General features: G+C 59.5%; 104 protein-coding genes, 1 tRNA gene, 3 pseudogenes and 2 riboswitches (2 of these 110 only partly in view). Of the genes and pseudogenes, 37 read left to right on the forward strand and 71 right to left on the reverse strand.

Annotated features, from left to right (window positions below):
* The 6 genes from CS390_RS12385 to CS390_RS12410 all read left to right on the forward strand — a co-directional run.
* Positions 1-168 carry the end of an FAD-dependent oxidoreductase gene (locus CS390_RS12385; protein WP_099774716.1) on the forward strand. The gene continues 1,224 nt to the left of window position 1, outside the view, so the window shows 168 of its 1,392 coding nt (coding positions 1,225-1,392); the start codon falls outside the window, past its left edge; its stop codon occupies positions 166-168.
* A gap of 100 nt (positions 169-268) precedes the next feature.
* Entirely contained in the window at positions 269-973 is a 705-nt protein-coding gene (locus CS390_RS12390; protein WP_099774718.1) for a YebC/PmpR family DNA-binding transcriptional regulator, read from the forward strand.
* 112 nt (positions 974-1,085) lie between these two features.
* Positions 1,086-1,586, forward strand: a complete 501-nt coding sequence (locus CS390_RS12395) for a PaaI family thioesterase (protein ID WP_065758377.1) — start codon at positions 1,086-1,088, stop codon at positions 1,584-1,586.
* A 167-nt stretch (positions 1,587-1,753) separates the two neighbouring features.
* Positions 1,754-2,977: a multidrug effflux MFS transporter gene (locus CS390_RS12400; RefSeq protein ID WP_099774720.1), complete on the forward strand. Its 1,224-nt coding sequence runs from the start codon at positions 1,754-1,756 to the stop codon at positions 2,975-2,977.
* 32 nt (positions 2,978-3,009) lie between these two features.
* Positions 3,010-3,600: a TetR/AcrR family transcriptional regulator gene (locus CS390_RS12405; protein WP_065758379.1), complete on the forward strand. Its 591-nt coding sequence runs from the start codon at positions 3,010-3,012 to the stop codon at positions 3,598-3,600.
* An 85-nt stretch (positions 3,601-3,685) separates the two neighbouring features.
* Positions 3,686-5,575, forward strand: coding sequence for a propionyl-CoA synthetase (locus CS390_RS12410; protein ID WP_099774722.1), 1,890 nt, complete (start codon positions 3,686-3,688; stop codon positions 5,573-5,575).
* A 48-nt stretch (positions 5,576-5,623) separates the two neighbouring features.
* Here CS390_RS12410 and zapE read toward each other — a convergent pair whose 3' ends face one another.
* Positions 5,624-6,724: a cell division protein ZapE gene (zapE, locus tag CS390_RS12415; protein ID WP_256587610.1), complete on the reverse strand. Its 1,101-nt coding sequence runs from the start codon at positions 6,722-6,724 to the stop codon at positions 5,624-5,626.
* 124 nt (positions 6,725-6,848) lie between these two features.
* Complete coding sequence (locus CS390_RS12420; RefSeq protein WP_099774726.1) at positions 6,849-7,697, reverse strand: LysR substrate-binding domain-containing protein; 849 nt, start codon at positions 7,695-7,697, stop codon at positions 6,849-6,851.
* A 101-nt stretch (positions 7,698-7,798) separates the two neighbouring features.
* Between CS390_RS12420 and CS390_RS12425 the strand changes: the two genes are divergently transcribed.
* From CS390_RS12425 to CS390_RS12440, 4 genes are all read left to right on the forward strand, one after another.
* A complete protein-coding gene (locus tag CS390_RS12425) occupies positions 7,799-9,028 on the forward strand; it encodes a cyanate transporter (protein ID WP_256587611.1) in 1,230 nt (409 codons plus the stop codon).
* A 121-nt stretch (positions 9,029-9,149) separates the two neighbouring features.
* Positions 9,150-9,392, forward strand: a complete 243-nt coding sequence (locus tag CS390_RS12430) for a DUF2790 domain-containing protein (RefSeq protein ID WP_099774728.1) — start codon at positions 9,150-9,152, stop codon at positions 9,390-9,392.
* A gap of 151 nt (positions 9,393-9,543) precedes the next feature.
* Positions 9,544-10,164 carry a TetR/AcrR family transcriptional regulator gene (locus tag CS390_RS12435; RefSeq protein WP_099774730.1) on the forward strand — a complete coding sequence of 207 codons (621 nt, stop codon included), beginning with the start codon at positions 9,544-9,546 and terminating at the stop codon, positions 10,162-10,164.
* A gap of 64 nt (positions 10,165-10,228) precedes the next feature.
* Positions 10,229-11,647: a hypothetical protein gene (locus tag CS390_RS12440; protein WP_099774732.1), complete on the forward strand. Its 1,419-nt coding sequence runs from the start codon at positions 10,229-10,231 to the stop codon at positions 11,645-11,647.
* A gap of 13 nt (positions 11,648-11,660) precedes the next feature.
* On the opposite strand, the pseudogene CS390_RS12445 reads toward CS390_RS12440, so the two are convergent.
* The 16 genes and pseudogenes from CS390_RS12445 to paaF form a co-directional block, all read right to left on the reverse strand.
* Positions 11,661-12,145, reverse strand: a pseudogene (locus CS390_RS12445) (N-acetyltransferase family protein).
* Positions 12,146-12,289: 144 nt separating this feature from the next.
* Entirely contained in the window at positions 12,290-14,344 is a 2,055-nt protein-coding gene (gene paaZ, locus CS390_RS12450; RefSeq protein ID WP_099774734.1) for a phenylacetic acid degradation bifunctional protein PaaZ, read from the reverse strand.
* A gap of 59 nt (positions 14,345-14,403) precedes the next feature.
* Positions 14,404-15,657: an OprD family porin gene (locus CS390_RS12455; RefSeq protein ID WP_099774736.1), complete on the reverse strand. Its 1,254-nt coding sequence runs from the start codon at positions 15,655-15,657 to the stop codon at positions 14,404-14,406.
* Between the two features lie 42 nt (positions 15,658-15,699).
* Positions 15,700-17,340, reverse strand: coding sequence for a cation acetate symporter (locus CS390_RS12460; RefSeq protein ID WP_218195302.1), 1,641 nt, complete (start codon positions 17,338-17,340; stop codon positions 15,700-15,702).
* On the reverse strand, positions 17,337-17,645 hold the full coding sequence (locus tag CS390_RS12465; RefSeq protein WP_099776666.1) for a DUF485 domain-containing protein: 309 nt from the start codon (positions 17,643-17,645) through the stop codon (positions 17,337-17,339). The genes CS390_RS12460 and CS390_RS12465 overlap by 4 nt, the downstream gene beginning before the upstream one ends.
* 86 nt (positions 17,646-17,731) lie before the next feature.
* Positions 17,732-18,808, reverse strand: coding sequence for a 1,2-phenylacetyl-CoA epoxidase subunit PaaE (paaE, locus tag CS390_RS12470; RefSeq protein ID WP_099774738.1), 1,077 nt, complete (start codon positions 18,806-18,808; stop codon positions 17,732-17,734).
* Positions 18,809-18,828: 20 nt separating this feature from the next.
* On the reverse strand, positions 18,829-19,362 hold the full coding sequence (gene paaD / locus CS390_RS12475; protein WP_099774740.1) for a 1,2-phenylacetyl-CoA epoxidase subunit PaaD: 534 nt from the start codon (positions 19,360-19,362) through the stop codon (positions 18,829-18,831).
* Positions 19,349-20,104, reverse strand: coding sequence for a 1,2-phenylacetyl-CoA epoxidase subunit PaaC (gene paaC, locus CS390_RS12480; protein WP_099774741.1), 756 nt, complete (start codon positions 20,102-20,104; stop codon positions 19,349-19,351). The genes paaD and paaC overlap by 14 nt, the downstream gene beginning before the upstream one ends.
* Before the next feature lies 1 nt (position 20,105).
* A complete protein-coding gene (gene paaB, locus CS390_RS12485; RefSeq protein WP_065758393.1) occupies positions 20,106-20,387 on the reverse strand; it encodes a 1,2-phenylacetyl-CoA epoxidase subunit PaaB in 282 nt (93 codons plus the stop codon).
* 15 nt (positions 20,388-20,402) lie between these two features.
* The gene (paaA, locus tag CS390_RS12490) at positions 20,403-21,392 is read right to left on the reverse strand and encodes a 1,2-phenylacetyl-CoA epoxidase subunit PaaA (RefSeq protein WP_065758394.1); all 990 of its coding nucleotides are present in this window, start codon (positions 21,390-21,392) and stop codon (positions 20,403-20,405) included.
* A gap of 191 nt (positions 21,393-21,583) precedes the next feature.
* Positions 21,584-22,894 carry a phenylacetate--CoA ligase PaaK gene (paaK, locus tag CS390_RS12495; RefSeq protein ID WP_099774743.1) on the reverse strand — a complete coding sequence of 437 codons (1,311 nt, stop codon included), beginning with the start codon at positions 22,892-22,894 and terminating at the stop codon, positions 21,584-21,586.
* Between the two features lie 94 nt (positions 22,895-22,988).
* On the reverse strand, positions 22,989-24,200 hold the full coding sequence (gene pcaF, locus CS390_RS12500; protein WP_099774745.1) for a 3-oxoadipyl-CoA thiolase: 1,212 nt from the start codon (positions 24,198-24,200) through the stop codon (positions 22,989-22,991).
* Positions 24,197-24,637, reverse strand: coding sequence for a hydroxyphenylacetyl-CoA thioesterase PaaI (paaI, locus tag CS390_RS12505; RefSeq protein ID WP_099774747.1), 441 nt, complete (start codon positions 24,635-24,637; stop codon positions 24,197-24,199). The genes pcaF and paaI overlap by 4 nt, the downstream gene beginning before the upstream one ends.
* A complete protein-coding gene (gene paaH, locus CS390_RS12510; RefSeq protein WP_099774749.1) occupies positions 24,630-26,147 on the reverse strand; it encodes a 3-hydroxyacyl-CoA dehydrogenase PaaH in 1,518 nt (505 codons plus the stop codon). The genes paaI and paaH overlap by 8 nt, the downstream gene beginning before the upstream one ends.
* 2 nt (positions 26,148-26,149) lie before the next feature.
* A complete protein-coding gene (paaG, locus tag CS390_RS12515) occupies positions 26,150-26,941 on the reverse strand; it encodes a 2-(1,2-epoxy-1,2-dihydrophenyl)acetyl-CoA isomerase PaaG (RefSeq protein WP_065758399.1) in 792 nt (263 codons plus the stop codon).
* Between the two features lie 53 nt (positions 26,942-26,994).
* The gene (gene paaF / locus CS390_RS12520; protein ID WP_099774751.1) at positions 26,995-27,765 is read right to left on the reverse strand and encodes a 2,3-dehydroadipyl-CoA hydratase PaaF; all 771 of its coding nucleotides are present in this window, start codon (positions 27,763-27,765) and stop codon (positions 26,995-26,997) included.
* 288 nt (positions 27,766-28,053) lie between these two features.
* Between paaF and paaY the strand changes: the two genes are divergently transcribed.
* Together paaY and paaX are read left to right on the forward strand one after the other, a co-directional pair.
* Positions 28,054-28,653, forward strand: a complete 600-nt coding sequence (gene paaY, locus CS390_RS12525) for a phenylacetic acid degradation protein PaaY (protein ID WP_065758401.1) — start codon at positions 28,054-28,056, stop codon at positions 28,651-28,653.
* A gap of 77 nt (positions 28,654-28,730) precedes the next feature.
* Positions 28,731-29,693, forward strand: a complete 963-nt coding sequence (gene paaX, locus CS390_RS12530; RefSeq protein WP_065758402.1) for a phenylacetic acid degradation operon negative regulatory protein PaaX — start codon at positions 28,731-28,733, stop codon at positions 29,691-29,693.
* Positions 29,694-29,704: 11 nt separating this feature from the next.
* Here paaX and CS390_RS12535 read toward each other — a convergent pair whose 3' ends face one another.
* From CS390_RS12535 to wecB, 4 genes are read right to left on the reverse strand one after another with little or no spacing between them, the layout of a single operon-like run.
* The gene (locus tag CS390_RS12535) at positions 29,705-30,556 is read right to left on the reverse strand and encodes a DUF4434 family protein (protein ID WP_099774753.1); all 852 of its coding nucleotides are present in this window, start codon (positions 30,554-30,556) and stop codon (positions 29,705-29,707) included.
* Positions 30,556-33,417, reverse strand: coding sequence for a phage receptor (locus tag CS390_RS12540; RefSeq protein ID WP_099774755.1), 2,862 nt, complete (start codon positions 33,415-33,417; stop codon positions 30,556-30,558). The genes CS390_RS12535 and CS390_RS12540 overlap by 1 nt, the downstream gene beginning before the upstream one ends.
* Positions 33,414-35,588: a cyclic di-3',5'-guanylate-activated glycosyltransferase NrfB gene (gene nrfB, locus CS390_RS12545; RefSeq protein WP_099774757.1), complete on the reverse strand. Its 2,175-nt coding sequence runs from the start codon at positions 35,586-35,588 to the stop codon at positions 33,414-33,416. The genes CS390_RS12540 and nrfB overlap by 4 nt, the downstream gene beginning before the upstream one ends.
* On the reverse strand, positions 35,585-36,739 hold the full coding sequence (wecB, locus tag CS390_RS12550) for a non-hydrolyzing UDP-N-acetylglucosamine 2-epimerase (protein WP_099774759.1): 1,155 nt from the start codon (positions 36,737-36,739) through the stop codon (positions 35,585-35,587). The genes nrfB and wecB overlap by 4 nt, the downstream gene beginning before the upstream one ends.
* 336 nt (positions 36,740-37,075) lie before the next feature.
* Between wecB and ilvA the strand changes: the two genes are divergently transcribed.
* Positions 37,076-38,638 (forward strand): threonine ammonia-lyase, biosynthetic, encoded by a 1,563-nt coding sequence (gene ilvA, locus CS390_RS12555; protein WP_099774761.1) that lies wholly within the window; start codon positions 37,076-37,078, stop codon positions 38,636-38,638.
* Between the two features lie 84 nt (positions 38,639-38,722).
* A complete protein-coding gene (yiaY, locus tag CS390_RS12560) occupies positions 38,723-39,871 on the forward strand; it encodes an L-threonine dehydrogenase (RefSeq protein WP_099774763.1) in 1,149 nt (382 codons plus the stop codon).
* 36 nt (positions 39,872-39,907) lie between these two features.
* Here yiaY and CS390_RS12565 read toward each other — a convergent pair whose 3' ends face one another.
* Together CS390_RS12565 and CS390_RS12570 are read right to left on the reverse strand one after the other, a co-directional pair.
* Complete coding sequence (locus CS390_RS12565; RefSeq protein ID WP_099774765.1) at positions 39,908-41,260, reverse strand: GntP family permease; 1,353 nt, start codon at positions 41,258-41,260, stop codon at positions 39,908-39,910.
* A 99-nt stretch (positions 41,261-41,359) separates the two neighbouring features.
* Positions 41,360-41,899: a gluconokinase gene (locus CS390_RS12570; protein ID WP_099774767.1), complete on the reverse strand. Its 540-nt coding sequence runs from the start codon at positions 41,897-41,899 to the stop codon at positions 41,360-41,362.
* A gap of 205 nt (positions 41,900-42,104) precedes the next feature.
* On the opposite strand from CS390_RS12570, the gene CS390_RS12575 reads away from it, so the two are divergent.
* Entirely contained in the window at positions 42,105-43,124 is a 1,020-nt protein-coding gene (locus CS390_RS12575; RefSeq protein ID WP_099774769.1) for a LacI family DNA-binding transcriptional regulator, read from the forward strand.
* A gap of 2 nt (positions 43,125-43,126) precedes the next feature.
* On the opposite strand, the gene CS390_RS12580 is transcribed toward CS390_RS12575, so the two are convergent.
* The 7 genes from CS390_RS12580 to CS390_RS12610 form a co-directional block, all read right to left on the reverse strand.
* Positions 43,127-46,456, reverse strand: a complete 3,330-nt coding sequence (locus CS390_RS12580) for a transporter substrate-binding domain-containing protein (RefSeq protein WP_099774771.1) — start codon at positions 46,454-46,456, stop codon at positions 43,127-43,129.
* Positions 46,453-47,061 (reverse strand): response regulator transcription factor, encoded by a 609-nt coding sequence (locus CS390_RS12585; protein ID WP_065758412.1) that lies wholly within the window; start codon positions 47,059-47,061, stop codon positions 46,453-46,455. Before CS390_RS12585 ends, CS390_RS12580 begins: the two co-directional genes overlap by 4 nt.
* Positions 47,062-47,315: 254 nt before the next feature.
* Positions 47,316-47,570, reverse strand: coding sequence for a DUF1272 domain-containing protein (locus tag CS390_RS12590; RefSeq protein WP_099774773.1), 255 nt, complete (start codon positions 47,568-47,570; stop codon positions 47,316-47,318).
* Positions 47,571-47,617: 47 nt separating this feature from the next.
* Complete coding sequence (gene cobM, locus CS390_RS12595) at positions 47,618-48,364, reverse strand: precorrin-4 C(11)-methyltransferase (protein WP_099774775.1); 747 nt, start codon at positions 48,362-48,364, stop codon at positions 47,618-47,620.
* A gap of 39 nt (positions 48,365-48,403) precedes the next feature.
* Positions 48,404-48,829, reverse strand: a complete 426-nt coding sequence (locus CS390_RS12600; RefSeq protein ID WP_065758415.1) for a cobalamin biosynthesis protein — start codon at positions 48,827-48,829, stop codon at positions 48,404-48,406.
* Positions 48,829-49,518, reverse strand: a complete 690-nt coding sequence (locus CS390_RS12605) for a CbtA family protein (protein WP_065758416.1) — start codon at positions 49,516-49,518, stop codon at positions 48,829-48,831. Before CS390_RS12605 ends, CS390_RS12600 begins: the two co-directional genes overlap by 1 nt.
* 12 nt (positions 49,519-49,530) lie before the next feature.
* On the reverse strand, positions 49,531-49,719 hold the full coding sequence (locus CS390_RS12610; protein ID WP_099774777.1) for a CbtB-domain containing protein: 189 nt from the start codon (positions 49,717-49,719) through the stop codon (positions 49,531-49,533).
* A 96-nt stretch (positions 49,720-49,815) separates the two neighbouring features.
* Positions 49,816-50,038: riboswitch (cobalamin riboswitch) on the reverse strand.
* A gap of 59 nt (positions 50,039-50,097) precedes the next feature.
* Positions 50,098-50,298: riboswitch (cobalamin riboswitch) on the forward strand.
* 97 nt (positions 50,299-50,395) lie between these two features.
* On the opposite strand from CS390_RS12610, the gene cobW reads away from it, so the two are divergent.
* From cobW to CS390_RS12630, 4 genes are read left to right on the forward strand one after another with little or no spacing between them, the layout of a single operon-like run.
* A complete protein-coding gene (cobW, locus tag CS390_RS12615; RefSeq protein ID WP_099774779.1) occupies positions 50,396-51,463 on the forward strand; it encodes a cobalamin biosynthesis protein CobW in 1,068 nt (355 codons plus the stop codon).
* 3 nt (positions 51,464-51,466) lie between these two features.
* Entirely contained in the window at positions 51,467-55,228 is a 3,762-nt protein-coding gene (cobN, locus tag CS390_RS12620; RefSeq protein ID WP_099774780.1) for a cobaltochelatase subunit CobN, read from the forward strand.
* A gap of 1 nt (position 55,229) precedes the next feature.
* A complete protein-coding gene (locus CS390_RS12625; RefSeq protein ID WP_065758420.1) occupies positions 55,230-56,231 on the forward strand; it encodes an ATP-binding protein in 1,002 nt (333 codons plus the stop codon).
* Between the two features lie 53 nt (positions 56,232-56,284).
* Positions 56,285-56,896 carry a VWA domain-containing protein gene (locus CS390_RS12630; RefSeq protein WP_371918198.1) on the forward strand — a complete coding sequence of 204 codons (612 nt, stop codon included), beginning with the start codon at positions 56,285-56,287 and terminating at the stop codon, positions 56,894-56,896.
* Positions 56,897-57,015: 119 nt separating this feature from the next.
* Here CS390_RS12630 and CS390_RS12635 read toward each other — a convergent pair whose 3' ends face one another.
* Together CS390_RS12635 and CS390_RS24965 are read right to left on the reverse strand one after the other, a co-directional pair.
* Entirely contained in the window at positions 57,016-57,282 is a 267-nt protein-coding gene (locus tag CS390_RS12635; protein ID WP_065758421.1) for a DUF3509 domain-containing protein, read from the reverse strand.
* A gap of 112 nt (positions 57,283-57,394) precedes the next feature.
* Entirely contained in the window at positions 57,395-57,586 is a 192-nt protein-coding gene (locus CS390_RS24965; RefSeq protein ID WP_145991786.1) for a hypothetical protein, read from the reverse strand.
* A 9-nt stretch (positions 57,587-57,595) separates the two neighbouring features.
* On the opposite strand from CS390_RS24965, the gene CS390_RS12640 reads away from it, so the two are divergent.
* Positions 57,596-58,921 (forward strand): sigma-54 dependent transcriptional regulator, encoded by a 1,326-nt coding sequence (locus CS390_RS12640; RefSeq protein WP_099774782.1) that lies wholly within the window; start codon positions 57,596-57,598, stop codon positions 58,919-58,921.
* Here the strand turns inward: CS390_RS12640 and CS390_RS12645 are convergent.
* A complete protein-coding gene (locus tag CS390_RS12645; RefSeq protein WP_099774784.1) occupies positions 58,874-59,851 on the reverse strand; it encodes a site-specific integrase in 978 nt (325 codons plus the stop codon). The two genes, CS390_RS12640 and CS390_RS12645, sit on opposite strands and share 48 nt — an antisense overlap.
* Positions 59,852-60,029: 178 nt before the next feature.
* Here CS390_RS12645 and CS390_RS12650 point away from each other — a divergent pair, with 178 nt between their 5' ends.
* Positions 60,030-61,085: a DNA-binding protein gene (locus CS390_RS12650; protein WP_099774786.1), complete on the forward strand. Its 1,056-nt coding sequence runs from the start codon at positions 60,030-60,032 to the stop codon at positions 61,083-61,085.
* Between the two features lie 68 nt (positions 61,086-61,153).
* Here CS390_RS12650 and CS390_RS25340 read toward each other — a convergent pair whose 3' ends face one another.
* Positions 61,154-61,276 (reverse strand): hypothetical protein, encoded by a 123-nt coding sequence (locus CS390_RS25340; RefSeq protein WP_256587477.1) that lies wholly within the window; start codon positions 61,274-61,276, stop codon positions 61,154-61,156.
* A 239-nt stretch (positions 61,277-61,515) separates the two neighbouring features.
* Between CS390_RS25340 and CS390_RS12655 the strand changes: the two genes are divergently transcribed.
* Positions 61,516-62,121 carry an SCO family protein gene (locus CS390_RS12655; RefSeq protein WP_099774788.1) on the forward strand — a complete coding sequence of 202 codons (606 nt, stop codon included), beginning with the start codon at positions 61,516-61,518 and terminating at the stop codon, positions 62,119-62,121.
* A gap of 23 nt (positions 62,122-62,144) precedes the next feature.
* Positions 62,145-62,627 carry a copper chaperone PCu(A)C gene (locus CS390_RS12660; protein ID WP_065757796.1) on the forward strand — a complete coding sequence of 161 codons (483 nt, stop codon included), beginning with the start codon at positions 62,145-62,147 and terminating at the stop codon, positions 62,625-62,627.
* Between the two features lie 40 nt (positions 62,628-62,667).
* On the opposite strand, the gene ppk2 is transcribed toward CS390_RS12660, so the two are convergent.
* The 17 genes from ppk2 to CS390_RS12745 all read right to left on the reverse strand — a co-directional run bounded on the left by ppk2 (position 62,668) and on the right by CS390_RS12745 (position 80,237).
* Positions 62,668-63,486 (reverse strand): polyphosphate kinase 2, encoded by an 819-nt coding sequence (gene ppk2 / locus CS390_RS12665; protein WP_099774790.1) that lies wholly within the window; start codon positions 63,484-63,486, stop codon positions 62,668-62,670.
* A gap of 107 nt (positions 63,487-63,593) precedes the next feature.
* Positions 63,594-64,784 carry a sodium:proton antiporter gene (locus CS390_RS12670; RefSeq protein ID WP_065757780.1) on the reverse strand — a complete coding sequence of 397 codons (1,191 nt, stop codon included), beginning with the start codon at positions 64,782-64,784 and terminating at the stop codon, positions 63,594-63,596.
* A 6-nt stretch (positions 64,785-64,790) separates the two neighbouring features.
* Positions 64,791-65,354, reverse strand: a complete 564-nt coding sequence (locus CS390_RS12675) for a membrane integrity-associated transporter subunit PqiC (protein WP_099774792.1) — start codon at positions 65,352-65,354, stop codon at positions 64,791-64,793.
* A 17-nt stretch (positions 65,355-65,371) separates the two neighbouring features.
* Positions 65,372-67,024 carry an intermembrane transport protein PqiB gene (locus CS390_RS12680; protein ID WP_099774794.1) on the reverse strand — a complete coding sequence of 551 codons (1,653 nt, stop codon included), beginning with the start codon at positions 67,022-67,024 and terminating at the stop codon, positions 65,372-65,374.
* Entirely contained in the window at positions 67,005-67,649 is a 645-nt protein-coding gene (locus tag CS390_RS12685) for a paraquat-inducible protein A (protein ID WP_065757777.1), read from the reverse strand. The genes CS390_RS12680 and CS390_RS12685 overlap by 20 nt, the downstream gene beginning before the upstream one ends.
* On the reverse strand, positions 67,646-68,245 hold the full coding sequence (locus tag CS390_RS12690; protein WP_099774796.1) for a paraquat-inducible protein A: 600 nt from the start codon (positions 68,243-68,245) through the stop codon (positions 67,646-67,648). Before CS390_RS12690 ends, CS390_RS12685 begins: the two co-directional genes overlap by 4 nt.
* A 187-nt stretch (positions 68,246-68,432) precedes the next feature.
* Positions 68,433-70,514 (reverse strand): TonB-dependent receptor, encoded by a 2,082-nt coding sequence (locus tag CS390_RS12695; RefSeq protein ID WP_099774798.1) that lies wholly within the window; start codon positions 70,512-70,514, stop codon positions 68,433-68,435.
* A 118-nt stretch (positions 70,515-70,632) separates the two neighbouring features.
* Positions 70,633-71,022 (reverse strand): DUF2946 domain-containing protein, encoded by a 390-nt coding sequence (locus CS390_RS12700; protein WP_099774800.1) that lies wholly within the window; start codon positions 71,020-71,022, stop codon positions 70,633-70,635.
* Between the two features lie 64 nt (positions 71,023-71,086).
* The gene (locus CS390_RS12705; protein ID WP_099774802.1) at positions 71,087-71,929 is read right to left on the reverse strand and encodes a phosphatase PAP2 family protein; all 843 of its coding nucleotides are present in this window, start codon (positions 71,927-71,929) and stop codon (positions 71,087-71,089) included.
* A gap of 2 nt (positions 71,930-71,931) precedes the next feature.
* Positions 71,932-72,624, reverse strand: a complete 693-nt coding sequence (locus CS390_RS12710) for a histidine phosphatase family protein (protein WP_256587478.1) — start codon at positions 72,622-72,624, stop codon at positions 71,932-71,934.
* Positions 72,625-72,834: 210 nt separating this feature from the next.
* A complete protein-coding gene (locus CS390_RS12715) occupies positions 72,835-74,274 on the reverse strand; it encodes a glycosyltransferase family 39 protein (protein ID WP_099774806.1) in 1,440 nt (479 codons plus the stop codon).
* A gap of 34 nt (positions 74,275-74,308) precedes the next feature.
* Entirely contained in the window at positions 74,309-75,190 is an 882-nt protein-coding gene (locus CS390_RS12720) for an SdiA-regulated domain-containing protein (protein WP_371918262.1), read from the reverse strand.
* A gap of 137 nt (positions 75,191-75,327) precedes the next feature.
* Positions 75,328-76,845: a glycosyltransferase family 39 protein gene (locus tag CS390_RS12725; protein ID WP_256587632.1), complete on the reverse strand. Its 1,518-nt coding sequence runs from the start codon at positions 76,843-76,845 to the stop codon at positions 75,328-75,330.
* Between the two features lie 11 nt (positions 76,846-76,856).
* Positions 76,857-77,135: a lipid-A-disaccharide synthase N-terminal domain-containing protein gene (locus tag CS390_RS12730; protein WP_099774808.1), complete on the reverse strand. Its 279-nt coding sequence runs from the start codon at positions 77,133-77,135 to the stop codon at positions 76,857-76,859.
* Positions 77,132-77,875, reverse strand: coding sequence for a glycosyltransferase family 2 protein (locus CS390_RS12735; RefSeq protein ID WP_099774809.1), 744 nt, complete (start codon positions 77,873-77,875; stop codon positions 77,132-77,134). Before CS390_RS12735 ends, CS390_RS12730 begins: the two co-directional genes overlap by 4 nt.
* 38 nt (positions 77,876-77,913) lie before the next feature.
* Entirely contained in the window at positions 77,914-78,909 is a 996-nt protein-coding gene (locus CS390_RS12740) for an NAD-dependent epimerase (protein WP_099774811.1), read from the reverse strand.
* Complete coding sequence (locus CS390_RS12745) at positions 78,906-80,237, reverse strand: UDP-glucose/GDP-mannose dehydrogenase family protein (RefSeq protein WP_099774813.1); 1,332 nt, start codon at positions 80,235-80,237, stop codon at positions 78,906-78,908. Before CS390_RS12745 ends, CS390_RS12740 begins: the two co-directional genes overlap by 4 nt.
* Before the next feature lie 839 nt (positions 80,238-81,076).
* On the opposite strand from CS390_RS12745, the gene CS390_RS12750 reads away from it, so the two are divergent.
* Positions 81,077-82,108 (forward strand): GGDEF domain-containing protein, encoded by a 1,032-nt coding sequence (locus CS390_RS12750; RefSeq protein ID WP_099774815.1) that lies wholly within the window; start codon positions 81,077-81,079, stop codon positions 82,106-82,108.
* Positions 82,109-82,196: 88 nt separating this feature from the next.
* Here CS390_RS12750 and CS390_RS12755 read toward each other — a convergent pair whose 3' ends face one another.
* The 4 genes from CS390_RS12755 to CS390_RS12770 all read right to left on the reverse strand — a co-directional run bounded on the left by CS390_RS12755 (position 82,197) and on the right by CS390_RS12770 (position 85,014).
* On the reverse strand, positions 82,197-82,739 hold the full coding sequence (locus CS390_RS12755; RefSeq protein WP_099774817.1) for a flavin reductase family protein: 543 nt from the start codon (positions 82,737-82,739) through the stop codon (positions 82,197-82,199).
* Positions 82,740-82,749: 10 nt separating this feature from the next.
* A complete protein-coding gene (locus CS390_RS12760; protein WP_099774819.1) occupies positions 82,750-83,343 on the reverse strand; it encodes a phosphoribosyltransferase family protein in 594 nt (197 codons plus the stop codon).
* A gap of 325 nt (positions 83,344-83,668) precedes the next feature.
* Positions 83,669-84,310: a 3-oxoacid CoA-transferase subunit B gene (locus CS390_RS12765; RefSeq protein WP_099774821.1), complete on the reverse strand. Its 642-nt coding sequence runs from the start codon at positions 84,308-84,310 to the stop codon at positions 83,669-83,671.
* 8 nt (positions 84,311-84,318) lie between these two features.
* The gene (locus CS390_RS12770; RefSeq protein ID WP_065757762.1) at positions 84,319-85,014 is read right to left on the reverse strand and encodes a 3-oxoacid CoA-transferase subunit A; all 696 of its coding nucleotides are present in this window, start codon (positions 85,012-85,014) and stop codon (positions 84,319-84,321) included.
* A gap of 1,718 nt (positions 85,015-86,732) precedes the next feature.
* Here CS390_RS12770 and istA point away from each other — a divergent pair.
* From istA to CS390_RS12805, 7 genes and pseudogenes are all read left to right on the forward strand, one after another.
* Positions 86,733-88,232, forward strand: a complete 1,500-nt coding sequence (gene istA / locus CS390_RS12775; RefSeq protein ID WP_157767171.1) for an IS21-like element ISPst3 family transposase — start codon at positions 86,733-86,735, stop codon at positions 88,230-88,232.
* Positions 88,225-89,028: an IS21-like element ISPst3 family helper ATPase IstB gene (gene istB, locus CS390_RS12780; RefSeq protein WP_099773209.1), complete on the forward strand. Its 804-nt coding sequence runs from the start codon at positions 88,225-88,227 to the stop codon at positions 89,026-89,028. The genes istA and istB overlap by 8 nt, the downstream gene beginning before the upstream one ends.
* 339 nt (positions 89,029-89,367) lie before the next feature.
* A pseudogene (locus CS390_RS12785) lies at positions 89,368-90,122 on the forward strand (IS5 family transposase); the annotation flags it as partial.
* A 98-nt stretch (positions 90,123-90,220) separates the two neighbouring features.
* Positions 90,221-90,538, forward strand: coding sequence for a transposase (locus tag CS390_RS12790; protein WP_079761861.1), 318 nt, complete (start codon positions 90,221-90,223; stop codon positions 90,536-90,538).
* Between the two features lie 5 nt (positions 90,539-90,543).
* Positions 90,544-90,870: an IS66 family insertion sequence element accessory protein TnpB gene (gene tnpB / locus CS390_RS25345; protein WP_145991801.1), complete on the forward strand. Its 327-nt coding sequence runs from the start codon at positions 90,544-90,546 to the stop codon at positions 90,868-90,870.
* A gap of 61 nt (positions 90,871-90,931) precedes the next feature.
* Entirely contained in the window at positions 90,932-92,467 is a 1,536-nt protein-coding gene (locus tag CS390_RS12800; RefSeq protein ID WP_099773211.1) for an IS66 family transposase, read from the forward strand.
* 16 nt (positions 92,468-92,483) lie between these two features.
* A pseudogene (locus tag CS390_RS12805) lies at positions 92,484-92,594 on the forward strand (IS5/IS1182 family transposase); the annotation flags it as partial.
* A gap of 302 nt (positions 92,595-92,896) precedes the next feature.
* Here the strand turns inward: CS390_RS12805 and CS390_RS12810 are convergent.
* Positions 92,897-92,972, reverse strand: a tRNA-Phe gene (locus tag CS390_RS12810).
* Between the two features lie 106 nt (positions 92,973-93,078).
* Between CS390_RS12810 and CS390_RS12815 the strand changes: the two genes are divergently transcribed.
* Positions 93,079-94,625 (forward strand): IS3 family transposase gene (locus CS390_RS12815; RefSeq protein ID WP_256587615.1). Its coding sequence is split into 2 segments (ribosomal slippage): positions 93,079-93,565 and positions 93,565-94,625, totalling 1,548 coding nucleotides; the frame shifts between segments, so codons are not numbered across the junction.
* A gap of 186 nt (positions 94,626-94,811) precedes the next feature.
* On the opposite strand, the gene CS390_RS12820 is transcribed toward CS390_RS12815, so the two are convergent.
* From CS390_RS12820 to CS390_RS12845, 6 genes are all read right to left on the reverse strand, one after another.
* Positions 94,812-95,366 carry a helix-turn-helix domain-containing protein gene (locus tag CS390_RS12820; RefSeq protein WP_099776672.1) on the reverse strand — a complete coding sequence of 185 codons (555 nt, stop codon included), beginning with the start codon at positions 95,364-95,366 and terminating at the stop codon, positions 94,812-94,814.
* Between the two features lie 523 nt (positions 95,367-95,889).
* The gene (locus CS390_RS12825; RefSeq protein ID WP_099774823.1) at positions 95,890-97,248 is read right to left on the reverse strand and encodes an aspartate aminotransferase family protein; all 1,359 of its coding nucleotides are present in this window, start codon (positions 97,246-97,248) and stop codon (positions 95,890-95,892) included.
* A gap of 68 nt (positions 97,249-97,316) precedes the next feature.
* A complete protein-coding gene (locus CS390_RS12830) occupies positions 97,317-98,090 on the reverse strand; it encodes a gamma-glutamyl-gamma-aminobutyrate hydrolase family protein (RefSeq protein ID WP_099774825.1) in 774 nt (257 codons plus the stop codon).
* Positions 98,091-98,170: 80 nt separating this feature from the next.
* Complete coding sequence (locus tag CS390_RS12835; protein WP_099774827.1) at positions 98,171-99,517, reverse strand: glutamine synthetase family protein; 1,347 nt, start codon at positions 99,515-99,517, stop codon at positions 98,171-98,173.
* Positions 99,518-99,544: 27 nt separating this feature from the next.
* The gene (locus tag CS390_RS12840; RefSeq protein WP_099774829.1) at positions 99,545-100,099 is read right to left on the reverse strand and encodes a helix-turn-helix domain-containing protein; all 555 of its coding nucleotides are present in this window, start codon (positions 100,097-100,099) and stop codon (positions 99,545-99,547) included.
* Positions 100,100-100,374: 275 nt separating this feature from the next.
* Positions 100,375-100,983: a dTMP kinase gene (locus CS390_RS12845; RefSeq protein ID WP_065761715.1), complete on the reverse strand. Its 609-nt coding sequence runs from the start codon at positions 100,981-100,983 to the stop codon at positions 100,375-100,377.
* Between the two features lie 434 nt (positions 100,984-101,417).
* Between CS390_RS12845 and CS390_RS12850 the strand changes: the two genes are divergently transcribed.
* From CS390_RS12850 to CS390_RS12860, 3 genes are all read left to right on the forward strand, one after another.
* A complete protein-coding gene (locus CS390_RS12850; protein ID WP_065761721.1) occupies positions 101,418-101,645 on the forward strand; it encodes a helix-turn-helix domain-containing protein in 228 nt (75 codons plus the stop codon).
* Positions 101,642-102,895, forward strand: a complete 1,254-nt coding sequence (locus CS390_RS12855; protein WP_065761714.1) for a HipA domain-containing protein — start codon at positions 101,642-101,644, stop codon at positions 102,893-102,895. Before CS390_RS12850 ends, CS390_RS12855 begins: the two co-directional genes overlap by 4 nt.
* A gap of 141 nt (positions 102,896-103,036) precedes the next feature.
* Entirely contained in the window at positions 103,037-103,645 is a 609-nt protein-coding gene (locus CS390_RS12860; RefSeq protein WP_065761713.1) for a trimeric intracellular cation channel family protein, read from the forward strand.
* A 24-nt stretch (positions 103,646-103,669) separates the two neighbouring features.
* Here the strand turns inward: CS390_RS12860 and CS390_RS12865 are convergent, their stop codons facing one another.
* The 8 genes from CS390_RS12865 to CS390_RS12895 form a co-directional block, all read right to left on the reverse strand.
* On the reverse strand, positions 103,670-106,105 hold the full coding sequence (locus CS390_RS12865) for a cation-transporting P-type ATPase (RefSeq protein WP_218195286.1): 2,436 nt from the start codon (positions 106,103-106,105) through the stop codon (positions 103,670-103,672).
* A gap of 66 nt (positions 106,106-106,171) precedes the next feature.
* Positions 106,172-106,363, reverse strand: coding sequence for a cation-transporting P-type ATPase (locus CS390_RS25165; RefSeq protein ID WP_218195287.1), 192 nt, complete (start codon positions 106,361-106,363; stop codon positions 106,172-106,174).
* A 65-nt stretch (positions 106,364-106,428) separates the two neighbouring features.
* Positions 106,429-108,153, reverse strand: coding sequence for a DNA polymerase/3'-5' exonuclease PolX (gene polX, locus CS390_RS12870; RefSeq protein ID WP_256587480.1), 1,725 nt, complete (start codon positions 108,151-108,153; stop codon positions 106,429-106,431).
* A 167-nt stretch (positions 108,154-108,320) separates the two neighbouring features.
* Positions 108,321-109,463 (reverse strand): ABC transporter permease, encoded by a 1,143-nt coding sequence (locus CS390_RS12875; protein WP_099774833.1) that lies wholly within the window; start codon positions 109,461-109,463, stop codon positions 108,321-108,323.
* Positions 109,460-110,953: an efflux transporter outer membrane subunit gene (locus CS390_RS12880; protein WP_099774834.1), complete on the reverse strand. Its 1,494-nt coding sequence runs from the start codon at positions 110,951-110,953 to the stop codon at positions 109,460-109,462. Before CS390_RS12880 ends, CS390_RS12875 begins: the two co-directional genes overlap by 4 nt.
* Positions 110,953-111,840, reverse strand: a complete 888-nt coding sequence (locus CS390_RS12885) for an efflux RND transporter periplasmic adaptor subunit (RefSeq protein ID WP_099774836.1) — start codon at positions 111,838-111,840, stop codon at positions 110,953-110,955. Before CS390_RS12885 ends, CS390_RS12880 begins: the two co-directional genes overlap by 1 nt.
* The gene (locus tag CS390_RS12890; RefSeq protein ID WP_099774837.1) at positions 111,837-112,556 is read right to left on the reverse strand and encodes an ABC transporter ATP-binding protein; all 720 of its coding nucleotides are present in this window, start codon (positions 112,554-112,556) and stop codon (positions 111,837-111,839) included. Before CS390_RS12890 ends, CS390_RS12885 begins: the two co-directional genes overlap by 4 nt.
* The gene (locus CS390_RS12895) at positions 112,553-113,470 is read right to left on the reverse strand and encodes a universal stress protein (RefSeq protein WP_099774839.1); all 918 of its coding nucleotides are present in this window, start codon (positions 113,468-113,470) and stop codon (positions 112,553-112,555) included. Before CS390_RS12895 ends, CS390_RS12890 begins: the two co-directional genes overlap by 4 nt.
* A 308-nt stretch (positions 113,471-113,778) precedes the next feature.
* On the opposite strand from CS390_RS12895, the gene CS390_RS12905 reads away from it, so the two are divergent.
* Both CS390_RS12905 and CS390_RS12910 read left to right on the forward strand, forming a co-directional pair.
* Entirely contained in the window at positions 113,779-114,105 is a 327-nt protein-coding gene (locus tag CS390_RS12905; protein WP_065761036.1) for a hypothetical protein, read from the forward strand.
* An 81-nt stretch (positions 114,106-114,186) separates the two neighbouring features.
* On the forward strand, positions 114,187-115,105 hold the 5' portion of the coding sequence (locus tag CS390_RS12910; RefSeq protein ID WP_099774841.1) for a hypothetical protein. It continues 2,597 nt past the right edge of the window; only the first 919 of its 3,516 coding nucleotides appear in the window; it begins with the start codon at positions 114,187-114,189; the stop codon falls past the right edge of the window.

Genomic DNA, 115,105 nt, shown 5'->3' on the forward strand with positions numbered 1-115,105 from the left:
CCGTTGGGCTATTTTCCACCTGAACCGATCCGTTACCTGGGGTCGTTGATGGTGCGCAATGCGATCCGGCGCAAGGAGCAGGCCGAAGACCATGGGCGCCGACCCCGCCGCCTGGATGTGCACCTGGCCAGGTTTGCTGCAGCGGCTGGCAAGGCCGACAAGGGTTGAGGCGATTTTTTGTCGATTGCGGCAAAGAGGGCGTATAAACTGCACCCACTTTGCCGGTCGCTACCTGAACCGGCGCTTGAAGCACAGAAAGAGAGTCGACATGGGCGCACAGTGGAAAGCCAAACATAAAGAAGCAGCAGCCAATGCCAAGGGCAAGATCTTCGGCAAGCTGGCCAAGGAAATCCAGATCGCCGCACGCGGTGGTGCCGACCCTGACATGAACTCCCGCCTGCGTCTGGTGGTCGAGCAGGCCAAGAAGGCCTCGATGCCTCGCGAAACCCTGGAGCGCGCGATCAAGAAAGGTGCTGGCCTGTCGGGTGACGTCGTGCAGTACACCCTGGTCAAGTACGAAGGTTTCGCTCCGCATCAGGTGCCACTGATCGTCGAGTGCCTGACCGACAACGTCAACCGCACCGTTGCTGAAATCCGCGTACTGTTCCGCAAGGGTCAGTTGGGTGCCGAGGGTTCGGTGTCCTGGGACTTCAACCACGTTGGCCTGATCGAAGCCAGCCCGGACAGCGCCGACGCCGACCCGGAAATGGCCGCCATCGAAGCCGGCGCCCAGGATTTCGAGCCTGCCGAAGAGGGCGCGACCCTGTTCATTACCGAAACCACCGATCTGGATGCGGTGCAGAAGGCGCTGCCTGAGCACGGTTTCAGCGTCATTTCGGCGAAAATCGGTTATGTACCGAAGAACCCCGTCACCCTCGACAGCGAAGAAAAGCTCGCTGAAGTCGAAGCCTTCCTTGAGGCCATCGACAACCACGACGACGTGCAAAACGTCTACGTCGGTCTGGCAAGCTAATACCTTCCCGTCACACTGCCGGGCAGCCTCGTTGCCTGCCCGGTGGTCGAGACGCCAGCATGGCGTTAACATCGGTCCTACAATTGTTCCCATAACAACAATCAGGACGTTTATGAACAACACCCATGTACTTTCCATCCAGCAGTTGGCCTCGCCCGAGGGTTCCTGCTACGGCTGCGGCTGTTCCCACCCTACCGGTCTGCACGTTGAAAGCCATTGGGCCGAAGACGGCGTGCATGTGCTGTGCAAGCACACCCCGGCAAGTGAATTCCATGGTTGGCCGGGGCTGGTCTACGGCGGCCTGCTGGCGATGCTGGTCGATTGTCATTCCAACTGGACGGCAATGGCCTATCACTACCGTGCCGAGGGCCGTGAACCGGGTAGCCTGCCACGTATCGACTGCGTGACCGGGCAACTGAGCCTGACCTACCTCAAGCCGACCCCCATGGGCGTCGAGTTGGTGCTCAAGGCCCGCGTTGAAGGCGAAGTAGGGCGCAAGAGCCGGGTGATTTGCGAAATCTGGGCCGGTGATGTCCTGACCGTGACCGCCGACTCGGTGTTTGTTCGTGTAGACACCGAACGCCTGCGCCAACAGGCTCACACCCCCGCTTAAGGTTGTACGTCTTTGGAATGGCAGCCCTGTTGGCCGTGCAACGGGGGTGTCGCTCCGGCCCGCCTGTGTTGATGACTTGACCCGTTGAAAAGAGGTGTATACGCTCGCGTCACTCAGAAGCCTACCGACCGTTAGGTTTTGTCTGGGGCGAATTGGAAATCGAGCACATGCATACCGTAACGAAAACGCCATCACCGCCTGTTCGGTTTGCCGTGGCGCTGGCGCTGATCGGCGCCCTTGGCCCTTCGGCAGTCGACATGTACCTGGCCAGCATGCCGGCGATTGCTGCCGAATTTCGAACGTCATACGCCGCCGTGCAGTTGACCTTGACGGTGTTCCTGCTGGCCATGGGCGCCGGGCAACTGTTGTTTGGCCCGCTGATCGATATGCTGGGTCGACGTCGGCCATTGTTGGCAGGGCTGCTGGTGTTCATCCTCAGTTCGGTATGGGCGGCCCGCGCAGATTCCCTCGACGCGTTGGTTGTGGCGCGCTTTGTCCAGGGCTTGGGCAGTGCCCTGACACTGGTCGTGATCATGAGCATGGTGCGCGATGTCGCCGAAGGCGCCCGGGCGGCGCAACTCTTTGCCTTGCTGATGACCATTGAAGGCCTGGCGCCGGTTGTTGCGCCGGCCTTGGGGGGCGTTGTTGGTGCGCACTATGGCTGGCGAATGGTCATGCTGGTGTTGGCCACGCTGGGTGCCGTCGTGCTGCTGAACGCCAGCCTGGTGCTCAAGGAAACCTTGCCTGCAGACCAACGTATGGCCTTTCGACCCAGGGCGTGTCTGCGCACCTATGCAGGGATTGCCAGTGACCGGCAGTTCCTGCGCCCGGCGTTGGCGCTGGCGGCGGTGTTTTTCTTCCTGTTCGCCTACATTGGTGGCGCCGCGTACGTCTATCAGCACCACTATGGGCTGTCGGTCGAGGCGTTTGGCACGCTGTTCGGAGCCACCGGCATTGCGATTTTGCTGGGGGCGATCACGGCGGGGCGGCTGGTGGCGCGCAAAGGGCTTGGTCGGTTGGCGTTGGTCGGCGCTGGCTGCATGTTGCTCGGTTCGCTACTGGTACTGATTGGCGCCGTTACCGCCAGCGGGCTGGTCGGGATCGTCGCAGGCATGGCCTTGGCCATGTTTGGGCTGGGCGTAGCCGAGGCCACGCTGATGTCGATGGCCATGGCTTCACAAACCCGTGCACTAGGCTCTACGGCGGCGTTGCTGGGGGCGTTTCAGTTGATCATTTCGTCGTTCGCCACGCCGTTGTCAGGCATCATGGCGCCTTTGGGCGCATCGCATTGGGCGTTGCTGCTGGCGCTGTCGGCTGCGTTGGTAGCGGTGCTGGTGCGTGCCAGTGTGCGCTGTGCGCCTGGCGAGCGGCCGCACCTGGCCGGGCACTGATGCCCAGGTAACTGTTTTCCGGAGAACGCTGCATGAGAACCCTGTCGCCTTCGGCAGAAAAGATATGCGTGATTGCTGTCGAGCATTTTGCCAACAGCGGCTACGACGCCTGTTCGCTCAATGACATTGCGGTGGCGGCGGGTATGCGCAAGCCATCGTTGTATGCGCATTTCAGCAGCAAGGACGACCTGTTCCAGGCCGTCTTCGAGCGTGCGGTGGAAGCAGAGCGGTTGTATGTCGAGGACTGTTTTGCTCATCCGCATGGCGATGTTCCCGGCGGGCTGTACTGCCAGCGTCTGGGTGAGCGCTATCTAGGGTCGGCGCATTTACGTTTCTTGCTGCGCACGGCGTTTTTTCCGCCGACGGAGCTGCGGGCCTGGATCTCCGCGGGGTTCGAAGGTTATCTGGCGCGGCTGGCGGCGTTGTTCGTTGCACGCATGAAGGCCTATCGGCCGACGTTCGAGGATGAGCAGGCCGTACTCTACCGGGATGCCTACATGGGAATTGTCGACAGTTTGGCGGTGGAGCTGATCTACGCCGGGCCTGAGGCCTATGCCCGACGGCTGGCCGCATTGTGGAAGGTGTTCGAGGATTCATTGGCGCGTAGCGGCGCCGAAAAATAAGACCTTAGTACCATGGCGGCTTCATTGAAGCGGTCCATACTCATCGTTCGCCCTTAAATAACAACAAGCTCAGGGTTCGACATCGATGACTTACCAGCACTGCTATGATCGCTCCATTGCTGACCCCGCTGCGTTTTGGGCCGAGCAAGCCAATGACTTCGCCTGGTACCGAAAACCGACACAGACGCTGACCGAAAACGCCGATGGTACGCACCAGTGGTTCAGCGATGGCCGCTTGAACAGCTGCTACCTGGCCCTTGATTATCAAATCGAGCAAGGCCGTGGCGAGCAAGTCGCGCTGATCTATGACTCCCCGGTAACCCACACCCAGCAAACCTTTACCTACCTGCAAATGCGCGACGAAGTCGCACGCCTGGCCGGCTTGCTGCGCCAGTTGGGTGTGGAAAAGGGTGACGGTGTCATCATCTACATGCCCATGGTGCCCCAGGCCGCCATGGCCATGCTCGCCTGTGCCCGCATTGGCGCGGTGCATTCGGTAGTGTTTGGTGGCTTTGCCGCCAATGAGTTGGCCCTGCGCATCGATGATGCCCGGCCAAAACTGCTGCTGACTGCCTCCTGCGGGTTGGAGTTCGACCGGGTCATTGCCTACAAACCCTTGGTCGACCGGGCCCTGCAACTGGCACAACATCAGCCCAGGCAGGTACTGGTACTTCAGCGCCCGCAAGCCCGTGCCGAGATGATCGAGGGACGCGATCTGGATTGGCAGGCCGCCGTCGCCAGTGCTGAACCGGTCGCGCCAGTCGAGCTGGGCGCTGCCGACCCGCTCTACATCATGTACACCTCGGGCACCACCGGAAAACCCAAAGGTATCGTGCGCGAAAACGGCGGCAATGCCGTGGCGCTGAAGTTCGCCATGCAGCACATCTATGGCATGCAGCCGGGTGATGTCTGGTGGGGGATCTCCGATGTGGGCTGGGTGGTCGGGCACTCGTTGATCGTTTACGGGCCGCTGATGAATGGCTGCACCAGTGTGTTCTACGAGGGCAAGCCGATTCGTACACCAGATGCCGGTGCTTACTGGCGTGTGGTAGAGCAGTACAAGGTTAACGGGATGTTCTGCGCGCCGACAGCGATGCGGGCGGTGCGCAAGGAGGACCCGGAAGGCCTGTTGCTGCGTAAATATGACCTGAGCTCGTTGCGTCAGTTGTTCCTGGCCGGCGAGAAACTTGACTCCAGCACCCACCAATGGCTTGAGGCAACCAGTGGCAAGGCGGTCCACGATCACTGGTGGCAGACCGAAACCGGCTGGCCGGTGACAGCGCCCTGTGTCGGTCTTGATGGCAGTGGCGTGCGAGCGGGATCGAGCAACCGTGCGGTACCGGGGTACCACGTTCAGGTACTGGATGACGACGGGCATTTGCTGGGGCCGAATCAGCAAGGAGCCATCGTCATTGCCTTGCCGTTGCCGCCCGGCTGCAGCCAGACCTTGTGGGGCGACCATGCACGTTACGTGCAGTCGTACCTGCAGACGTATCCGGGTTACTACCATACCGGAGACGGCGGTTACCTGGATGATGACGGCTTTGTCTACATCATGGGGCGCACCGATGATGTGATCAACGTCTCAGGTCATCGCCTGTCGACCGGTGAAATGGAAGACCTGGTGGCCGCGCATCCGGCCGTGGCCGAATGTGCGGTGATCGGTGTCTACGACGAGATCAAGGGCCAGGTGCCACTGGCACTGGTAGTGCTCAAGGACGCGACGCCAATCAGTGAGCAGCAGTTGCAGAGCGAGCTGGTTGCCCGCGTTCGCGAGCAGATCGGCGCACTGGCCTGCTTCAATCAGGTTCGTGTGGTCAAGCGCCTGCCCAAGACGCGCTCAGGGAAAATTCTCCGGGCCGTGTTGCGCAAGATCGCCGATCAACAGCCCTATACGCCGCCATCGACGCTCGATGACCCCGCCGTGCTGGATGAGATCGAGGCAGTGCTCGCCAGCCTTGCCCGGGCAGGCTAACGGGTAGGCGGTACATGGCCTGAGACACAGGCCATGTACCGCGTGTTCTCACTGTTCTGTCTTCTGCTGCAACTGCCCGAGGCGGCTGCGGGTGCGGGCCAGGTCGTTGGCTGTCCCTTGCAGGGCGGCGTCCAATGGCTGTTCGCCAATCAGCACCAGATACTTGTCCTGGTCGTAGAGCACGTCAATCAGGTTGATGAAACGCTGCTGGGCGGCGATCGAACAGTCCGCCAGGTTTGGCAGGCCATCGATGACCCAATGCTCGAAGCGCTGTGCCAATTGCAAGTAGTCGATGACGGCGGTGGGTTGTTCGCAAAGGGCCGCGAAGTCGAACGCAACACGCTCGCCGTCAACTAGCCAGGCCTGTACATCTCGTTTTCCCACTGCAAGGGCGGTGGGCTGCGCCGGTGGCAGGTCGAGGGCAGCACGTTGCTCGGCATTGCCTGGCCACAGGTAGCAACCCTGGGTAAAACGCTGGTGGCTGCCGCTGCCCGGCAGGCCCCGGTAGTCCTCGCCGCCCACTTCGACGACGTGCATGTGCTGTTTGATCAGGCGGATGACCGGTTCGAAACGCTGGTGGTAGAGCGGGTTTGGCAGTAGCCCTTCGGGCGGGTAGTTGGAGGTGACCAGCAGCAGGATGCGTCGCTCGAACAACGCCTTGAACAGTTGGGTGATGAGCATGGCGTCACCGATGTCATGGACATGGAACTCATCGAAGCACAGGACTTTGCAGTCCTCGAGCAACTCGTCAAGGGTGCAGGCCAGCGCATTGTCGGCATGCCGATGACGGAACATGCCGTCGTGCAGCCGGGCGAAGAAGTCATGAAAGTGCAGGCGGCGTTTTTGCTCCAGGGTGATTGCCCGGAAGAATCCCTCCAGCAACCAGCTTTTGCCTCGCCCGACACCGCCATAGAGGTACAGGCTGCGTGCCTGGCCCCGCGCCAGTTGTTCGACCTGCCCGGCCATGAAGCCGATCACCTGTTGCTGGCTGTGGCTCAGGGTATAGCCCTGTTCGTGGGCTTTGTGCTGGAACCACAGGCGCAACTGCTGAGCGGGGCCATCGTTGAGGGTAGAGCCGCGTTGCATTCGCTGGCGCAAGCTGCGCAAGGGGGAGCGAATCCAGGACGAAGAGGGCGGCTTTGCAGTCAACGTGGGGTCCTTGGCTTAAGGGGAACGAACAGCCCACCTAGAGCGAGCGCGGCTAATTTACCCAATAGCGACACAGGCGACCAGCGATCTTGAGCCCTGGGAGTGTTACGGTGCCTTGAGGCTGTCAGTGTGCGGCGCGACGCTCACACAAGGCCTCCAGACTGTCGCGCAGTGCCGCGCCATCATCGTCCAGCGCCGGGCGGGCGTAGAGTGCCAGTGTCAACCCGGCGATGGGCGCGAAGCCTTCATTGACACCCAGTACGCGATGGCTGGGTTCAACACTGCGTGCCGGGATCAGGCTAACCCCCAAGCCTGCATTCACTGCCGCGCTGATGCTGGCCAGGCTGGTGCTGGAGTAACTGATACGCCAAGGGCGCCCGGCCGCTTCCAGCGCATGGATCATTTCCTGGCGATACAGCGCACCTACCGGGAACACCACCAAGGGCACGGGGTCGGTTATCGGGTGTCTGGCACTGCTGACCCAAGCCAACGGTTCCGGCCAGTACGCATGACAGTCACTGTCAGCGCCCCATTGCTTGACCAGCAGCAGGTCCAGTTCGCCATTACGGTACAGGTGCAGCAGCGGCAGGCTGAGGCCGCACTCGACCTCCAGGCGCATACGTGGCCGCTCGGCCAGCAGGTGGCTCAATGGCGTCGTGAGAATTTCGCCCGCGAAGTCATCCGGCACCCCAAGACGCAACGCCACCTCCGGTTGCTGAGGGCTCAGGGCGTGGCGCGCTTCCTCTTCCAGGCGCAGGATGCGCCGGGCATAGCCCAGCAGCCGTTCGCCTGCTTCGGTCGGCCAGACCTGCCGCTGGCTGCGGTCCAGCAAACGGCAGCCCAGGCGTTGCTCCAACCGGATGATCTGTTGGCTGATGGTTGATTGGGTTAGGTGCAGGCGCTCGCCAGCGCGGGTGAAACTGCCGGCTTCGACGACAGTGACGAAGCTGCGCAACAGTAAAGGGTCAAGCATTCGAAATCCCACTGGCATGCATGAAATCAATTAATTTCATACTACCCCGGCGTCTCAGGATAATCACCGGCCTGTGTTGAATCTCATTAAAAGGCGCAAGCATGAACAGCGAAATGAACGCGCACCTGAGTCGGACCGGCGCGCTCGGCTGGCTGTTGGTGGTGGCGGTGGCGATTAACCTGCGGCCGATCCTGACCAGCATCGGCCCGTTGCTGGAGGAGATTCGCAACAGCACCGGCCTGGGTTACCAGCAGGCGGCACTGCTCACCGCGTTGCCGGTGTTGTGCATGGGCCTGGTACCGTTGCTGCAACCCTGGCTACGCCGCTGGCTGAGCGAGCACCACGGGATGCTTGCCGGGCTTGCAGCCATTGCCCTGGCGTGTACCTGGCGCCTGTTTCTGCACAGTGGTACGGCGCTGATTGCCAGTGCCGCGTTGGCTGGCCTGGGTGTGGCTTTTATTCAGGCCTTGATGCCAGGCCTGGTCAATCGTTGGTTCCCCTCACGCCTGGCGTTGGCCATGGGCGTGTATTCGGCAGCGTTGATGAGCGGTGGTGGAATCGCCGCCGTGCTCGGCCCGCGGATCGCGGAAACGGCCGGGCACTGGCAGGCGGGTCTTGGGGTGTGGCTGCTACCGGCGCTGCTGGCCCTGGTCTTGTGGTGCGTGGCGCGCCCCAGCGCGGAGCAGGCGCGTAGTGGGGCAGAGGCCAGGCGACACTTTTTCGGCAGCCGCCGTGCGTGGTTGCTGGCGGGCTACTTTGGCCTGATCAACGGTGGTTACACCAGCATGGTTGCCTGGTTGCCGGCCTACTATCGGCAGATCGGTGGCAGCGCCCAGGGCGGCGGCGAGTTGATTGGCTTGATGACCATTTTCCAGGTGTTGGGTGCGTTGGGCCTGCCGTTGCTGTTGCGGCGTTTGGCTGATCGGCGCCCGGGGCTGTTGGTGGCCTTGTTGTCGCAGTTGCTGGGCTTTATCGGCCTGCTGATGCAGCCTTCATTATGGTCGGGGCTGTGGGTGGCGCTAATTGGTTTCGGCCTGGGCGCCTGCTTCAGCCTGAGCCTCACGCTCACCCTTGAACACTTGCGCGGCAAGCCTGCCGAGGCAGGGGCACTGGCGGCGTTTGTCCAAGGTATCGGTTTTATCATCACCGGCATCATTCCCTACCTGACAGGCTGGCTGCGGGATATTAGCGGCGATTTCCAGGCCTCGTGGTTGTTGCTGACCTTGACAGTGGTACTGATGCTCGTGGTGACCTTGCGTTTTTCTCCGGGTGGTTATGCCGGCGCCATGAGCGAGGAGGGTAAGCGTCAGGCGAGCCCTGTGGCCAGATGATGGGCGGCGGGTGTTTCACCCGTGTAACTGAAGGCGTGCCGTTGATCCGCAAAACCTACGCGTGTTCTGTGCGACGCCACACTCAAGGGTGTCAGCCATTTCCATTTGGAGGGCAACCCTCATGAAAGCGCGTTGGGTGTTGGCATCGGCCTTGCTGGCCTGTGCTGCTGTGCAGGCACAAGACGCAGTACCGTTGTATCACTATGGCATGCCGCTTGATGTGGCCAAGGTGGTCAACCTGAGTGAGCCGGAGTCGATGCTGTGTGAGGTGGTAAAGGCACGTATGGTCTACAAGGATTCGGCCGGGCAACTGCGTAGCCTGGACTACCTGAAACTGGCGCAAGCCTGCAACCATGGCGGTTGATCCGCCGCCGTTTATGTTATGGCCTGAGTGCAGTCATGGTGCGGGTAGGTGCTGCTGAACGTCGTTGAGTGACCATGACCGCACACAAGGCTTTTGCCTGAGGTGAGTGAATCGGCGTAGCCTTGCCGTGTCAGCCGCAATGGATTCGCCCATGGCCCCGCGCAAACCCAGTATTCGCCAACGCAATGTCGACAGTATTCTCCTCGCTGCGGAAAAGGTATTTGCCGAAAAAGGCTTTGCCGGCACCGCCATGGCCGACATTGCCGAGGCTGCCGAACTGCCGCGTAGCAATGTGCACTATTACTTCAGTACCAAGGCAGAGTTGTATCAGGCTGTAGTGCTCGGCTTGCTTGAGGTGTGGAAACAGGATGCGCTGTGTTTCGAGCTGTATGACGATCCGAGGATCGTGCTCAGCAGCTACATACGCGCCAAGATGAATCATTCGCGCAGCCGGCCTCATGGCTCCAAGGTCTGGGCCGACGAAATTATCCATGGTGCGCCTAACCTCGGCACAGCCCTGGATGACAGCCTGTGCGGCTGGGCGAAACTGAAGGAGGCGAAAATTCGTCAATGGGTCGAAGACGGACGCATCCTGCCGGTCGAGCCCTCAGGGTTGCTGTACATGATCTGGGCCTCGACCCAGCACTACGCCGACTTCAGCCATCAGGTCAGCCTGCTGAACGCGCATCAGCCCCTTGATGACCTCCAGTTTGAGCGCGCCGTGCAGACCGTCACCTGCGTCATCTTGCGGGGTATCGGGCTGGAACCCTGAGCGGCCCCACTGGCAACGCCTGTTGTGGCATGCTTGCTGGCTTTGGTAACACCGGAATCAGGGAATGAACGGGCAGGATCTCAAGGACAGGCAGCAACTGCAGGCACGGCTTGAAAGGTGTGTTTCCGTGTATGCGCTGATCGACCCGTCTCAGGCGGGTGAGGGTGAAGACACGGTGTTGGATGGGGTTGAGGTCCGCTCGTTTGAGGCCGCCCCGCAATCCCTCGGCTTGGCGCTGAACAGTGAGTGGGAGCCCGAGTCCTGGTTGCTGCGCCTGAGCCCCTTGGCCATGGCGAGCTGGCCAGGGGAACGGCAGCCCGGCCTGAACTGGTTCAAGGTCGACTTCCGCCTGTCGTCATCACCCGATGCACAAGCGTCACTGTATGCCTTCAGGGCGCTTGACGATGCGCGAACGCCTTTGGAAATCCTCGATGTGCAAGTGCTGGACAAAGGCGAGACGCTTCGCAAACTGGTGCGCTTTAGCCAATTGCGCGGCCTGCCGGTTTCCTCCAAAGCGAGTATTGCCGAGTTGTTCCAGCAGGCTACCGATAATTGTGATTGGCCGATGTTGGTCGTGCATGATGTCGGCCAGGCTAACTGGAATTCACTGTATCCCAGTGCGATCTGCCCGTGCCGAGGCAAACACGCCGTGCTGTTCTACGACTGCGGTGTCCCGACAGGGTACAACTATGCCACCTTGCCCAGCCCGCCGTTGGACCCCTTTGCCAACGCGTCAGCCGAGGCACCGGTCATCCTGTCGCACTGGGACATGGACCACTGGGCTGGCGCCGCTGCCGGACAGCCGCTTTTCGGTGGCCGTGGTATTCGCATCGCGTGGGATCCACGGGCGCTTGATCGCCCCTGGATCGTACCCAATCAAGGGCGTGCGCAGAGCGGTCAGCGTGTTTCCAGCATGGGCTGGCGACTGGCGCTCGCCTTGGCGCGGCGGGGTAACCTCTACATCTGGCCGAGTCAGCTCAATGGCGTTGTCAGCCATCAGGGCCATCGCATCATCAAGTGTCAGCCACAGGGTGGCCACAATGACAATAACAACACGGGCCTGGCACTGCTGATCAATGCCGGTGCTTCAAGGCGTGAGCCGCAGTACCTGCTAACAGTGGGCGATGCCGACTACGCGTCGTTATACCTTCATTACCCGCAAGTTCGGGCGTGTGGCTATCGAGGGCTGGTAGCCAGTCATCATGGTGGCAACATCAACAGCGTGCCGCCTGCGCCACTGGATCGCTGGAGCAAGCTGGTTTATTCACACGGCGCCAGGTACCACCATCCAACGCATGCTGCACGACTGGCCCACAGCGCCGCGGGCTGGCAACAGGTCCGCGAAACCCATCAGCGGCGCAATCGTCGTATTCGCGGAGGTGTTCAGCAACAGGTGGGCAGCGTGAGCCTGGGCATTCACGTTGAGCCCTGCCTTTGCGCGCACCTGGGTGTGCCTGCCGATGCCAACTGCCCGATTCAGTAATGCCCGATCCGCTTTAGCGGTCGCCGCGCGCAAACGCGTGCAAGGTCTGGCCTTCCATCCGGTAGCGCACCCACTCATCCTGAGGCTGTGCGCCAATCGAGCGGTAGAACTGAATGGCGGGTTCGTTCCAGTCCAGTACGCTCCACTCCAGGCGGCCGCACCCCTTGTCGCAGGCTTCTCGGGCGATATGGCGCAGCAACTGCTTGCCTGCGCCGCTACCGCGTTGGTCGGGGTGATGTAAAGGTCTTCGAGGTAGATGCCGTTGCTGCCCAGCCAGGTGGAGTAGCTGAAAAAGTACACCGCGTAGCCGATGACCTGGCCATCGCGCTCGCAGATCAGCGCTTTGGCCGTCGCCTCAGGGCTGAACAGGCTGCGCTCGATATCGGCGAGGTTGGCGACCACTTCATGGCGGGCGCGTTCGTAGTCGGCGAGCTCGATGATCAGCTCGAGAATGCGCCCTGCGTCTTCAAGGCGGGCGGGGCGAATGTGCACGGTCATAAGTGAGGTTTCTGCGGGCAAGGGGTGGGCGATCATCGTAACCGTCAGGGAGTGACCATCAACTCCGCCAGCAGGCCAGCACCCACAATGACTGCATGGGTGCTGGCGTTCCTGCGGTCTAGCGGCGCACGCTTGCTGCGTGAATCAGCCTTGGCGTTTTACCACCAGCGTCAAGATGTCGTAGCTGGCCACCAGCTCGCCGAGCTGATTGGTGACTTCGACATCCCAGGCCACGACCCCCTGCGGGATACCCTGTGGGCTCTTTTTGCCCTGGTCGATCTTGCGCTTGCAGGTCAGGCGCGCCTGGATGGTGTCGCCGATGCCCACCGGATTGATAAACCGCAGGGTGTCCAGGCCATAGTTGGCCAGCACCGGGCCGGGTGCGGCGCTGACGAACAGCCCAGCTGCCGCCGATAGCACAAAGTAACCATGGGCGATGCGTTTGCCGAACTGCGATTCCTTGGCGGCGATGTCATCGAAGTGCATGTAGAAATGGTCGCCCGACAGGCAGCCGAAGTTGACCAGATCGGCTTCGGTCACGGTACGTCGATGGGTCAGCAGTGACTCCCCGATCTGCAGGTCTTCAAAGTGCCGGCGGAACGGGTGCACCTCGGTTTCGATCACTTCGGCGCCACGTACGTATTCACCGGTAACCGCCATCAGCATGCTCGGTGAGCCTTGCACGGCGGCGCGCTGCAAGTAGTGCTTGACCGCACGCAGGCCGCCCAGTTCCTCACCGCCGCCGGCTCGACCGGGGCCGCCGTGCTTGAGCTGTGGCAGTGGCGAGCCGTGCCCTGTGGACTCTACTGCCGCTTCGCGGTCCAGCACCAGAAGGCGCCCATGCCATGCGGCAGCGGCGGGGATCGCCTTGGCGGCGACCTGGCGATCATGGGTGACCAGCGTTGCGACCAGGCTGCCTTTGCCGCGAGCCGCCAGCGCCAAGGCTTCGTCCAGATCATCGTAGGCCATCAGTGTACTGACCGGGCCGAAGGCTTCGATATCGTGAGCACCGCCCTCGGCGTGCGGATTGCGCGCCTGGAGCAGGGTCGGGGCGAAGAACGCACCTTCCGCGACGCCTTCGCCAACCGGGGCGAAACCATCGCGCTCGCCGAACAGCAGGTCGCAGCTTTGCAGCAGGCTCTGCACACGTTCAGCGACATCGGCCTGTTGGCTATGGGAGGCGAGGGCGCCCATGCGTACGCCTTCCACCGATGGGTCGCCGACCACCACCTTGCTCAGGCGCTCGCGCAGGCGGGTAGCGACCGCGTCGAAGTGCTTGGCCGGGACGATGGCGCGGCGGATGGCGGTACATTTCTGCCCGGCCTTGGTGGTCATCTCGCGGACCACTTCCTTGATGTACAGGTCAAACTCCGGGTCGTCCGGGGTTACGTCCGGGCCCAGAATCGCGCAGTTCAGCGAATCGGCCTCGGCCGTGAAAGGTACCGAATTGCGGATCAGGTTCGGCGTGACGCGCAGTTTGGCGGCGGTGTCGGCAGAACCGGTAAACGTGACCACGTCCTGGCCCTGCAAGCGGTCGAGCAAGTCGCCGGTGCCGCCGATCACCAATTGCAGGCTGCCGACCGGCAACAGGCCGGACTGATCCATCAGGCGCACGACTGCCTCGGTCAGGTAGCTGGTGGAGGTGGCCGGCTTGACGATGCACGGCATGCCCGCAAGGAAGGTCGGCGCAAACTTTTCCAGCATGCCCCAGATCGGGAAGTTGAAGGCGTTGATGTGCACGGCCAGGCCCGCGCGCGGCACCAGGATATGGCTACCGGCGAAGTGGCCTTGCTTGCCCAGCGGTATGGCCGGGCCTTCATGGACGATATTGCCCGACGGCAGTTCACGGGTACCGATACCCGAGTAGGCGAACAGGGTAGCGTTGCCGCCTTCGATGTCGATCCAGCTGTCGGCACGGGTGGCGCCGCTGTGGTGCGACAGGGCATACAGCTGCTCCTTGCGTTCGCTCAGGTACAGCGCCAGGGCCTTCAGCCGGGCGGCACGCTGCTGGAAGTCCATGGCCATGAGTTCAGCCAGCCCACGGGCCCGTGCGTGTTCAATGGCTTCGGCGAAGTCTGGGCGCTCTTCGTGGCTGTAGGCCAGGATATGGCCGTCCAGGGCGCTGCGCAGGGGTTGAGCGCCGTGCTGGCCGATCCAGCGGCCGCCGATGAAGCTTTGCAAGGTTGGGGCGTGAGACATCAGGTGTTCTCCTACGTGAATAAGGCCGCTGCGCCAGCGCTGGCGCAGCGGGAGGGCGCTTACCAGAGCGCCAGGGTGTAGCCGACAATGAGGCGGTTCTCGTCCACGGCGTTGGTCAGGCCATTGCCGGAGCGGAAGGTGACGTTGCGCCAGCGCAGGCTGACGTTTTTCAGTGGCCCGCTCTGCACCACATAGGCGATATCGGTATCGCGTTCCCACTCACGACCGTTGTCCACGCTGGCCGTCTTGGCGTGACGACCGTCGGTGTAACGGGTCATGAAGCTCAGACCCGGTACGCCGAGGGCGGCGAAGTCGTAGTCATAGCGCACTTGCCAGGAGTCCAGGCCAGCGCGGGTGAAGGTGTTGTAGGTCACCAGGTTGACCACATAGGGGTCACCACCATTGAGGAACGGGAACGCACTGTCGCCGGACTGCTGCTGGAAGTTGGTGCTGAACTTGTGGGCACCGACACCCAGGGTGAACATGCCGTTGAAGTTGCGGTTATCGATGCGCCCGGCGCGTTCGGCGCCGTCTTCACGGCTGTCGAAGTAGCGGATATCGCTGCGCAGGCTTAAGCCTTCGCCCAATGGCCAGGTATGCACCAGACCGACGAACTGCTGGCGGTAGATATCCTCCAGCTTGCCGTAGTAGTAGCTCAGTGCCAGTTGCGGGTTGATTGCCCAACTGCCGCCGGCAAAGTCGAAGGCGTCACTTGTGGCTGCGCCATACCCGATATCGTCACGGCTGGAGGAGTCGCGCAGATTGGTTTTGGTCAGCCGCCCGCCGTTGAAGGTCAGCCCGTCGAGTTCCTGGCTGGTCAGCAAACCACCCTGAAAGGTCGAAGCGAGCAGGCGGGTGTCGTTGTAGACCACCACCGGCAGTAGCGGCTGCAGGGTGCCCAGGCGCAGGACACTCTTTGACGCGCGCAGCTTGGCGGTCAAACCCAGTTCGCTGTAATCATCGTCCGGCTCCAGGCTGTTGCGGCCGTAAGGCAGCAGGCCCGTACCGCGACGATCGCGGCTTGAGTCCAGTTTGATACCCAGTTGGCCCATGGCGTCGACACCGAAGCCCACCGTGCCTTCGGTGAAACCCGATTCGATTTTCGTGGTAAAGCCCTGTGCCCACTCGTCGGCCTTGGCCTGTGGCGCGTTGCTTTGACGAAAATCACGATTCAGGTAGTGGTTACGCAGTTCGATCTTGGCGTGGCTGTCCTCGATAAAGTCAGCCAAGGCCGGTGCGGCGGCCATCGGCAAGGTGAGGCCAGCCAGCATGGCGGCAAGCTGTGGAGCGGAAGCAGTACGTATGTGGTTCATTATTTTTATACCCAACAGTCCTGTGACAGCGTTACGTAATGGTCAGTGTTTACTGGCACCGGCGGCGCCGATTCCGGTCATCGAGCGAATGAACTGGGCCAGGTAGCGGCCGCGTTCTTGCGCTGCTTGTGGTGAGCTGTCGGTCACTGAGAACACCCAGGCGCCAAGGAACGCCAGGCTCATGGAGAACAGGGCCGGGTTGTTGTAGGGGAACAGTGCTTTGTCGAAGTGCAGGACGTTGACCCAGACCGCCGGGCTGAGCACCAGCAGGGCGATGGCCGAGACCAGGCCAGCCATGCTGCCGGCGACTGCGCCGCGGGTGGTCAGGCCTTTCCAGAACATCGAGAGGAACAGCACCGGGAAGTTCACCGAGGCCGCGATGGCCAATACCAGGCCGGAGAGGAAGGCGATGTTCTGCGACTCGAAGAGCAGGCCGAGGATGATCGCCAGAACGCCGATCGCCAGGGTGGCAATACGCGACACGCGCATTTCTTCCTGCTCGGTGGCTTTGCCCTTGCGCACGACGCAGGCATAAAGGTCATGGGAGACCGCCGAAGCACCGGACAGCGCCAGGCCGGCGACCACCGCCAGAATGGTGGCAAAGGCCACTGCCGAAATGAAACCGAGGAACAGGTTGCCGCCAACCGCCTGGGCCAGGTGCACGGCGATCATGTTGCCGCCGCCGATGATCGCGCCGCTGGCATCGCGGTAGGCTGGCTCTGTGCCCACCATGACGATGGCGCCAAAGCCGACGACAATCAGCAGCAGGTAGAAGTAGCCGATGAAACCGGTCGCGTAGAACACGCTCTTGCGCGCTTCCTTGGCGTCGCTGACGGTGAAGAAGCGCATCAGGATATGCGGCAGGCCGGCGGTCCCGAACATCATGCCCAGGCCCAGCGAAATCGCGTCGATCGGGTTGGACAACAGCCCGCCGGGCGCCATGATCGCTTGCCCCTTGGTGTGTACCGCTGCCGCGCCGGCAAACATCGCTTCAGTGCTGTAGCCAAAGTGCCGCAGTACCATGAGCGCCATGAAGGTGGTGCCCGACAGCAACAGCACGGCCTTGATGATCTGCACCCAGGTCGTGGCCAACATGCCGCCGAAGGTGACATAGAACACCATCAGAACGCCCACCAGAATGACCGCATACAGGTAGCTGATGCCAAACAACAACTCGATCAGCTTGCCGGCACCGACCATTTGCGCCACCAGGTACATCAGGGCAACGGTCAGGGTGCCAAACGCCGAGGTCAGGCGCACGGGTGTCTGTGCCAGACGATAGGAGACCACGTCGGCGAAGGTGTACTTGCCCAGGTTGCGCAAGCGCTCGGCAATCAGGAACAGGATGATCGGCCACCCGGCCAGGACACCCAGCGCATAGAGCAAGCCGTCATAGCCATTGAGGAACATCATGGCGGAAATGCCGAGGAACGACGCCGCGCTGATCATGTCGCCAGCAATCGCCAGGCCGTTCTGGAAACCGGTCAGGCCGCCACCGGCGGTATAGAAGTCGCTGGCTGAGCGGGTGCGCCGTGCCGCCCAACGGGTAATGCCCAGGGTGAACAGGACAAACATCAGGAACATGCCGATGGCGTTCCAGTTCAACGGACGGGTAGCATCGGCGGCGAGCGCCAGGTCGCTGATCATCAGGCCCGGCAGCAGTAAGGTAAATACGGGTTTCATTGGGCGCACTCCTGCCGGACTTTGTCGTTGAGCGGGTCGAGTACGTTGTTGGCGCGATAGACGTAGATGCCGGTCAAGGCAAAGGACAACAGCACGATCACGACCCCGACCAGCATGCCGACCGAGGTGACCCCGCCACTCAGGGATTGACCCAGGGTGCTGGGTGAGAAGGCAACCAGCAGGACGAAGCCGTAGTAGATGACAAGCATGGCCAGGGTCAGCGACCAGTTCAGGCGCTGTTTACGCCTGACCAGCTGTTGAAAGTCCGGGTGCTTGCAGATGCTTTCGATATCGTTGGGTGTCATGGCGCTCTCTTGATCTTTTTTGTAGTTGTTTTGGGGGTGTTGCCGGCTTGCAGCAGGGGCAGGCATTGCCAGCCCCTGCGAGTGGATCAAAGCTGGTCGAAATCCAGGACGACCTTGTCGCTGACCGGGTAGCTCTGGCACGAGAGCACGTAGCCGGCGGCCACTTCGTAGTCTTCAAGGGCGTGGTTGCTGTCCATCTCCACTTCACCTTCGACGACCTTGCACTTGCAGGTCGAGCACACGCCTGCCTTGCACGAGTAGGGCAGTTCGGCGCCGATGGCATTGCCGGCGTCGAGGATGCTCTGGCTGTTGCGCGGCAGGTCGAAGGCCAGGGCGCGGCCGTCGCTGATCACGGTGATCTGGCTGACCGCCGAATCTGCCTGGCGTGCTGCCTCGCGAGCTTCGCGACGCTGCTCGTTGCCGGCTGCGGCGAACAGCTCGAAATGGATGCGTTCGGCCGCCATGCCGCTGTCCTTGAGGCGGTCGCGGACGATCTCGGTCATGGCCTGTGGTCCGCAGATGAACGCAGCATCAAGGCGCGGCACATCAAGCCAACGGCTGAACAGTTGCCCACACTTGTCCGCATCAATACGGCCGTTATAAAGGTCGATGTCCTGCTGTTCGCGGCTGAAGACAAAAATCAGGTTCAAGCGCTGCAGGTAGCGGTTTTTCAGGTCCTCAAGCTGTTCGCGGAACAGCGCACTGCTGCTGGCGCGATTGCCATAGAGCAGGGTGAAGTGGCTGTTGGGTTCGGTTTCCAGGGTGGTCTTGATGATCGACAGGATCGGGGTAATGCCGCTGCCAGCGGCAACCGCCAGATAGCGGCCCTGTCGTTCAGGGGCGAGGGCGATGTTGAAGCTGCCGGCTGGCGGCATCACCTCGAGCACATCGCCTGCGCTCAGCACGTCGTTGGCGAAGGCGGAGAAGCGACCACCCGGTACCCGCTTGACGGCCACACGCAACTCGCTGTCGTTGACCCCGGTGCAGATTGAATAGGAACGGCGTACTTCCTCACCGTCCAGCTGGGTGCGCATGACCAAGTACTGGCCCTGGGTAAAACGAAACTGCTGGCTGAGCGTCGCCGGCACGTCGAACAGAATCGACACCGCATCGCGGGTTTCTGTGCGCACTTGCTTGACGGTCAGGCTGTGAAATTGGCTCATGGTGGCTCTCCATCACGCGCTTAGATGCACTTGAAGTAATCGAAGGGTTCGCGGCAATCGCAGCAGCGGTACAGGGCTTTGCAGGCGGTCGAGCCAAACTGGCTGAGCAGTTCGGTGTGTGCGCTGCCACATTGCGGGCAGTTCACGGTGCCGTCATCGCCGAGCAGGCTGCGTTTGTTGGCACTGCCCAGCGGGGGCGCGATGCCGTAGGCCAGCAAGCGCTCGCGGCCGGTGCTGGTGATCCAGTCGGTGGTCCAGGCCGGGTGCAACTGTCGTTCGAGCTGCGGCGCGCTAAACCCTGCGTCTTCCAGGGCCTGACGAATATCGGCTTCGATGACTTCAGTGGCGGGGCAACCGGAATAGGTCGGGGTGACCACGACATGCAAATGCCCGGCATTCCAGGCCAGTGCACGAACAATCCCCAGCTCGACCACGCTGATCACGGGCACTTCCGGGTCCATGACCCGGCCCAGCACCTGCCAGGCCTGGTCGAGGTCGCCGGGCACCGCAGCGCGGGCGCCGAGGTCGCTGGCTATCAGCTCACCAGGTTGCATCGGGGTAGGCTCGTGGCAAGAACTGCATTTCAGCCAGCAGCAAGCCCAGATGCTCGCTGTGCAGGCCCTGACGACCGCTGAGGTAGAAGTGGCAGGCCGGTGCCGGCAAGGGCAGGGTGGCGCTGTCGAACGTTCGCTCGACCTGCTGTTGCCAGGCGGCGGCGATCTGCTGCGGGTCGCCGATAAGGCCCGCCGCGTGCAGGCGCTGCTCGACGGCATCGCTGTCGCTCAGCTCGACGGTAAAGCGCCACAGCTGCGGGATGGCTGCGAGCATGCGCTGGTGGCTTTCCTCTGTGCCGTCGCCCAGGCGCTCGACCCACTCGCTGGAGCGGCGCAGGTGATAGGTCACTTCTTTCACGGCCTTGGCGGCGATGCCTTGCAGGCGGCTGTCGCTGGAGTGGGTCAGGCCTTCCAGTACCGCCAGGTGCCAGGCGTCATAGAGGAACTGCTTGAGCACGGTGACGGCATAATCGCCATTGGGTTGCTCGACCAGCAACAGGTTGCGGTAGGCGCGCTCGTCGCGGCGGAAGGCCAGGTGATCGGCATCGCGACCGTCATTGGCCAGTTCGGCGGCGTACTCCAGCCAGTTGCGGGCCTGGCCAACCAGGTCCAGGCCAACGTTCATCAAGGCCAATTCTTCTTCCAGTGCGGGCGCCCGACCGCACCATTCACACAGGCGCTGGCCCTGGATCAGGGCGCTGTCGCCCAGGCGTAGCAGGTATTGGATCAGGTCCTGGTTCATCTTACATATGCCCCACTTCAGCCGGCAGCTCATAGAAGCTGGCATGGCGGTAGACCTTGTCTTCGGCGGGGTCGAACAACGGGTCTTTTTCGTCTGGCGACGAGGCGGTGATCAGTGCCGAGGGCACTACCCAGAGGCTCACCCCTTCGTTGCGGCGGGTGTACAGCTCACGGGCATTTTCGATGGCCATGGCGGCGTCGGCGGCATGTACGCTGCCGACATGCTTGTGGTTCAAACCGTGCTTGCTACGCACGAAAACTTCGAAAAGGGTCCACTCGGACATCTCGGCTACTCCAGATCAGGCGGCGTTCTTGTTGTGTTTTTTACGGGCATGAGCAACGGCGGCGGCACGTACCCAGGCACCGTCTTCGATGGCCTTGCGACGGGTAGCGAGGCGTTCCTGGTTGCAGGGGCCGTTGCCCTTGAGCACCTCGTAGAACTCTTCCCACTGAATCGCACCGAAGTCGTAGTGGCCGCGTTCAGCGTTCCATTTCAGCTCCGGGTCGGGTGCGGTGCAGCCCAACAGTTCCAGTTGCGGTACGGTCTGGTCGATGAAGCGCTGGCGCAGTTCATCGTTGCTCTGGCGCTTGATCTTCCAGGCCATCGATTGCGCGCTGTTGGGTGAGTGTTCGTCGCTTGGGCCGAACATCATCAGGGCAGGCCACCACAGGCGATTGATGGCGTCCTGAACCATGTCCTTCTGTGCCTGGGTACCGTGACGCATCATGGTCAGGAGGATTTCGTAGCCCTGGCGCTGGTGAAAGCTCTCTTCCTTGCAGATACGGATCATTGCCCGCGAGTAGGGGCCGTAACTGGTGCGCTGCAGCACAACCTGGTTGACGATCGCGGCGCCGTCGACCAGCCAGCCAACGGCACCCATGTCCGCCCAGTTCAGGGTCGGGTAGTTGAAGATGCTGGAGTACTTGGCCTTGCCGCTGTGCAGCTTGGCGACTTCTTCGTCACGGTCGGCACCCAGGGTTTCCATGGCGCTGTACAGGTACAGGCCATGGCCCGCTTCGTCCTGGATCTTGGCCATCAGTTGCAGTTTGCGTTTCAGGCTAGGGGCGCGGGTGACCCAGTTGCCTTCGGGCAGCATGCCGACGATTTCCGAGTGGGCGTGCTGGGAAATCTGTCGAATCAGGGTTTGCCGGTAGGCATCGGGCATCCAGTTCTTCGGTTCGATCTTGATTTCCGCATCGATCTTTTCCTGGAACGCGCGCTCCTGCTCGGACATCTCCTCCAGCGTCTTGAGGCGTTTTACGCCGGTCTCAACCAGTTGTGCGTACATGCTGTGTCTCCAGCCTTGAGGGGTGGGCTTGGGCCTGGCAGTAGTTATAAGTGATACATAATCAAATATCAAATACAAAAATACGTGTCGTATAAAATTTTTGTATCGCTTTTACCCGAACAGCGGGCGAAAAAAAGCCCCGCCGAAGCGAGGCTCTTTTCGTGCTGCTGGAATAGCCCTTATGGGGCGGGTTACGTGCGCTTGTCGAACACCCGGCAGGCCTTGCCCTCGGAGCGTTTAATCGAAAACACGGGCTGCAGCACGATACGTGCACTGATGCCGATGTGGGTTTTGATGTGTCGGCTCAGATCGCCGCACAGGGCTTTCTGCTGATCCTCGCCAAGGTGCTGTTGGTCGGGCCTGAGCTCAACGTGTACATCGAGGCTGTCGAGATTGCCATTGCGATACAGATGCATCTCGTAGCACTCGGAAAGCTGTTTTATTTTCAGGACCTGTTCCTCGATCTGTGTCGGGAACACGTTGACACCCCGGATGATCAACATGTCGTCGCTACGTCCGGTGATCTTGTCGATGCGTCGCATCGGTCGGGCAGTGCCTGGCAACAGGCGAGTGAGGTCGCGGGTGCGATAGCGAATCATCGGCAGCGCCTCTTTGCTCAAGGAGGTGAACACCAGTTCGCCCAACTCACCATCAGGGAGTACCGCCCCGGTCACCGGGTCGATGATCTCGGGGTAGAAATGGTCTTCCCAGACGGTAGGCCCGTCCTTGCTTTCCGCACACTCCATGGCGACGCCCGGCCCCATGATTTCCGAAAGGCCATAAATGTCCAGGGCCGTGATGCCCAGGCGCGACTCAAGGGCGCTGCGTAGTTCAGGTGTCCAGGGCTCGGCGCCGAAAATACCCAGGCGCAGGGCCAGTTGGTGCGGGTCGATGCCTTGGCGCTCGATTTCATCGGCAATGTTCAGCATGTAGGACGGCGTGACCATGATGATGTCGGGCTGGAAGTCACGGATCAGTTGCACCTGCTTCTCGGTCTGGCCGCCGGACATTGGAATCACTGTACAGCCGAGGCGCTCGGCACCGTAGTGGGCGCCAAGGCCGCCTGTGAACAAGCCATAGCCGTAAGACACGTGAACCTTGTCGCCTTTGCGCCCACCGGCGGCACGGATCGAGCGGGCGACCACATTGGCCCAGGTGTCAATGTCGTTCTGGGTGTAGCCGACCACGGTCGGCTTGCCGGTGGTGCCGCTGGACGCATGCAGCCTGACGACATCGTGCATGGGCACAGCGAACATGCCGTAGGGGTAGTTGTCGCGCAGATCGGCCTTGTAGGTAAACGGGAGTTTTGCCAGGTCGTCGAGGCTGCGGATGTCGTCGGGGTGTACGCCCACTTCGTCGAAGCGCTGACGGTACATGGGGACATTCTGGTAGGCGTGACCGAGGCTCCAGCGCAAGCGCTCCAGCTGATGCTGGCGCAGTTGGTCGATGCTGGCGGTTTCCATCGGGTCGAGCACGGCGGCATTGCTGATCTGCATGTTCATGGGTTCACTCAAATTGTTTTTGTAAGGGCCGGGGCTACCGGCCTGAGTGCATGACGCCAAGAATACCTTGGGCGCCATGGCCTGGGGTGTACGTTCAGCCGTCAAGGCGCTCGATGATCAGCGCAATGCCCTGGCCTACACCGATGCACATGGTGCACAGGGCATAGCGCGCCTGACGTTCCTCCAACTCGATCAACGCGGTGGTCACCAGGCGGGCGCCGCTCATCCCCAGCGGGTGCCCCAGCGCGATCGCGCCACCATTGGGGTTGACCCGAGGATCATCGTCGGCGATGCCCAGCTCGCGCAGCACTGCCAGCCCTTGTGCGGCAAAGGCTTCATTGAGCTCAATGATATCCATGTCGGCCAGGCTCAGGCCCGACCGCTCCAGAACCTTGCGGGTAGCCGGTACCGGGCCAATGCCCATGATCCGTGGTTCAACCCCGGCGGTGGCCATCGCCACGACCCGGGCACGCGCTTTAAGGCCATAGCGCTGGGCTTCGGCGCGGCTGGCCAGGAGCAGAGCGCAAGCGCCGTCGTTGACGCCGGAGGCATTGCCTGCGGTGACCGTGCCATTGGCGCGGAACGGGGTGCCGAGTTTCTGCAATTGTTCCAGCGTGGTTTCGGCACGCGGGTGCTCGTCGTGTTCGACCACCTTGGGTGGGCCTTTGCGCTGGGCGATCTGGACGGCGATGATTTCCTTGGCCAGTCGGCCACGGGCCTGCGCCGCGGCGGTGCGCTGCTGGCTACGCAAGGCAAACGCGTCCTGATCGGCACGGGAAATGTTGAACTGTTCGGCGACGTTCTCTGCCGTTTCCGGCATGGAATCGATGCCGTACTGCTGTTGCATCAGCGGGTTGACGAAACGCCAGCCAATGGTGGTGTCGAACAGCTCCGCCTGGCGCGAAAAAGCCTGCTCGGCCTTGCCCATGACCAGTGGTGCACGGGACATCGACTCGACGCCTCCGGCCAGCATCAATCCGGCTTCGCCACTGCGAATGGCGCGGGCCGCACTGCCGATGGCATCCAGGCCCGAACCGCACAGGCGGTTCAGGGTGGTGCCGGGCACGCTCAGCGGCAAACCGGCCAACAGGGCAGACATGCGCGCGACGTTGCGATTGTCTTCGCCCGCCTGGTTGGCGCAGCCGTAGTACACATCGTCAATGGCGCTCCAGTCCAGTTGTGGGTGGCGCTGCATCAGTGCACGCAGCGGAACCGCACCGAGGTCGTCAGCGCGCACGCCACTGAGCGCTCCGGCGTAGCGGCCAATGGGGGTGCGCAGGGCATCAATGATCAATGCGTCGTTCATGCCGGGGTCTCCGTGTTCAGCACGCTGCCGCGCACTTTGTAGGACTTGCCGTGAAACAGGGCGATCAGTTCGCCCTGCTGGTTTTCAATGCGTACGTCGTAGTTGCCGGTACGGCCGCTGCGGCTTTGCTCGGTACACACCGCCGTCAACGTGTCGCCGAGTCGTGCCGGGGCGATGTAGTCGATGCTGCATCCAATCGCCACGGTGGCATCGTTGTAGCTGTTGCAGGCAAAAGCGAAGGCCGAATCCGCCAGGGCGAACAGGTAACCGCCGTGGCAGGTGCCGTGGCCCTGGAGCATGTCCTCGCGCACGCTCATGCCGACCCGCGCACTGCCAGGGCCGGTGGCGAGCAGGCGCATGCCCATGCCCTGGCTGGCCTGGTCGCGTTGGAACAGGGCCTGGGCGCAGCGGCTGGCCAGATCAAGACAGTCATTCATGGAACAGGGCTCCTTCGGCCAGTAGCCGACGCAGTTGCAAAGAAGGACGGTAACGTTCTTCGCCGTAAGCGGCCTGCAGGTTGCCCAGCACCTGGACAACCCGCTCGATACCGATGGCATCCGCCCAGGCCAGAGGGCCGCAGGGATAGTTGACCCCGGCGCACATGGCCAGATCCAGGTCCTGAGCGCTGGCAACGCCTTGCAACAGGGCGTCAGCCGCTTCGTTGGCCAGCATGGCGACGGTGCGCAGTACGCACAGGCCCGGGCTGTCCCGCAGGGCGCTGACGGCGATACCGGCACGGTTGAGCAGTGCGACGACCTGGTCGCGGGCCAGCGTAGTGGTGTCTGCCGCAGTGCTGATGGCCAACCGAGAGGCTTGTTGGTAATCAAGGGCGAGGTCGAGCAGGACCAGGTTGTCCAGACCCTCCTCACGGGCCCGTTGGCTGGCCATTCGACCATCACTCAGCGCCACGGTGGCATCGCCGACCCGCAGTACGCCGCGGCCTGCACGGCGTACCACGCTGATGCCGCTGGCTGCCAGTCGCGTGACCAGCGGCTCGAGCAGGCCGCTTTCGCCTTCCACGATCAGTTGCTCGACCACGGCGGTGCTGTGCAGGTTGCTCGGCTGGGGACGCATAGCACCTTCACGGTAGTCATAAAAGCCAAGTCCACGCTTGCGACCCAAGTGGCCAGCGTCGACCAACTCTTTCTGGATCAATGAAGGCTGAAAGCGCATGTCCTGGTAGTAGGCGTCGAACACTGAGCAGGTGACGGCATAGTTGACGTCGTGTCCGATCAGGTCTGTCAGCTCGAAGGCGCCCATGCGAAAACCACCGGCTTCGCGCAACAGTGAGTCGAGGCTGGCGCAATCGGCCACACCTTCCTGCAGCAGGCGCAGGCTTTCGGCATAGAACGGGCGAGCCACGCGGTTGACGATAAATCCCGGCGTTGAGCGCGCCAGCACCGGTGTTTTGCCCCAGGCACGGGCGGTGGCAAGGATGCAGGCTGCAACCTCTGGATCGGTGGCCAGGCCGCTGATCACTTCAACCAGGGCCATTAACGGTGCCGGGTTGAAAAAGTGCATGCCGACAACCTGGGCCGGGCGTTGAAGGCCTGCCGCCAGGCGGGTGATGGACAGTGACGAGGTGTTGCTGGCCAGGATGCAGTCACTGCGGCACAGGCCTTCCAGTTCGCTGAACAGTGCCTGCTTGACCTCCAGGTTCTCGACAATGGCCTCGATCACCAGCCCGGCATCGGCCAGAGCCTCAAGGCTGTCGGCTGGCTGCAGCCGGGCGATGCAATCGGCCTTGGCGGTGGCCGCCAGCTTGCCGCTGGCAACGCGTTTGGCCAGCTGTTGGTCGATGTTGGCGATCGCCTGCGCGGCCGCGCCCGGACGATTGTCGTACAGCCGTACCGGGTGCCCGGCCTGCGCGGCCACTTGTGCGATGCCGGCCCCCATGGCGCCTGCGCCGATCACTGCGATCAGGGTGTGCGGGTTCAAGGCGGGCATGTTCAGCACCCCTTGAACACTGGGGTGCGCTTGGCCATGAAGGCGCTCACCCCTTCACGGTAGTCTTCGCTACGCCCGGCCAGGCGCTGGAGGTCGCGCTCGAGCGTCAGTTGCTGCTCGAAGCTGTTGTCCAGGCTGGCGTGCAGGCTACGTTTGATCAGGGCCAGGCCATAGGTCGGCTGAGTCGCCAGGTGTCGGGCCAATTTCAGTGCTTCATCACGCAAGTCAGCATCGTCGACACAGCGGTAGATCAAGCCCCACTCCACGGCCTGCTCGGCGCTCAAACGATCACCCAGCAGGGCCAGGGCCTTGGCCCGAGCCATGCCGACCAATCGAGGCAGGGCCCAGGTGCCTGCAGAGTCGGGAATCAGGCCAATCTTGCAGAATGCCTGGATGAAGCTTGCTGAGCGGGCGGCCAGCACCAGGTCGCAGGCCAGCGGAATGTTGGCGCCGGCACCGGCGGCCACGCCGTTGACCGCACAGATAACCGGCATTGGCAGCTCACGCAGCGTGCGGATCAACGGGTTGTAGAAACGCTCGATGGATTCGCCCAGGTCTGGCACTGCTGCACCTGGCGCGACATTGCGGTCGCCCAGGTCCTGACCTGCGCAGAAGCCACGCCCCTCGGCAGTGAGTAACAGTACCCGCGCCTCGCCGCTCTGACGCACTGTCTTGAGTGCCTGGCGAACCTCTTCATGCATCTGGGTATTGAAACTGTTCAGTTGCTCGGGGCGATTGAGGCTGAGGCGTGCAACGCCGTCTTCAATGGAAAACAGAATGTGTTCAAACGTCATGGTGGCTGCCTTTGGTTGCAGGTCTGTCAATGTCGCGAAACGGACGCAGGGGCTTACTGGCCGTTGAAGCGGGCTGGGCGTTTTTCCTGGAAGGCGCGAATACCCTCGTTTCGGTCGGCGGTGCCGGCGAGCAAGGTAAAGGCGTTGCGTTCAAAGCGCAGGCCGCTGGCCAGGTCGAGGTCCTGCGCCTTCAACAGCGCTTCCTTGGCCAGGCGTACCGCCAGCGGGGCCTTGTTGGCGATGGTGCTAGCGATCTGCAGGGCGCGTTCGACCGTCAGCTCTGGTGGTGTGATTTCACTGACCAACCCGGCCTCCAGTGCACGGCGCGCACTGATGGGCTCGCCGCTCAGGACCATCTGCATGGCCAGCGATTTGCCAACTGCGCGCAGTAACCGTTGGGTGCCGCCTGCGCCCGGCATGATCCCCAGATTGATTTCGGGTTGACCGAACTGAGCATCTTCGCTAGCGATCAGGATGTCCGCGTGCATGGCCAGCTCACAGCCGCCGCCCAGGGCATAGCCGTTGACTGCAGCGATCAAGGGCTTGGCGAAGCCGGTGATGCGCTGCCAGTGGGCCTGGCGGGGGTCGTTGAGCATGCCGACGAGGTCGCGCTCAGCCATTTCATTGAGGTCGGCGCCTGCCGCAAACGCCTTGCGGCTCCCGGTCAGCACCACGGCGCGGATGGTGTCGTCGTGGTTGCAGCGTTCCAGTTCGTTCGCCAGTTCGGCGAGCAGTTCGGTGCTGAGTGCGTTCAGCGCCTGAGGGCGCTGCAGGGTGATCAGGCACACCGCCTGGTGGGATTGCACGGCAAGTGTTTGCGGCATGGCAAGGACTCTCGCAAGGCGGACGCGGCCTTTGGCCGGACTGGTTTTTTGGACGGGCCCCAGGGCCGTTTTTCCAGAGTATAGCCACAACGTGATACGTAAATGCAATACTAAAATAAAATAGCGTGTCTTAAATTCGCGGGTCTCTTACTCGCGCCGCTCACTATTTCTGCTGATTTTTGTTGTGGAATTAGTGATTTCTGGATGTTTGGCGCTGTTGCAATGTGATACAAGAAAGACGATTTTGCAGCGAACAAAATTCCAGCTTTAGACGCGAGGAGCGTGCCTATGACGTGTTACAGCCTCGATGAACTGACGCCAGTGGTTGATCCAACGGCTTACGTTCACCCATCCGCCGTGTTGATCGGTGATGTGATCATCGGCCCGCGTTGCTATGTCGGCCCACTGGCCAGCTTGCGCGGTGACTTCGGTCGGATCGTGCTGGAGGAGGGCGCGAACGTTCAGGACACCTGTGTGATGCATGGTTTTCCGGACAGCGACACGGTAGTTGAACGCAATGGCCACGTCGGTCACGGCGCGGTACTGCACGGATGCCGGGTCGGTGCAGATGCCTTGATTGGTATGAATGCAGTAGTGATGGATAACGCGCATATCGCCGCGCGTTCATTCGTTTCGGCCGGTGCGCTGGTCAAGGCTGGTTTCAGTTGCCCAGAGCAATCGTTGGTGCTGGGTTCACCTGCGCAGGTCAAGCGCCGGCTCAGCGATGAGGAAGTGGCCTGGAAGCAGGCCGGTACGCGCGAGTATCAAGTGTTGGCGCAACGCTGCATGGCCTCGCTGCAGGAATGCACGCCACTGAGCGTCGTCGAGGCCGACCGCCGCCGTATCCATGACAGCGGGTTGCGCCCCAAGTCGTCGGGCAGCGCCTGAACAGCGCCCCGGCTGTGCCCTGAATGGTCATTGCTGACTGCCAGGGGTATATTTCTTATTTTTCGACCGGAACGCCCATGTCGTCCCTAGCTCCGCTCACTAAACTGATCGACCGTTTCCAGCAGCAAACGCCCATTCGCGCCAGTTCGTTGATCATCACGCTCTACGGTGATGCCATTGAGCCACATGGCGGTACCGTGTGGCTGGGAAGCCTGATCCAGCTGCTCGAACCCGTTGGGATCAACGAGCGCTTGATTCGCACATCCATTTTTCGCTTGACCAAGGAGAACTGGCTAACGGCTGAAAAAGTCGGGCGGCGCAGCTATTACAGCTTGACCGGCACGGGACGGCGTCGTTTCGACAAGGCCTTCAAGCGGGTCTACGCCAGCACTTTACCGGCCTGGGACGGCTCGTGGTGCCTGGCAATGTTGACTCAACTGCCGGCCGACAAGCGCAAGCAGGTGCGCGAAGAGTTGGAGTGGCAAGGCTTTGGTGCGATTTCTCCGGTGGTGCTGGCGTGTCCACGTTGCGACCGGGCCGATGTGAACGCCACGCTTCTGGACCTCGGCGCACAGGAAGACACACTGCTGTTCGAGACCACTGCACAGGATGTCATGGCTTCAAAAGCACTGCGCATGCAGGTTCGCGAGAGTTGGAACATCGATGAGTTGGCTGCGCATTACAGCGAGTTCATCCAGTTGTTCCGGCCACTGTGGCAAAGCCTGCGCGAGCAGGAGCAACTCGACCCACAGGAATGCTTCCTGGCGCGCATCCTGCTGATTCATGAGTACCGCAAGCTGCTGCTGCGTGACCCGCAGTTGCCTGACGAATTGCTCCCTGGCGATTGGGAAGGGCGTGCAGCGCGACAGTTGTGCCGGAATATCTATCGGTTGATCTATGCGGCAGCCGAGCAGTGGCTGGAGTCGGCGATGGAGACCGCCGACGGGCCGTTGCCGGATGCCAGCGCAGGGTTCTACAAGCGCTTTGGCGGCTTGCCGGTCGGCGCCGGGCCTGGCAGTGAAGCCGATACGGCGGACTAGCAGAAGCTGGCTCAGGTACCGTCTGGCGCGGTCAGGAGGTGCTTGGCCCACGGCCGGTAATGCAATTCAAACACGGCCTGCGGATGGCAGCTTTTGCTGGTTTGCGGTGGTGCGGGGGCGGCCTTGAATGGTTGGCCTTCCGTGCTGGTCTGGCGGAATGCTTCTCGGATGATGCCAATCTCGCAGGCGAGCGCTGCCGCGTACTGCTGGCGGACGAACTCAGGCAAGCGCCCGGTCCCGGCGCCGTCCTGCCACCATACCGTCAGGCCGAGACGGGCCAATGCCTCCAGCCACTGTGCTTGTCCGTTCGGTGACAGCTTGCCAGTGCTGAAAACACTAAGGTGCATGGGGCCACCTGCTTCGCGCAGGAAGGCTTGCAACAGCGTGTGCAGCGCCTCACGGCGGTCGGCCTGTTGGAAGTGCAGGTCATCCAGTTCCATGGGCAGGTACCAACCGCTGACCGGAAGCGCCCAGGTGTCCTTTAGCCGTTGCTGCTGAGCCAGCGATTGGCCCAGTTGTGCTTTCCAGTAGGCGATCAGGCCCGCGCCGTCCAGTTCGTCGATACGCCTGTAGTAGGCGTCGTCCATGTGCAGCCCGAGTACCAATTGCAGGCCCTGTTCATGGGCCAGGCGCAGGCTGTTGGCGAGCCAACCCTGGGCGCCGCCAAAGTCCTCGCTGCCGTAGCGGCTCCATTGCACGATCAGGGTCTGGACGCCCTGGTTTGCGGTTTCGCGCCAGAGGGTGCGCCACTGTGCCGGGCTCAGCGCCGCATCGCGGCTGAGCGGCTGGTAAAACAGACGTTCGTCAGCATTGACCAGAACACTCAGTATCAGCAGTAGCACGCCCAGTACGTATCGCCCCATCAGAAGTTCAACTCCACGCCCAGGAGCACGCCGTTGGCCCGCTCATATAGATTGCCGCCCAGCGCCTGCTGGTATTCGGTGCGAACTGTCAGATGGCCTCGGTAGGCGTTGTAGCGATCGTCATCGAACCACCATTGCCAGCGCAGGCCGAGGCCGGTGCGCAGGTCCTGACGCCAGTCGTTGCCGGGATCCTGGCTGGAAAACGCCAGAAAACCATAGGGCATCAGTGTTTGCGGGCGGGTAGCTGGCAGTTTCCAGGTATGCCCCTGCTGGAATCGTGATGTCCACTGGTGTTCACCAGCATGCGTCCACCAGGCGGCGTCCAGGTAGAGAAACCGTTCACTCCAGTGGTTCTCCTCGACACGCCAGTCATTGCGGTAGTCGCCTTGATCGAGGAACGAAGCAGTCGCGCGTAGCAGCAGGTCATTGCTGCTCTGGGCATTGCCGCGCAGGTCGCCATAGGTGTCAGCGACCTTGCCGGGGCTGAGCAGTTGGCCGAGGCTGAGGCCGCTGTAGTGCTGATCGTCGATCTGGCGTTGCTGGTACAACTCGGCGTACAGGTTCAGGTTGGTGGTGCCCAAGGGCTTGTAGCGCAGGCCGAGCCCGGTCCCCATGCTTTGGGCATAGTGGCTGCGGTCCTGGCCGCCGAACAGCACTCGGCCATACACCGACAGTGTGCTGCCGTTGCGGCTCGGCTCATCACCCAGGGCATGGTCCCACAGGGCTAGCTGAACGTTCTGCGAGGCAGCACGGCGTTGCGGGTTGTTGCTGCGCAGGGTGTCGTTGGTCGAGACGCCGGCCGGCGACCAGGTGCTGGCCACGCTGATGCTGTCGCGTTGCGAAAGGCTCTGATGGGCGCGGCGTTGCCGGTACACACGGGCGGCGAGGTGGGTGTCATCGGTACCGTCGTCCACCATGTTCTGTTCCAGGTCGATGATACGGCGCAGTTCCTGGCGGGCTGCTGCGCTGTTTTCAACCTCGTCGTAGCGCCAGGCCAGGGTTTCGCCAATGCGGTAGTCTTCCGGAAAGTCGTGGCTGGCCTGTATCAGGTAGGGCAACGATTGCCTGCGCAGTTGTGGTGTGTCGGCGGCGGCCAGTCGCACGCCGTAGTCGGCGCGATAGCGCGGGTTGTCGGGGGCGAGCCGTGCCGCTTCTGCCAGCCATTCACGGCTCTGTTGTGGGTCGTTGGCGTGTTGTGCAGTCACGGAGGCTGCATAGTAGTGATCGGCGCGCGGCTGATGGCGCAGGGCTTCGCGTTGCAGGGCCATGGCTTCGGCGAAAGCGCCACGGCGTTGGGCAATGGCCGCGCCCAATGCCCAGTCGTCGGCGCTGCTGTGTGGCGCAGCACGCCAATGCTCCCAGGCCTCTTGAGTGTGGTTGCTGTTCAAGGCGCTACGGGCGGCGGTGAGTCGGGCATTGGCCGTCCACTGCTCGGAGGGCAGTTGCTGCCAGATCCTGTAGGCGGCTTCGGCGTCGCCCGCCGCGTCCAGTGCATAGGCCAATGGCACTTGGCTGGCCGGGTCGCCACGGCGTACGGCCGCCTGGTAATAGGCGACGGCCACTCCGGGGCGTTCTGGCATCGCGCAGCGGCCCAGCGCACGCAACTCACCGATTTCACGAGGTACTGGCGGGGTCGCAGCGCGAACGACCTCGCAGTGACCACTCTGTGCCAAGCGTGCCAGCAGTTGCTCGCGGCTGGCGCTGTCGAGTTGCGGGATCAGGGTTTTCGCACGGCCTGCATCCAGCGGCCTGTCGACGCGGCTGTACAAACCACCTAACCGTTGCAGTAATACCGGTGGCCAGGGGCCTTGGCGACGGTCGTAGGCCTGTTCGAGCAGTTGTTGTGCACGGTCATCCTGATGGTGTGTGAGTTGCAGATAGGTCGCCTGATCCAGCGCCTCCAGGCTACCGTTGAGGTGATAAAGGCGCTCCCAGGCATCAATGGCTTCACCCGGGCGATCGAGAGGAAGCGCCATGGCTTCGACCGGCAGGCGTTGGGCCAAGGCCCTGCGGTCGCTTTGCTCGACGAGCTCCCTCAGTTGCTGACGCCGTTGCGGTTGCTCTAGGTCCTGCTTGGGCAATGCTTGCAGGCAGCGTAGCGCCAGGTTTTTTTGATCCAGCGCGATGGCCCGGTCGATCATTGCCAGGCGCATTTGGCGTGCCGCTTCGGCAGACGGCGGCTTGGCCAGCAGTGCGCTCAGTGCTGTTTCGTCCAGGCGCTGGACGTAGGCATTGGCCAGGCGCCGCCACGGTTCTTCAGGCAACGGCCCGCGCGCGGCCAAAGGCGCGAGCTGTGCGATGGTTTGCTCACTGTTGTGCAGTTGCTCGGCCCAGTTGGCGCGCGCCATGCGCAGCAGACGATCATCACCTTTGCCTGGCAGTTGGTCGAGCCAGTCCAATGCCCGTTGGGCGCCCCCGAATTTGGCCAGGCTCAGGCTATAGGCTTGCCATAAGCGTATGCGTTGCGTGAGGTCACTGTCCGCGATCCAGCGCTCGACCTGGCTTTTACCGGGCGGGTCTTGCTCAATCCAGGTCAGGCGCAGTTGCAGCAGGGTGTCGGCGTGATCTGCGCTGGCGCCAAAGGCTTCGGCCACCTGTTCAGCCTCGCGGTAGCGTCGTTGCCGGGTAAGCGCCACGATCAACAGGGCGCGTGCTTCATCGTTGTTGGGTACTTTCTCCAGCAGGTACCGGGTCAACCGCTCGACCTCTTGCCAGTTGTTGTTGCGCGCCTCGCGGTAGCTGCGGTCCATATAGGGGAAGCTGCGGAATCGCTCAAAACTACTGAGCGGCGCGGCGAGCGTCTGTGAACTGATACACGCCACCAGCAGGCTGGCAGCAATCAGCAGTGGACGTCGTTTCATGCCACTTCCTGCGCCATCTGATAGGCGATCCGCAGCTCGGCGGCCTGCTCGGCCAGCGTTTCCTGAAGAACCTCGGCGGTAATCAAACCGCGCGCCACCAGGTGCTCGCCGATGGACATCTGCTCCGGGTTGTAGTCAATGAGTACCTGATTGAACAAGCTGGTTGGCAAGATGCCACGCACCTGCAGCAGTGCGCCAAGCATGACCTGGTGATGGCTGACCCGCTCAAGGAGCGCAGCGTCGTCCTGATGCTTGGCCAGCACTGCGAGCATTTGCCGCGTGTCCTCCGGTTGCCAGGGGCTGGGGTAGTGATAACTCAATCCCAGGGTGACTCGCCCTTGGGGGGCCAATTGGCAACGTACGGGACGTTTCAACTGGCGACTGATCACCCCTAGCGCTACCTGGCTGACAGGCCCCTCGCTGGCCAGAACCAGCGTCGGGCCGTCTTCAGCGACCGGCAGCACCGCATAAAGAATAGCCAGCCGACGAGGCAACTGGGCAATCAGCGCCGGGGGAATGTTGAACGGGTTGAGCGGCGCCCACGCCATGTCAAATTGCTCGGCAAGTGCCTGGACCAACTGCTCGCTGTCGATCAACCCTCGCAATAGCAGTTCACGCCCCAGGCGCCGGCGTACCGGGCTGGTCAGGGCATCCTGCAGTTGTGCTTCGCTGATCAGCCCCTTGGCGACCAAACGCTGCCCCAACGGTTCGCGCATGGGGGTGGTCAGGGCCGGAAACTCGTGAGTGGTCTTGTCCCAGGCGACCCGTCGCGAGTCGCCCATCTCCAGGACTTGGCGCAGGGCACGCAGGTTGGCGAAAAAATTGACGAAATTGCTCCACATCATTCGGGGTGCCGAAAGCAGGCCCTCAATGATGCCGTAGTAACGGGTGACGAAATAACCGCGCTGAAGCAAACGATTGATCAACAGCAGGCCGTTGAGCCAGAGCAGCGTCGACAACAGGGCGCTGTCGGACAGGATGGACGGGAAGCGCCAGGCGTCGGGTGCGATCACCGTCACCAGCCACATGGCCAGCAATACCAGGAACAACAGGTTAACCAGAAAGCTCAGCAGGTAGGCAAACAGCCCGCGGCGATCGCGCCAGAGGAAGTAGTTGAGTGCCCCGATGCGGCTCCAGCCCAGGTTGCTGGTGCCCTGAAAGACGATCCCCACGATCCAGCGCGACTTCTGGCGGATCGCGTTTCGCCAGTCACGCGGGAAGTGTTCGCGCACGCAGATAACCTGAGCAAATTCACGGCTCATGCCCCAATGCCATTCGCGCTTGAGCGCCAGTTGCGGGTCGCTTATCGAATAGCGGGCAAAGATGCACTTCATGCCTTTGTGCTTGAGCCTGAAGCCGATGTCGTAGTCTTCGGTCAGGCTCTGTACATCGAATGCGATACCGTCGCCGTCTTCAAGCAGTGCCGTAATAGCCCGGCGGCTGAAGCAGGTACCGACACCGGCGCTGGGAACCTGGCCGCTTAGCGCTTCGCGGACAATGACATCCTTGCCATGGTTTTCGGCGAACTCATCGACGTAATGACCTGCCGTGAACCCGTGCCATTGGGGGGCGAAGGGGTAGACCGGTATCTGAATCATGTCCTTGTCGGGCAGCAAGTAGTTGAACAGCCGCAGTTCCATAGGCGAGATGACATCCTCGGCGTCATGCAGGATGAAACCGGCGAACTCGATCCTCGCATCGCGCTGGAAGCGCAGGATCGCGTCGATGATGTTGTTAAGGCAGTCGGCCTTGCTGGTGGGGCCGGGGCGGGCACAGATGACTTTGTGAACATTGGGATAATGCAGGCACACCGCATCGACATCGGCCTGGGTTTGCGGGTCGTTGGGGTAGGTGCCGACAAAAATCTGGTAGTTCTCGTAATCGAGGGTGGAGGCTGCCAGGCGCGCCATCTCGCCAACGACGCCCACTTCGTGCCAGGCAGGCACCATGATTGCCAGCGGTTTTTCCGGTACCTCGAACAGGCGGCGCTCGTCGGCGCGCGCATATTTGTCATAGATGCGAAAGCGTCGTACGAGTTTGCGCAACCAATAGATCAGGTCGATGAACAGATCGTCGAGCCCGAGCAGGAACATCAGGCTGGCCAGTACAATGGCCAGCAGCTTGAGGCCGAACAGCACGTAGGTCAGGGCGTCGACCAGGCCCAGGCTCATGACATCTCTCGCCCGTTGGCGTTGTCCTCGAGCCAGCGGCTCAGTCGTTCGGCAATGCGCTCGCTGGCATGTCCGTCACCGTAAGGGTTGAGCACCCGGCTCATGTGTTGGTAGAGGTCAGGCTCTTCAAGCAGGCGGCTGGTTTCCTTGACGATTCGTTCGGTCTGGGTGCCCACCAGCAACACCGTGCCACCCTCCAGTACAGAGGGGCGCTCCGTTACCTTGCGCAGCACCAGCAGTGGCTTGCCCAGTGCCGGTGCTTCTTCCTGGATTCCTCCTGAATCGCTCAGGATCAAGTAGGCGCGGTCCATCAGCCAGACAAAGTGTCGATAGTCCTGAGGGGGAACCAACAGGATGTTCGGCTGATGCGAAAGCACCGAGTAGACGGCCTTCTGGACGTGCGGATTAAGATGCACCGGGTAGATGAACTGAACCTCGGGGTAGCGCAGGGCCAGCTCGGCGATGGCCAGGCAGATACGCTCAAAGCCATGCCCGAAGTTTTCCCGGCGATGGCCGGTGATCAGCACCATGCGCTGGTCATCGCGCAAAGCCGACAGCGGCGAGCCGATTGCCGGTTTCCAGTGGCTGCTCTTGAGGTGTTCGCGCATCCACAGCAGGGCATCGATGACCGTATTGCCGGTCACTTCGATCTGTTCCAGCACGACCCCTTCGCGCAGCAGGTTATCGCGGGCCTTCTTGGTCGGGGGGAAATGCAGGTCGGCGATGATCGTGGTCAGACGACGATTGGCTTCCTCGGGCCAGGGCGCCTTGAGGTTTCCGGTACGCAGGCCGGCCTCGACATGGGCAATGGGGATATGGCGGTTGAAGGCGCAGAGTGCAGCGATGAAGCTGGTGGTGGTGTCGCCGTGAACAAGGACGATATCCGGGTTCACCCGCTCGTAGTAAAGGTCGAGCTTACCCAGCAACTGTTGGGATAATCCGTTGAGGCTCTGGTTGTCGGTCATGACCTGAAGGTCGATGTCGACGGTCAGGCCGAAGTCCTTCAGAACCTGATCGAGCATCTCCCGGTGTTGCCCGCTGGAGCAGATGTTCAGCGCTATGTCGGGCCATTGGCGCAATACCCTCGCCAGCGGCGCCATCTTGATCGCTTCGGGGCGTGTGCCGAAAACCATCACGACTTTATAGGGCATGTTCGTGCTCCTCATAGCCTCCTTGCGCGTGCTAAAAGTTGTACGGTAATCATGTCCTGTAAAAGTTAGATACAAGCAGGTGCCCGAAAGCTTGTCCAATCGCTTGGTCGGACGCTTGAGGCCCAGCGGGGCAGCAGGCCTGGCACAAGTCGTTGACGTGAGGGGGAGACCTGAGCTAGTTTCCTTCTCATGACTTTACTCCCGCATTTGCCTCAGCACAGCATTATTACCGCCATTATCGTTTTGGCGGGCTAGCTGGCACTTGCACCGAACCCGCCCTGGAGGCGGGTTCTTTCTCTCTCTCCTGGGCACTTTGAAAAAAACCAGGAGTCACCGATGACCAGCCTTACCGCTTGCCCCAGCGTACCCACCGTCTTGACCACGATGCTGTCGGACTATGTGCGCAGGATTCTTGCCGCACCGGTGTATGACCTGGCCATTGAAACACCACTGCAATCGGCCCGTGCACTATCGGCTGCCTTGGGCAACGAGGTGTTGCTCAAGCGTGAAGACCTGCAGCCCACCTTTTCCTTCAAGATCCGTGGCGCGTATACCCGATTGAGTGCCTTGACTGCCGCCCAGCGCGCCTCTGGCGTGGTCACCGCGTCGGCAGGCAATCATGCTCAAGGCGTTGCCTTGGCCGCCCGCGAGTTGGCCATGACCGCCACTATCGTAATGCCAACCACCACCCCTGAACTGAAGGTCGAAGGTGTGCGTTCGCGTGGTGGCCACGTGGTGTTGCACGGTGACAGCTTCCCTCAAGCCCTGGCTCATGCGCTGACGTTGGCCGACACCGAGGGCATGACCTTTGTGCCGCCCTTCGATGACCCGGACGTCATTGCCGGGCAGGGCACTGTCGCCATGGAAATCCTTCGTCAGCAGCCTGGCAACCTGGATGCGATCTTCGTGCCGGTCGGTGGTGGTGGGTTGATCGCGGGGATCGCGGCGTATGTGAAGTACCTGCGTCCGCAGGTCAAGGTCATTGGTGTAGAACCGGCGGACTCCAACTGCCTGCAAGCGGCCATGGCGGCCGGGGAGCGGGTGGTACTGTCACAGGTCGGCAGTTTCGCTGACGGTGTGGCCGTGGCGCAGATCGGTGCGCATTGTTTTGACGTGTGCCGTCACTTCGTGGATGAGGTGATCACGGTTGGCAACGATGAAATCTGCGCGGCGATCAAGGATATCTACGACGACACCCGTTCGATCACTGAACCATCGGGCGCATTGGCTGTCGCCGGCATCAAGCGGTATGTGGCGTCGCGCGGTGTGACGGGGCAGACGCTGGTGGCCATCGACTCGGGGGCCAACGTCAACTTCGACCGACTGCGTCACGTAGCCGAACGCGCAGAACTGGGGGAGCAACGTGAAGCGATCATCGCGGTGACCATCCCGGAACAACCCGGCAGCTTCAGGGCGTTCTGCCAGGCGCTGGGAAAGCGTCAGATCACCGAGTTCAATTATCGCTACTACCCCGGCAAGGAGGCTCGCCTGTTCGTGGGCGTGCAAACCCACCCCCAGCGGGATCCTCGTGCGCAGTTGTTGGCGAGCCTGCGTGATCAGGGCTATAGCGTGCTCGACCTGACGGATAACGAACTGGCCAAGCTGCACATTCGCCATACGGTTGGCGGCCATGCTGGCCCCGGTGCCAACGAACGGGTCTTGCGCTTTGAGTTTCCGGAGCGCCCAGGCGCCTTGCTGGCGTTCCTTGAACGACTGGGCAAGCGCTGGAACATCAGCCTGTTTCACTACCGCAACCACGGTGCGGCTGAAGCCCGGGTGTTTACCGCTCTTGAAGTGCCAGAAGAGGAGCGTGCCGAGTTACCCGCGATGCTGGACGCCATAGGCTATCGCTACTGGGACGAAACGGATAATCCGGCCTACCAGTTGTTTCTGGGTTAAGCCCAGCGTTGCCGCAGATCAACACGCCGTTCAGCCTACAGGTAGATCCTGAGTGCAATCGCACATTGCATGAGGGATCGGACCATGAGCAGTACGTTTTTCATTCCAGCGGTCAACATCATGGGCATCGATTGCCTGGCAGAGGCAATGGATGCCATTGCCGGCTACGGTTTTCGCAAGGCCTTGATCGTCACCGATAGCGGCCTGGCCAAGGCCGGTGTTGCCGACAGGATTTCCGAGCAGCTGGCGGTGCGCGACATCGATGCCGCCATTTTTGACGGTGCCAAACCCAACCCCAGCATCGCCAACGTCGAGCAAGGGCTGGCCCTGCTGCAGCGTGAGCGCTGTGACTTTGTCATTTCATTGGGCGGTGGTTCGCCCCATGACTGCGCCAAGGGCATCGCGCTGTGTGCCACCAACGGCGGGCATATCCGTGACTACGAAGGTGTCGACCGTTCGGCCAAGCCGCAATTGCCACTGATTGCGATCAACACCACGGCCGGCACCGCCAGTGAAATGACGCGTTTCTGCATCATTACCGACGAGGCCCGCCACGTAAAAATGGCCATTGTCGACCGCAACGTGACACCGCTGTTATCGGTCAACGACCCGGCCTTGATGGTAGCCATGCCCAAGTCACTGACCGCTGCAACCGGTATGGATGCGCTGACCCATGCGATTGAGGCGTATGTGTCGACGGCAGCCACACCGATTACCGATGCCTGCGCGCTGAAAGCGATAGCGTTGATCAACGAGAACCTGCGTCAGGCCGTGAATGAAGGCGCCGACCTCAAGGCCCGCGAGAACATGGCCTATGCGCAGTTCCTGGCGGGCATGGCATTCAACAATGCCTCGCTGGGGTATGTGCATGCGATGGCTCATCAATTGGGTGGCTTCTATGACTTGCCGCATGGCGTTTGTAATGCCGTGCTGCTGCCTCATGTGCAGCGTTTCAACGCCAGCGTCAGCGCCACGCGCTTGCGCGATGTGGCCACGGCCATGGGTATCGAAACCAACGGCCTGACCCCGGAGCAGGGCAGTGATGCGGCCATCGCCGGGATCGTCAGCCTGGCACGGTCTATCGACATTCCGGTTGGCCTGGCGGTGCTCGGTGCCCGCGAAGAGGATATCCCGACGCTGGCGGCCAATGCGCTGAAAGACGCCTGCGGTCTGACCAACCCACGCCCGGCGAACCAGGCCGAGATTGAAGCCATCTTCAAGGCTGCGTTCTGATGTAACGTGGCGCCGGTCAGCCCGGCGCCACGTTGATCAAACCACCCATGACAGCAGCATGATGAAGATGATTCCGACCACGGAGAGGATGGTCTCCATCATGCTCCAGGTCTTGAACGTCTGCGCTACGGTCATGTTGAAGTACTGCTTCACCAGCCAGAACCCCGCATCGTTGACGTGAGACAGGATCAACGAGCCAGCCCCGGTGGCCAGTACCAGCAATTCGCGGTTCACCCCGGGAATCATCCCGATCACCGGCGCAACGATTCCGGCGCCTGTGATGGTTGCGACCGTCGCTGATCCTGTGGCGATGCGAATCACCGCCGCTACCAGCCAGGCGAGCATGATGGGCGAAATCTGCGCCTGGACGGCCATCTGCCCGATGACATTGCCGACACCGGTATCGACCAGCATTTGCTTGAAGCCACCGCCGGCGCCAACGATCAGCACGATGGCGGCAGTAGGGGCCAGGCTTTGGTCCAGCAGTTTCATGATCTGCTGGCGGTTGAACCCGCGGGCTGAGCCAAAGGTATAGAACGCCAGCAACAGCGCGGCGAGCAGGGCGGTGATCGGGTGTCCGATCAGGTCCATCCACTGGCGGAAGATGTGCTCGGCGGGCAGCACAACGTCAGCGAAGGTTTTCAGCAGCATCAGGAACACTGGCAACAGCACGGTCATCAGCGTCACGCTGAAGCTCGGCAGGTTCTGCTGGTCGGACTCACGCGCAATCTGCTCCATCAATGCCTGTGAGGGTGAGCCTGGGATATAACGCGAGATGAAGTTGCCATACAGCGGGCCAGCGATGATGGCGGTCGGCAGGGCAACGATCAGTCCGTAGAAAATCGTCTTGCCAATATCGGCATTGAAAATGCCAATCGCCAGCAGCGGACCCGGATGCGGCGGCACCAACCCGTGTACCACTGACAGGCCGGCGAGCAGCGGGATGCCGATCTTGATCAGCGACACACCAGAGCGTCGGGCAACGATGAATACCAGCGGGATGAGCAAGACGAAACCGATCTCGAAGAATAGCGGAATGCCCACCAGAAAGGCCGCGAACATCATGGCCCAATGGACGTACCGTTTGCCGAACGCACGGATCAGTGTCTGTGCGATCTGGTCGGCCCCGCCAGAGTCGGCCATCAGTTTGCCGAGCATGGTACCCAGTGCCAGGACAATACCGACGAAACCGAGCACACCGCCGAAACCGTCTTGAAATGACTTCATCACCTTGGCCACCGGCATGCCGGAGGTCAGGCCGAGGAAGCCGGCAGCCAGTGTCAGGGCGACGAAGGGGTGGACTTTAAAGTGGGTAATCAGCAGCACCAGGCCGATGATGGTGAGGAGGGCGTCCAATAGCAGGTACGTGTCAGTTGCCAGTCCGAACATGGTTCAGAGCCTCATATTGTCTTTATTTTGGGCAGTATGGGTGGTGCTTGAAATGCCTGAGATAGCGCTATCTTTGGTGAGCCGGAAAATCAGCTTTGGTCAGGCTGTTTGCGCCAGTAACGACTCACCGCAGGGCTTTAGCCATTGGTCCACCCTGGTTGCCAACTGATCGACCGGCAAGGTGGCATCCAGCACCAGTGTCAGCGGCTCGTCATGGGGGGCTTCAAGCGCTGCGAATTGGCTGTCGATCAGGCTGGCGGGCATGAAATGCCCTGGACGGGCGCGGACGCGCCGGGTGGCTTCTTCAGGGGACAATTCGAGGAAGACGAAACACAACGCCGGCACGGCATCACGCAAGGTCTGCCGGTAACGTTGCTTGAGGGCAGAGCAGGTGAGAATAGGGCGTTCGCCCGCGGCGATCGTAGCCTGCAGCTCTTCAGCCAGGCGTATCAACCAACCGGCGCGGTCTTGATCGTCGAGTGGAATGCCGGCGCTCATTTTTTCGATGTTGGCTGCTGGATGAAAGGCATCGCCTTCGATCAAGTGCCCACCACTGCGTTCGGCAATAGCTGAACCCATGCGGCTCTTGCCGCATCCAGCTACACCCATTACCACTATCGCGGCCTGGGAAGTGTTCATCGGTACCTCCTGCAGAGCAAGATAGCGCTGTCTTTGGCCGGTAAAAAAATTGGCTCGGACGCTACCTGCTCAGATGTTATTGATTTTGTATTAGCAGTCTGGATGTTCCTTGCAGCACGCACGCAGTTTTGCATTGCCTGACGCATGAGACAGCGCTACCTTAGTGCTCGTTCCCCATTCTTTGCAAGACAAAAATATCAGGCCCATGACCCGAATCGGCTCCCGCACTACCGGTCGTCCCACCCTGGCAGAAGTGGCCAGGCTTTCCGGGGTTTCCCCGATCACAGCGTCCCGCGCATTGCGCGGTGTCAGTACGGTTGCCCCGGAGTTGGTAGAAAAAGTCCAGGTGGCCGCGGCGACACTGGGCTATGTCGCCAACCCGGCTGCGCGTGCATTGGCTTCGGCGCAAAGCCAGTCGGTGGTCGTGCTGATTCCGTCGTTGTCCAACCACTTGTTCATCGACACGCTCGAAGCGATCCATGAGGTCATGCGCCCGCGCGGGTTGGAGGTGTTGATCGGTAACTACCACTACGACCTTGCCGAAGAGGAGAACCTGATCCGCAATTATCTGGCCTATCAGCCCTGTGGCATTCTGCTGACTGGCTTCGATCGCACCGAGGCAGCGCAGCGGATGTTGAGCGCCAGTGCTGTGCCCTGCGTACACATGATGGAACTTGGCAACGCAGAAGGGGTGATCTCGGTAGGTTTCTCCCAGCGCGACGCTGGCCGCGCAGCAGCGCAACACCTGTTGGCCCGGGGGCGACGCCGGCTGGGCTTTATCGCCGCACAGCTGGATCCTCGTGTCATGCAGCGGGCTGAAGGTTTTCGAGAGGTGTTGGCCGAAGCGGGGCTGCAAGCGCCGGAGCTGGAATTGCTGGCACCACAACCCTCATCCATTGGCCTGGGCAGTGAGCTGTTCAGCCAGTTGATTGCCCAACACCCTGACCTCGACGGGATTTTCTTCTGTAACGACGACCTGGCGCAGGGCGCGATACTTCAAGCGTTGCGCCAGGGGATTGCAGTGCCAGAGCGTGTCGCGATGGTAGGGTTCAACGACTTGCCATCATCGGCTCACCTGGTACCCCGGTTGACCTCGATACGAACGCCACGCGCCGCTGTCGGGCGTTGCGCGGCGCAAGCACTGCTAGCGGTGCTGGACGGCAAGAAAGGCCTGCAACCGGCACAGGACCTGGGCTTCGAGCTGGTTGTTCGCGAAAGCACCTGAGCCTAGTGGGTTGGGGTGCGTTGATTCAAATGCGCATCCAGGTCGGTCATGCTCTTTTCCAGTTTCAGGATCAGGGCGTGCAGTTCCTGTTGCGAGGGTTTTCCGGCACAGGCCTGCTCTACTGCTTCACAACACTGCACGACGCCGCGGGCCTTGAGCATTTTGGCCCCCCCTTTGATCCGATGCGCCAGTGCGCGCACATCCTGGTGCGTAGGAGAAGCGCCAAGTGACTGCAGTGCCTCAAGGTCTTTGGCGTTGCTCTCTGCCAGTTCACCCAACAGGCGTGTGATCAGTTTCGGATCGCCCAGCGTCAGGTAGCGCAGGTTGTCGATATCGAAGCCGCTGCTGTCTGCGCTGGATGCGCTGTCTACAGGGCCAAGGCCGCTTGCAGGTGCAGGATCGGCTTGAGGGCCGGCCCCTGTTGTCTGCAACTGGCGGCGCAACTCGTTCAGGCCGATGGGTTTGAACAGACAGTCATTCATGCCGGAGGCCAGGCAGCGTTCTCGCTCTTCAGCTTGGGCATTGGCGGTCAGGCCGAGGATCAAGCAGGGGGGCAGGTTGTTCTCGGCTTCTGCACTGCGAATACGCCGGGTCAGTTCATGCCCGTCCATGATGGGCATGTTGCAGTCGCTGATAACCACATCGAAACGCTGGTTCTGCCAGGCTTGCAACGCACGGCTGCCATCATCCGCCAGGGTGACATCATGCCCCAGCACGCTCAGTTGCTTTTCAAGCAGCATCAGGTTGGCGGGGTAGTCGTCGACGACCAGAATGCTCAGCTTCGGACTGATGCCGTTCTGCGGAGCATCCTCGGTTGGCAGGGTTGCCACGCTACTGGGGTCTACTCGTGGGAGGTAGAGTTCAATACAGATCCGGGTGCCTTGGCCATGTGTGCTGTGCAACGTCAGGCGCCCACCCATGAGTTCGCACAGTGTGCGGCTGATCACCAGCCCCAGGCCGGTACCTTGCTGGGAGCGCTGATGACTGGCTTGCACAAAGGGGCTGAACAAGCGGGCCTGGTCTTCGAGGCTGATGCCGACACCGGTGTCTTCCACGTCAAGCTGCAGGTCCATGTGTGGGTCTGAAGAGGTGCTGTCAGCGCGCAGGCGGACGGTGACATGGCCGTGTTCGGTGAACTTGATGGCATTACTCAACAGGTTCGACAGTACCTGCCGGAAACGCAGGGGGTCGATCAATACCAGGCCGGGCAAGGGCCTTTGCAAGTCAGTTCGCAAAGTCAGCCCCTTGAGCCTTGCACTGCCTTCATGCATGCGCACGGTCGCGTCAATCACGGCCAGCAGGTCGGTCGGCTGAGGGGTCAGGGTCATGTGCCCTGACTCGATCCGGGCGATGTCAAGAATATCGCCGATCAGTTCCAACAGACCATTGGCAGCATCAGAGGCAACCTTCAGTGAAGCGGGGTCTGCGCGATCTTGTTCGGCATCGATGACGGCCAGCTCCAACAGGCCGATGACTGCGTTCATCGGGGTTCGGATCTCATGGCTCATGGTTGCCAGGAAGGTACTTTTGGCCCTGTTGGCTGAATCGGCCTGTTCTTTGGCTTCACGTAACTCTTCAAGCAAGCGTTTGCTGAAACCCAACTGTTCCTGCAGCGCCTGTTCGGCCTCGGTACGTTGTCGAATCAGTTTGCGCAGGTAGTGGTTCCAGAAAAAAATGGCGCCAATGACCAGGCCGGCGCCGATCAGAATCTGCAGGATCAGTGCACGGTAGTTCTGCCAACGGTCGTTGCTGATCAGTGCATTGGTTCGCCAGCGGTTGGTCAACTGGACCATCTCGTCTGGGGGGATGCTCAGCAGCGCCTTGTTAAGAATCGAATGCAGAACCGTGGCATCGGGCGCGGTGGCGAAAGCAGCGGTAACCGGTGTATCACCCAGCGTTGCACAGATCCGTAGACTGTCCTTGAACAACCTGCGGGTGAAGTAGACGGCATTCAGGTGAGTGCTGATAGCGGCATCTGCCCGGCCTTGAGCGACGTACTCCATCAGCGCCATGGCATTGGGCGCCTCGACTAACTGAATATCCGGGTGCTGCTTCAACAACTGATCCTTGAACGCATAGTCGCGCACGACCGCCAGGCGTCGGCCCTTTAGCTGCTCAAGGCTCTGCGGTGCATCCTCGCGCAGGCTGGTGACAATCACTTGGGGATTGGCCAGGTAGGGGCGGGTAAAATTGAGCCGGGCTTGCCGGGACGGGCCATACATCAGCGCCCCTGCGATGTCAGCCTGGCCATGTTCAACCTGCTCGATGATTGCCGATACCGAGGGGGCCTCTACAAATTCGAACCTCAAGCCGGTGCGTAATGTGATCTGCTCCAGCAAGTCAACGGTGATACCGCGAAAGTGCTGGTTGTCATCCATGAACGTAAGCGGCGCGTAGGTGCTGTTCACTGCAACCCGTGCGATGGGGTGTTGTTCAATCCAGGCACGCTCAGTCGCATTCAGCGATGACGCTTCGCGGTTCAGCAGGATGCTCGCATTACCGCTGCTCCAGCGGCGCAGTACGTTCAGGCGGTCGCTGTCTGCGATATTACCCAGGGCCTGGTTGACCAGGCGTAGCAAGGTCTGATTGTCGCGTGACAGCGCGAAGGAAAAGCTGCTTCGATCATTTTTGACAAAATGCGAGATCCGCAAGCTGTCTTGAAAGTACCGGCCAATCAGATAGTCAGAACTGACAACATCACCGAAATAGGCCTCGGCCTGGCCCAAGGCCACGGCAGAAAGGGCGCTCAGGGTCGAGTTGTAGAGTTGCAAGTGTGCCGCAGGGTAAAGCTGGTGAACCTCGGCCTCCGGCAGGTAGTGGTCCACCATGGCCAATGTCACGTTTGCCAGTGGGTCCTCTGTACTGCGGGGTTTGCCCAGTGGGGTGACGATGATGGGCTGGTCATCGGCATACGGCTGGCTCAGGATCAGCGTAGTGTCTGCCGCCTCATAGCCGTTGGCGCTGCCCAGCAGGTCGATGCGGCCTGCATCCAGGGCGGCGATGGCCTCGTGACGGCTTGAGAAACGTTGCACTTCAATCGGAATTTTCAACTGCTCGCCGAGCAGGCCTGCGTAATCTGCAGTCAGGCCCTCATAGTCGGTCTGGCTGAGGTTGATGTCGAACGGAGGGTAGTCCGGCGCCGAGGTGCCCAATACCAGCGTGCGCTTGTCTTTCAACCACTGACGGTCATCCTCCGACAGCGACAAGGGTTTACTACTGCTCAAGGAGCGGGCGAGCAGCGTGCGCGGTTCGCCCTGACTGTCAGCGAAAGAGTGACTGGCTGTCAGCAATACCAGACAGCAGGCCAGAAAGGCCAGCCTTGGGCGCTTCATAGCATATTACGGTTGGCCAGATCGACCATTTCGACCAGCGAATTGACCTGTAGCTTCTCCATGATTCGGGTTTTGTAGGTACTGATGGTCTTTGGGCTGAGCTGAATGTCGTCAGCGATATCTTTGTTGGAGCGGCCTTTGGCGAGCAAGCGCAGCACGACCATTTCTTGAGCGGACAACTCTTCCAGGCGCTGCTTCTCAGTGGTCATCGGGCCGCGCAAGGACATGTCAGGGAAGTAAGAGTAACCGGACACAACCGCTTTCAAGGCCGCCATCAGGGAGTCGGCCGTCTCTTCCTTTTGAACAAAGGCGGAAGCACCTGCATCCAGGCACCTTCGGGCATACAGCTCTGCTGCCTGTCCGGTGTACACCACAATGCGCGGCGGCTGATCCGCTTTCAGCAGACGCTGGATCACACTCAGGCCATCACGGCGTGGCAGCCCAAGGTCAAGAATGACAACGTCGGGCTTGAGCTTTTCAACCAACTGAATAGATTCTGCGCCGTCGCCGCACTCGCCCAGGACCTGGTGCCGCTGCTGTTCCAGCAGCATCTTCAAGCCAATACGAATAGTGGGGTGATCGTCGACGATTAAGACCTTCGCCATGCGCAACTCCTTGTCGTGAATGTGGGCCTTTTCTTGATTTTCTCAGGAAGGCGCGCCAGGCCGTTGTCGGCAAGCAGCTTACGATACGCAGAATAATAGCCAATGAGTATGGAGAGTATAGGAGCGTAGAAAAATACAGGTTGTTTAAGTGAAAAATCCTACGATCAAAGTGAAGCATGCCTAACTGCTATTGGAAAAACCGGAATCGCGGCCTCATATGAAGACGCGCTTCGGTGTGTCCTGCAGTTGAGAGGCTACTTGCTCGAGCGGGTTGGACAGCCGTTTTCCTTGACGATACGTTGTGTCGAAGCAGGGTTGCGCAGTAATGCTGCACCGACACGTGGCGGGCGGGCCGTCAGTTGACCGCCGCAGTTTGGGCAGAGGCCCTTCAATTCATTGTTGTTGCAGTCTCGACAATAAGTGCATTCGAAGGAGCAGATAAACGCATCCTGGCTGTCGCCAGGCAGATCGGTACCACAGCATTCACAGTTGGGACGCAGTTCAAGCATGGTCGACTCCTTCATTCTCAGTGAGTGTGCTGTCGCACACAGGCCGTCTAAGGCCGGTAGAGGTGTGCGTGGCCGGCACGGTACAGCGCCGATTCGGCAAAGGCATCTGCTGCCAGTACCCGTCCTACCAGAATCAATGCAGTACGCCGGAAGCCCTTAGCCTGGACTTGCGTCAGGATATCGTCCAGCGTGCCTTTGACCCAGTCCTGGTCGGGCCATGTCGCACGGTGCACGACCGCGATTGGGCAGTCCCCGCCATAGTGGGGGCGCAATTCTTCGACAATCTTTGCCAGATGCTGCACCCCCAAGTGTATGGCAAGCGTAGCCTTGTGTGCGGCCAGGCTGGCCAGTTCCTCGCCAGCGGGCATAGGCGATTTGTCGGCATAGCGCGTGAGGATGACGCTCTGCGAAACCTCAGGCAGGGTCAGCTCGCAACCGAGCAAGGCGGCGCTGGCGGCAGCAGCGGTGACACCGGGAATGATCTCGAAGGGAATCGCCAGTTCGCGCAAATGGCGAATCTGCTCACCAATGGCCCCATACAGGCTCGGATCGCCACTGTGTACCCGGGCCACATCCTGGCCTTTGGCATGGGCTTCTCGCATGGCCTCGATAATTTGCGCCAGGTGAAGCTCAGCGCTGTTGATCACGGTTTCGGCACGGTGCCCTTCGAGCACGGCAGCGGGCACCAGAGAGCCAGCATAGATAATGACCGGGCAGCGATGAATCAGGCGCTGGCCCTTGACGGTAATCAGCTCCGGGTCGCCGGGGCCGGCACCGATGAAATAGACGGTCATGGGGTGAATCCTGAAGGTAAGGTCGATGCGAGGCGCAGATTATCCGTCAAAGGACGCGCCGCAGGCCAATGCCAGGGTGGCATTAAGGCTGGCATGACGTGGAACAAGGAGCTGTGCAGACATTGCGCCGTAGTGCTCGGCCAATGCAAGTGCAGCACTTTCAGCGACGCCGTAACAGCCGCTGTGGGCGAAGGCGGGGAGCGAACGGTGGGTCAGGCGTGATTCAAAGGTGGCCAACTGGGCAGCGCTGAAAAACAGCAGTGGAATGCCGAGTTGAGCGGCGAGGGCATGCAGGCCGGGCTCCTCGCTTTTCAGTTCGATACTGGCAAGGCCACGCAGGTTATCGTGGCTGAGGCCATGGGCCCGCAGGGTTTGATCCAGTAGATCGCTCAAGGCTGCCACCGAGCAGCCTCGGCGACAGCCCAACCCGGCGAATACTCGTAACGGATTGGGCTGTTCAGGCATTACGCCTGGCTCAGGCGACGGTAGAGCCAACTGCTGATCAAGCCCAATGCCAGCCAGAAGGCAGCGTTGGTCAGCAGTGAAGCGAGTTTGAATTCGGCCTCCAGTGCTTCCGGAGCCAAGGCCTCATGCACGTCTGGCTGCGGTGCACCGATTACATGAGGGATGACCAGCAGTGCGGCGCCCAGTAACTTGAGCAAACCGTTGTTGGCGAATGCAATAAGCCCCAAACCAATGGCGGTGGCCGCTGCAGTACCGATCCACCAGAATTGGCGTTGCGCCAGATCGGCCGCGGCCGTTCCTGGCAACTCCGCTGGCAAGCCCAGCGTGGGCGCCAGGCAGAACACCGCAAAGCCTGCCAGGCCCCACAGTGCGCCTGCGACCCAACCTCCAGGCGCACGCAAGGTATACAGCCCCGCCAGTACCAGGGCAAAACCGACGGCCACTACCAGGTTGCTACCGGTCGTGGACAGCAGCCGTTGCCAGCCGTCTTCGGGGGCCCAGGCTTGCGCATCGTGATGATGCTCGGCGGCACCCGCATCATGGCTATGGGTTTCGACTGCAGGCGCTGCACTCTCGTAGGTTTCCGCCTTGATAATCAGCGGGGTGACCCACAGGCTTTGCAGCAAGGTCAGCAGCAGGGCAGCGAGCAGGCCAGTGAAGCCAGCCGTGCGGGCAATGTGCTTGATCATGGCGCTGTCCCCTTAGTGGCAAGGAAACGCGGCGCTGTGACGGGTGTCATGGGCAGCGTTGTGAACCGCCTCGATGTGCGAAAAACCCGCGAAGTAAACCAGGCACAAGCCCAGCAGCGATGCGCCGATAGCGACGGCCAGGCGCTGGCTGCGAGTGGTGCTGATGGCGGCGGAGTGGCTGTGGGTGGTTGTGACAGGCATGGCGCTTTCCTCTGAGGGGTTATCAGCAGCAGGCATGCGCAAGAACCCCTTGGGCGGACTCACCCAGAGGTTGCAACAGCGCCCGCCCACCGCGGGTTTGTCAATTCTGTACTGGGCCGGTCTCCGGGCTTGCGAGGGCTGGCACAGTGCTCAGCCTGGAGCGTCACCTTCCCATGCCGCGTTGCTGGCACAGTGGTCTAGACGCTTTCCTCGCTTACCGTTGCGGGGGCAGCACCGGAATTGTCGCGCGTAACTCAGGCCGCGACGCACCGGTTTCCCGTTTCACCTCGTTAAAGGCACCCAAACGAAGGCGGTAGCAAATCATGGGCGCAGGTGCGCGTCAATCACAACGACGGTTGACCGACCCTGAACGACTGCGTAGCCTTGCCGTTTCGAGGTTCTCCGGTCAGCCCGGAGCTAAGACGGGAACGCGGTTGAAGCCGCGGCTGCCCCCGCAACTGTAAGCGTTGCAAAGCCTGGCATTGCCACTGCGTAGTTTTGCGGGAAGGCGCCGGTGCCGCTGGTATGTTCGCCAGCACGACGCAAGCCAGGAGACCTGCCTCGGACAGTTTCCGACATTCAACCGGGCGGGGTGATCCGGTAGCGAACGCGCACGGGCACATGACCCCCGTGGTTTTCGTCGTGCCCGCCCGCCATTGCTGCCAAGGGCAACGACATGAAAACACTGGCAAAACTCCCCGTTACCATCGTCACCGGCTTTCTCGGCTCGGGCAAAACCACGCTGTTGCGGCATATGCTCGACAATGCACAGGGTCGCCGTATTGCAGTCATCGTCAATGAGTTTGGCGAGCTGGGCATCGACGGTGAAATCCTCAAGCAATGCAGCATCGGCTGTACTGAAGAAGAGGCCAGCGGCCGGGTGTACGAGCTTGCCAATGGCTGCCTGTGCTGCACCGTGCAGGAAGAGTTCTTCCCGGTCATGCGCGAGCTGGTGGCGCGTCGTGGCGACCTGGACCATATCCTCATCGAAACCAGTGGCCTGGCCCTGCCAAAGCCTCTGGTACAGGCCTTCCAGTGGCCTGAAATCCGTAACGCCTGCACGGTCGATGCGGTCATTACCGTGGTCGACAGCTCGGCCGTGGCTGCCGGTACGTTTGCGGCGTATCCGGACCAGGTGGATGCCCAGCGTAAGCTCGACCCGAACCTGGACCACGAGTCCCCGCTGCATGAACTGTTTGCCGACCAACTGGCCAGTGCCGATCTGGTGGTACTGAACAAGGCCGACCTGATCGAGGCGCATGCCTTGGCAGCGGTACGCGCCGAAGTGGCCGAAGAGCTGCCACCCGCAGTCAAAGTTATCGAGGCCAGCAGTGGCCGTCTACCGCTAGAAGTCTTGCTCGGATTGGCAGCGGAATCGGAAGCGCACATTGACGGTCGTCGCACTCACCATGACAGCCATCATGACGGTGAAGACCATGATGATCATGACCACGACGCCTTCGACTCCATTTCGATTGAGTTGCCCGAATCCGACGAGAGCTTGCTGCTTGATGCCCTGACCCAACTGGTCGTACGTCATGGCATCCTCCGTGCCAAAGGCTTTGCAGCCATTCCGGGCAAGCCGATGCGCCTGCTGATCCAGGGTGTCGGTACGCGTTTCGACAAGCACTTCGATCGTGCCTGGCGCGCAGACGAGCCGCGCAGTACCCGTCTGGTACTGATCGGCCAGGCGCTGGATGGCGCGACACTGGAAGCTGAACTGCGTACAGCGCTGGGCGCCTGACCCATGCACCTGCTGCGGACCCAGCCCGGCGGCTTTGTGCCGGATGACAGTATTGCCGACTTGGGCCAGACCCCCGCCGAGCTGGTTATTCTCTGCAGCGGTGATTCACACCTGGCACTGCTGGCCGAAACGGCCCGGCAATTGCCGGAGGATTATCCCAGCCTGCGTCTGGCCAACCCGATGCAGGTGCAGAATCATGCGTCGGTAGACCTGTATGTTGACCAGGTGCTGCGTCATGCCAAGGTTATTTTGGTGTCGCTGCACGGCGGCATTGGGTATTGGCGTTATGGCGTCGAGCAGTTGGTGGCATTGGCTGCCCAAGGCGTGCAGTTGATCCTGGTGCCGGGCGACGACCGCCCTGATCCGGAGTTGAGCAGCCTTGGCAATGTGCCGGCGGTAGACGCGGAGCGGCTCTGGCACTTTCTGCGGCAGGGCGGCAAGGCCAACGCGCTGAACCTCTTCAAATGCATGGCCAATCAATGGCTCGGACGTGACTACAGCTGGGATGTGCCCCAGCAACTGCCGCGCACGGTGGTGTATCACCCGGAGCGCGAGGCGGCGGTACTGGACGACTGGTTCGCTGACTGGGTAGCCAGTCAGCCTGTGGTTCCTGTCCTGTTCTACCGCTCGCACCTGCAAGCGGCCAATACAGCCTTTATTGATGTGTTCTGCGAGCGCATCCGCGCCGCAGGGCTCAACCCGCTGCCCATCGCGGTGGCTAGCCTCAAGGAAGCCGAGTGCCTGGCCCAAGTGGAAGCCTGGCTGGATCAGGTCGAGGCCGCGCTGGTCATCAATACAACCGGGTTTGCCCAGTCCAGCCCGCAGAAGCCTCACCTTCGGCCATTTCGCCGCAATATCCCGGTGCTGCAGGCCATTTGCGCCCAAGACAACGAACCCGGTTGGCAGGCCAGCGAGCAGGGCTTGGGCGCACGTGATCTGGCGATGCACATTGCCTTGCCGGAGCTCGATGGGCGCATCATCACCCGCCCGATCAGTTTCAAGGACCTGGCGTGGCGCAGTGAGCGCAGCCAGTCGGATGTTGTCTGTTACCGTGCACAGCCGGAGCGTATGGACTTCGTTGCAGAGCTCGCACGCCGCTGGTGTGAACTGGCGCAACTGCCCAATGCCCAGAAGCGTGTAGCCCTGGTGCTTGCCAACTACCCGACCCGTGACGGGCGAATTGGCAACGGGGTAGGGCTGGACACTCCGGCTGCAGCGCTGAACATTCTACGGGCACTTCAGGGGCAGGGTTATCCGGTTGGCGCCTTGCCGGACACCGGCACGGCATTGATCCAAGCCCTGCTCGGCGGTGTCAGTAACGACCTGGAAAGCCTCGATCAGCGCCCTTGTGCACAAAGCATGGCGCTGGAGGACTACCGCGCCGCATTCGCCGCGCTACCGGCGGCCAACCAGGCTGCCGTGCGGGAGCGTTGGGGTGAACCTGAGCAGGACCCGATGTTCCGCAGTGGGCGGATGATGATCGCCGGCCTGCGTTTTGGTCTGACCTTCGTCGGTATTCAGCCTGCGCGTGGTTACCAGCTGGACGCCAGTGCGGTTTACCACGACCCCGATCTGGTACCGCCCCATGGCTATCTGGCCTTCTACTTCTGGTTGCGTCATGGCTTTGCCGCCGATGCACTGATTCATGTCGGCAAGCACGGCAATCTGGAGTGGTTGCCAGGCAAGGGGGTCGGTCTTTCAGCGCAGTGCTGGCCTGATGCACTGCTGGGGCCGTTGCCAAACATCTATCCGTTCATCGTCAATGACCCGGGTGAAGGCGCCCAGGCCAAGCGCCGGACTCAGGCGGTAATCATCGATCACCTGATGCCGCCCTTGACCCGTGCCGAAACCTACGGCCCGTTGCGTGACCTGGAATTGCTCGCCGACGAGTATTACGAAGCTCAACTGCTCGACCCACGCCGAGCCACTGAGTTGCAGCGCGATATCCTCGCGCTGGTCCGTGACAACCATATCGATCGCGAACTGCAGTTGGAAAACAGCCTGGATGACGCCGCTGTCTGGTTGCCAAGGCTGGACACCTACCTGTGCGACCTCAAGGAGTCGCAGATTCGTGACGGCCTGCATGTGTTCGGAGAATCGCCCCAGGGCCGCCTGCGCCTGGACACCTTGCAGGCATTGCTGCGGGTAGAGCGGGGCGATGGCCGTGGTCAGCATGCCAGCTTGCCAAGGGCGCTGGCCAAGGCATTTGCCCTTGGCGTCGATCCGCTGGATTGCGATTTGGGGGGCGCCTGGCAAGGCCCGTGTCCGCACCGGCTGAACGAGGTAAGTGCCGACCCTTGGCGTACGGCGGGTGACACCCGTGAGCGACTGGAACTGTACGCACTGCGCTTGATCGAGCAGGCCTTGGACGGCGTCGTGAACTTGCCGGAAGACCCCTCCTGGAACGATGTCCGGGCGATTCTCGAGGCGCTGGTACAAACCGTCGCACCGCAGCTGGATGCCTGTGGGCCGGCAGAAATGCAGGGCCTGCTCGATGCACTCGATGGGCGATTCGTGCCGGCCGGCCCTAGCGGTGCACCGAGCCGGGGGCGGCTCGACGTACTGCCGACCGGCCGTAACTTCTATACCGTGGACGTGCGCAACCTGCCGACCACGACTGCCTGGCGCCTGGGCTTTGCCTCGGCCAACCTGATACTGGAGCGTCACCTGCAGGACCATGGCGACCACCTGCGTCAGCTCGGGTTGTCGGTGTGGGGCACAGCAACCATGCGCACGGGCGGGGACGACATTGCCCAAGCCATGGCGCTGATGGGCGTACGCCCGGTATGGGCCAGTGGCAGTCAGCGCGTCGATGACTTCGAGATTTTGCCGTTGAGCCTGCTCGACAGGCCTCGGGTTGATGTGACCTTGCGGGTTTCGGGCTTCTTTCGCGATGCTTTCGGCAACCTGATCAAACTGTTCGATGCCGCCGTACAAGCGGTTGCAGCGCTGGACGAACCGGACGACCTCAACCCGTTGGCCGCGCGCGTACGGGCCGAACAGGCAGCGTTGCTGGCAACCGGCGTCGAACCGGAGCAGGCGCGACGTCAGGCAGGGTGGCGGGTGTTCGGGGCCAAACCCGGCTCATATGGTGCGGGTGTACAAAATGCGATCGATGGTCGGCAGTGGAATCGTCGCGAGGACCTGGCCGAGGTTTACCTGAACTACGGCGGTTATGCCTATGGTGGCGCAGACGAAGGTACGCCTGCTCGTGGTCATTTTGCCCGCCGCCTGAGCCAGGTTCAGGCCGTGCTGCAGAACCAGGACAACCACGAGCACGACTTGCTCGACTCCAATGATTACTACCAGTTCCAGGGCGGCATGCTGGCCGCCGTGGAAAGCCTCGGTGGCGCATCGGTGGCCAGCTATCATGGCGATCACAGCCAGCCGGAACGGCCACGCATCCGTACCCTCAAAGAAGAGTTGAACCGCGTCATCCGCGCCAGGGCGTTGAACCCCAAGTGGATTGACGGGGTCAAGCGTCATGGCTACAAGGGCGCCTTCGAGTTGGCGGCGACCGTCGATAACCTGTTCGCCTTTGATGCCACTACGCACCTGATCGACGATCATCATTATCAGGCGCTGGCCGACGCCTACGTACTGAATGGCGAGACACGGGAGTTTATTCGTCAGCATAACCCCGATGCCTTGCGCGATATGACTGAACGCCTGCTGGAAGCCCAGCAGCGTGGCCTCTGGCAAGCACCTGGCGCCTATAAAGAAGCGCTTGAAGAACAGTTGCTGGACGGTGAAGAAGAGAACTGAAATGACTGAAGCTGCACATTTTCCTCTGGCTGCGGTGGTCGGTGCCGATGACCTGAAACTGGCATTGTGCCTGACTGCAATCGATCCGAAGATCGGTGGTGTCCTGATCGAAGGTCCGCGCGGCATGGCCAAAAGTACGCTGGCCCGTGGCCTGGCGGACCTGCTCGGCGAAGGACCATTCGTGACCCTGCCCTTGGGCGCGACAGAGGAGCGACTGGTCGGTACGCTCGATCTGGATGCCGCACTCGGCCAAGGACGCGCGCAGTTTTCACCGGGTGTTCTGGCCAAGGCCGACGGTGGCGTGCTCTATGTCGATGAAGTCAACCTGCTGGCCGACCATCTGGTCGACCTGTTGCTGGATGTCGCCGCCAGTGGCACCAACCGTATCGAACGTGACGGTATCTCTCACCGCCACAGTGCCCGCTTCGTGTTGATTGGCACCATGAACCCGGAAGAGGGCGAACTGCGGCCACAGTTGCTTGACCGTTTCGGATTGAATGTGGCCCTGGAGGGCCAGCCGCTGCCGCAAGCGCGTGGGCAGATCATTCGCCGGCGACTGGCGTTCGACAGCGACCCAGTTGCGTTCTGTGCGCAATGGGAGGAGGCGCAAGCCGCGTTACGACTGCGCTGTCATGAAGCACGTGAACGCTTGTCCGCTATTGCCCTGGACGATCAAGCCCTGGTGAACATTACCGAGCGCTGTTTTGCCGCGGGCGTCGATGGTCTGCGTGCCGATCTGGTCTGGTTACGTGCCGCGCGCGCCCATGCAGCGTGGCGTGGCGCTCAGCACATCAGCGAACAGGATATCGATGCTGTGGCGGAATTTGCCTTGCGCCATCGCCGTCGCGATCATGCGACCGATTCGCCGCAGCCACAGCCGCCCAAGTCGGCAGGCAGTAGCCAGGCACAAGCGCAGTCAGAGGGTCAGTGGGGGGAATTGCCACCGCAGGCAACCGCGACTGGCGTTCGACGCGAGGCGCCCAGCTGGCCAAAAAAGCCCTGAGCATCCGCCCGCCCAAGCATACCGTGGCGGATGCAAGGCCACATGCCGGTCGATTGAAGCGAGGTGAGCGGGGCGCAGCCGTTGCCAGCAGGCAGGGGCGCGTTGCCTGGCCTGCCACGCTGCTCAAAGGGCGCCCACGTCAGCGCTTGGACCTATGCTGGGTTCAGCGTAGCGCCTCACCTCATGAACTGTGGGTGGTAATCGTCGATGCCTCGGCTTCAACTCGCCGCTACAAGGCGTTGAGCCATGCCAAAGGCTTGTTGGCCGAGTTCTTCGATCAGGCCTATCGGCAACGGGCGCGGCTGGCACTGTTGACGGCCAGCGGCAAAGAGCCACGGTGGCAGCGTCAGGGGTTAAAAGCGTCGAGGGCGCTTGGCCCCTGGCTGGAAGCGCTGGGCGCTGGCGGTGGTACACCCTTGCTGGCGGCGCTGGAACAGGCCAGGCAGTGGTTGTTGCAGCGGGCCAAGCGTTACCCGGACGAACAGCGACGTTGCCTGATTCTGACCGACGGACGGCTTAGCGCCTGGCCAGTGTTGCAAGCGTTACCCTGCACCAGTCTGTTGATTGACATGGAAATGGCGCCAATACGCTTGGGGCGCGCTCGTCTGATGGCCGAACAACTACAGGCCGACTATCAACATATCGAGCAGTTCAAACCGTTATAGACTGGCCAATTAAGTGATGGCACTGATAATGCGGTTTGATATCACTGTTATATAGGCGCGCAATAAGTTCCTGCGTGGAAGTGCGTCAGAGTGACGCACTTCCACATTGGCCATACTGCTTATTCAGGCATCGACCACGGTTGTAGGTCGTAGCCTTTTTCGCTCAATTCGGCCCGCACTTCTTCAATGAAATGCGCCAGTTGCGCCGGGTCGGAATAGGTGCTGCTCGAGACTTGCTTGCTGCCGATACGGGTGCTGGTCCGGTCGATCACCGCCAGGCTCAGCTCGCCTGTACCGTTAGGTGAATCCCACGTTACGCATTGGAAGGGTTCAAACGCGTGAGTGGTGATTAGCAGTGCTTCGTTGACACGCAGCGAGGCGTTCATCGGGTCAGGTCCTCTCGTAATACCCAAACATTCATGGAAACCGCTACAGCGGTGAGTTACTTGTACTGATGCGCGCAAGGCTTGTTCGAGTCACATGGCTTATTAAAAAAAATCAGCGCATCACGCTAACGTGTTGTTTCGCGTGTGTCGTTGGATATTCGGCGGCATAAAAAATTCCAAGCATCGCTTTATTGCCAGCAGCTGATAGACAAACGGTAGTGGGAACTTGACGGTTCGTTGCTACTGTTACAAACGGACCTGCCAACATGCTGTTTTCACTGACTTTCCCAATAATTGGCGTCAAGGATCGTTCATGTTCGAGCCCGCTCTGAGTCGCCGCCTGCTGATTGTTGATCCCTGCGACGACTGCCATCGCCTGCTACCCGGGTTGCGAAGTGTAGGCTGGGATGTCGATAGCTGTACGTTGGCGGCGGCCTCCGAGCAGCGCTGCGATGTGGGCTTGTTGCGCTTGCAGCCGTCGCATCTGCAGCACCCGGATGCCGTGAAGGATTTGATTAGCCGCAGCGGTACTGAATGGATTGCCGTGCTCAGCGCCGAAGAGTTGCGTGCGCAGAATGTGGGTGATTTTGTCTGTGAGTGGTTTTTTGACTTTCACACCCTGCCGTTTGACGTTTCTCGTGTCCAGGTCACGCTAGGTCGCGCCTTTGGCATGGCCCGCCTGCGTGGCAAAGGCACTGTGCATGTGGAGGAGTCCGGGCATGAGTTGCTCGGCGACAGCTACCCGATACGTGAGTTGCGCAAGTTACTCAGCAAGCTTGCGCCCACGGAGTCGCCGGTATTGATCCGTGGTGAAAGCGGCACGGGCAAGGAACTGGTTGCGCGTACCTTGCATCGGCTATCCCAGCGTCGGGACAATCCCTTTGTGGCGATCAATTGCGGAGCGATCCCGGAGCACCTGATCCAGTCAGAGCTGTTCGGTCACGAGAAAGGCGCTTTTACCGGCGCCCATCAGCGTAAGGTCGGCCGGATTGAGGCGGCTAATACCGGGACGCTGTTTCTCGACGAGATCGGCGACCTGCCGTTGGAGCTGCAGGCCAATCTGCTGCGCTTTCTTCAGGAAAAGCATATCGAGCGGGTCGGTGGCAGTCAGCCAATTCCTGTGGATGTAAGGGTCTTGGCAGCGACCCACGTGGATCTGGAATCGGCGATCACCCGTGGACGGTTCCGGGAGGACCTGTACTATCGGCTCAATGTGCTGCAGGTCGTCACGGCGCCCCTGCGTGACCGGCATGGCGATCTGTCGATGCTGGCCAATCATTTTTCCCATTTTTATAGCCAGGAAACCGGCCGTCGCCCGCGCTCGTTCAGCGAGGATGCCTTGGCGGCCATGGGCAGGCACGATTGGCCGGGAAATGTGCGCGAGTTAGCCAACCGTGTGCGTCGAGGCCTGGTGCTGGCCGAAGGGCGGCAGATCGAAGCGCAGGACCTGGGCCTGCACGGGCTTGCCCTTGAGGTGGTTCCGATAGGTACGCTAGAGGACTACAAGCAGCGTGCAGAGCGTCAGGCGCTGTGCGACGTGCTCAATCGTCACAGCGATAACCTGAGTGTTGCTGCGCGCGTGCTTGGCGTTTCACGCCCCACCTTCTATCGGCTGTTGCACAAGCATCAGATTCGCTGACGGATCGCCACTGAGCATTGCCAGTTCTCCGAACGACGCCGAGGCATCGATGTAACGCATCGCGGACTTGGCGTCCTTCCAGCCGACATGACTCATCAATGCCTTCAGGTCCCAGCCGCTGGCGGTCGCCCAGGTGGCGAAGCCGCGACGCAGCGAGTGGCCGGTGTAAAGCGCCGCGGGAACACCGCTGCGCTCGAAAATACGACGTAACAGGCCAATCAGGCTGTTGCTGTTGAGCGCGTGCTCGCCGAGGTTTCCCCACCGGTCAAGTTTGCGGAACACCGGGCCGTAGGCAATCCCCGCAACCTCCAGCCAGCGCAGATAGGCTTGAACCGGGCAGAGCACCTTCAGTGCCGGCGCCTTATGGTGAACACCCAAAGCCTGGCGGTCGGCTTTGCTTTGCGGCAAGTAGATCGACAGGCCGACACCTGCTTGCGCCTGAATGTGTTCGATGCGCAAACGTGCCAGTTCGTCCCCTCGAAAACCTTTCCAGAAGCCGAGTAGCAGCAGTGCGCTGTCGCGGCGAGCGCGTAACAGCCCGGGCATGTCCTGGCAGTGTTGCGCGTGCGTGGCCTCGCGCTCCAGGTGCGCGACCGCACCTTGCAGGTGTTGCAGCAGCAGGGGAGCTGCCTGCCTGGGCTGCGCGGGGTGCAGGCTGCGGATGCCTTTGATCATTTGGCGCACCAGCGGCGCTTTGGTCGGATCGGCAAAGCCCTGGCTGGCATGCCATTGCCCTAGCGCGGCAAGGCGTTGCTTGAGTGTGTTGATCGAGTGCTCGCCCGCGTAGTCGGCCAGATAGCGGGCAATGCTTTCGGCGGTCGCCGGGAGAAAGCCGCCCCAGGTCACCTCGAAGTGTTCTACCGCAGCACGATAGCTACGCCGTGTGTTCTCGCGCACGGCGGCCTGTAGATAGCGATCGACGTTGTTCATTGCCCTTTCCTTGCGAATGCGTACTGCCTGACGAGCTTCAGGTACGCATTCTAGCGTCTAAGATGCGATAAGCCTTGATTATTTAATCTTAGAATTTTGGTTTTTAAGTAATTTCCGAGGTAGTATCTGATATGTAATTACATGGTACGTACCACAATACGAAATCGTAGGAGCACCCATGGCCCGAGGCGGGATCAACAAGGCAGTCGTTCAGAAAGCCAGGCAAGCACTGCTGGCCAGGGGCGAGCATCCAAGTATCGATGCGGTACGTATCGAGCTGGGCAATACCGGTTCGAAAACCACAATTCACCGCTACCTGAAAGAGCTCGAGGCGCAGCAACCGGCCACGGTCGCCAGCACGCACTCGCTAAGCGATGCACTGAGCCATTTGGTTGGCCAACTGGCTGAGCAGTTGCGCGAAGAGGCTGACTGCCGGGTAGGCGATGCCTGCGCCGTGTTCGAGGAAGAGAAACAGACATTGCTGGCGCAGTTGCAGCTCAGCCAGCAGGCCCTTGCGGCGCTGCAGCAACAGCAGCAGATTCAGGCTGCCGCGCTGGCCAGCGAATCCGCCGAACTGGCGACCACCCGCAGTGCCTTGCAGACCGAGCAGACCCGTAATGCCACACTGAATCAGGCCGTAGGTGAACTGCAGGTGCGTTTGGCGGACAAAGACGAGCAGATCCAGTCGCTCGAAGATAAACATCGGCATGCCCGTGATGCCTTGGAGCACTACCGCACGGCGAGCCGTGAACAGCGCGAGCAGGACCAACGCCGTCATGAGGGCCAACTGCAGCAGGTGCAGATGGAGATTCGCCAGTTACAACAGAGCCTGATCGTCAAACAGGACGAGTTGACACGCCTGAATCGCGACAATGAGCGCCTGCTCGTTGAAGCTAGGCAACTACAGCGCGAACGTATGGCATTGCAGGATCAGCATGAACAGCAGCAACAGCAGCTCCAGGCGCTTAATGCCAGCCTCGCGCAGTCACAAGGGGCGCGTGAAGAGTTGCTTCGACAGGCCCAGGCACAGGCCCAGCAGTTGGAAGAAAGCCGCTTGCAACAGGTGCTGCTGGTACAGCGCAGCGAGCACCTGGAAGCGGCTTTAGGCGAGCGTGAAGCTGCACTGAGGCAGCTACATGCAGCCGATCAGCCTATCGAAGATCGGCCGCACAACGACCTGTCACTGCACGACGCCTCAACTTCCAACCGTGGTGAAGATACCGTTGATCGGTGACACATTGCCCCCATACGGCACCGTGGTGCCGGCTGCCAGGGCGATGCTGGCCCATACCCGCTGCATGCTCACATAGCTGGCCAGTCAGTCGACTCGTCGACCAGTGGCTTCAATGGCCGCTCAGCCGCATGAGCGAGCAGGCTCATGCCTAGAGACACAATCACGATGACCGATTTCAAACGTCGCGCCATTTCGCCACTCCTTCCTTGTTCACGAATGGGGTCAAAGTAGGCGCTGCGCGAAGAGGTCGTCTACTGACAGAAATACCAGGGGGGGGAGGGAAATGGTGGTTTGAAGAGGGCCTACGACAGAGGTCGAGCGACGGATTGCTGGAACCGCTGGCCGTTCGCATGACAGAATATGTGACTGCATAACGTTTGCTGAAGGCTCCACTCCCAGGACTGGTACCTTCCCGAAAGGATGGTAATACATGACTGATTTACTGACCCGACGCCAGGTTGTCGCCGGGATCAGCCTGCTGGGCCTGGGTGCTCTCGTAGGTTGTGATAGCTCTGGTGGCTTGTCGTTCAAACACGGTAAAGACATGAGCAATCAGATCCTCGGGCGCTCATTCAAGCTGAAAGACCCTCAAGGCAATGAAACAACCCTGTCGAGTTTCCGTGGCTCGATGCCCATGGTGTTCTTCGGCTTTACCCAATGCCCGGCGATTTGCCCGACGACGCTGGCACGTGCGGTGCAGATCAAGAAACTGATGGGCAAGGATGCCGATTTTCTTCAGGTGATCTTCATTACGCTCGACCCCGAGCGCGACACGCCGCAGGTGCTCGATGCTTATGTAAAAGCCTTCGACCCTTCGTTCGTCGCATTGTCTGGCACGCTGGAAGAGACTGCACAGACCGCCAAGGAGTTTGGCGTGTTCTACGAGAAAGTCCCTAGCGGCGAGACCTACACGTTGTCCCATACGGCAACCAGTTTTGTTTATGACTCCCGAGGCGTGCTACGTCTTGGCCTGTCGCATTCCCTGACGGCAAAGGAATGTGCAGAAGACCTGCTTACTGTTATGGAGGTATGTTGATGCGTTCCACATTCGCTGGCGCGATGGTAGTCAAGCCACTCAACCGCGCCTTGGCGCTGTTCATGCTGCTGGGCGCAACTTTGCCTGCGGTAGCGCAAACCGTCGTTGATGACGCCTGGGTACGGGCCACGGTTCCTCATCAGGCAGCAACCGGAGCATTCATGAAAGTGACTGCCGACAGTGACAGCACGTTGCTCAGCGTTGAGTCCCCGGTGGCCAAGACCGTGCAGATCCATCAGTCGCAGATGAAAAACGACGTCATGAGCATGCAGCCCGTGACGTCGGTGGCGCTGCCGGCAGGAACAGCCGTTACGCTGGAGCCTGCTGGCTACCATGTGATGCTGATCGACCTGGTCAAGCAGATCAAGGAAGGTGACGCGGTACCGCTGACGCTGGTGGTGAAAGATGCCAAGGGCCAGCTGCAACGCATCAACGTCAGCGCGCCGGCACGCGCACTGAACATGCCAGACCATGGCCACATGTCGGGTCACATGCACATGGAGTAATCCTGTTCCAACCGGGACGAGTCCGCGTCGTCCCGGTGCTTCAGAACGGTTCGCCGATGTATTTGAAGGGGTAGTCGATGTCCTTGTACCGGCCGATTCTGCGTTTTGGCAATTTGACCTTCGGCTGTTTGATTTCCTTGTAGGGGATTTGCGCAAGAAGGTGTGTCAGCAGGTTAAGCCGAACCCGCTTCTTGTCCTCCGACGGGGCAACGAACCACGGGGCCCATTGAGTGTCCGTTGCTTTGAACATCTCGTCCCGGGCACGTGTGTAGTCGTCCCAGCGATTGAAAGACAACACATCCATCGGCGACAACTTCCAGGTTTTTCGGCCATCGGTAATTCGTGCTCTGAGGCGACGCTCCTGTTCTTTGGGGCTCACCTCCAGCCAGTATTTGAGCAAGATGATGCCCGAGCGCACGATGTGCCGTTCAAACATTGGCGTCAGCTCAAGAAACGTGCGCACCTGGTCCTCGTCCGCAAACCCCATGACACGTTCGACACCTGCCCGGTTGTACCAACTGCGGTCGAAAATCACCACTTCACCACTGGCCGGGAAATGCGGCATATAGCGCTGCGAGTAGAGCTGGCTTTTTTCCCGCTCGGTAGGTGAGGGTAGTGCGATAACCCGAAAGACCCGCGGGCTGACACGCTCTGTCAATGCCTTGATGGTGCCGCCTTTGCCTGCGCCGTCGCGCCCTTCAAAAACCACCAGAACCTTTGCACCGGTCTCCACGACCCACTGCTGTAGCTTGACCAGCTCAACATGCAATGCCTTCAGTTGCTTTTCATAGGTCTTGCGGTCGAGCTTTTTTTGCGATTGCTTGGCAGGATTGCGCGCTGTAGATTTCTCGTTTTTCATCGTTGCTCCTTTGCGCTACGCAGCTCTATTGGAGTGAAGCGTAGCCACTGCCATCCGATATGCGCTGCCGATAGTCGGCGCCTGAACGGTATGTGTGCTCACTTCACTCAGGGTGTACGACGGACCAGGCGGGCCACCCACGGGTTGGCGCTCAGGCCATGCAACAGCACACTCAGCAGAACGGTACAAATGGCGGTGGCGACCAAGGTGCTGGTGGACGCCAGTGGGTAGTCAATGATCATCACCGCGAAGACAATTGTCGCCAGCCCTCGCGGGCCGAACCACGCCATGAACAGGCGCGTCTCAAGGTCGAAGCGCGTTCCCAGCAGGCACAACAACACGGGAAGCATACGTACGAGGGTCAAGCTGAGCAGGGCGTATAGCCAAATATCCCAGGTCAGGCTGCTCCACGCTTTCGGTATTACCACCGCACCAAATACGCCCCAGGTGAGCACCGAGAGCAGGCTGGCAAACTCTTCGCTGGCCTGAAGCAGGTGATGCTTCTGATCCTTGAACAGGTACCCGGCAAGCAGGCCGCCGACGAATGCGGCAATAAAGCCGCTGCCACCCAGCACTTGCGCCGTGGCAAAGCACAGCACCGCAAGCCCCGGCAGGGTGAGTTGCGACCATACCTGCATTTGCCACTGATGTTTCCAGGAGAGCTTTTGTAGTTGCCAGGCGATGAGCGTGAGAAGTACCCCGCTGAGCGCACCAATGCCCAGCTCTTCGGCGACCAGTTCCAGGGCAAGTAGAACCGGATGCTGCGCTTGTTCCTCAACCAGTAACGCCAGGAAAAGCAAAAGTACCGGTACGCAAATCCCATCGTTAAGGCCGCTTTCTACGTTAAGCCCCTCGCGCACGGGTTCGGCGACCTTCGGATTGGTGACGACGGCTTTTCCCAGCGCCGCGTCGGTAGGCGCGAGTAGGGTTGCCAGGATTGCAAGCTCTATCAGCCGTACCTGCGGGAAGACCCAGAGCCCCACCAACCAGCCCAGTACGATGGTCAGCGGCAGACCGATCAACAGCAGGCGTAACGGCAACCCCTCATGGGCGCGCAGTACCTTGAGGTTTGCATTGGCAGCATCGCTGAACAATACAATGGCCAAGGTCAATTCTGCCAATGCCCTGAGGCCATCCTTGTCTATCCGCGGCTGCAGAATGCCCAAGAGCGCAGGGCCGAGTACGATCCCCACGAGCATGAACACCAGGGGGCCATTGAACAGCCGCTTCTCGAAACGCCCGGCGAAAATGCTGTAAACCAGCAGGAAGGCTGTGAATAGCGCAAGGTTCTGGTACATGTGCGGTTACTGTGGCGATGGACAGGTACTGCGCCCGTCACTGGCTGCTTGTGTAATCAACGTTACCAGCGCTTGAACGTTATGCTGGTGCGCGGCAACCAAGTCCTCAATCGTTACCCCCGAGGCCGTTCTGAATACGCTCCGACAACTCAAGGAGGGCGTGTTGTCCCCTGTGGTCAACGCGCGAAGCCGCCATTTGGTCTCGAGCAAGGCGTATTGCCCAGGCACCGAGTCGAATCGCTGAACATCCAGCCTCAAGCCGATCTTGTGCGAGGCACCATTGCTGGGGAGCAAATCGACAAGCGCACTTTGCAGTTCGTCGGCGAGGCTCGCGCCCCACCATTCTGTCTCCAGAACGGCCAGGCCACTGTTGCCTTGGCGAACGACAATTTGCGGGCGGTCGACCTGCGGCGGCAGACTGAGCCGTTCAATCTGGATATCGAGGTGGCTGGAGCCCGATACGGCGGGGGCCTGGGTTGGTATCAGGGTGTGATAGTGAATCGGATCGCTGCGGCACGCTGTGAGCAACAGTGCCAAAGCGATCGACAATGGTTTGAGCGGTAGCCGCATGGTGCAAACTCCTGCAATCAGTTACGCGAGGGTTCCAGGTTTTCTGCGGGTGCATCCTTGGGTCTGCCGCGCAACAGCGACTCGGGATGACGCCCGAAATAGTCCGACAGCTCCCGCAGGGAGCGCGACATACGCCCCACGTCATCCAGGGTTTGCTTGAGCTGTTCTCGTTGTGGCGAGTCGTCGGCCAGGGTCGTATTTGCCGATTGCAGGGTTTTGCTGATTTCTTGCAATGTACCGTGAACACCCGGCAGCGTGTTGCTGTTGAACTGTTGCAGGCCCTTGCGCAGTTCCACCAGATTACTGTCCAGGTTGTTGGCGATGCGCTCCAGTGGAAGTTTGTCCAGCTTGTCGAGCATTGACTGAAATTTTTCCTGCAGTTGCTCCAGGCTTCCTGGCACCGTAGGCAAGCTGACGGGGCGCGCGCTTGGATCGAAGACCACCTTCTTCGCATCAGGGTAAAAATCCAGCGCAATATACAACTGCCCGGTCAGCAGATTGCCACTGCGCGCCTGAGCCCTGAGGCCATTGTCGATGAAGGTGCCGAACAGGCGTACGCTTGCCTGTTCGTCACTGGGATCATGCTTGAGCGCCTTGAGCATCTTGGCGTGAGCGGGCCCCAAGCGTTGCGGATAGATCACAATGCCAATGTTCGCCGGGAAGCTGTGACGCTGCTCATCGTAGTCCAGGTTGACCGAGACGACCTTGCCGATGTCGATGCCAAGAAACTCCACCGGAGCGCCGACTTTCAGGCCGCGCAGTGCTTCATCGAAACGCAGTGACAGGTACTGCGCCTTGCCGTTAGGTGGGGCGAGGGCGGTTTCCTGGTCGGCAAACAGTTCAAAGGGAGAATCCTCAAGTGCTGGCCGGTCGTCAGGGCTGTAGTCCGGTGCACGAAAGGCGATACCGCCGACCAACAAGGAAGACAACGATTCAGTGCTCACCGCAAACCCATTAGCGCTGAGTTCGACGTCGACGCCGCTGGCGTTCCAGAAACGGGTGTCATTGGTGACGAAGGCATCATTGGGCGCATGGACAAACACTTCAATGTCCACGCCCTTGCCATCGGGCGCCAGGGTGTAGGACACCACCTGGCCGACGGGAATCTTGCGGTAATACACAGGCGAGCCAATGCCAAGCGAACCCAGGTCAGGCGCGCGCAGTGTGAAACGCTTTCCCGGCTCGCCGTAGGTGATGGGAGGAGGCACCTCCAGGCCTTTGAACGCCTTGGATCGCCCCTCACCTTGACCGACATCGGCACCGATGAAGTCACCGGACAGCAGCGTGTCGATGCCAGAAACACCGCCGGCGCCGATGCGTGGACGCACGACCCAGAACTGCGAACCGGTGCGGGTAAAGTGTTCCGCCTGTTTATCCAGTTTCAGGGTTGCAGTCACATTTTTCTGGTCGCTGCTCAACTGGACGTCAGTGACTTGGCCAATCACGACGTTACGGTATTTCACCGGCGTTTTGTTGGCGGTCAGCCCCTCACCGGTCTTGAAGGTGACAGTAATGACAGGCCCTTGTTGCAGCCAGTTATGCACCACCAGGGAAATGCCCACCAGGACTGCAATGATCGGAACAATCCACACCACCGAAACACTGACGCGGCGGGTCTTGATGCTGGGCTGGCCGGGCATGGCTTGGCTATCAGGGGTTGCTGGCTTCATCCATGCGCTCCTCGGTTTTTTTGGGTTCCCAGATCAGACGCGGGTCGAAACTCATCGCCGAAAGCATGGTGAACACCACCACCAGGCCGAAGAAGAGAATTCCCGGGCGCGGTTCAATGTCGCCAAGTGCCTGAAACTTGACCAGTGCCGCCACCAGGGCGACCACGATGACGTCGAGCATTGACCAGTAGCCAATGACCTCGACGAAGCGATAGAGCTGCGCTCGCTCTCTGCGGGCCCAGTCACTCTGGCGTTGTACGGTGACCAATAGCAGGGTCAAGGCGACGAATTTGGTCGCGGGTACGGCGATACTGGCGATGAAGATAATCGAAGCAATGTCCCAGGCGCCGTGCCCCCAGAACTCGATGACACCACTCATGATCGTGCTGTCGGCACCACTGCCGAACAGGCTCGTGTTCATCACCGGTAAAAGGTTGGCAGGGATATAGAAGATCAAGGCGGCAAGCATATAGGCCCAGGTGCGGGCCAACGCATCAGGCTTGCGTACGTGCAGCGCCGCGCCGCAGCGAGGACAGGTGTGCGGGTGATCGGTCATGTCGCAAGCCATGCTGCACGCATGGCACAAGGCAAGGTTCAGCTCTGCGGCGAGTGCAGGCGTGCTCATGGCAACATCTCCCACAGTTCGCGAACATCGCGCCCGGCAACCCTTATGATCAGCAAGCTCAACACAGCGAGGGCAATCAGGCCTATACCGGGCAGCACATCCAACATGCCCGCCAGTTTGAAAACTGCGACCATCGCGCCAAGCAGGCACACCTCAAGCATGCTCCAAGGCCTCAAGGTCTCAAGCCAACGCATGCACAGCTTGAACGCGGGAGAGCGTTTGGTAGCCATTGCAAAGGTCAGCACCCAGATCAACAGCACGAGTTGAAAGAGCGGCGCGATGATGATGGCGATGGCTGCCACGAGTGCAATGAAGGTGATAGGCCCGTTACTCAAGGCCCGCACCGAATCCCAGAGGGTTGCGCTGTTGCTCAGGCCTTGCAGGCTGATACTCATGACCGGGTAGAAGTTGGCGAAAATCCATAGCACTGCCGCCGTAAGGCTCAACGCCAGCCGTTGCTGCAAGGTCATTCCGTTGTAGCGTTGAAGCACTGCGCCGCAACGCTGACACAAGGCTTTCTGATGTTTGGCAAGCGTGACTTTTTCGTACACGCAGTCACAGTGTTCGCAAATGATCAGACGATCAGTTTTCACCATGATCTGTGCTCTAGCAAAGGGCGAGGAACCGCTGTCACTAGCTCAATATAGAAGTGCGCTGCAATTGAGCAAATCCACCGGCGCGTTTTTAATCGCCAAGCGCTACTGTAGCCCCATAATTTTTCACTTTGCTGCCCGCTTGAGGTGGCAGCAGCAGGGGCGGAGTGCCCCCACTGCAAACGGGTGTTCAGAGATCAAACGTGATGCCGGTGTAGAGCGCACGCCCGTCGCCAGGTGAGTGCAGTGACGCATCGGCGCCATCCGGGTCGTACCAGACGTATTCGTAATAGCGGTTTGTCAGGTTCTTGAGCTGTACGTCGACGCTGACCGACTCGGCCACCTTGTAGACAGCACCAAGGTTCATCAACACATAACCGCCGTAGGTACCTTGGGTGTTCTGCCGTTCCAGGTAGTAATTGGTCTGTCCATTCATCCATGCCGTCAACTGCAGGGCAGGTGTAGCCTGGTAGCTGACGCCGGCGTTGTACAAATGATGCGGTACGTGGTCGATTTCCTGGCCTTTACTGTCAGGCAAGGTCGCACTGGGCTGCAGGATCTTTGAATATTGCCAGGCGTAGGCCATCCAGAAATCGATACGCTCATTGGGATACATGTTCACCTGCAGGTCGTATCCCCAGCGCCGGGTTTCACCAACGTTGTCCGATTCTCCGCTCGGGTCGTTGAGACGGCGGCTGACTTCACCAGTGGCCTCCTGTTGCCAATAGGCGATACGTCCATCGACCCAGTCACTCGGGTTGAATTTGACGCCGGTTTCCCAGCCCTCATTGATCGAGGGCTCCAGGTCGGTGGTACGCGGAGGAATCTTGTACGCGGCTGCGCCTGTACCCACCTGAAATGTACGCCCCCAGTTGGCATAAACGCTGGCCACTGCCCAGGGTGAGTAAACAATGCTGAGCTTGGGCTGTTTGATCAGCCCGTAGTCGTTGATGTCGTAATCCGTGCCGGTCATTTCATTGGTGAAATCACCCTGGATTTTATCGACCCGGTAGGCAGGGACGATTTTCAACGACTCGAACGGTTTGATCTCGGCCTGAACATAAGCACCGTACGTGTCAAAGTCGAATGCTTGATCCCGCGTCTGGGATTGGCGCACACGAGACTTGGTTTTGTAACGCTCACTCTTGTTCTGTTGCTGTTGCACATCTGCACCGCCTTCCAACGCAAAGTCATACAACCCGTTGACTTCAGGGCGCCAGGTCAGGGAGGTAAGGGCACCGTATTGGGTTTCATAGGTGTCGCGCTCCTGTTGGGAGCTGGTGCGCCAGTACTGTGTCCAGCGACGGTCATCGTAGGTATTGACGTAGGTTTTAGCCGACCAGGCCAGGCTGTCGGTCAGCTCGGTATCGAAATGCAGGCTGACCTGGTTCATCCGCCGCGTGCCCTTGTCCGTCGCGTTGTAGCTGTTGGTCATAGTGGGATGATGGCGGGCGTCATCTTCTGTCAGGTAGCCGGGCTCCTGAGCTTCGGTTTCATAGTGACGGGCAATCAGGCCTATACGGTAGCTGTCGTCGTCCGGGGTATAGAACCACTTGCCTGACATGGAATACCGGTCAGCCTCGGCATGGTCACGGTAGCCATCGGCTTTCTGGTAGGCAATGAAGTAGTTTTGAGTCCAGTTGCTGCTTTCGATGCCCTTGGCCAATTGGGTCTCTTGGGTATTGAAGCTGCCATAGCGGACCCTGGCCTTGGTGTAGTCACCGCTGGTATGGGTCAACATGTTCACATTGCCTGCGATGTTGTTCAGACCGTAACGCGCATCACTGGTGCCGCGCACCACCTCGATGCTGTCGAGTTCGAGGGGGAAAATCATGTCCATATACGGCATGTTGCCGTCGTTGCTGTTGCTCGGAATGCCATCAATCAACAACTTGACGGCATTCACTTCGCCTTCACCGTTGAAGCCTCGGAAAGAAATTTTCCCCGAGGTAGTGCCTTGGTTGAACTCGGTGAGCATCACCCCCGGTGCGCGGCTGAACAGCTCCCAGCTGTAGTTGACTGGCATTTTTTCGAGGATATCGCCCCCAAGAATATCGACAGAGCTGACTACGCTGCTGGTTGCCAAGGGGCCTGCTGCTGCACCTGAAACAGTGACAGTGCCAAGGGTGAGTGTGGAGTCTTCGCTGCTTGAGGTTGCTGCAACGGCGATTGAAAGTGGATCAAATGCAGACAGGCTGGCGCTGAGCAAGGCAAGAAACGAGTGGGAAACAACGCGTTGTTTTACACGCGGCAAACTACATGGAGCAGGCATAACGCATACGTCCTGATAACCAAGAAAACTCAATCGTGCCAATGGGCGGTGCGAAATCGCCCAGGGCCCGGCAATAAATGCCTTGCCAGATACGGTCTGGAAGGACTGGACTTAGTGATCAGGCAACAGGAGAGGCGCGGGGGTTGAGACGTGGCCAGAGCCGGCGGGGAGACGATGGTGGAAGCACCGGATTACGCAGTTCGGCATCGACAGCGAACAATCCAAAGACATGCCGAACGTATGGCGAAGGCAACGCAGCCTGGCCATTGTGGCCACAGCAGCAATCGCCATGCTGCATACTGATTTTCAGTGACGCGGGTGCATGCGTATCGATCAGTTTGTCGAGCGCAGGCACGCGAGGGGTAGAAGGGTTTGCGGAGCAGAAACCGCCCCACAGCGGCAACTGCACATCTTGCGTCTGTAGCGCACGGCCTATGGGCATGGTCAGCAGGTTGAACAGCACAGCCAGGCAGGCAATCCAGGGGCTTATGCGTTTCAACGAGGCCATTAGGGGAAGGGCTGAGTTATGAAGCCACTATTTAGCCGCAGTGGGGCGCAGATGTAAAAGCGCGTCAGTGTGCCATTTTGTCACATCCGGCGTGAGTGTATTCGGCCACTCCTGGCAACGGCGCGGCGAGCGGCTGGGACAGACGTTCTCTACCATAAAGCGCCAGTGCGACCATCAACGTACTTAGCCAGACAAATATCCCCGACCAAAAGGTATGGGACATAAAGTGCCAGCCTTGCAGCACCCGCGTCGTGCCGAAGACAAAACCAAGCAATAGCGCCCCCATCAACACCTTTCTAGTGTGTTGCCAACGGTAGCGTCGCGCAATGAAGTACAGGGCCAGCATACTGAAGCCACCGGAAGCATGACCCCCTGGCCAACATCTTCCAGGGCCTGCCTTTTGCCACAAAGAGAAGTTATGGAACCACTCCACGCGAATTTCCTTGCCGCCATACAGTGTGGTTTCTACGGGGCAATACACGCCCGTGTGGCTTTTCAGGTAGTGGATAACACCCGTGCTCAGAGAAAAGGCCAATACGACAAACAGAAAATCGCGGCGATAACGGGTGGTAAAGCGCAACACGGGCGCGATACGGGCGGCTTCCAGGGCAGTTGTGACCCGCGATTGGGGATGAGGGGCGAGGCGAGGCCAGATAAACGACAGCAGCGAGCCGATGATCGCTATTTCACCTGTCCAGTCCGGGATTACCCGGGCCCATTTATGAGTGATCTTTTCAAACAGTGTGTTGTGTTCAAGTGGAAACACGCCGGTGACGGGGTCATAGAGCAGATCGCTGAATAAATGGTCAAGGTCTGCCAGGTCGAACAGGACAAACACCGCCAACGCAAACAACAGGACATAACCCACGTTCACCCGATAAAACGCTTCACGCGATATGGCCTGCATTGTTAGTTCACCGCTTGCTGTGCGACTTTCTGCCACTCATCAGCTGAAATGCTACCGAGAATTCGTGGCAGGCCTTTGTCACTGACTGAAACAAACAACGCCTGTGCATAGGCAATCGAGCGTTCGCCGCCCGGCACATTCTGCTCACGTTCAAACTGATCGATACAGCCACTGTGAGTCACCAGCACCAGATTCCGATTGGGCGTCTTGTGCTCAAGCACATTGTTGGCAAACCCCTTGTCGCAGAGCTTCAACCAGTCTTGACTGGCGACCGCATTACCGACAATCCAATCAGCTGTCTGCTGTGTCCTTAGCAAAGGACTGGCGAAAATATCGGTTTGCGCAAGACCAAACGATTTGAGTCCCTTGCCGACCTGTGCAGCGGCCTGGCTACCATTGATGGTAATCCCCTCGGGCGCAGCAAGGCAGGGCGCCTTTGAGCGATCGCAGCGTTCCGCGTGGCGTATCAGTACAACAACTTCGCCTTTTTTCCAGCCCTCATAAACGCCGGCTTTGGCCATCGCACCGCTGGCGCTGAGGTCCGGCACATGCGGCCATGCCATGAACCAGACGGCAAGCGCCCCCAGTACAGCTGCCACCGCAAGGCCAGCGGCAAGTTTGAGAGGGCGCGCGTACTTGTGGCGTAGCGCAAGCGGAAGAGCTTCTGCCCGGCCAATCACTGCGTGCAGCATCATGCAACTCCAGTGCAATATTTTTGAGGGGGCTGCGGCAAAGCACCGCGAAAGAGCGTTGTGCGCAGAAGATAGCGACGCGGGAGGAAATGACTCGTCAAACGGGTGTGAAGGGCGTGTGAAAACGGCTAAGGGTCAGTAGCCGTCAAGCATCTGGCAATTCATCCGCGCGTCCCCACCCGGCAGGCCCGGGCAGGGAACACAAGGGTAGTGTCACTGTGTGACAGAAAGAGGTGTTTTGGGGCAGGCCGTTCCAAGGCCGATCAACAGTGCGCGCCGTTTTGGTTTCAGATAGGGCTCAACCTGCGCCAGCACGCAGGGTTGCAGTGCGTTGAGTTCTGCCGGGAGTGGTGCCTGGACAAACAGCAACCCGGGGGCCTCGGTGCGTGCCAGCGCCTGCTCGGCACTTATCGTCGCAACTGGACGCCCCATGTAATAGACCAGGCGCATATCCGGGGGGAGCAGGCTGTAAGCAGGCAGTTCAGGATGGGCTGCAGCAGCGCTACTGATTTGTGGGAACCCAGCGATCCGATGCGCAAAGGCTCTGGACTCGAAGCCCATATAGAACACGGTAAAGCCCGCCAGCACGACTAGCGGCAGACCGATCATCAGCTTGCGCCAGGCATTGCCCACGCGCGACAACACCTCGCTCCACTGCCAGGCCAGCAGCAATGCAACCGCCGGATAGGTGGGTAGCAGGTACTTGGCGTGTTTTTCGGTAAACAGTGAGAAGAGGACCAAGGGCAGCACACTGCAGCAAAACAGCAGCATCAGCTCGGGGCGTTCGCGAAGGCTGCGCCACAGTTGGCGCGGCTGAACCAGCAACACCAGCCAGAATGGAAAGAAGTCGCCAGCCAGGTACAACAGGTAGGCATACCAGGACTCAGCCCCCTGACCGGAGATTTTTTTGACAATATCTTCATTCAGAATGCCGGCCCAAATGCTCCAGCCCTCCTGCAGCGAAACAGCCAGGTACCAGGAACTACCGATTGCCAAGGCGATCAGCCAGCCCCATCCATCACACAGGTAAGCCTTGGCCTTTGCCGAGCGCGTAATGAGTGCAAATGCCAAAACAGGCGCAGTCACCCACAGTAAGCAAACCGGCCCCTTGGTCAGCAGCGCACAACCCAATAGGGCGTAGCTGAGCCATACCCAGCCCCGACGACCTTCATAAAACAGGTACTGCCAGGCGGCAAGCAGGGCCATGAAACATAGGCCCGTAAGTGTCATTTCAATTTCTGCGCGGCGCGCGAAGAGGCTGAAGCCGGCATTGGCAGCAAGAAAAATCAACGCGAACAAACCAACCTGACGCCCCGCCAGGCGCACTCCCTGCCAGTAAACAAGGCCGCAGCCAAGCGCGGCAAACAGGGCTGACGGCAGGCGCAGGCTCCATTCGCTCAGTGCCCCCAGCATTTGAGAGGACATCAGCGTCAACCAGTAGAAGAGCGGCGGCTTGGAGAGGTACAGATCACCGTTCATATACGGCAAAAGCCATTGACCGGTTTCCAGCATCTCTCGAGAAGTCACGGCACGGCGTGCCTCGTTCACACTCAAGAGCGGTATGCTACCCAAGCCCCAGAACAGCAATAACAAGACCAGCATTAAAGCGATGATGGTGAAGGCGCGTGTTGCGTTGCCGGCAGCAAACTTCATGTGCAACCCCCTCAAACAGCCGCGTCAGGTGTATTTACTGTTTCTTGAACTGGTAAAACAGGTTCGGCTCACTGACCACATACAGGTTGCCATCACTGTCCATCGTCATGCCTTCGGCCTGAGGTGCGCTCTGCTTCATGTCGCTAATACCACCGCGCAGTGAACGAGTGCTGACAAAATTCCCGTCCTGATCCAGTTCGGTGATGGACTTCGATTGATCACTCAGAATCAGCATGTGGCCAGTGGCAGCGTCGTAGTAGCCATCCGACAAATCCCTGGCAAAGACACTGCGATCGACCCACGAAGTAAGGTCAGCCACTTTGATCTTCAGTGGCGCCTCTATCGAATTAATCATCCCGCTGACTTCAAACAGCTGACGTGGATCCCGCTCCTTGATGGCGAACAACCGGTCATGTTCAGCATCGTAGGTCACACCCTCAAACCCTTTGTTTGTATTGGTAAGATTGATCGCCAGGCTGATGAATTGAGTGTCATCGGCTTTGATCGGGCGAACCTCTGTCGGCAGGGTGACCACATTGAGTCGTTGCAGGTCTTCGTCAGCTACCACCACACGGCCGTGACCCAGGTAGGCCAAGCCTTCGGTGTCTTTAAAACCCTCCAGCGGGTAGCGACTGACGATATCGCCAGCCTTGCTCAGTACCAACAACTCCATTGGCGTGTTGTTAGTGATGGCCAGCAGGCGATTCTGATCGTAGTCGTACGTGATGGCTGAGAGATTCCTCAGCGTGCTTTCCACCACCTTTCCATCAATGACCACCTTGTAGTCAGGTAACCAGATGTTCTGACCAGGCGCCGTGTCTCCTGCCCAGGCAGTGCGTAATTGAGCGTAGATCTGCTGATGTATGAAATAGCGTGAGGATGCGGTATAGGCCAACACGAGCACGATCAACAATATCGCTGCGCCAATCCACTTCGGTGTAGCGAGAACCGGTAGCCCACGCGCTGTTTTCCCTGCAACTGAAATCACTGCATCAATCTCCAGGCAATACGAGGTAACCAGGCCGCTGACGGCCTGGTGATCAAATCAAGGAATTACAGGGGGCTGGTGTGCCAGCTGAAGCGGTACACGTTGGTTGGCGGTGCCGGGCGGCAACTACCGTTATCGGCGTCGGCACCGACCAGGAACCACTGCGCGCGTGACGTTTCGCCTAATTTACGAGCCTTGTCTGCCTGGAAGCAGCGCTCAAGTTCACTGGCGGGTACCAGTGCATAGGCCTTGGGATGCTCATGCAACCATAAGGCAGCCTGGTCGATCTTCGATCCGCTAAGGAAGCCAAAGTGGATAATCGGCTGCTTCGCGAACAACCAGTGCCCTTCGCGCCAATTGACAAGCACCAGATCGGCACCTTGGGTCAGTGCGGCGGTCTCGTTCATCAGCGTTTCATGTGGATTGCGACCTTCCTTGTGAGCTTCGACAAAACCGCGAGCAAACCAGAGGCAGAACCACAGGATCGCTACTGCTGTGAAAATCTTGCGCCCCATGGGGCGCTGGCCGAACCAGCGGCGAAGCAACCAAGGCACCAAGGGGGCAGCAACCAAGGCCAGGCCTGGCAGCGCCGGGTAGATGTACAACTTGCGTTTGCCGGTGCTCAAGCAGAAGAACAGCACCACGAGAATGACCCAGCCCAGCAATACCAGCACACGCCCGTCGTGCTTGAGCAGTTGCCGGCGCCACGCCGGTACCAGCCAGGGCAAGGCGAGGAACATCGGCAGCCAATACTGCGGGATTACCTTGACGAAAAAGTACCAGAACGGTTCACGGTGATCCCATGCACTGGCGTAGCGATGAGCGGTTTGGCGTAACAGAATTTCCTTGATATAGGCCAGCTCTGCAGCATTGCCGCTCGACAGCGCCGTTACCACCAAAGGTACTAGCCAGACTGCAATGGCCAGCAGCATGACCATCAACCCCAGCCACCAGCGTCGCCCTTGCCCAGGCATGGCAACCACACCCTTCCAGCCCTTGCTGACGGCATAGGCGTAGGGGATCAACATGAGCGCGGGGACAAAGCCGACCCCTTTACTGATCACCCCGAAGCCCATCGCCGCACAGCCCAGGTAGAACCAGCCCCAGGCGGGACCAAGCAAAAGATGACGAACCAGGCCGTACATGCCCAGCGCCACCCACAAGCATAAAAAGCTGTCGATCTGGCCAGTACGCAGAATACTGTAGGTCTGGTAGGTGGCAAGGAAGAGCAGGGCAGCAATGCGGCCGACGCGGCGGTTCCACAAACGACGCCCGAGATCATGCAGCACTACCGTGGCGGTGACCGCCGAAAGTAGCCCGGGCAAGTACAATGCGACCTTTGGCAGGCCTGTCAACCAGGTGAAGAACGCAACCGCCCACATGAACAACGGCGGTTTATCTGGATAGATTTCAGCGGCACGATGTGGAATGAACCAGGAACCGCTTTGCAGCATTTCCAGAGCCACACCAAGAAAGCGCTCTTCGTCGACATTCATTGGTTGACGCAAGCCGAGGCCGGCGCCCACCAGTACAAGGGCTAGCAGGGCAAACGCGAGGCGTTCAGTCCTGTGGGAGGTGAACATACGCACCAGGCTTATTCCTTAAGCGTTTTGTTACGGGCAATCAGCTGCAGATTGCGCAAGTAGACGATGAAGCCGAAGGCTTGACCGGCGATGAAAACCGGGTCTTGCCGGTAGATCGCATACACCAGCAGCAGTGCACTGCCAAGAATGCTCAAGTACCAGAACCCCACAGGAATCAGGCTGCGTTTTTTGACTTCGCTATAGATCCACTGAAGCAAAAAGCGCCCGGTAAAGACAGCCTGCCCGGTAAACCCCAGTATGAGCCAGAGTGTTTCCCGAGTAATGTTCATACATCCACCTCTTGGGGGGTGGCGTCGAAACGGGTACGGCGGATTAGCCACCAGACACCCAGCAGGTCAAGAATCCCCACCAGTGCACGGTCCAGGTTGCCGTACTTCGAGGTCCCGGCCTGGCGATGGCGGTGATTGACTGGATGCACCAGCATTCGGCATTTATTGCGCTGGATAAGTGCTGGCAGGTAACGGTGCATATGATCGAAGTAGGGCAGGCGCAAGAACGCTGCCCGCTCTATCAGCTTGAGCCCGCAACCGGTGTCTGGCGTAGCGTCCTTGAGCATGCGGCTGCGCAGGCCATTGGCGAATCGCGAAGCCCAGCGCTTGCTGGCCGTATCACGACGGTTCACCCGGTGTCCTGCGACGAGTTTGATGCCGTCGGCATCGCCTTCACTGCCACGAACCAATGCGATCATGCTTGGGATATCGGCGGGGTCATTCTGGCCGTCGCCGTCGAGCGTCACCAGCCAGTGCCCATGCGCGGCCTGGGCGGCGTTATAGATCGAAGTGCTCTGCCCGAGCGAACGCGCCTGATGCAAGATTCTCAACTGATCGAAACCGCCGCTTTTCAGGTTGCGCAGTTTTTCCAGCGTGTTGTCGGTACTACCATCGTCGACCACGATAATCTCGTACGCTTCGCCATCGAGAGCTGCACGTATCTCGTGCAGCAAAGGTGGTAGATTTGCCGCTTCATTCTTTGCTGGAATCAGCACAGAGATGTAAATGTTCTTGCTCATGACGCTCCCGCAACTATTTCTATGGTGTTGTGCCTTGCCTAGACTCGGTAATAGTTTCGGTACCACCTCACAAATTCAGCGACGCCCGTTTGAACTGTAACGGAAGGCGAAAAATCGACCCATTTGGCCAACGCCGAAACATCAGCCCAGGTTTTTTCAACATCGCCTGCCTGCATGGGCAACAAGTTGCGTTTTGCCTTGATACCCAGAGCGGACTCAAGGCACTCAACGAAGTCCAGAAGCTTTACCGGCTGACCGCGGCCAATGTTGTAAAGCTTGCTAGGAACGGCCGGTGCGACGGCGTCCTTCTCTGGCGACTGCCATGACGGAGGTCTTAACCGAAGGCGTACGATGCTCTCGACAATGTCGTCGACGTAGGTAAAGTCGCGTGACATATTTCCGTCGTTGTAGATATCGATTGGCTGGTTTTCGAGGATCGCCCGGGTAAATTTGAACAGCGCCATATCTGGACGTCCCCACGGCCCGTAGACCGTAAAGAAGCGCAAGCCACTGGCCTGAATACCAAACAAGTGGGAGTAACTGTGCGCCATCAGCTCATTGGCGCGCTTGCTGGCGGCATACAGAGAAACCGGGTGATCGACGGCATCTTCGATACAGAACGGTAGCTTGTCGTTCGAGCCATAGACCGAGCTGCTCGAGGCGTAGATCAAATGCCGGGGCATGTGATATCGACAGGCTTCGAGCACATTCAGGAAACCAACCAGATTGGATGAGCCGTATGCATCCGGATTATCCAGGGAATAGCGAACGCCGGCCTGTGCAGCGAGGTGTATTACCTCGCTGAAGGCGTGCGCTTCGAACAAGGCGAGCAATGCTGGCTTGTCGACGATGTCCATGGTTTGAAAACGGAAGTTTTTAAACCCTGATAATGCCTTCAACCGGTCACGCTTGAGCTCAACGCTGTAGTAGTCATTGAGGTTGTCGATACCTAGAACGTCGACACCTTGCTCGCACAAGCGTTTAGCCGTGTGGAAGCCGATAAAACCTGCTGCGCCTGTAATCAGTACCGTCATTCGCTGTCCACCCGCCCACGTCCTATGCCGTAGTAGGCAAGGCCTGCGGCGGCCATGTGCTCGGGGTCAAACAGGTTTCTGCCGTCAAACACCACCCGGTCAGCAAGCAGTTGGGGAACCTGCTCCAGGTCAAGCACGCGGAAATCCTGCCATTCGGTGACGATGACCAACGCATCGGCACCTTGCAATGTGCCTTCCTTGGATGACATTAACTGCAAGTCAGAGCGTTGGCCATAATGACGCTCAAACTCCTGCATCGCTTGAGGATCATGGGCCTGAACCCGCGCACCGGCCTTCCACAAGGCTTCCAGCAACACGCGACTGGAGGCTTCACGAATGTCATCAGTGTTGGGTTTGAACGCAAGCCCCCACACCGCGAAGACCTTGCCGCGCAGTTCGTTGCGATAATGGCGCTGTATCTTTTCGAACAAGCGGTGCTTCTGTCGCTGATTGACCGCGTCTACGGCGCGCAACAGTTGGGTGTCGAAATCCACAAGCTCGGCTGTTTTTTGCAAGGCTGAGAGATCCTTGGGGAAACAGGAACCGCCAAAGCCGCAGCCGGGGTAGATGAAGTCGTAACCAATTCGCGAGTCGGAGCCGATGCCACGTCTGACCATCTCGATATCGGCACCCAAATGCTCCGCCAGGTTGGCCATCTCGTTGATGAAGGAGATTTTCGTGGCGAGCATGCAGTTAGCGGCGTACTTGGTGAGTTCGGCGCTGCGCGCATCCATCTCGATGATTTTTTCGCGATTCCGGCTGAACGGTTGGTAAAGCTCGCGAATCAATTCAATGGTGGCAGGTTGTGCGCCCCCAATAATGATGCGCTCAGGTCGCATGCAATCATTGACGGCGGAGCCTTCCTTGAGAAACTCGGGGTTGCTGACCACTTCAAAACGTAGCGCGCTGCCGTTGGATCGATCGGCAATCATGCTTTTGATCCTGTCGACGGTGCCTACAGGAGAGGTCGATTTATTGATAATGACCTTGTCGTGTGTGGCGTAAGCCATCAGTGTTTCGACCACCGCGAAAACGTTGCGCAGGTCAGCACTGCCGTCCTCACAGGGAGGGGTGCCCACTGCAATAAAGACGATGTCAGCAAAGGCAGTAGCCAACGCGGCGTCCGTGGTGAACTGGAGCCGCCCTGATGCGAGGTTTTTTTCCAACAAAGCTGGGAGACCGGGCTCGAAAATAGGGCAGTGCCCTTCAAGCAGAGAAGCTATACGCTGCTCGTCGACATCCACACAGCACACCGAATGCCCGACTTCGGCAAGGCATGCAGCTTGTGTAAGACCGACGTAGCCGGTTCCAAAAACAGTGACCTTCATCCTTTGCTATTCCTTATCGAAACGCATGCTATAAACCTGGTAGCAGGCAGGCCAAGATGCTTTGCGAGAGCTCTGAAAAAAAATGTCACAAATTTGTTAAAATTTTGTTATTGCACCAAATTAATCCAGAAATACAGGAATGCCGCTCAGCCTTGCAGGGCAAGGTGCGGTTCGCGGTAAACGGCTGGGTGTTTGGCTGAAAGAGGGTAGTAGATACAGTGATTACGGCCAGTTTCGCAGAGCTGGAAATTCGCTTGTGAAGGGGGCGCCCGGGCCAAGAGCCCATAGATAGGCCTGCTTGTGGATGAAGGGGATTGCTCGAGACGGAAAAGGCGTACCGCAGAAGCCGGCCATCGAAACAGGAGGGAAGAGCACTCAGGGCTTGCGTAACGCGCGCGCAGGGTCCCTCGGCTGGAAGGCCGTTGATCGTTAAGGTGGAATCTTTCGCCAAGCCTTCGTACAGCATGCTCAATCACCTTGATCTGCAATGTCCGCCATTTGGGCGTCGGTGACGGCCTGCCGTCGCATTGCATTTCTTGTTTTTATTGTTGGGCCGATAGACCCATGCCTCATCATCCGTCGAACCTCAGCCTAGAGCGTTATGGCTGCGCCGGAGTTGTGCTACATCAGGTTTTCGCATGCTACCTAGCGGTTGAGGAAAATTCCAGCGCAGGAAGACCCGAAACAAAGTGCAACACGCGTAGGGCAAGGGCCTGCACGGAGGAGGGTGTGGCCTTGCCAGGCTCAAGAAGAACGCAGGGTTTCTTACCGTAATAGACTTATAGTTATACGGTTCTTGTTGTATATTCTTACGAATAATAACCAGCGACTATCACGTGATGAGAGAACCAGAAAGGCACGCTACTGCTCTAGCGTTGTACCCAGAGGACACACAAGAAGCGGCGGCCTTGCTGAAGCAAGCTGTACCCCTGATGATGCGTCACAGCATCCCTACCAACCCTGTGCACTACGCGCTTTGGTATACGTACTGTAGAGGGCAGGAGCCCGAGCTCAATCACCAACTGGATCGGCTTGTCCTGGAGGAAGGCGGTTTCCCCGCAGAGTCCGCCACCAAGCTTTTTCGCGACTTCATCATTCGAGACGAGTTGGAAGAGGCCCGCGCCGGGCAACAGCAAGCTATCGACCTCGTTGACGACATGGAGCGTGACGTCTCGCATAGCGTAAAGGTTAACCTGAACTTCCAGGCCAGCCTGGAGCATTGCATAGAGATGCTTGATGAACCGATCGCCTTGCCCAGCATACTGAGCGAGTTGCAACAGAGCACCCAGCTCATACAGGATCAACAGGCGCTTTTTCTCGGCCAGCTGCGCGCGGCCCAAAACGAGATCACCAGTCTGCGAGCAAAGCTTGAACGCGTTCAACTCGCGGCTACGGTCGACAGCCTGACACAGGTATTCAACCGAAACACCTTCACACGCTTGCTGGAGCAAGCACTGAGCAAAGGGCCTGATGGCGTAGCATTGGTCATGCTGGACATTGACCACTTCAAGCAGTTCAACGACCAGTACGGGCATCCACTAGGTGATCGCGTACTGCAGCATGTTGGCCAACTACTCCGCAACGCCCTTCCTCCTCATGGCGTAGCGGCGCGCTATGGCGGCGAAGAATTCTGCGTCATCCTGCAACGATGTGCCGATATTGATAGCGTCTATGCCTTTGCCGAGCAGTTGCGCCTGAAAATCCGAACGCTGCGAATCAAGACACGGAGCACAGATGAATTGCTCGACACCGTGACCGCATCATTCGGCGTTGCCTTTGCCGAAAGTGATGACAGCGTGGAGAGTCTTATCACGCGTGCCGACGATGCTCTGTACCGTGCCAAGCGCAATGGCCGTAACCAGGTACAGTGACATTAGCGAGGGGCTGTCAACAGGGCAGGGTGGCGAGTTGCACCTGCCCTATGTCAGCCGCTTTATCGTGGCGTCTGCAGCATGAAGGCTACACGCCGTCCGGGATCTTCGATTGCATCATTTTTCTTCGATCCAGTCTTCTACCGTCCACAATGAACGTGCCATCCCCCACAGCATGAAGCGTTCGCTGCTCTTTGCGTGAACTGTCGAAGTATGCGGCGATGCCTTCAAGGACAACGATGTTGTATTTTTCGACGATATCAATGACCTTGCATTCGATATTCGCCACGCACTCTTTAATCAAGGGCGCCCTAACATGCTTTCCTTTCACTGGCGTTAGCCCGAACGTTGCAAATTTGTTGGTGTCGGCGCCACTGCAGGTTCCAATACCCACAACATGATCAATCAGATCCACCGTAGGAATTGAAATCACGCACGCCCTGGATTTACTGAGCGCGGCGTATGAGTAGTTCCAAGGCCCCGTGGTGATCGCAATGATCGGCGTAAAGTCAACCACCATGGTCCACGAGAGGGTCATTATATTGTTCTTCTCACCCTCATTCGTGGTAACGAAAACAATCGGACCTGATTCGATCAGCGTGAACGCTTTACTGATGTTCATCTTTTCCATCACGTTGCGCTCACTCCAGCGTTTTTTTAGATCTGCCGTCGAGGGTGACGCCATGACGCAGTACGTCAATACAGAATTCCGCTTCATAAGGCGGAACGTTGCATTCGACAATATCATGGGCAGCGACTTGTAGATGTACACCGACAATATCGGCATGGACTGGTTGTTGACAGACATGCCGGTCGACCAGTACTGCAGTGTAGATCCGGCGAGCGCCGAGTTGCGCGAGATAAGCGCAGGTACGCAGGAGCGAGTGGCCTTCAAAAAGCACATCATCGACAATCAACAAGGTGTTACCCGCGAGGTCTAGCGCACCCAGAAGCGGGTTTTCGGTCAATTGCGTTTGGGTATGCAGCACTTTCAGGTCATCGGCATAGCGCTTGACCTTCAGCGGATACAGCGGCAGTTCCGGCAGGCCGGTCTGACATGACAGAAGTCGTTGTAAACGCTGGGCCAGGGGCTCACCACGGCGCTGGATACCGATCAGTACGGCTTGAGTAGGCGGCAACAGCGCAGCAGCCTGTCTTGCCATCGCCTGCAATATGCAATCGAGTTCATCACTGTCGTACAAACGCAACCGCTGACCCGAAGGTGTGATCGGCATGGCACGCTCCCGTTGAGGGCGACAGATTGATCATAGCCCAAGGGGTGGTGTTGCTTTGGCGATTTCCCATGAAGTAAGGGCAGGGTTAGTAGTGGGGTGAATCACCGTGATTCATAATTTGGCGTACCCGATGGGTCAGGGCGCTTCTACCTATATTTTCGCATCGCCGTAAATATCTTCGATCTGCTGCCCCTGAAGGACCTGTATTGGCTAAGTGCCAGATCAGAGAGGCGAGGACTGCTAATGCGCAGGAAAATCCGCCTTGGCGGCGATGGACCTTCTTCAGCCCCATCAACGGCAGGCGGATGTAAACGGTTTCCGCGGGCTACTGAATCAGCGGCACGCCACTGAGCTTCTGCAACTGGTCGAAGTCGATATCGGCACAGATCTCTAGCACTTTCAGTCCATCGGACGTCACTTCCAGCACGGCCAGGTCGGTGTAGATGCGGCTGACGCAACCGATGCCGGTCAGGGGGTACGTGCACTCGGGCACGAGCTTGCTTTCGCCTGACTTGGTCAGGTGGTCCATCATCACGAACACCTGGCGGGCGCCTGTGGCGAGGTCCATCGCGCCGCCTACGGCCGGGATTGAACCTTCGGCGCCGGTGTGCCAGTTGGCAAGATCGCCCTTGACCGACACTTGGAAGGCGCCCAGTACGGCGATGTCAAGGTGGCCGCCACGCATCATCGAGAAGGAATCGGCGTGGTGGAAGTAGGCGCCACCGGTGAGCAGGGTCACGTGCTGCTTGCCTGCGTTGATCAGGTCATCGTCTTCCTCGCCTGGAGCGGGGCTCGGGCCCATGCCCAGTAGACCGTTCTCGCTGTGCAGGAATACTTCCTTGTCGCCCAGGTAGTTGGCCACCAGGGTCGGTGCGCCGATGCCCAGGTTTACGTACGCGCCTTCCTGGATGTCTGCAGCCACGCGCTGGGCCATCTCGGTGCGGGAGAACTTTTTGGTGATGGTCATGGCAGGCCTCAGACAGCTTTGGCGATCGAAGAAGCGGCAGCGCCGGTAACGGCGACCACGCGCTGGACGAAGATACCCGGGGTGATGATGTGTTCCGGGTCCAGCTCACCGAGTTCGACGATCTGGTCGACCTGGGCGATGGCAGTCTTGGCGGCCATGGCCATGATCGGGCCGAAGTTGCGGGCGGCCTTGCGGTAGATCAGGTTGCCCCAACGGTCACCCTTGTGCGCCTTGATCAGCGCGAAGTCGGCGTGCAGCGGCATTTCCAGAACGTACTGGCGGCCGTCGATTTCACGGGTTTCCTTGCCCTCGGCAAGCAGGGTGCCGTAGCCGGTCGGCGAGAAGAAGGCACCGATGCCCGAGCCCGCAGCGCGGATACGCTCGGCCAGGTTACCTTGCGGCACCACTTCCAGCTCGATCTTGCCGGCCCGGTACAGTTCGTCGAACACGTAGGAGTCCGACTGGCGCGGGAAGGAGCAGACCACCTTACGTACGCTGCCCGCCTTGAGCAGAGCAGCAAGACCGACCTCACCGTTGCCAGCATTGTTGCTGATGATGGTCAGGTCGCGGGTACCGGTGGCGATCAGGGCATCGATCAGCTCAGACGGCATGCCGGCAGTGCCAAAGCCACCGACCATGATGGTCGAACCGTCGGTGATCCCTTCCACCGCGCTGGCGATGGACTCAAATGTTTTATTAATCAAAGCGAGCTCCTGGTTTTCCTGGAGTGTGAGTTGTCGAGCTGGCCCTCGCGCTGCGAAGCGGTGGGCCAATCAGCACCTAGGAAGTATTTGGTGACTGCGCAATAGCGTGCCGCAAGATTGGGCACAAGTAGAGAGACCTAAACGGATGTTGTGCGGTTATCGAACTGTTGTGCGAAATGCGACCATCAGATAGTGCCTGGAGAGCACAGGCAGCCGAGAACGCTTGGCTATGCTGGTTTCCCAGCGGCATTTACGGACAAGGGGCGGTAGCGAAGTATCACCTGAAGGCCATAGAACCCATGCGGGCTGGCATCTTGGGGCGGCAGGTCACCTAATCACAGATGGCGGTTGAGGAGGAGGTTTTATGGGGCTAATTAACGCCCGGAATGTATTAATTCGCTTAAAGGTAAACGCTGTGAACCACCATAGAGCCGAGATAAGGCAGCGTGCGGTTTTCGAGGACTAATCGATGGGGCGATTTATAACTCGACTAAATAGTCATTTAGTCGAGTTATAAACTCATCAAGGGAAATCCTGGCTGGAGCAGGGTAGCTTGGGGCTTTGAACAATCGGTGCTCTTTAAAATGGACCACAAAACTAACCCCCTAGTGCGCAGTACAGACCTCTAAGATCTGCCAGGAGGCGCCGGGGCTAATATCATGGCCCACGTTAGCATTTCTTAGCACACTGTTAAAATTGCAGCCTGCATGAGAGTAAGTGCCCTTGGGGGAAAAATCAACGTAAAACCGCACCCTCTAAACCACTTTTTACGTGTTAACAACAGTAGTTACCACGTAAAAAGTGGCTAACAACGCCCAGAAATAAGCCTCGAAATCGACATTTCACTGTTGGACGCAGCCCATGTGAAAACGCCACGACCTGACGTCGGCTAGTGGGCCTGACGAGCATCAAATCTATTGTTCATTGGATCCCACCACCCGTGAAGTGGTAGGAACAACTTCTTGGATGCTGACCGGTCTCCTGTGACTGCTGCGGGTCAACATCGTCCAGGCTAGCGCACGGCAAACGTCGGACGTCGAACGCAGCGGTGACAGGAAGTAATTTGTGGACTCGGAGGAAAAACGCTGCCGTCAAGGAATTAGTTCCGAAAACGTCCTAAAAATTACTTCCGAGGACTCCAAGCCCTGAAAGGAGCCTGATCCGTCATGAGCCTGGCTTCAAATCTGACCAACCTCGGTCCCGGTAGCTCCATACGAAGGTACTTATAATGTATATTATGTTAAATAATATATCAGGATACTCTTCCCGCGGTTGTGTCCGTTTCCACTAACCTCCGTTGATGCGCCAATCGCGTTTTGAGTGGAAAGCCCCCCTCCAGCACCCTCAAGCCCTTGCATTCCGGGCGCCTCAGCACACCCAACTCTCTGATCTGGCCGGTTCTTTCAACGAAATGAGTGGAAAAATTCCTCCACCACGAAATCCTAACCTGCTGATTTATATAACTTTTCAATAAATCGCTCTAAATGGAATAGCTCCCTTGCCCAAGGAGGAATTAGTGGAATCAGTTTTGACGATACGAAACCTCACCAATCCTGGAGCCCGCGTAGGACAAGGGTTCCAGGGCAATTTGAAGGTTTGAGTGTGTTGCCGCTGACCGAAAACTGACCCAGTAGAGGCTGTTCTGCCGACTGAAAACTGACCCAGGTGTTCAACTGCTTCTGCTCAATTTTTGAGCAGGAGAACACAGGGTGATCAGTATGGAAATGATGGGCAAAATTCGGCGGATGTATTTCCGCGACAAGCTGTCGCTGCATGAGATAGCCAAGCGCACCGGGCTGGCGCGCAACACGATTCGCAAGTGGGTCAGAGCACCTGAGGCCAAGCAGCCGGTGTACCAACGCCGCGCGATCTTTAACAAACTCAGCCCTTTTCACGTCACGCTAGAGCAGGCGCTAAAAGCCGATTCGCTGCGCCCCAAGCAACAGCGGCGCAGTGCCAAGGCGCTGTTGGCGCAAATCAAAGCCGATGGTTATGACGGTGGCTACAGCCAGCTCACCGCGTTTATCCGTGCCTGGCGAGGGGGACAGGGCAAGGCGTCGCAGGCCTTTGTGCCGCTGACCTTTGCTCTTGGCGAGGCGTTTCAGTTTGACTGGAGCGAGGAAGGCTTGCTGGTCGGCGGCATTTACCGGCGTATGCAGGTGGCACATCTGAAGCTGTGTGCCAGCCGTGCGTTCTGGCTTGTGGCGTATCCGAGCCAGGGCCATGAGATGTTATTTGACGCCCATACACGCTCGTTCGGCGCCTTGGGCGGCGTGCCGCGCCGGGGCATCTACGACAACATGAAGACCGCCGTCGACAAGGTCAATAAGGGCAAAGGCCGGGCGGTGAATGCACGCTTTGCGGTGATGTGCGCGCATTACCTGTTCGATCCGGACTTCTGCAACGTCGCCGCTGGTTGGGAAAAGGGCATCGTTGAAAAGAACGTGCAAGACAGCCGCAGGCGTATCTGGCTAGACGCCCAGGACTGCCAGTTTCACTCCTTCGAGGAACTCAATGCCTGGCTGGGCCAGCGCTGCCGCGCGCTTTGGAACGAGCTGACGCACCCTCAATACAGCGGTCTGAGTGTGGCCGAAGTGCTGGAGTTGGAGCGCGCTGAACTGATGCCTGTGCCAGCGCCATTCGACGGTTACGTCGAGCGGCCTGCGCGGGTCTCCAGCACCTGCCTGGTCAGCGTCGGGCGCAACCGCTACTCGGTGCCGTGTGAGTACGCGGGTAAGTGGGTCAGCAGCCGTTTGTATCCGACGCGAATCGAGGTGGTGGCTGACGACGCGCTGATCGCCAGCCATGTCCGCTTGCTGGATCGCGACCAGGTCAGCTATGACTGGCAGCACTACCTCCCGCTGATCGAACGCAAGCCCGGTGCGCTGCGCAACGGCGCGCCCTTTGCTGATCTGCCGGCGCCGCTGCGTCAGCTTAAGCACGGTCTGGGGCGTCATGCCGGCGGTGACCGGATCATGGCGCAAGTTCTGGCTGCCGTACCGGTCGCCGGGCTCGATGCCGTGCTGGTAGCCGTTGAGCTGGTACTGGAGAGTGGCAGCCTGAGCGCCGAACACATCCTCAATGTCGTGGCACGGCTGACAGCATCCGAACCACCACCCAGCGTCGAAACCCACTTGTCGCTCAAGGAAGCCCCCGTCGCTAACACGGCGCGCTACGACCGCCTGCGTGGCCAGGTCGAGGAGGTCGGTCATGCGTGATTTGATGGCGGAACTCAAGGAGCTGCGCCTGCACGGCATGGCCACGGCCTGGGCGGAGTTAACTGCACAGGGTGAGTCGAACACAGCCTCGTCCAAGTGGCTGCTCGAACACCTGCTGGAACAAGAGCACACAGATCGCGCCATGCGCTCGGTGAGCCACCAGATGAACATGGCCAAGCTGCCGATGCACCGCGATCTGGCCAGCTTCGATTTCAACGCCTCTAGCGCCGACGCACGCCTGATCAGCGAGCTGGCCAGCCTGGCCTTTACCGACACCGCGCAGAACGTGGTGCTGATCGGTGGGCCAGGCACCGGTAAAACCCACCTAGCCACCGCGCTGGCCGTGTCCGGCATCACCCGGCATGGCAAGCGCGTGCGCTTCTACTCCACGGTCGATCTGGTCAATCTGCTGGAGCGCGAAAAACACGACGGCAAAGCCGGGCGGATCGCCCAGGCACTGCTGCGCATGGATCTGGTCATCCTCGACGAACTGGGTTATCTGCCGTTCAGCCAGGCTGGCGGTGCGTTGCTGTTTCACCTGCTGTCCAAGCTGTACGAACACACCAGCGTGGTGATCACCACCAACCTGAGCTTCGCCGAATGGTCGAGCGTGTTCGGCGACGCCAAGATGACCACCGCCCTGCTGGATCGGCTGACCCACCACTGCCACATCGTCGAAACCGGTAACGAGTCCTATCGCCTGCAACACAGTAGCTTGGCGGCCCAGGCCAAGATCAAATCACGGGAGCGAAAGCGTAAGGACGGCCAGGAACCGGAGGACGATGAGTCGTTCTGATTTCATGGTGACGACGGCCTGCTGCATGGCTGCATGTGGCAGGTCTTCAACAGCTGAACTGGGACAGCGAGGGAGTGGGTTCAAAAGCAGCTGCGCTGGTAGACTTATCCACAGTTGCTGGTAACAAAATCAGCAATCCGCCCTGGGTCAAATTTCAATCGGCAGGGTGGGTCAATTTTCCATCAGCGCCAACACCCTATCGATTCCTGCCGGCGTTGCCGTGGCGTCTTAGTCTTGGTCTGGCTAGGCTCTGTACGAAATCCCGAGAAACCCAAATGGCGCCCCTTGAACGCTGAGATTTTGTAGAGTCCCCCGCCATCAACGGAAAGGAATTCTGTGATGGCAAAGCGTTACGAACTCTCGGACGAGGCCTGGGATGTGGTCTCCGATCTCTTCATCGAAACCCATGGTCGGGGGCGGCCTCGTTTGAACGACCGACTGATGCTTGATGGTGTGCTCTGGGTGCTCTGCTCCGGTGCTGCGTGGAGAGATATGCCGGAGCGTTTTGGCCCGTGGTCAACGGTGTATCAACGGTTTCGGGGCTGGCGAAATCAAGGGACGTTCGATCAGATGCTCAAACGCTTGCACCTGAGATTGAATGAGAAAGGCTTGATCGATTTGCAAACCTGGATGATCGACTCAACCGCAGTACGCGCAACCCGAGCCTCATCTGGCGCTCGGAAAAAAGGGGGGCTGACGAGCCTGCCGATCACGCTCTAGGCCGCAGTCGCGGTGGCCTGACAACCAAAATCCACATGCTCTGCGACGCCAACGGGATACCGTTGCGCTTCCTCCTATCTGGCGGTCAAGCCAGTGACATCAGCTACGCCCAACCACTGTTGGACGAGGTCAGCATTCCATCGAGCCAACGTGGCCGCCCGCGTAAACGCTGTAAATGGTTGCTTGCCGACAAGGGCTATGACGCCGAAGCGCTACGCCGCTATTGCGACCAATATCGAATGCAGCCCGTCATCCCGCTGCGCTCGATGAAACGCAAGCCCAAGCCTGGCTTACCCAGACTGTTCGACCGGCCCAAATACCGACAGCGCAACATTATCGAGCGCATGTTTGGCTGGCTGAAAGAGAACCGCCGTAAGCGTCCAGCCAAGTCACCTTCCGCAATCCCGCATTAAGGGCGATGGTGTCCGCGTATTTTTAAACGGACGCGATAGCCCTTATCGCCGGGATTTCCATGCGCCAACGAAGCTCTTACCCCAAACCGTTCAAGGCCCAGGTTGTTCAGGAGTGCCTGCAACCTGGTGCGACCGTCTCCAGCGTGGCCATACGCCATGGCATCAACGCCAACGTCATTCGCAAGTGGCTACCGCTTTATCGGGATCAACTGCCAGCGGCGTTGCCGGCGTTCGTTCCTGCGAGGGTTACGCCCAAACGACCAGCTGAAGCAGCGGTGATTATCGAGCTACCGCTGGGCGCGCAATCGGTCACGGTGAAATGGCCAGCCTCCGATCCTGAAGGTTGCGCCCGCTTTGTCCGTGGGCTCGCCCAGTGATCCGCGTGGATAGTATCTGGCTCGCCACCGAGCCGATGGATATGCGTGCGGGTACTGAAACCGCGTTGGCCCGCGTGGTGGCGGTGTTCGGTGCGGCGAAGCCGCACTGCGCCTATCTGTTCGCCAATCGCCGCGCCAACCGCATGAAAGTTCTGGTGCATGACGGCGTGGGTATCTGGCTCGCCGCGCGGCGCTTGCACCAGGGCAAGTTTCATTGGCCAGGCATCCGGCACGGCTCGGAAGTCGAACTCGACACCGAGCAACTTCAGGCTTTGGTACTGGGGTTGCCCTGGCAGCGAGTCGGCGCAGCCGGCGCGATCACAGTGCTGTAGCACCTGCCATTAGCCCATCGGTTTATCTCCGCTGACCGCCTGCTCTGGCACAATCAGCGGCATGACTTCCTCGCCCAATCTCGACCAACTGACACCTGACCAGCTGCGCGCACTGGCCGCGCAGTTGCTCACGCAAGTCGATGCGATGGGCAAAAAGATCCACCGCGATCAAACAGTCATCGAGCAGCTCACCCACGAAATCGCATGGTTCAAACGGCACAAGTTCGCCAAGCGCAGCGAGCAGCTAAGCCCTGATCAGGGCAGCCTGCTTGATGACCTGCTCGACACCGACATCGCCGCCATCGAGGCCGAGCTGAAAGCCGTCAATCCTCCGGTTACCCCAGCCGAACCACGCCAACAACCCAAGCGCACACCGCTGCCACCGCAATTTCCGCGCACCGTGATCCGTCACGAGCCGGAGAACACCCAGTGCGCCTGCGGTTGCCAGCTTCAGCGCGTCGGCGAAGACGTCAGCGAAAAGCTCGACTACACGCCGGGCGTGTTCACCGTCGAACAGCACGTGCGTGGGAAATGGGCCTGCCGCCAATGCGAAACGCTGATCCAGGCGCCCGTGCCGGCCCAGGTGATCAACAAGGGGATCCCTACCGCCGGCCTGCTGGCTCACGTGATGGTGGCCAAGTTCGCCGACCACCTACCGCTGTACCGGCAGGAGAAGATCTTTGGCCGTGCCGGCCTGGCCATCGCTCGTTCGACACTGGCACAGTGGGTCGGGCAAACCGGCGTGCAGCTCCAGCCCCTAGTCGATGCGCTGCGCGAAGCGGTGCTTGCCCAGCGCGTGATCCATGCCGACGAAACCCCGGTTTCGATGCTCGCGCCCGGCGAGAAGAAGACCCACCGTGCCTACGTCTGGGCCTACAGCACCACGCCCTTCGCCGATCTGAAGGCCGTGGTCTACGACTTCAGCCCCAGCCGTGCCGGCGAGCATGCGCGCAATTTTCTTGGCCAGTGGAATGGCAAGCTGGTCTGCGACGACTTCGCTGGCTACAAGGCCAGCTTCGAGCAAGGCATCACCGAAATCGGTTGCATGGCTCACGCCCGCCGCAAGTTCTTCGATCTGCACGCGGCGAACAAAAGCCAACTGGCCGAACAGGCGCTGCACTCTATCGCTGGGCTGTACGAAGTCGAACGCCAAGTGCGCGACATGAGCAATGAAGAACGCTGGCGAATACGGCAGGAAAAGGCTTCACCGCTCCTCGACGCACTACATGACTGGATGCTGGCCCAGCGTGATCTTGTGCCCAACGGCTCAGCCACGGCGAAAGCTTTGGATTACAGCCTCAAACGCTGGGTAGCGCTGACGCGCTACCTGGACGATGGCGCTGTGCCCATCGACAACAACCAAGTCGAGAACCAGATCCGCCCGTGGGCTCTAGGTCGCTCCAATTGGCTGTTTGCCGGGTCGCTACGCAGCGGCAAACGGGCGGCGGCAATCATGAGCCTGATCCAGTCGGCGCGGATGAATGGGCATGATCCGTATGCCTATCTCAAGGATGTGCTAACGCGACTGCCGACGCAGAAGGCCAGCGCTCTGGCCGAGCTGCTGCCGCACAGCTGGGTATCCGTCGGCAAGGTGTAATGCCCGTTCGCTTACGAACCGCCGGATCGTGACACGCTTCGATAAGCTCGCGAAAAGCTATGCCGCCATGGTCTCACTGGCTTGTTCCATGAGGTGTTTGCGACATCTCTTTTCGTACAGAGCCTAAGGCTACGATGAGCTGGCTGAGGGGAGGCGCCCGCCGAGCGCTCCCTCCAACTCCAGCATTAAGGGCAAGTGTGTCCGCCTATTTTTTGTGGACGCGATCACCGTATCCTGAATCGGCAAAACCACGCTTCTCGGTACTCCTCTGTCGTCACCGATCAAGGTGTGGAAGTGTAGGGAGAGGCTGCGTTGCTGTCTCACATCGTCCAGCAAGGTGGGATGCACGCTGTTTGCCAAGCGGACATTAAATTGCAGGCAATAAAAAACCCCAAGGACACATTGTTCCTTGGGGTTTCTCGGTATTAGTGGTGCCCAGAGACGGAATCGAACCGCCGACACGGGGATTTTCAATCCCCTGCTCTACCGACTGAGCTATCTGGGCCGCAGCGAAATTAAACGTTTTTACGGCTGGAGCCCCGCCGCGTCAGGATAGTTGTCGTGTGAGTTGATTCGATGAGTCTTGGTCGGTGGGCGGACGTGAGAGCCGTGTGGCGCGTTATTCGATAGAGCATCGGGAGTGGGTGGTGCGGCAGATGATGCCGCCCTTGAACCGGACGGTGCCGGAGCTGGTGGAAGCGACAGGCATTACTGATGCCACCCTGTATGCTTGGCGCAAACAGGCCAGAGCAGCGGGAGCAGTGGTGCCGGGAGATGGACAGCAGGCCGACCAGTGGTCGAGCCAGGACAAGTTTCGGGTGGTGCTGGAAAGCGCCAGCCTCAATGCGGCTGAGCTGGCGGAGTACTGCCGGCGCAAAGGCCTGTATGTCGAGCAGATCAACGCCTGGCGCGAAGCCTGCGAGCAGGCCAACAGCCTGGCTCAGCCGAGCAAGACCCGGCGCGAACGCGAAGAGGAAAAGGCCGCGAAGAAGCGCATCAAGCAGCTGGAGCGTGAACTACGGCGCAAGGATGCGGCGCTGGCAGAAACCGCGGCTCTGCTGGTGTTGCGAAAAAAAGCCGAGGCGCTCTGGGGGAAGGACGAGGACGAATGATCAGCGCCCCGGATCGCCGTGAAACGCTGCAGTTGATCGAGGACGCCGTGGCGGCGGGAGCGCGGCGGGCGCAGGCCTGCGCCGAACTGGGCCTGTCGCTGCGCAGCCTGCAGCGCTGGCAGCACTGCCCGGAGGATCGGCGTCCTTCGGCACAGCGAGCTGAGCCGGCCAACAAGCTGACCCCGCAAGAGCGCCGCCGCGTGCTGGAGGTTGCCAATCAGCCCGAGTTTGCCAGCCTGCCGCCGCAGCAGATCGTGGCGCGGCTGGCCGATCAGGGCACCTGGCTGGCCTCGGAGTCGACCTTTTACCGGTTGCTGAAGGACGCCGAACAGCAGCATCCGCGCGGCCGTAGCCGCCCACCGGTGAAACGAGCGCTGACGACCCATGTGGCCGACGGCCCGAACCAGCTGTGGTGCTGGGACATCACCTGGCTGCCGACCACGGTCAAGGGCCGTTACTTCTACTGGTACATGATCAAGGACGTCTACAGCCGGAAGCTGGTGGCCAACGAGGTGCATGAAAGTGAAAGCGCCGAGCAGGCCGCCCAGCTGCTACGCCTGGCCTGCCTACGTGAACAGCGAGCAGGCCAGCCGCTGGTACTGCACTCGGACAACGGCAGCGCTATGAAGGGCTCGACCATGCTGGCGGCCATGCAGAACCTGGGTGTGATGCCCTCGTTCAGCCGCCCGCGGGTGAGCAATGACAACGCCTATGCCGAGGCCTTGTTCCGCACGGCGAAGTACTGCCCGCTGTGGCCGGAGCGGCCCTTCGACACGCTGGAGCAGGCCAGGAACTGGGTGAACAGCTTCGTGGCCTGGTACAACCATGAACATCGCCACAGCGCCCTGAAGTTTGTGACCCCGGCGCAGCGACATACTGGCCAGGCGGAAGAGTTGCTGCGCAAGCGTATCGAGCTGTACGAGGCGGCGCGTGCACGGCACCCGGAGCGCTGGAGCGGCAACATTAGGAACTGGGTGCTGGCACCAATCGTGTGCCTGAACCCGGAGCGGGAAGCGGTACTGCAGCAAACATCAAAGGCAGCGTGACACGCTCACGCGACAACTACCTTGAAAATCGCCGGAGCGTCAAGCCCGAAATCAAAAAAAATCAACTAAATCCTATGCTTAGGATTTTCCGTAATGTGGAAAAGCCACGAAGCTATTAGCGCTAAATAAAGCTGATGCCTCTCTCGCAAGGTCGCGAACACGATGAACAATTGAGCCTGATCACACTCAATTGAACACCCATAGCACGCGGGTGAGCGTGTCCGTCAGGTTGGCATAACGGAAGCTTGCATGGGGTTGTAGCTGAAAACTATCGTTTGCGTAGAGCGTCACGGGATCGCCCTCATCCAGCCAGACGGTCAGCTCGCCTTCAAGCACGAAGCAGCCCTGCTCCGAACTGTCGTCCAAGTACTCTTCCCCGCTGGTTGCCCCAGGCTCAAGACGGCTGTCAAGCATGGAGAAGCCTCCAGCTATCGTGGGCGAGACCAGGACATCGGTAATACCACCTCCGAAATACAGCGTACGACGCTCATGCGGACGCGTTACCCAACTAAGGTCACGGGGCTTGTTCAGGTTGTAAAAATAGGCTGTTGATACACCGAGTGTTTCGCTGATAGCCGTCAGGTCTGCCACGGTTGGGCGCGACACACCCCGTTCAACCTGGGAAAGAAAGCCAACCGATCGGCCAATGCGTTGAGCCAGCTCGCCCAGCGTCAGCCCTTTGAATTTGCGCAAGTCGCGAATCAGTATTGCCAGGCCTTCAACTTCTTCGTGCATTTTCATCATTAAACCCATCGATCAAAAAGTGCATGCGCTGCAAAGCCCTTACTCAACGCCTCAAAAAACCGACAACACGAATGCTTGCGCCTTATTGTCCAGGACACGGTTCACATACGCGTCAATCAACACCGGAGCTGCCGAGATTTTTGTGAAACGTGAGGGTAGAGAGGACAAGGCCAATCGCTCCCAAAGCGCTGCGCAGAGGTCGGCCAGGCAAGATGTCAGTATCGCAATCAGCAGGCTGTGAAGCGAGTTTGTGGGCCATGGTTAAGCGCAGCTGTAAAATTATTTAGTTATTTTCATGAAAAAATACATGAATAATTTCACAAATCAAGCGCATCACGAAACTCGGCCGCAGCGTGGAGCGGTGCACGTTGTCGCTAGCGGGGCAAAACCCTGACGATGTACCAGGGCAAGTCAAGATCAAGGGCTCTGAAGGGTGATTCCTTTCAGCGACTGAGCGCAAAGCGAGCAGCTCGGCATGAGTCTGCAGACTGTCAGCAGAATCATGCCGAGGTGCTATGTCTTAATGGATAGCCTGATAGGTCAGGTCCAGGCACTTGCGAGCCTTTTCCACCAATTCGTCGATCTCTTCAATGCTGATCACCAGCGGCGGTGCGATGATCATGGTGTCACCCACCGCGCGCATGATCAGGCCGTTGTCGAAGCAGTGCTGGCGGCAGATCATGCCGACACCCTTGCCTTCGTAACGCGCCCGCGTTGCCTTATCCTTCACCAGCTCGATCGCACCGAGCATGCCCAGGCCACGCACTTCGCCCACCAGCGGGTGGTCAGCCAGCTCACGCAGGCGCTTTTGCAGATACGGCGCGGTCACTTCGCGAACCTGCTCGATAATCTTCTCTTCTCGCAGGATACGCAGGTTTTCCAGGCCCACCGCCGCCGCTACCGGGTGGCCGGAATAGGTGAAGCCGTGGTTGAAGTCGCCGCCTTCGCTGATCACCTTGGCCACTTCGTCACGCACGATCACACCGCCCATGGGGATGTAACCGGAGGTGAGGCCCTTGGCGATGGTCATCAGGTCGGGCTTGAGGCCGTAGTAGTCAGAACCAAACCACTGACCGGTACGGCCAAAGCCGCAGATCACTTCGTCGGCGACAAAGAGGATATCGTACTTGGCGAGGATTTCCTTGACCTTCGGCCAGTAGGTCTGCGGCGGGATGATCACGCCGCCGGCGCCCTGGATCGGCTCGGCGATAAAGGCGGCGACATTGTTCTCGCCGACTTCCAGAATCTTCTTCTCCAACTGCTCCGCCGCCCACACGCCGAACTCAGCTTCGGTCATGTCGCCGCCTTCGCCGAACCAGTAAGGTTGCGGGATGTGCACGATATCCGGGATCAGGCCGCCCTGCTGGTGCATGCCGGCCATGCCGCCCAGGCCCGCGCCAGCCACGGTGGAGCCGTGGTAGCCGTTGATGCGGCCAATGATGACCTTCTTGTCCTTCTTGCCCTTGATCGCCCAGTAATGGCGAACCAGGCGCAATACGGTGTCGTTGCCTTCGGAGCCGGAGCCCGTGAAAAACACATGGCTCATACCTTGCGGGGCTACATCGGCAATCGCCTTGGCCAGTTCCAGCGCTGGCGGATGCGCGGTCTGGAAGAACAGGTTGTAGTACGGCAGTTCCTTCATCTGCCGGCTGGCCACCTCGGCCAGTTCGTCACGACCGTAGCCGACTGCCACGCACCACAGGCCAGCCATGCCATCGAGAATCTTGTTGCCTTCGCTGTCCCACAGGTACACACCCTTCGCCGAGGTGATGATGCGTGGGCCTTTCTCGGCAAGTTGTTTGACATCGCTGAAGGGTGCCAGATGATGATCACGGCTCATCGCTTGCCAGGCAAGCGTTTGCGAATTCTTTTCACTCATCACTTCTCTCCATCAAAATACGCAGCCTGGCTGCGGGGGCATTTTTTTATATTGATAACGGCCAGTTTTCAGGCGGACTTCAACATCAGTTGGCGCAGTACCGAGCGTTGCCGGCAGGCTTTTCCAAACGACTGGAAGATCGTTAGGTAATGCGGGTTTTCAAGTACCTGAAACTCTGGATGCCATTGAACGGCAAGGGCAAAACCCTTGCTGTTTTCAACCGAGATCGCTTCCACCAATCCATCGGGTGCGCGTGCTTCCACCCTTAGCCCAGGCGCCAGTGAATCAATGCCCTGGCCATGTATGGAATTGACATCGATGATCGGCGGCAAGCCCATGCGGTCCATCACGCCGCCCGGCTGTATATGCATCTTGTGGCGTGGGCCATATTGCTTTTCCATGGGTTCACCCTTGACCTCACGATGGTCCATGAACAAACCAGTCTCATGAACTTTCTGGTGGAGGGTGCCTCCCAGCGCCACATTCATCTCCTGAAAGCCACGGCAAATACCGAGCACCGGAACACCCGCCGCGATGGCAGCACGCATGAGCGGCAAGGTCGTGGCATCACGCGCTGGGTCGTGATGGCTGCCCGGCGCACTGGCCGGACCGTTGTAATGGAACGGTTCTATATTGGACGGCGAGCCGGTGAAGATCAGCCCATCCACCAGGTCAATGATGTCGGCGGTATCTATCAGGTCAGCGAGACTGGGAATCACGATCGGCAAACCGCACGCCGCCTTGCTCGCAGCACGGGCATACTTCTCACTGATGGTCTGGGTAGCATGCAGCTCAATTTCGCTGGTGCATGCAGTGATGCCGATAACTGGCACACGTGGCATATCATTCTCCGGCAAATCAATCTTTCGAGTTGTATTCAAACGTGTGGGTAGAGCGTGCGGCGTAACGAGCGCATCAGGACTTACAAGAACCAGCGATATTCGCGCGCATTGATTTCATTCAGAAAATCCAGTTGCTCCTGGCGCTTGTTTTCGCAATAGACCATCACGAACTCACTGCCCAGCCCTTCATTGATCACCGGATGGTGACGCATGGCAGCCACTGCGCTCAGCGCGTCCTTGGGGAAGTCGATGCCGCTCTGGCGGTTTTCGTTCAACGGCGCAATGGGTTCGACGCCGCGATCCAGGCCGTGCTCCATCCCCGTCAGGATGGCCGCCAGTACCAGGTACGGGTTGGCATCGGCGCCAGCCAGCCGGTGTTCGATACGCAGGTTGCGCGGGTCGGACTCGGGAATGCGAATGCACGCATCTCGGTCTTCAAAGCCCCAGCTTGCAAGGCTTGCAGCGTTGACCATCGCGCCGTAGCGGCGATAGGCATTGTGGTTGGGCGCGAAGATCGGCATGCAATGGGGCAGCAATTCCAGGCAACCCGCCACCGCATGGCGCAGGTTGCGCTGCTCGAAGCGTGCCAGGAGGTTGTTTCCGGCCTCGTCGTACAGGCTGACATGCACATGCATCCCGCTACCCGGGGCGTCCAGGTAAGGCTTGCTCATGAAGCTGGCGCGATAGCCGTGTTTCATCGCAACGCCGCGGGTACTGCGACAGAACAGCGCCGACCAGTCCGCCGCACTCAGAGCATCATCACTGTGGGAGAAGTTGATTTCGAATTGGCCAGGGCCCAGTTCCGCCGTGATGACATTCGCCGGCACGCCCTGCTCGTTGGCGACATCGACCATCTCGTGCAACACCGACGAAAAACGCGACAGTCGTTCGATATGCATGTTCGGCTGGTCGTCCTCATCATCGGTCGACGAATCGCGTGGGAACTGTGGCAGGCCTTCCTTGAGCTTGCGATCGAACAGGTAGAACTCAAGTTCGAAGGCAACCACCGGGCGCACGCCACGTCGGACAAGGCGCTCGATCACACGGGCCAGCACTTCACGGGGCTCGAACTCGATAGGCTTCGAGGTGCCGTCCGAAGTGATCAGCATCTGCGCGATCACTTCCTTTTCCCAGCGCACCGGTTTCAACGTACCCGGCACCAGGCGCCGTGATGCATCCGGGTCGCCATCGGCAAAGCAATAGTCGCCAATCTTGTACAGGCCGCCCTGGGTACCCAGCAGTACGCAGTTCTGAGGCAACTTCAGGGGTGCCCCCGCCGCGACTTTCTCAAGCATATCCATGGGGTAGCGCTTGCCATAGAAGTGCCCGGGAATATCCAGCGCAATCAAGTCCACGTAACGTACTTCAGGGTACTTCGCTCGAAAAGAGCGCACTTCAGTCAGCAGATCCGGAAAGATGGCACTCATCTTCTTTTCCTTGTGAGGTGAACGAATTCAATTGAATACCCAGAACACGCGGGTGAGGTTGTCCGTCAGGTTGGCGTAACGGAAATGCGTGTGGGGTTGCAGCTGGAAGCTGTCGTTTGCATGGAGTGTCACGGGGTCGGCGTCTTCCAGCCAAACCGTCAGTTCGCCTTCGAGCACGAAACAGCCCTGCTCCGAACGGTCGCTCAGGTACTGATCGCCACTGGTGGCACCCGGCTCAAGACGGCTGTCGAGCATGGAGAAGCTGCCAGTAATACGGGGCGAGGCCAGTACATCGGTAATACCTGAGCCGAGGTACAGTGTGCGCCGCTCATGGGGGCGAGTAACCCAAGTGATGCCACGGGGCTTACTCAGGTTGTAAAAGTACGCGGTCGATACACCGAGTGTTTCGCTGATAGCCGTGAGATCCGCCACGGTCGGGCGCGACACCCCCTGTTCAACCTTGGAAAGAAAGTCATCCGAACGATCGACACGTTCAGCCAGTTCGCCCAGTGTCAGGTTCTTGAATGTGCGCAGATCGTGGATAAAGATCGCCAGGCCTTCGACTTCTTCGTGCATCTTCATTGTTCAGGAGCATGCCGTGAAAATATTTGAGTTATTTTTCATGAAAAAATACATGAAAAATTTCACAGGTCAAGTCGAACGCTGAATTTGGCCGGACCATTGGTCAAGGCAGGTGCTCGCGCAGCAGCAAGCGCTGGGTGAAATCCAGCGCCAGCTACTCAGGTCATAGGGTTTGATTCAAACGAAGGGGACGGAGCAAAAGCTCACGCTGAAGAGGCAGGCCAAGCGGTCGCTGCGTCCTGGAAACGCCATTTTCTAGCGTCTGTCACGGGGCATCAAAGCAGCCTGTAAATCTCGGAAACCACGTGCATCGTTGCGTCTTCGAGCGTTCCTTCATTGCGGCACAGAAACCAGCCGTGATCGGCAATCGCTCGCTCGAACGCCTTGGTACTCGCGACCTGCTCTTCCTGGGTATGAAGCAGCGTACTGCTCAGCCCGCGCGATCGTGCCGCTGCCCTCGCCCATGAGATATCAGGGGCGGTGACAACCCCGACATGCAGGTCTGGCACTCGCACGTTTCGCTCAATGTTCAACTGCAGAATCTCTGCAAACGGGACTATCCGGCGAAACGCGGCATCCGACGGGTACCAGCGATCGATCAAGATGATGCTGTCCGGTGGCTGTTTAACCAGCACGTGCTGGGAAATCCAGGTACGGCTATCAGCAAAGCGCTCACAAACCCCCAACTCCAAATCCCGGCTGGGATTCCTGACGAGCGTGTTAACGAGGGCCATCGTTTCACCCCTGTAGGGATCGCTTTTTTTCTCGCAAAGTCGGATCACCTTCTTGTTGTCGGCCCTCAGTACTTTCGTAACGGCCTCCAACAGTGTGGTTTTGCCGGTCCCCTTGGGCCCATCCAGAGAAATAAATAACTGACGATTCATTCTTCACATAACGAGTGATATACGTCTTTTCCAAGACTCGAATCGCACAATAGCATTTTGCTTCCTTGACCATTGGATATAAGCAGTGAGGACTGTCAGGTAAAACACCGCGATCGGGCGCAGCTTTGCCCAAGGGAAGTCATCTAGCCCGCGCGATCTGGTGCATAGGCTAACACCCTGCTGTTTTACCCTCTTGACCAAACAGTGCCTTTCCAAAAATTCGATTTGCTCACCCTTGATCAGCACAGCACTGTTTTCTGACGCTCAACACATCCAGCGATAAAAACTAAGCCATACTTTCGTTTTCTTTGAATATCCGGCTCAAATCGTAAAAACGAAGCTATGGCTTAGTTTTCCTTGACTTCATGGGTTTCGCCCACATAATCGCAGTCATAGCTTCGTTTTTACTGACAGCCAGACAGGTTGACCACACCATGAGCGCGCTCGTACAGATCCATACCCCTGATGACTTGGGGAAGGCGGTACGCAAGGTTCGAAAGGCCCAAGGCATCACTCAGTCAGATCTGGCATTGATCGCTGGGAAGAGTCACGTATTGCTGAGAGATATCGAGACAGGAAAAGGCACTGTCTCTCTGGCCAGCGTTCTGCTCGTGATGCAGGAGTTAGGCATACGCCTCTACATGGATATACCCGGAAAATGAGAACACTCGAGGTTGTCATCAATGCGAATCACGTCGCGACGTTGAGAGATACCGCTGGCGTCTGGAGCCTTGAATACACCCCTGAATGGATTGCCAGCGCCGACGGTTACGACTTGTCTCCCGCCCTTGCAAGAGCAAAGGGCGTGATCGTTGATGGTTCTTCAGAGCGCCCTGTTCAATGGTTCTTCGACAACCTGCTACCTGAGGAGCAAGCGCGCTCATTACTGGCCAGCGATGCAAAAATCGAATTTTCGGATGCCTTTGGCCTGCTTGGCTATTACGGGGCCGAGTCCGCCGGCGCAGTGACATTGCTCAACGACCCACACTTGCCAGCGGAGGGTGGGCTCAGACCGCTCCCCGATACAGAACTCAGCGAAAGGATTCGCAATCTACCACGCGTTGCGTTGACCACCGGCGCTCCGAAGCGCATGTCGCTGGCCGGCGCACAGCACAAACTGGCTGTCGTGCTGGAAAATGGCAGCCTGTTCGAGCCTATGGGCAGCACCCCTTCAACCCATATCCTCAAGCCTGATCACTCTCAGCGCGATCTGTATGACGCCACTGCCGTCAACGAGTGGTTTGTGATGAGCATTGCCCAGGAAGTAAAGCTGGGCGTTCCGGCGGTGTACATTCGTCGTGTGCCTGAACCGGTGTACCTGATTGAGCGGTTTGACCGCCGACGGGTGAACAATCGGCTAGAGCGGGAACACGTGTTGGATGCCTGCCAGATGCTGGGGTTGGATAAAAGCTTCAAGTATCAGCAGGCGACGCCTGAAACGTTGCGAAAAATCCTGGGACTCGTGCGGAACGTTGCGCAGACGCGGATACAGTTGTTCAAGTGGTTGGTCTTCAACATCCTGGTTGGCAACAATGATGCCCACCTGAAAAATCTCTCATTTTTCGTGCGTGCGGACTCCTACTACCTTGCCCCTCACTACGACCTCTTGTGCACCGCGGTCTATGGCGAGTCCGCAGCACCTTGGCTAGAGGCCGAACTGGTGTGGAAGCCAGAGGGTATCCGTACGCATGCGGAGGTCACCAGGGCCAGTGTTATCAGCCTGGGTGAAGCCATTGGCGTGAACAAAGCCCTGGCAACCAAGATCATCAATGAACTGGCCGAAGGTGTGAGCAACGCGGCCAGCACAATTCTGAACGAATACGCTCATGCAATGAATGCCGGTGAGAGCAGGCTTGTCAGGCGAATCGTGCATGGTGTGATCGCTGACATGGTGCGACAACTGAAGGATTGAGCGGGATATCTGTGAAACCAGTTGCAGTAGCTACCATTACACATTGCACATCCTTGCCGACGGCGATGCATTGCAGATCGGCAAAGGCACGGACGTACACGTAGCTGTCGTTCACCTTATAACCTGAGGGCGGAGTCAGGCATGCTGTATTTTCAGGAAATGCTGGGCACCGCCGTGTTTGCCATTACCGGGGTGTTGGCGATCCATAAGGTTGGTGTCGATTTGTTTGGGGCCGTGGTACTGGGCATCATCACGGCAATTGGGGGTGGCACCCTTCGAGACCTGTTGCTCGATCAACCGATATTCTGGATTGCAGATTTCAACTACATCTGGGTTGCCTTGTTCGCAGCGCTGATAGCTTTTTTTCTCACCAAGAGACTGCAACGACGCTACCGTCTGTTGCTCTACCTTGATGGCTTCGCGGCCGCCCTCTTTGGGTTGGTCGCCACCGAGAAAGTGCTGGGACTGCATCTTGCTGCGCCGCTGGCGGTGATGATGGGCCTGTTGACCAGTATTGGAGGTGGTATCGCGCGTGACGTTCTGGCCGCAAGGCCCTCGCTGCTGATGTCACGTGAGATCTACGCCACGCCGATCCTGTTTGGGTGCAGCCTTTATGTCCTGTTGCGCAGTGCATTTCCGTCGATCTGGATTGCCGGTTGGGTGGCCTTGATATTCACCTCGGGCTTGAGGTTTCTCGCCATTTACAAGGAGCTGCAAATGCCCGCGATTTTCTCCACCCAGCAAGGGTAAGGACTGGCCCAAGGTCGTGACCGCTCACACGTGATGTGCCGCCTTTCTCGAGATCCGGCGTCGACTCCAGTACTTGCGAAACTCTTCAACCCCGATCAGCGCCAGCACGAACGGTATTAACAACAGCCACACCTGCCAGGAAACCGGGCTGGTTCCCAGCAACTGGTTGCCCCAAGGGGTATAGGCGAACACCAGGATCAGCAAGACCTCGAGCATGACACCCCAGGTTATCAAGCGGTTCCCCCGCAACCCTGTTTGCAGGCAAGACCGGCTTGCGCTACGGCACATGAAGACATTGACGATCTGCAACACGACGATTGCGACCATGCTGGCCGTGGTTCCCTGCAAGTAGAGCGCATCGCTGGAAGGCAGTGCCTGCCCCCACGTCCACCCTCCCCGCGTCAGCACAAAAAAGAACGCTGCCAATGTGCCAAGCGCTTCAACAAGCCCGAGAACCAGATAGCCTCGTAACGCCAAGGCCAGATTGAACAGACGTTGCTTGGGAGGGCGTGGTGGCCTGCGCATGATATCCGCGTCCGCCCGCTCTACCCCAAGCCCCAGCGCGGTCAATGAATCGGTCCCCATGTCGATGGCCAGCATCTGCAGCGGCGTGATTGCCAGCGGAACCCTGGCAAGTGCGAAACACAGATAGGGGATCAGCTCAGCCATGTTGTGGGCCAGGATATAGGTCAGGAACTTGCGGATGTTGTCGAAGACTGCCCGGCCTTCAGCGATGGCGGAAACGATGCTCGCAAAGTTGTCGTCCAGCAGAACCATGTCGGCCGCTTCCCTGGCGACATCGGTTCCCGATACGCCCATGGCGATACCGACATGCGCATGCTTGAGCGCCGGCGCATCGTTAACCCCATCCCCCGTGACGGCAACGATCTCGCCCTTGCCTTCAAGCGCCGTGACAATACGCAGCTTCTGATCCGCCGAAATACGTGCACAGATGATTTGCGGTGCATCGAGCGCCAGCAGTAGCTGGGTATGCGACAGGTTCGTGATCTGCTCGCCACTGAGCACCAGCGGCGACGCAATGGTCACAAGGCCAATCTGCCGGGCAATGGCAACCGCGGTGTTAGGATGATCACCCGTGACCATGATGGTTTTGATGCCGGCCTGCCGACAGGCCATGATTGCCGCAGGCACCTCTGGCCTCGGCGGGTCCTGCAGGCCTGCGAGCCCTGCCAGTATCAAGCCTCGCTCACACGGTTCCTGCCCAGGTGGCAACCATCGCCAGGCCAGCGCCAGGACACGCAACCCTCGATCGGCCATGCGTTCTTGCGCGTTGAGAATGTTCGCCCTCAGCTCGCGTGAAAGCGGTTCTTGGCGCTGCAAATTCCAGGTCGACTCGCACAGCGGCAGCAATTTTTCCAATGCCCCTTTGCACAGCAAAACCCGCCCTTCGGGGAGGTCATAAATCACCGACATACACATGCGAACGGCGTCGAAAGGCAGCTCGTCGATACGCAGCGCCCCATTCCACGGGGCGATCTGTGGCGCGGCCATGTGCATCAGCGCTTGCTCCATCGGGTCGCCACAGTACGTCGCGGTTTCACCCTGCCCGACAAGGCGCACGTTATGGCAAAGCCCGGCAACCCAGAAAAACGGCAGGTTCGCCTCGCACAATGTCGGTGGCAGGCCTTGCTCGACGTCCGGGTACTCACTGCCGTCCAGCCATAGGGTTTGTACGGTCATGCGGTTTTGCGTCAGTGTCCCGGTCTTGTCGGTACAGATCACCGTCACAGACCCCAACGCTTCCACACACGGCAAGTGTCGAATCAGTACCTGCTGGCGAGCCATGCGCTGAGTAGCCAGCACCAGCGCCAACGTCAGTGTCGGCAAGAGCCCTTCGGGTACCATCGCCACAATCAGGCCGATGGCGAAGATCAAGTCTTCCCAGAACGGAACGCCAAACAGGTTGCCCAGAAAGAAAAACAGCACGCTGATGCCCAATGAAAGTGCCAGGATGCTTCGGCTCAGGCGGATGATCTGGAGACGCAACGGCGACATCTGATCACCGCTGACTTGGGTCAGGTGTGCAATTCGCCCGAACTCGGTGTGGAGCCCCGTGGCAAATACGACGGCAGTGCCTTTACCGGACGTGATGGACGTACCGGCCAGCACGATGTTGCGGGCATGCAGCCGGTCTTCACTGTCGCAGGCAGATGCATCGCGCAGTTCGGCAGTGGCTTCGCCGGTGATCGTGGCGTTGTTGACCCGCATGCCAGAGGCTTCGATCAGCCGACCATCCGCAGGGACACTGTCGCCTTCCGCTAACAGCATCAGGTCCCCGGGCACCAGGTCATCAATCATGATCGCTTGAACGGTTCCATCACGTTGTACCTGCACCTGCTGTGGCAACAACTTGACCAAGGCGCTTAAAGCCTTTTCGATGCGGTACTCCTGCCAGTATGAGAACACCCCGCTAATCAGGATGACAGCAACGATAGCCACGCCGAGGCGCCCCATGCCCTCACCGGGTACCTGCCATTCAACGGCAAAGGCCAGCAGTGCGGCAATTCAGAGCACAACGGAGAACAGCTGGGTGAACTCTGCGAGCAATGCCCACAAGCGGTTTCGGCGCTTGGTCGGTGCCACGTGGTTTGGCCCGAACTGCTGCAACCGCCGTTGTGCCTCGCCAGAAGACAACCCTTGGGCCGTGGTGTGGAGGCTGGCCAAGGCATCGGTAACCGACTGCTGATGAATATTCATGTGCGTGCCATTGGTGCCGAAAAGGAATGGACCGTTTCAATCACCCCATCAACAGCAAGTTAAGCTCAGGCAGAACTTGAGTTCAGGAATCCCTTGAGCGCCTTCAGCGAGCGGGTATTGAGCACGTCATGTTTTTCCAGCCAGGCACGGCGTGCCTGTGCGACCCCATACTGCAAATAGGCAAAGTCAGCGCTGCGGTGGGCATCCGAGTTGATGCTGATGAGCACACCTTCATCCTTGGCGTACCGGCACTGCAGGTCCAGCAGGTCCATGCGTTGGGGCTGTGCATTGAGCTCAAGGCAGCAACCGCGCTGGCGGGCAGCCTTGATGATTGCGGGCAAATCCAGGTTCAGCGGGTCGCGCTGGTTGATGAGTCGGCATGACGGGTGCGCCAGCATCGTGAAATAGCGATGATCCATGGCCCGTAACAAGCGTTGCGTCTGCTGGCGCAGTGTCAGGAGAAAATGACTGTGTACTGCGCCAACCACCACGTCCAGCCGGCCCAAGATGTCATCTGGCAGGTCCAGGCTGCCGTCTTCGAGAATGTCCACCTCGATGCCCTTGAGCAGGGTAATGCCCTTCAGACGGGCATTTAGCGCATCAATCTGGTCGATCTGCTTGAGCAACCTGTCGACATCCAGGCCATGGGCGACCCTGAGGGATCTCGAATGCTCGGTGATCGCCAGGTACTCCAACCCGGCCTGTTGTGCGGCCAACGCCATCACTTCCAGGCTGTGACTTCCGTCCGAAGCATCGGTGTGGGCATGCAAATCGCCTTTAAGGTCGCCCAACTCAATCAGCTTGGGCAAGGTGCCCGCTTGTGCCGCCGCAATCTCGCCGCGATCCTCACGCAGTTCAGGTGTCATCCATTCCAGCCCCAGCGCCTGATAGACAGCGCGCTCAGTGGCGCTGGCCACGCATTTTCTTGCGCTGAATACGCCGTACTCACTGAGTTTGAGACCTTGCTTTTGGGCCAGTTGGCGAATCGCAATGTTATGCGCCTTGCTGCCAGTGAAATACACCAGTGCTGCGCCATAGGCAGCTGGTTCGACCACACGCAGATCCACTTGCATACCGGTGCCCAGCACCACGCTGGCACGCGTGCGCCCGCGCACCAGCACAGTGGAAACGTCCTGATGCTTGAGCAAATGTGCGGTGACGTCCACCGACCGCGCAGCGGCAACCAGAATATCGATGTCCCCGACCGTATCGCGCATGCGTCGAACGCTGCCGGCAACCGTGGCAGCCTCAACACCCGGAAGCTGTTTCAGGTAATCGGCAAGCCGACTGGCCACGGGAGCCACAACGGCCAGCGGCAGCCTGCGGTCCCTGCCGATCCCCTTCTGTGCCGCCTGCAGCAGCCGGGCCTCCATCTTTTCACCGAAGCCGGGCACATGACGAATGAGCCCTTCTTTGGCGGCATGGCACAGTTGCTGAACGGATTCGATACCCAGGTCGTGATAGAGGTGTTTGATTCGTCTGGGCCCCAAGCCGGCGATGGAAAGCAGTTCGACCAAACCCGCAGGCAATGCGGTACAGAGCCGTTGGCGTAGCGCACAGTCTCCGGTGGTGACGATTTCATTGATCTTGCCCGCAAGATCAACGCCGATACCACTGAGTTTAGGAAGCGGCTCCCCCCGTGCGATCAGCTCTGCCACCTCGAAGGTCAAGGCCCTCAAGGTCCTTGCTGCATTGCGGTAGGCCCGAATACGGAAGGGATTGGCATCCTCGATTTCCAACAGATTGGCAATATCTTCAAAGACGGCGGCGATCTGATCATTTCCGACCACCTGTCCGGCCGTGGCCGAAGAAGGCAAAGCGGGTGCCGGCTCTTGAAGAGGTGCCACGGTCAGCTTCATAGCGCAATCGACTCGATGGACGTCATCAGATCAGCATTGCCGATCCCGCCAACCTGTCATTGATATACATCAGACATCGCCTGAATGTCGGTTCAAATTCACCCCCTGAAAATGTCGAACGGCTCGATTCTGAGCACCTTGCGTATCCCGACATAACTGGAGGCTGCGGCAATCAGCAGCACCAGGCCGAAGGCCAGCCCCAGGTTCCAGAATGTGATGATCGCGGCATAATTGGGCAGATAGGTGCGTACCGTGACGATCATAACCGTGACCAGGCCGACACCTAGACCGTACCCCGTGAGGGCTGTGAAGGTCGCCATGAAGAGGATCATGTAGATCAGCTCGCGGCCTTTGGCGCCAATAGCCTTGAGGGCTGCAAACTTGTCCAGGTTTTCCAGGATGAAGGTGTAAAACGTTTGCCCCGAGATGGATAGCCCGACCAGGAAACTGATGATGGTCATCGTCAGTATGTTGGTGCCAACCCCGGTCTGATAGATGTAGTACTCGGTGATGCGCTGATTGAACTCTTCCCTGGTCAAGGCGAGATAACCCAACTGGGCAACCTGCAGTTTGATGGCGGCTTGTACGGCCTCGTTCCTGGGCTCCAGCAGAATGTACGACACCGTAAAGCGGGTGGTCGGGATGTATTCGATGGCGCGTCGGTAGGTGGTGTAGAGCGTCGGTACGCCGGTCAATCCGCTGGTCAGCACCTTGGCGATGCCGACGATGGTGCCGCGGTGGTCATTGAGCTCGAAGGCGGTGCCGATCCCGGGGCTCTCCAGTTTCGAATATTCAGTATCGCGAACGACGATAAATGCGTTGTCTGCGTAGATGTCTTCGATAGCCCCCTGTTCAAGCTCAGGGCGACCGAACAGGCTGGTGTCGTCCAGGCCTACCACACTCACCGCTTGATAGGTGCCACTGGCTAACCTTACTTGCGCCCCGCCAATGAATACAGGCACTGCATAGCGCACCTGCTCCATGCTGCGTACAGCATCGAGCAGGTAATCCGGCAGCGGAATGACACTGGTCGGCGTATTCACGGCCGGGTCCATGATCCACATCGCTGCACCGATATTGGTCACCGTCGAGTAGGCGCGGTTCAGAATGCCGGCGAACATTGCAGTCATCTGCATCATCAGGAACACCGAGAACGTAATCCCGACCAGCAACGCCGAAAACTTGGCCTTGTCGTTCACCAGCAGTTTGAAGCCGATTTTCAGGATGCCTGAGTACTTCATGGCATTTGCCTGCTATCGGCGCTTGGGGGTGCATTCCACCAGCCGCCGCCAAGCGCAGCGAACAGCCCGACGGTGTCCTGGTGCCGCTGAGCCAGTGCTTGCAGATAGGCAATATTGATCTGCTGAAGCTGGACGTCGGCCACCAGCAGGTCCAGATAAGTCACCAGGCCGGATCGGTAGTTGGCTTGCAGCAAGCGCAACGCCTCCTCAGCACTGGCCTGCGCCTGCACCTGCTTCAGAAGGACCTTCGCATCGAACTCCAACGCCTTGAGGGCATCGGCCACCTGGGCGAAAGACTCAAGCACGGTCTGTCGGTAATTCGCCGCCGCTTGCTGATAAGCATCAATCGCGGCTTGACGACCAAACCACAGGCTCCCCCCCTGAAACAACGGGATGTCGATCGAGGGGCCGATGCTCCAGAACCTCCCGGCACCGGCGAACAGTGAGCCCAGGCTTGAGCCTGCCGTCCCATAGGTCCCGGTCAGGCTGAAACTGGGAAACATCGCCGCCGTTGCTACGCCGATGTTGGCACTGGCGCGGTGTAGCTTCGCTTCAGCGGACAAGATATCCGGTCGCTGCCTCACCAGTTGCGAAGGCAGGCTGACCGGCAAATCGGTGGGCAGTGAAAGCGCTGTCAGTTCGATCTCGGGGACGCGCACCTCCGTCGGCGCGACGCCTTCGAGGGTGGCCAACAGGTGTTCGGACTGGCTGATTTTCTGCTCAAGTGCCGGCAGCAAAGCCTCGTTCGTGGCAATCAGGCTGCGTAGGCTGAGGCTGTCCGAATAAGGCGCCGTACCGCTACGTACCTGCACCTCAATGGTCTGTAACTGTTGCTTTTGCAGCCCGATCAACTGCTCGGTTGTGCGCAGTTGTGCTGCATAGCCCGCCCGTGCAATGGCGGTGTTGACGACATTGGCGGTCAGGGCGAGGTAGGCCGCGCGGGTCAACCAGGTTTGGTGGTCGACCTCCGCTTGCAGCCCCTCCACGCTGCGGCGCGCGCCCCCAAAGATATCGAGCGTATAGCTGATCGTTCCACTCAGGGTGACAACATTGAACGTCGACCCTGCACTGTTCAGCCCTGGCTGTACCGGAGAGCTACGCTCACGGGTCGCACCAGCACGCGCATCAAGCTGCGGATAGAAAACGCCATGACCGGCCATGAGTGTATTCTGGCTTTGCCGCAGGCTGGCCTCGGCAGCCTGCAGGGTCTGGTTGTTGGCGATTGCCAGGCGGACGACCGAGTTCAGAGCGTCAGACTTGAACAGTCGCCACCAGTCGAACGCAACGTCAGCACCCGGCGAAAAATGTTGCGCCTGGCCCTGCGCAGGGAGGGTGGCCGCTACCGGATTACGCACATAGGCGGTCTGCGGCGGCGCTGCCGGGCGTGAAAAATCAGGGCCTACCGTGCAGGCACTCATCAACATCAGCACGAGCATGGACAGCGCCCGTGCCTGTGGCCACAAAGGTCGATAGACGCTGCACAGGTCCATCATTTGCGTCCTATGAAGACATCCACCAACTGCCCCGGATACACCATCGGGAGGTCTTTTTTCTCGAACCGGAAAAGCACCGGCAACACCCTGAGGTCGACTTTCTCCTGCCGCTGATTGGACAACTGGATTTTCGGCGACACGTACGGCTGTACACGGACAAATTCCAGCGGCACCTTGATGTCCGAGCCATGAATCAGCATCTGTGCCTGGATATGTTCAGGCGCGGGCAAGCGGGTAATCAGGATCTCGTCCACATAGCAGCGTACCGCCAGGTGCGTCTGTTCAGCCCCCATCACCAGCAGCGGACTGAATTGCTGGGTGTACGGATCATAAGCGCCCTGAGGCGATACATAACTGCCCACCGTGGTATTGATAGCCAGGACCACGCCATCCACCGGCGCCATGATCGCGTATTGCGCCAGCGAGGCCTGCGTGGCCTTGAGCGCAGCCTGTGCCTGAGCAGCGTTATTTTTTGCAGTGTCCAGCGTGTCTTTGCTGATGGACTTGGGATCAATCTGGTATGAAGCCACGCGCTTGAGGTACTGATCCTGGGCGGTTCGCAGGTTGGCCTGGGCCAATTCAACGTTTGCCCTGGGCACTGCATCATCGATGCTCACCAAAGGCATGCCGCGGGTGACCACCTGCCCCTCGTGCACCAAGACGTGAGTGACCGGCCCGGAAACCTGCGGATAAATCACGATGTTGGAGCCACCGGACTGCTCGCTTTCGATGATGCCATTGGCATAAATGGCGGTTTCATAGGGGCTACTCGCCGGGGCGAAGGCTGGCGGCAAGGCATGGGGCGTACGCCCGAACAGGTACGCAGCAACCAGCCCGGCCAGTACGCCGACGATCGCCAGCACAAACAGCACCCGGTTCTTCATGATGAAGTCCAGTCAGGTTCGCTGATACGGCCGTCCTCCATGTGGATGATTCGGTCGGCGTACTCGTTGATCCGCACATCGTGAGTGACGATCAGGATGCAACGCTGCTTGTTGAGGATCTTAGACTTTACAAAGGCAATGATCATCTTGCCCGTGTCGCCATCAAGAGAGGCAGTGGGCTCATCGAGAATCAGTATCTGCGGGCTGCCGATGATCGCACGGGCAATCGCCACACGCTGTTGTTCGCCGCCGGAGAGCTTGAGCGGCAGCACATCGCCACGGTCCTTCAGGCCTACCACTTCCAGGCTCTGCTTCGCCTGCGCGATGGCCGCGTCCCAGTCACAATGCTTGAGGATCAAGGGAATCGCGACGTTCTCGGCAGCGGTCAATCGCGCAAAAAGATGGTAGTCCTGAAACACGAACCCAATGCTATTGAGGCGTAACGCTGCCAATTGATCATTGTTCAAGGCCCAGATATCACATCCATTGATATGCACGGTTCCGGCGTCAGGCCTCAGGATCCCCGATATCATGCTCAGGAGCGTGGTTTTGCCGCTCCCGGATGGGCCGACGATGAATACCATTTCGCCAAACTGAGCAACCAGCGAGACCTGGTCGACCGCTTTCATCCGTGCGTCGCCCTCCCCGAACCATTTGGTCAGGCCGCGCGAGACGATCGCTGGATGCGGGGCCGCAGCCGTTTGATCTGAACTCATGGGCACTCACTTGGCTTTATCGCCAGAACACTGCACGGCGCCTGGTGCAGCAGGTACTCGGCAGTGCTGCCCAAGCGTTTGTTCAAACCGCTGTGCTGCACCGTTCCCATGACGATCACGTCAGTCTGATGATCAACTGCAAACGCACAGATACTCGGCAAGGGTGTGCCCTCGATAAAGTGGCAGCGATCCGCTGGAACGCCATTGCGTTCGATCAGGGCCGAAAACGCTTCGTGCTGGGCCTCTGACAACGCTTCGCAGATACCGGTGGCCAGCGGCAATGCACCGACCCCCATATCCATGGCATACACCGCGGCCCAGTCATACACATGGACCAGGTCGAGCTGTGCGTTGCATTGTTCGGCCAGCTTCACGGCTGCGGCGATGATCTGGTCGTTGAAAACCAGGTCCTGCGCTTCACTGCGTAATACATCGACGATCGCCAGCACGTTGCGCGGCCTTGGGTGGAGGGCATTGGTGACCAGATGCACGGGCGCCGGACAATCGCGCAACAACCGCCAATCCAGTGGCGTAAAGAAGATCCGTTTCAACACCGACTCCTCCTGGGCATCCTTGATGATCAGCGCCAAGGGCATTTCATTGACGAAATGAAGGATTTCTTCATAGGGGTCTTGAACCCAGACCACCTCACTGGTGACCTCGATCCGGTGCTGTCTTGCCTGCGCGGCTTGTTCCTCAAGCCATTGTCGATGGCTTTCCAGGTAGCCGTCACGGGCTTGCCGGATTTGCTCGGGGGCAAAAAAACCGGCCACCGCCAAGGCTTCGAGGTAATCGAATGCCACGATATGCAAAGGTAGTTGCATCGCCTGAGCCAAGGCCGTTGCGCGTTCAAACGCAGGCGTACGGGTCATTGATGATGGGGCAATCAAGAGCAAACGCTGGGTCTGGGACATGAGGCACCTCGGCGCGGGGCCATTTCAATGCGAGAACGACCACTCAAGGTTGAGCGCTTCGGGCGCGGACGACTTGATTTTTATCAGTTCGAGGCAAGTCGTTTACGTTGAAGTCCGTTTCGAAGGGGGAATGCAGTGGGCAGGTCACGGGGGCGCCGCGCCAAAGGCCTGGAAATCGCTTTTTTACGACTGAATTTGCCCGTCGAATAATCTCGAACTACAGTTTCAACGCGCCATCGCTCGTGTTTCAGGAGTCTTGTCTTTCACACATCCCGCAATAGCCAGTCAGTGCAGAATGGAGTTCTCATATGGCAATCAGCGCTATCGTCAATGCTGTCTTCAACATCGACAGCAAAACCTACACCGCGTCCCTCAACATCCCGAGTTCCGCCCCCACCAAGGACGCACCTTTCCAGTTCAGCGTGATCTCGCAGGCTCCGACGCCCGATGGAGGTAAAGCACCGGCTCCGCAGACACTGCTCGAGGTCGCCGTAGGCAGTACCAACCAGGTGTTCGTTGCCGTTTCACCGCCCATGGATGTGATTTCCGGTGCCATCGGCAGTGATGTGGTTCAAGACCTGAATGTTGTCGTGTCGGAAGGCACCTACAACCGCGAGAAGCATACCTTCAGCTAAGCAGCGCTCGAATGTGCGACGGGGTGTTCCTGACCACCTCGCCGCATCGAAGCCTATCGTCTGCGGGAGGGCCCTTCGCCCATGGATATCCGCATCTCGGCCCAGTTCGGCTGGTCAGAAATATTTGGTGGAAAATTCAATAGCCAGAGCACCTGCGAACTGGACTTATCGCGGCAATACAGTCTGATCTACGCCGATCTGGCCACTCCTGGCGGCACCGGGCTCGACGTTTTCTCGTTGTTGAATGATGCGTTCGACACGCAACTGCCCACAGGAAAGATCCTGGTGCAGGATGCCGGCTTTTTCACCTTCAGCCATTTTGGCGATGGCGCGCCACCGAGCGGTACGACGCTGCTCAATGTATTCCCTCAGACGCCGGTCCCCATGAGCGTGGCTGAAACGACTCTGTCCATGGACAGCACCTGTGGCTTCTGGCTCACGGTGCGACTCAAGGACATCGAGTTGTTCGACAGCTTGATCCAGATCGGTTATGACACCTCAGCAGGCGCCGGAGACACGCTCTCGCTGTCCGCACTATTGGCCAGCGGCACATCTGCAGGCTCTGCCGTAAAGCAGGCCGTCTATGAGGTGGCCCTGCCGAACTTCAAGTTGTTCGGCATGTTCGGTTTCGAGAACATCAAGGTGGGCTACCAGTTCACCACGGCCAGGCGACTGAGCATCAGCGGAAACCTGACCGTGACGGTGTTCAGCAACGACTATGCCTTCTCCGGTGCGCTGATTTCCGATGACGCAAAGAAAACCGTAACGGCCTGCCTGCAGGCGGCGCAACTTGATGCCACGATACCCTCGCTGTTCGGGGGGGCCATGACCGGCATCTCGTTCTCAAACCTTGTGTTCGGCGCCTATGTCCAGTATGGCGATGCCTCGGCACAGAAGCATTTTCAGGTGCAAGGTTCGGTGAAGGTGGGATCGGCTCAACTCACCGGGCAGATCTACCTGCAAAACGGCACGCCTCAGGTGGCAAGCGTCAAGGTCGACC

The sequence above is a fragment of the Pseudomonas sp. HLS-6 genome, assembly GCF_002753995.1.
GTDB lineage: Bacteria > Pseudomonadota > Gammaproteobacteria > Pseudomonadales > Pseudomonadaceae > Aquipseudomonas > Aquipseudomonas defluvii.

Coding starts and splice junctions, on each gene's coding strand:
- CS390_RS12585 (WP_065758412.1), bottom strand. CDS start 47,061: ATGGCGAAGGTCTTAATCGTCGACGATCACCCCACTATTCGTATTGGC.
- ppk2 (WP_099774790.1), bottom strand. CDS start 63,486: ATGAAAAACGAGAAATCTACAGCGCGCAATCCTGCCAAGCAATCGCAA.
- cobN (WP_099774780.1), top strand. CDS start 51,467: ATGCACCTGCTGCGGACCCAGCCCGGCGGCTTTGTGCCGGATGACAGT.
- paaK (WP_099774743.1), bottom strand. CDS start 22,894: ATGAACATGCAGATCAGCAATGCCGCCGTGCTCGACCCGATGGAAACC.
- CS390_RS12700 (WP_099774800.1), bottom strand. CDS start 71,022: ATGGCCTCGTTGAAACGCATAAGCCCCTGGATTGCCTGCCTGGCTGTG.
- ilvA (WP_099774761.1), top strand. CDS start 37,076: ATGACCAGCCTTACCGCTTGCCCCAGCGTACCCACCGTCTTGACCACG.
- paaA (WP_065758394.1), bottom strand. CDS start 21,392: ATGTACGCACAACTGGTTGAGACCGGCGTAAAACGCCTCAAGACGCTG.
- CS390_RS12765 (WP_099774821.1), bottom strand. CDS start 84,310: ATGACCATCACCAAAAAGTTCTCCCGCACCGAGATGGCCCAGCGCGTG.
- CS390_RS12715 (WP_099774806.1), bottom strand. CDS start 74,274: ATGAAGTTTGCTGCCGGCAACGCAACACGCGCCTTCACCATCATCGCT.
- CS390_RS12685 (WP_065757777.1), bottom strand. CDS start 67,649: ATGAGCACGCCTGCACTCGCCGCAGAGCTGAACCTTGCCTTGTGCCAT.
- CS390_RS12410 (WP_099774722.1), top strand. CDS start 3,686: ATGACTTACCAGCACTGCTATGATCGCTCCATTGCTGACCCCGCTGCG.
- CS390_RS12840 (WP_099774829.1), bottom strand. CDS start 100,099: ATGAAGATGCACGAAGAAGTCGAAGGCCTGGCGATCTTTATCCACGAT.
- CS390_RS12755 (WP_099774817.1), bottom strand. CDS start 82,739: ATGGAAAAGATGAACATCAGTAAAGCGTTCACGCTGATCGAATCAGGT.
- CS390_RS12745 (WP_099774813.1), bottom strand. CDS start 80,237: ATGAAGGTCACTGTTTTTGGAACCGGCTACGTCGGTCTTACACAAGCT.
- CS390_RS12675 (WP_099774792.1), bottom strand. CDS start 65,354: ATGCGGCTACCGCTCAAACCATTGTCGATCGCTTTGGCACTGTTGCTC.
- CS390_RS12400 (WP_099774720.1), top strand. CDS start 1,754: ATGCATACCGTAACGAAAACGCCATCACCGCCTGTTCGGTTTGCCGTG.
- CS390_RS12750 (WP_099774815.1), top strand. CDS start 81,077: ATGAGAGAACCAGAAAGGCACGCTACTGCTCTAGCGTTGTACCCAGAG.
- CS390_RS12660 (WP_065757796.1), top strand. CDS start 62,145: ATGGTAGTCAAGCCACTCAACCGCGCCTTGGCGCTGTTCATGCTGCTG.
- pcaF (WP_099774745.1), bottom strand. CDS start 24,200: ATGAACGACGCATTGATCATTGATGCCCTGCGCACCCCCATTGGCCGC.
- CS390_RS12680 (WP_099774794.1), bottom strand. CDS start 67,024: ATGAAGCCAGCAACCCCTGATAGCCAAGCCATGCCCGGCCAGCCCAGC.
- CS390_RS12610 (WP_099774777.1), bottom strand. CDS start 49,719: ATGCCTGTCACAACCACCCACAGCCACTCCGCCGCCATCAGCACCACT.
- CS390_RS12905 (WP_065761036.1), top strand. CDS start 113,779: ATGGCAATCAGCGCTATCGTCAATGCTGTCTTCAACATCGACAGCAAA.
- CS390_RS12570 (WP_099774767.1), bottom strand. CDS start 41,899: ATGAACACTTCCCAGGCCGCGATAGTGGTAATGGGTGTAGCTGGATGC.
- CS390_RS12735 (WP_099774809.1), bottom strand. CDS start 77,875: ATGAGCAAGAACATTTACATCTCTGTGCTGATTCCAGCAAAGAATGAA.
- CS390_RS12540 (WP_099774755.1), bottom strand. CDS start 33,417: ATGAAACGACGTCCACTGCTGATTGCTGCCAGCCTGCTGGTGGCGTGT.
- CS390_RS12725 (WP_256587632.1), bottom strand. CDS start 76,845: ATGTTCACCTCCCACAGGACTGAACGCCTCGCGTTTGCCCTGCTAGCC.
- CS390_RS12800 (WP_099773211.1), top strand. CDS start 90,932: ATGACTTCCTCGCCCAATCTCGACCAACTGACACCTGACCAGCTGCGC.
- paaI (WP_099774747.1), bottom strand. CDS start 24,637: ATGAATGACTGTCTTGATCTGGCCAGCCGCTGCGCCCAGGCCCTGTTC.
- paaZ (WP_099774734.1), bottom strand. CDS start 14,344: ATGTCTCACGCCCCAACCTTGCAAAGCTTCATCGGCGGCCGCTGGATC.
- CS390_RS12850 (WP_065761721.1), top strand. CDS start 101,418: ATGAGCGCGCTCGTACAGATCCATACCCCTGATGACTTGGGGAAGGCG.
- yiaY (WP_099774763.1), top strand. CDS start 38,723: ATGAGCAGTACGTTTTTCATTCCAGCGGTCAACATCATGGGCATCGAT.
- CS390_RS12825 (WP_099774823.1), bottom strand. CDS start 97,248: ATGAGTGAAAAGAATTCGCAAACGCTTGCCTGGCAAGCGATGAGCCGT.
- paaG (WP_065758399.1), bottom strand. CDS start 26,941: ATGACGTTTGAACACATTCTGTTTTCCATTGAAGACGGCGTTGCACGC.
- istA (WP_157767171.1), top strand. CDS start 86,733: ATGGAAATGATGGGCAAAATTCGGCGGATGTATTTCCGCGACAAGCTG.
- CS390_RS12820 (WP_099776672.1), bottom strand. CDS start 95,366: ATGAAAATGCACGAAGAAGTTGAAGGCCTGGCAATACTGATTCGCGAC.
- CS390_RS12425 (WP_256587611.1), top strand. CDS start 7,799: ATGAACAGCGAAATGAACGCGCACCTGAGTCGGACCGGCGCGCTCGGC.
- CS390_RS12710 (WP_256587478.1), bottom strand. CDS start 72,624: ATGATGCTGCACGCAGTGATTGGCCGGGCAGAAGCTCTTCCGCTTGCG.
- CS390_RS12845 (WP_065761715.1), bottom strand. CDS start 100,983: ATGAATCGTCAGTTATTTATTTCTCTGGATGGGCCCAAGGGGACCGGC.
- CS390_RS12390 (WP_099774718.1), top strand. CDS start 269: ATGGGCGCACAGTGGAAAGCCAAACATAAAGAAGCAGCAGCCAATGCC.
- istB (WP_099773209.1), top strand. CDS start 88,225: ATGCGTGATTTGATGGCGGAACTCAAGGAGCTGCGCCTGCACGGCATG.
- CS390_RS12670 (WP_065757780.1), bottom strand. CDS start 64,784: ATGTACCAGAACCTTGCGCTATTCACAGCCTTCCTGCTGGTTTACAGC.
- CS390_RS12465 (WP_099776666.1), bottom strand. CDS start 17,645: ATGACACCCAACGATATCGAAAGCATCTGCAAGCACCCGGACTTTCAA.
- CS390_RS25165 (WP_218195287.1), bottom strand. CDS start 106,363: ATGAATATTCATCAGCAGTCGGTTACCGATGCCTTGGCCAGCCTCCAC.
- CS390_RS12645 (WP_099774784.1), bottom strand. CDS start 59,851: ATGAACAACGTCGATCGCTATCTACAGGCCGCCGTGCGCGAGAACACA.
- CS390_RS12790 (WP_079761861.1), top strand. CDS start 90,221: ATGCGCCAACGAAGCTCTTACCCCAAACCGTTCAAGGCCCAGGTTGTT.
- CS390_RS12885 (WP_099774836.1), bottom strand. CDS start 111,840: ATGAAGAACCGGGTGCTGTTTGTGCTGGCGATCGTCGGCGTACTGGCC.
- cobW (WP_099774779.1), top strand. CDS start 50,396: ATGAAAACACTGGCAAAACTCCCCGTTACCATCGTCACCGGCTTTCTC.
- CS390_RS12460 (WP_218195302.1), bottom strand. CDS start 17,340: ATGAAACCCGTATTTACCTTACTGCTGCCGGGCCTGATGATCAGCGAC.
- CS390_RS12895 (WP_099774839.1), bottom strand. CDS start 113,470: ATGTCCCAGACCCAGCGTTTGCTCTTGATTGCCCCATCATCAATGACC.
- nrfB (WP_099774757.1), bottom strand. CDS start 35,588: ATGAGCCTGGGCCTGGTCGACGCCCTGACCTACGTGCTGTTCGGCCTC.
- CS390_RS12650 (WP_099774786.1), top strand. CDS start 60,030: ATGGCCCGAGGCGGGATCAACAAGGCAGTCGTTCAGAAAGCCAGGCAA.
- paaY (WP_065758401.1), top strand. CDS start 28,054: ATGACGTGTTACAGCCTCGATGAACTGACGCCAGTGGTTGATCCAACG.
- CS390_RS12575 (WP_099774769.1), top strand. CDS start 42,105: ATGACCCGAATCGGCTCCCGCACTACCGGTCGTCCCACCCTGGCAGAA.
- CS390_RS12435 (WP_099774730.1), top strand. CDS start 9,544: ATGGCCCCGCGCAAACCCAGTATTCGCCAACGCAATGTCGACAGTATT.
- paaF (WP_099774751.1), bottom strand. CDS start 27,765: ATGCCGCAAACACTTGCCGTGCAATCCCACCAGGCGGTGTGCCTGATC.
- CS390_RS12420 (WP_099774726.1), bottom strand. CDS start 7,697: ATGCTTGACCCTTTACTGTTGCGCAGCTTCGTCACTGTCGTCGAAGCC.
- CS390_RS12705 (WP_099774802.1), bottom strand. CDS start 71,929: ATGCAGGCCATATCGCGTGAAGCGTTTTATCGGGTGAACGTGGGTTAT.
- CS390_RS12730 (WP_099774808.1), bottom strand. CDS start 77,135: ATGAACATTACTCGGGAAACACTCTGGCTCATACTGGGGTTTACCGGG.
- CS390_RS12455 (WP_099774736.1), bottom strand. CDS start 15,657: ATGAACCACATACGTACTGCTTCCGCTCCACAGCTTGCCGCCATGCTG.
- paaE (WP_099774738.1), bottom strand. CDS start 18,808: ATGAGCCAATTTCACAGCCTGACCGTCAAGCAAGTGCGCACAGAAACC.
- CS390_RS12430 (WP_099774728.1), top strand. CDS start 9,150: ATGAAAGCGCGTTGGGTGTTGGCATCGGCCTTGCTGGCCTGTGCTGCT.
- CS390_RS12535 (WP_099774753.1), bottom strand. CDS start 30,556: ATGGGGCGATACGTACTGGGCGTGCTACTGCTGATACTGAGTGTTCTG.
- CS390_RS12835 (WP_099774827.1), bottom strand. CDS start 99,517: ATGAGTGCCATCTTTCCGGATCTGCTGACTGAAGTGCGCTCTTTTCGA.
- paaD (WP_099774740.1), bottom strand. CDS start 19,362: ATGCAACCTGGTGAGCTGATAGCCAGCGACCTCGGCGCCCGCGCTGCG.
- CS390_RS12655 (WP_099774788.1), top strand. CDS start 61,516: ATGACTGATTTACTGACCCGACGCCAGGTTGTCGCCGGGATCAGCCTG.
- CS390_RS12890 (WP_099774837.1), bottom strand. CDS start 112,556: ATGAGTTCAGATCAAACGGCTGCGGCCCCGCATCCAGCGATCGTCTCG.
- CS390_RS12740 (WP_099774811.1), bottom strand. CDS start 78,909: ATGACGGTACTGATTACAGGCGCAGCAGGTTTTATCGGCTTCCACACG.
- CS390_RS12625 (WP_065758420.1), top strand. CDS start 55,230: ATGACTGAAGCTGCACATTTTCCTCTGGCTGCGGTGGTCGGTGCCGAT.
- paaX (WP_065758402.1), top strand. CDS start 28,731: ATGTCGTCCCTAGCTCCGCTCACTAAACTGATCGACCGTTTCCAGCAG.
- CS390_RS12440 (WP_099774732.1), top strand. CDS start 10,229: ATGAACGGGCAGGATCTCAAGGACAGGCAGCAACTGCAGGCACGGCTT.
- CS390_RS12690 (WP_099774796.1), bottom strand. CDS start 68,245: ATGGTGAAAACTGATCGTCTGATCATTTGCGAACACTGTGACTGCGTG.
- CS390_RS12760 (WP_099774819.1), bottom strand. CDS start 83,343: ATGCCGATCACACCTTCGGGTCAGCGGTTGCGTTTGTACGACAGTGAT.
- CS390_RS12635 (WP_065758421.1), bottom strand. CDS start 57,282: ATGAACGCCTCGCTGCGTGTCAACGAAGCACTGCTAATCACCACTCAC.
- CS390_RS12830 (WP_099774825.1), bottom strand. CDS start 98,090: ATGCCACGTGTGCCAGTTATCGGCATCACTGCATGCACCAGCGAAATT.
- CS390_RS12605 (WP_065758416.1), bottom strand. CDS start 49,518: ATGATCAAGCACATTGCCCGCACGGCTGGCTTCACTGGCCTGCTCGCT.
- CS390_RS12640 (WP_099774782.1), top strand. CDS start 57,596: ATGTTCGAGCCCGCTCTGAGTCGCCGCCTGCTGATTGTTGATCCCTGC.
- wecB (WP_099774759.1), bottom strand. CDS start 36,739: ATGCCCTATAAAGTCGTGATGGTTTTCGGCACACGCCCCGAAGCGATC.
- paaH (WP_099774749.1), bottom strand. CDS start 26,147: ATGCCCGCCTTGAACCCGCACACCCTGATCGCAGTGATCGGCGCAGGC.
- CS390_RS12395 (WP_065758377.1), top strand. CDS start 1,086: ATGAACAACACCCATGTACTTTCCATCCAGCAGTTGGCCTCGCCCGAG.
- CS390_RS12695 (WP_099774798.1), bottom strand. CDS start 70,514: ATGCCTGCTCCATGTAGTTTGCCGCGTGTAAAACAACGCGTTGTTTCC.
- CS390_RS12590 (WP_099774773.1), bottom strand. CDS start 47,570: ATGCTTGAACTGCGTCCCAACTGTGAATGCTGTGGTACCGATCTGCCT.
- CS390_RS12600 (WP_065758415.1), bottom strand. CDS start 48,829: ATGCCTGAACAGCCCAATCCGTTACGAGTATTCGCCGGGTTGGGCTGT.
- CS390_RS12855 (WP_065761714.1), top strand. CDS start 101,642: ATGAGAACACTCGAGGTTGTCATCAATGCGAATCACGTCGCGACGTTG.
- CS390_RS12875 (WP_099774833.1), bottom strand. CDS start 109,463: ATGAAGTACTCAGGCATCCTGAAAATCGGCTTCAAACTGCTGGTGAAC.
- CS390_RS12580 (WP_099774771.1), bottom strand. CDS start 46,456: ATGAAGCGCCCAAGGCTGGCCTTTCTGGCCTGCTGTCTGGTATTGCTG.
- CS390_RS12405 (WP_065758379.1), top strand. CDS start 3,010: ATGAGAACCCTGTCGCCTTCGGCAGAAAAGATATGCGTGATTGCTGTC.
- CS390_RS12860 (WP_065761713.1), top strand. CDS start 103,037: ATGCTGTATTTTCAGGAAATGCTGGGCACCGCCGTGTTTGCCATTACC.
- CS390_RS25340 (WP_256587477.1), bottom strand. CDS start 61,276: ATGGCGCGACGTTTGAAATCGGTCATCGTGATTGTGTCTCTAGGCATG.
- paaC (WP_099774741.1), bottom strand. CDS start 20,104: ATGAACCAGGACCTGATCCAATACCTGCTACGCCTGGGCGACAGCGCC.
- CS390_RS12565 (WP_099774765.1), bottom strand. CDS start 41,260: ATGTTCGGACTGGCAACTGACACGTACCTGCTATTGGACGCCCTCCTC.
- CS390_RS12880 (WP_099774834.1), bottom strand. CDS start 110,953: ATGGACCTGTGCAGCGTCTATCGACCTTTGTGGCCACAGGCACGGGCG.
- paaB (WP_065758393.1), bottom strand. CDS start 20,387: ATGTCCGAGTGGACCCTTTTCGAAGTTTTCGTGCGTAGCAAGCACGGT.
- cobM (WP_099774775.1), bottom strand. CDS start 48,364: ATGACCGTCTATTTCATCGGTGCCGGCCCCGGCGACCCGGAGCTGATT.